The following is a 115343-nucleotide window of genomic DNA, read 5'->3' as shown; positions in this document are numbered from 1 at the left end:
CGTCGAGGCGCTCCGCCCGGACCTTCAGCAGGAAGCACACGCGCTGCATCAAGGACCTCCCAGGATCTAGAAGTTGAACTGGTCGATGTTCTTGGCGTCGAACACGGTCGGCTTGCCGAGGCTGATCACGCCGTCCTTGCCGATGGTGTACTCGCCCATGGAGCCGGCCTTGAAGGTCTCGCCCTCCTTGCCGGTGATCTGCCCGGAGGACAGCGCGACGGCGGTACGGGCGGCCAGCTCGCCGAGCTTGGCCGGGTCCCACAGCTCGAACGCCTCGACGGTGCCGTTCTTGACGTACTTGCGCATGTCGTTGGGGGTGCCGAGGCCGGTCAGCTTGACCTTGCCCTTGTACTTGGAGCCCGACAGGTACTGGGCGGCGGCCTTGATGCCGACGGTGGTCGGGGAGATGATCCCCTTCAGGTTCGGGTACTCCTGGAGCAGGCCCTGGGTCTGCTGGAAGGACTGCTGGGCGTCGTCGTTGCCGTACGCGACCTTCACCAGCTTCATGTTCTTGTACTCGGGCTTCTTCAGCTCGTCCTTCATGAAGTCGATCCAGGTGTTCTGGTTCGTCGCGGTCTGCGCGGCGGACAGGATCGCGATCTCGCCCTTGTGGTCGACCTGCTTGGCGAGCAGCTGCACCTCGGTACGGCCCAGGTCCTCGGCGGAGGCCTGGGAGACGAAGGCGTTGCGGCAGTCGGGGGTGGTGTCGGAGTCGTAGGTGACGACCTTGATGTCGTTCTTCATGGCCTGCTTCAGGGCGGTGCACAGCGCACCGGGGTCCTGCGCGGAGACGGCCATCGCGTCGACCTGCTGCTGGGTGAGCGTGTTGACGTAGGAGACCTGCCCGGCGGTGTCGGTCGCGCTGGACGGCCCGACCTCCTTGTAGCTGGACCCCAGCTCCTTCAGCGCCTTCTCGCCGCCCTTGTCGGCGCTGGTGAAGTACGGGTTGTTGACCTGCTTGGGCAGGAACCCGACGGTGAGGCCCTTCTTGGTGGCGGCGTTGGGGTCGGCCTTGCCGGCGGTGGCGGCGGAGGCGCCCTCGTCGGCGACGTCCTTCTTGGTGGTGCCGCCGCAGGCGGTGAGCGCGAGCGCGAGGGAGGTGGCGGTGGCGAGGGCCGCGCAGCTGCGGCGGAGGGTTGACTTGCGCATGGCGATGGTCCTTTACGAGGAAGAGCTGGATGACGAGAGGGGAGTCGAGGCGGCTCTGCGGCCCGCCCTCGCTGTGGAGATCTGCCGCAGGACCCGGGGGCCGAGCACGGACAGAACGAGCAGGACGCCGGTGACGACGATCTGGGACTGGGCGGACACGTCCTGGAGGCTCATCACGTTCTGCAGCGCCCCGAGGAGGAACACCCCGGCGATGGCGCCGCCCAGCGTGCCCTTGCCGCCGTCGAAGTCGATGCCGCCGAGCAGCACGGCGGCCACGACGGACAGTTCGAGGCCGGTGGCGTTGTCGTAGCGGGCGCTGGCGTAGTGCAGCGCCCAGAAGATGCCGGTCAGGGAGGCCATCAGACCGGTCAGGGTGAACAGGATCAGCTTCTGCCGCTTGACCCGGATGCCGGCGAAGCGGGCGGCCTCCTCGCTCGCGCCGATCGCGAACAGCGACCGGCCGAACGGCGTGGCGTGCAGCGCGACCACGGCGATGGCGAGCAGGACGACGAACGGCAGCAGGGCGTACGGGATGAACGTGTCGCCGATGCGTCCGGCCGCGAAGTCCAGGTACTGCGTCGGGAAGTCGGTCACCGCGTCGGAGCCGAGCACGATCTGCGCGATGCCCCGGTAGGCGGCCAGCGTGCCGATGGTGACGGCGAGGGACGGCAGCCCCAGCCTGGTCACGAGGAGCCCGTTGATCAGCCCGCACACGACACCGAGCAGCAGGCAGATCGGGATGATCGTCTCGATGGTCATGCCCTGGTTCCACAGGGCGCCCATCACGGCACCCGACAGACCGGCCGTGGAGGCGACCGACAGGTCGATCTCACCGGAGACGACCAGCAGGGTCATCGGCAGCGCGATCAGCGCGATCGGCAGCGTGCTGCCGATCAGGAACGACAGGTTGAACGCGTTGCCGAACCCGTCGACGAAACCGAAGGAGAACAGCAGCACCACGACGAGCAGGGCGCCGACGGCGGAATCCCACCTCTTCAGGCCGGACCAGTGGACCGTTCGGCTCGGGGAGATGTCAGCCATGGCGGGCGTTCCTCTTCTTCAGGGCGGAGGCCACGCGCAGCGCGACGACCCGGTCGACCGCGATCGCGAGGATGAGCAGGATGCCGTTGATGGCGAGCACCCAGACGGAGCTGACGCCGAGGGCGGGCAGCACGCTGTTGATGGAGGTCAGCAGCAGCGCGCCGAGGGCCGCGCCGTAGACGCTGCCGGAGCCGCCGGTGAAGACGACGCCGCCGACCACGACCGCGCTGACGACGGTCAGTTCGTAGCCGCTGCCGGTGCCGGAGTCGACGTTGCCGAACCGGGCGAGGTACATCGCGCCGGCGAGTCCGGCGAGGGCGCCGCAGAAGGTGTAGGCGGCGAGGGTCCGCTTGCGGACGGGGATGCCGGCGAGGCGGGCGGCCTCGGGGTTGGAGCCGAGCGCGTACAGCTCGCGGCCGCTGGCGAAGTGCTTGAGGTAGTAGGCGGTGGCGATGAGCACGGCCAGCGCGATCAGCGCCAGGTACGGCACCGCCGAGATGCCGCCGGAGCCGAAGTCGACGAATCCGCCGGGCAGATCGGCCGCGGTGATCTGGCGGGAGCCGACCCAGATGGAGTCGATGCCGCGGATGATGTACAGCGTGCCGAGGGTGACGACGAGCGCGGGCACCTGGCCGAGACTGACGAGCAGTCCGTTCAGCAGTCCGAAGCCGATGCCGAGCAGCACGGCCAGCGCGATCGCCACGACGGGGTTGCCGCCGCCCTGGAGATAGATGCCGGCGGCGAAGGCGCTGATGCCGAGCGTGGATCCGACGGACAGGTCGACGTTGCGGGTGATGACGACGAGGGACTGGCCGGTGGCCACCAGGACCAGGATCGTCGCGTTCAGCAGCAGGTCCTTGATGCCCTGTTCGGACAGGAACTCGCTGTTGCCCGCCTGGGTGACGCCGATCATCACCAGGAAGACGAGCAGGATGGCCAGTTCGCGCATCTTGAAGACGCGGTCGACCAGCCGGGTGCCGCTCGACTTGGGCACATCGGCCACGGGGGCTTCTTGCGGAGTGACGACCGTCATGCGGCGGCCCTCCCGGTGGCTGCGGCCATCACGGTTTCCTCGGTGGCGTCGGAGCGTGGGATCTCGGCGGTGAGCCGGCCCTCGTGCATCACCAGCACGCGGTCGGCCATGCCGAGGATCTCGGGCAGGTCGGAGGAGATCATCAGTACGGCCACGCCGTCGGCGGCCAGCTGCGACAGCAGCCGGTGCACCTCGGCCTTGGTGCCGACGTCGATGCCCCGGGTCGGCTCGTCGACGATCAGCACCTTCGGGCCGGTGGCCAGCCACTTGGCGAGCACGACCTTCTGCTGGTTGCCGCCGGACAGGGTGTTGACGGTGTCGGCGATCCGGGCGTACTTGACCTGGAGCCTGACGGCCCAGTCGAGGGAGCGGCTGCGCTCGGCGCCGCGGTCCATGAGCCCGGCCTTCACCGTCGTACGGAGCCCGGTGAGCCCGATGTTCCGTTCGATGGACATGTCCATCACCAAGCCCTGGGCGCGCCGGTCCTCGGGGACCAGGGCGAGCCCGGCGGCCATGGCGGTGGAGGGCGCTCCGTTGACCAGGGCCTTGCCCTGGACGCTCACCTCGCCGGCGTCCCAGCGGTCGATGCCGAACACGGCCCGGGCGACCTCCGTGCGCCCGGCGCCGACCAGTCCGGCCAGGCCGACGATCTCGCCGTGCCGGACGTCGAAGGAGACGTCGGTGAAGACACCCTCGCGGGTCAGCCGGCGCACGCTCAGGGCGACCTCGCCCGGCTCGACCTCCTGCTTGGGGTACAGCTCGTCGAGGTCGCGGCCGACCATGCGGCGCACGAGGTCGTCCTCGGTCATGTCCTCCAGCGGCTCGCTGGCGATCCAGGCTCCGTCGCGCAGGGTGGTGACCCGCCGGCAGATCTCGAAGATCTCCTCCAGCCGGTGGGAGATGAACAGCACGGCGGCGCCCTGGTCGCGCAGAGTGCGCACGACGCCGAAGAGGCGGGCGACCTCGCTGCCGGTGAGGGCGGCGGTCGGTTCGTCCATGATCAGGACGCGGGCGTCGAAGGAGAGGGCCTTGGCGATCTCGACGATCTGCTGGTCGGCGATGGACAGACCGCGGGCGGGCCGGTCGGGGTCGAGTTCCACCCCGAGGCGCTCCATCAGGGCGGCGGTCGCGTTGTGCGTGGCCTTGTGGTCGATCCGGCCGAGGGCGCGGCGCGGCTGGCGGCCCATGTAGATGTTCTCGGCGATCGACAGGTCGGGGAAGAGCGTGGGCTCCTGGTAGATCACGGCGATACCGGCGTCGCGGGCGTCGCCGGGTCCGTGGAAGGCGACGGGCGCACCGTCGAGCAGCACCTGGCCGGCGTCCGGGCGGTGCACCCCGGCAAGGGTCTTGATGAGGGTGGACTTGCCGGCACCGTTCTCGCCGGCGAGTGCGTGCACCTCCCCGGGGAACAGCTCCAGGGAGACGTCCCGCAGTGCGCGGACCGCGCCGAAGGACTTGGAGACGTCCTTCAGTGCGAGAACCGGGGCCGGACCCGTGGTGGACGGGTGGGTCATGAGGGCTCCTCGACGACGCCGGCGGGTCAGCCCTCTCGGCGTCGTGAAAGGTTTCAACTGGGTTGCCGGGACGTTAGGCGGGCCGCGCATGTCACGTCAATGGGTTCCGGTCGAAAAAGTTTCGGGGATGCAAGGTCACACATGGGTCACGCGAGACCGTCTTGGCCGGAGGGGTTGACACCCCTTCGGGGGGCCCATAGCTTCGCGTCCTGAATCGTTTCATTCAGTGGTCGTCACGACCCGATGTCACAGGAGCCTGACGTGACCGAGCTCGCCGCGGCGAAGGCCGCTCTCAAGACACAGGCCGTCGAGACGCCGTCGTGGGCGTACGGGAACTCGGGCACACGCTTCAAGGTGTTCGCTCAGGAGGGCGTGCCGCGCACCCCGTTCGAGAAGCTGGACGACGCGGCGAAGGTGCACGAGTTCACCGGGGTCGCGCCCACGGTGGCCCTGCACATCCCGTGGGACAAGGTCGACGACTACGCGGCCCTGGCCAAGCATGCCGAGCAGCGGGGCGTGAAGCTCGGGGCGATCAACTCCAACACCTTCCAGGACGACGCCTACAAGCTCGGGAGCATCTGCCATCCCGAGGCTTCCGTGCGGCGGAAGGCGGTGGATCATCTGCTGGAGTGCGTCGACATCATGGACGCGACGGGTTCGGCGGATCTGAAGCTGTGGTTCGCCGACGGGACGAACTATCCCGGGCAGGACGACATCCGGGGGCGGCAGGACCGGCTGGCCGAGGGGCTGGCGGAGGTCTACGAGCGGCTCGGGGACGGGCAGCGGATGCTGCTGGAGTACAAGTTCTTCGAGCCGGCGTTCTACACGACAGATGTGCCGGACTGGGGTACCGCCTATGCCCACTGTCTGAAGCTCGGGCCGAAGGCGCAGGTCGTCGTCGACACGGGGCATCACGCGCCGGGTACCAACATCGAGTTCATCGTGGCGACGCTGCTGCGTGAGGGGAAGCTCGGCGGGTTCGACTTCAACTCGCGGTTCTACGCGGATGACGACCTCATGGTCGGGGCGGCCGATCCGTTCCAGTTGTTCCGGATCATGTACGAGGTCGTGCGGGGCGGCGGGTTCTCGTCCGAGGTCGCGTTCATGCTCGACCAGTGCCACAACATCGAGGCGAAGATCCCGGCGATCATCCGGTCGGTGATGAATGTGCAGGAGGCCACGGCGAAGGCGCTGCTGGTCGACGGTGACGCGTTGGACGCGGCGCAGCGGGCGGGTGACGTGCTGGAGGCCAATGCCGTGGTGATGGATGCGTACAACACGGATGTGCGGCCTCTGCTTCGTGAGGTGCGTGAGGAGATGGGGCTGGACCCCGAGCCCCTTGCCGCGTATCGGCGGTCCGGGTGGGGTGAGCGGATTGTTGCTGAGCGGGTTGGTGGACAGCAGGCGGGGTGGGGTGCGTAAGCGTCTGCCGAGTTCTGTTGTCCGCGGGGTGCGGGCCGTACGTGGCTGGTCGCGCAGTTCCCCGCGCCCCTGAAACATCCACCCTCCCTTGAAAGGAACTGGTATTCATGGCACCCCATCCCGAGGCCGCCGACCTGCTCGCTCGTTCGCACCGGCTCGGTGCCGATCCGCGCAACACCAACTACGCCGGCGGCAACGCTTCCGCCAAGGGCACCGAGACCGATCCCGTCACCGGCGGCGACGTCGAACTGATGTGGGTCAAGGGGTCCGGAGGGGACCTCGGCACTCTCACGGAAACAGGGCTGGCCGTGCTGCGGCTGGACCGGATGCGGGCGCTCGTCGACGTGTATCCGGGTGTCGAGCGTGAGGACGAGATGGTCGCCGCGTTCGACTACTGCCTGCACGGCAAGGGCGGGGCCGCCCCGTCCATCGACACCGCCATGCACGGGCTCGTGGAGGCCGCGCACGTCGATCATCTGCACCCGGACTCGGGGATCGCGCTCGCCTGCGCCGCCGACGGGGAGAAGCTGACCGCCGAGTGCTTCGGGGACAGCGTGGTGTGGGTGCCGTGGCGGCGGCCCGGTTTCCAGCTCGGGCTGGACATCGCGGCCGTGAAAGAGACCAATCCGCAGGCCATCGGGTGCGTTCTCGGCGGGCACGGGATCACCGCCTGGGGTGACACGTCCGAGGAGTGCGAGCGGAACTCGCTGCACATCATCCGGACCGCCGAGCGGTTCCTCGCCGAGCGGGGGAAGGCCGAGCCGTTCGGGTCGGTGATCGAGGGGTACGCCGCGCTGGGCGCCGGCGAGCGGCGGGAGCGGGCCGCCGCACTCGCCCCGTACGTGCGGGCCATCGCCTCCCAGGACCGGCCTCAGGTCGGGCACTTCAACGACTCCGAGGTCGTTCTCGACTTCCTCGCGAGCGCGGAGCACCCGAGGCTGGCCGCCCTCGGCACCTCCTGCCCGGACCACTTCCTGCGCACCAAGGTCCGCCCGCTGGTGCTCGACCTGCCGCCGAGCGCTCCGCTCGAGGAGGCGATCGCCCGGCTGAAGGAGCTGCACGCCGAGTACCGCCAGGAGTACGCCGCCTACTACCAGCGGCACGCCGAGCCCGACTCCCCCGCCATGCGCGGCGCCGACCCGGCGATCGTGCTGGTGCCGGGGGTGGGCATGTTCTCCTTCGGCAAGGACAAGCAGACCGCCCGCGTGGCGGGCGAGTTCTACGTCAACGCCATCAACGTGATGCGCGGGGCCGAGGCCGTTTCCACCTACGCGCCGATCGAGGAGTCCGAGAAGTTCCGGATCGAGTACTGGGCGCTGGAGGAGGCCAAGCTTCAGCGGATGCCGAAGCCGAAGGCGCTGGCGACCCGGGTGGCGCTGGTGACGGGCGCCGGGAGCGGGATCGGCAAGGCCATCGCGCACCGGCTCGTGGCCGACGGGGCGTGTGTGGTCGTCGCCGATCTCAACGCGGAGAACGCCGAGGCCGTCGCCGAAGAGCTGGGCGGGCCCGACAAGGCCGTCGCGGTCACGGTGGACGTCACCTCCGAGGAGCAGATCGCCGAGGCGTTCCGGGCGGCCGTACTGGCCTTCGGCGGTGTCGACCTCGTCGTCAACAACGCGGGCATCTCGATCTCCAAGCCGCTGCTGGAGACCTCCGCCAGGGACTGGGACCTTCAGCACGACATCATGGCGCGCGGGTCGTTCCTCGTGTCGCGGGAAGCGGCCCGGGTGATGATCGCCCAGGAGCTGGGCGGCGACATCGTCTACATCGCGTCGAAGAACGCCGTGTTCGCCGGTCCCAACAACATCGCCTACTCGGCCACCAAGGCCGACCAGGCGCACCAGGTGCGGCTGCTCGCCGCCGAGCTGGGCGAGCACGGGATCCGGGTCAACGGGGTCAACCCGGACGGTGTCGTGCGCGGCTCGGGGATCTTCGCCGGCGGGTGGGGCGCCAAGCGGGCCGCCGTGTACGGGGTGGAGGAGGAGAAGCTGGGTGAGTTCTACGCCCAGCGGACCATCCTCAAGCGCGAGGTGCTCCCGGAGCATGTCGCCAATGCCGTCTTCGCGCTGACCGGCGGGGATCTCACCCACACGACCGGTCTGCACATCCCGGTCGACGCCGGCGTCGCGGCCGCCTTCCTGCGATGAGCGCGGCCGTGAAGTCGTACGCCGCGGTCGACCTCGGGGCGTCCAGCGGGCGCGTCATGGTCGGCCGCGTGGGCCCCGACTCGCTGGAGCTGAGCGAGGCCCACCGCTTCGCGAACCGGCCGGTACGCGTGCCCGAGGGACTGCGCTGGGACGTGCTCGGGCTGTACGCCGGGGTGCTGGAGGGGCTGCGGGCAGCGGGGCAGGCCGACTCCGTCGGCATCGACAGCTGGGCCGTGGACTACGGGCTGCTGGACGCGGACGGGGCGCTGCTCGGCAATCCCGTGCACTACCGGGACGCCCGGACGGAGGGCGTCGCGGAGAAGGTGTGGGCGACCGTGCCCGCCGGGGAGCTGTACGCCGCGACCGGGTTGCAGTACGCGCCCTTCAACACCCTGTACCAGCTCACCGCCGCCCGCTCCACCACCCAGCTCGCTCAGGCCCGGCGGCTGTTGCTGATGCCGGACCTGCTGACGTACTGGCTGACCGGCGAGCAGGGCACGGAGCTGACCAACGCGTCCACGACCCAGCTGATCGACCCCCGGACGCGTGACTGGTCGCACGACATCGCCTCTCGGCTCGGCATCGACCTGCACCTGTTCGCACCGCTGAGGCGACCCGGCGATCCGGCGGGGCTGCTGCGCGAGGAGGTGCTGGAGGAGACCGGGCTCAGCGGTCCGGTGCCGGTGACGGCCGTCGGGTCGCACGACACCGCCTCGGCGGTCGCCGCCGTACCCGCCTCGGACGAACGGTTCGCCTACATCTGCACCGGCACCTGGTCCCTGGCCGGGCTGGAGCTGGACGCGCCGGTGCTGACCGAGGAGAGCCGGGCCGCCAACTTCACCAACGAGCTGGGACTGGACGGTACGGTCCGCTATCTGCGCAACATCATGGGGCTCTGGCTGCTCCAGGAGTGCGTACGGGCCTGGGGCGACCCGGACCTGGGCGGGCTGCTGCTGGAGGCGTCCAAGGCTCCGGCGCTGCGGTCGGTCGTGGACGCGGGCGACGCGGCGTTCCTCGCGCCGGGGCGGATGCCGCAGCGGATCGCCGAGGCGTGCCGGGTCTCGGGCCAGCCCGTGCCCGAGTCGCCGGCCGAGGTGACGCGCTGCATCCTCGACTCCCTCGCCCTCGCGCACCGCAAGGCCGTCCAGGACGCCCAGCGGCTCGCCGGGCACGCGGTCGACGTCGTGTACGTGGTCGGGGGCGGTACGCGCAACGCCCTGCTGTGCCAGCTGACCGCCGACGCGTGCGGGCTGCCGGTGGTGGCCGGGCCGACCGAGGCCGCCGCCCTGGGGAACGTGCTCGTACAGGCGCGGGCGCACGGGCTGGTCGGTGACCTCGCGGGGATGCGGCGGCTGCTCGTCCGTACGCAGCCGCTCACGCGGTACGAGCCGCGCGGCGGGACCGAGCGGTGGCGTGTCGCGCAGGACCGGCTCGCCGGGGACTGACGGGGTCTCCCCCGGGCCCCGTCCCCGCACTACGCTGCAACTCATCCGATGACCGACCACAAGGAGCCGCGATGCGTGTCGCCCTGTTCCTGACCTGCGTCAACGACACGCTCTATCCGGACACCGGACGCGCCGTGGTGAAACTGCTGACCAGGCTGGGCGTCGATGTCGACTTCCCGATGGCGCAGACCTGCTGCGGGCAGGCGCACTACAACACCGGATATCGTCACGAGGCCGAGCCGCTCGCCCGGCATTTCTCCGATGTCTTCGGCGCGTACGAGGCGATCGTGACGCCGTCCGGGTCGTGCGGGGCGATGGTGCGGGAGCTGTATCCGAGGATGGGTGAGCGGGCCCGGGCAGAGGGGCGCGGGGACACCCTCGCGGCCACGCTGGCGCCGGTGGTGCCCAAGACGTACGAGCTCACGGAGTTCCTGGTCGACGTGCTGGGCGTGACGGACGTCGGGGCGTACTACCCGCACAAGGTGACCTACCACCCGACCTGCCACGGGTTGCGCGGACTCGGCCTCGGCGAGCGGCCCCGGCGGCTGCTGCAGGCCGTGAAGGGGCTGGAGCTGGCCGAGCTGCCGGGGGCGGACGAGTGCTGCGGGTTCGGCGGCACCTTCGCACTGAAGAACTCCGACGTCTCGGCGGCGATGGGTGCCGACAAGGTGCGCAACGCCGAGTCGACGGGCGCCGAGGTGCTGTGCGCGGCCGACAACTCCTGCCTGATGCACATCGGCGGGACCATGGCCCGGCTGCGGACCGGCATGCGGCCGGTGCACATCGCGGAGATCCTGGCGAGCACGGAGGAGGAACCGGTCGTATGAGCGGGACGTATCTCGGCATGCCGGCGTTCCCGGAGGCCGCGCGGGAGGCCGTGGGGAACACGACCCTGCGCGGCAATCTGCGGCACGCCACACACACCATCCGCGCCAAGCGGGCCACGGCCGTCGCGGAGGTGTCCGACTGGGCCGAGCTGCGCGAGGCGGGCAAGCGGATCAAGGACCACACGCTGCGCCATCTCGACCGCTACCTCGTGCGGTTGGAGGAGTCGGTCACGGCCGCGGGCGGCGTCGTGCACTGGGCCGCCGACGCGGACGAGGCCAACGAGATCGTCACCCAGCTGGTGAAGATGACCGGCGAGTCCGAGGTCGTCAAGGTCAAGTCGATGGCCACGCAGGAGATCGGGCTCAACGAGGCGCTGGAGGCCGAGGGCATCCGCGCCTACGAGACCGATCTGGCCGAGCTGATCGTGCAGTTGGGCAAGGACCGGCCCTCGCACATCCTCGTCCCGGCCATCCACCGCAACCGGGGCGAGATCCGGGACATCTTCGCCCGCGAGATGAGCGAGTGGGGCCGCCCCGCTCCCGAGGGCCTGACCGACACTCCGGCCGAACTCGCCGAGGCCGCCCGCGTGCACCTGCGGGAAAAGTTCCTGCGGGCCAAGGTCGGCATCTCCGGCGCCAACTTCATGGTCGCCGAGACGGGCACCCTGGTGGTCGTGGAGTCCGAGGGCAACGGGCGGATGTGCCTGACCCTGCCCGAGACGCTGATCTCGGTCGTCGGCATCGAGAAGATCGTGCCGACGTGGCGGGACCTGGAGGTGTTCCTGCAGACCCTCCCCCGCTCCTCCACGGCCGAGCGCATGAACCCGTACACGTCGACGTGGACCGGCACGACCGGCGGGGACGGGCCCAGCACCTTCCATCTGGTGCTGCTGGACAACGGCCGCACCGACACCCTCGCCGACGAGGTCGGCCGGCAGGCCCTGCGCTGCATCCGCTGCTCGGCCTGCCTCAACGTGTGCCCGGTGTACGAGCGGGCCGGCGGCCACGCCTACGGCTCGGTCTACCCGGGGCCGATCGGCGCGATCCTCAGTCCGCAACTGCGCGGCACCGGAAGCGAGATCGACGCCTCGCTGCCGTACGCGTCCTCGCTGTGCGGGGCGTGTTACGAGGTGTGCCCGGTCGCCATCGACATCCCGGAGGTGCTGGTGCATCTGCGGGAGCGGGTCGTGCAGGGCGGCGAGGTCACCCGGGAGGGCAACAAGGTGGTGCTGCGGCCCGCGAAGGGGCATGCCGCCGAGCGGGCGGCGATGCGCGCGGCACGCTGGGCGTTCACGCACCCGGGCGCGCTGCGCACCGGCCAGCGGACCGCCTCCCGGACGCGTCGCTTCCACCCCCGTACGCTGCCCGGGCCCGGCCGGGCCTGGAGCGGGACCCGGGAGCTGCCGCCGGTGCCCGCCGAGCCGTTCCGGGACTGGTGGCAGCGCACTCGTGGTGGGAAGGACGGGGACAGGTGAACAGCAGGGAACGGATCCTGGGGCGGGTGCGGCGCGCGCTGGCGGACGTACCACGGGACGACGCGCCGTACGAGCAGGCGGTGTCGCGTGACTATGCGCGCGAGCACGGGCAGCGGTCCGTCGCACAGACGGTGGAGCTGCTCGCCGAGAACCTGGCGGACTACCGGGCGATCGTGCACCGCACGGACGCCGACGGGCTGGCCGGGCTGATCGCGGGGCTGCTGGACAAGCGCGGGGCGGCTTCGGTGCTGGTGCCGCCCGGGCTGGACGAGGGGTGGCTGGCCGCGACCGGTGTGACGCGGGTGGCGGACCGGGCCGAGAGCACCCCGGCCGAACTGGACCGGGTGGACAGTGTGGTGACGGCCTGCGCGGTCGCGATCGCCGAGACCGGCACCATCGTGCTGGACGGCTCGCCCGACCAGGGCCGCCGCCGGATCACCCTCGTCCCGGACCACCACATCTGTGTCGTGCGCGTCCCCGGCCAGGTCGTGTCGTCCGTACCGCAGGGGATCGAACGCCTCGACCCGGCACGCCCGTTGACGTGGATCTCCGGGCCGTCGGCGACCAGTGACATCGAACTGGACCGGGTGGAGGGGGTGCACGGCCCGCGCACCCTGGAGGTGGTGCTGGTCGGTCAGGGCAGGATCGAGTCGACGTAACCTCCGTCGGCCCGCAGGGCGCCACCCGTGGTCGCCGAGGCGTGGTCGGAGGCGAGGTAGACGACCATGCCGGCGATCTCCTCCGGCTCGATCAGCCGCTGGAGCAGGGACTGCGGCCGGTGCCGCCGCATGAAGGCGCGCTGGGCCTCGTCCCAGGGCAGGTCGCGGTCCACCAGCTGGTAGACGAAGTCCTCGACACCGCCTGTGTGGGTCGGCCCGGTGATGACGGAGTTCACCGTGACACCGGTGCCGGCCGCCTGCTTGGCGAAGCCCCGGCTCACCGCGAGCAGGGCGGTCTTCGACATGCCGTAGTGGATCATCTCGGCGGGGATGACGACCGCCGAGTCGCTGGCGATGTACTGGACGCGCCCCCAGCCGCGTTCGGTCATGCCGGGCAGGACGAGCCGGGTGAGGCGCACGGCCGACAGGACGTTGACGTCGAAGTAGCGGCGCCACTCCTCGTCGCTGATCGCCAGCGGATCGGCGGACTCGAAGACGCCGAGGTTGTTGAGGCCGTGTCAGCCCTTTCCGTACGGGGGTGATCGGGGACCCCCGGGGTGTCGCTGAGTACACCCCGGGATACGGGTTCTGCGGCCAGTGTGGCCACGTCCCCTGCTCCGTAGCGTCGAGGGCGAGACACAGGGCGTGTCGACGAAGGGGGACGACGACGATGTTCCGCACCGGACCACGACAGGAGCAGGACCCGGGACCCGCGGCCGAGGCGCTGCGGCTGGTCAAGGTCACCAAGACGTACGGGAGCGCCGACAGCGCCGTGACCGCCCTGGACGGGGTGACGCTCGGCCTGGAACGTGGCACCTTCACGGCGGTGATGGGGCCGTCCGGCTCCGGGAAGTCGACGCTGCTGAGCTGCGCTGCGGGGCTCGACCGGCCCGACAGCGGCATCGTGCGGGTCGACGGCACCGAGCTGACGGGCGGTGGCGAGACCGAGCTGACGAAGTTCCGGCGCGGGCGGATCGGGTTCGTGTTCCAGCAGTACAACCTGCTGGAGACGCTGACCGTCGCACAGAACACGGTGCTGCCGCTGAAACTGGCCGGGCGGCGCGTGGACCGGCGGCGGGTCCGGGAGGTGCTGACGGCCGTGGGGCTCGGCGACCGGCTCGGGCACCGGCCCGACCAGCTGTCCGGTGGTCAGCGCCAGCGGGTGGCGATCGCCCGGGCGCTGGTCACCGAACCTCGGGTGATCTTCGCGGACGAGCCGACGGGCGCGCTGGACACCCGCAGTGCGCGGGGGGTGCTGCGGCTTCTCCAGGACGCGGTGCGGGCGCACGGCCGGACGGTGGTGATGGTGACGCACGATCCGGTCGCCGCCTCCTACGCCGACTCCGTGCTGTTCCTCGCCGACGGCCGGCTGGCGGGCCGGATGGACGCCCCGACTCCGGACGCGGTCGCCGAGCGGCTGGCGCACCTGGGCGACGACGTGCCGACGGGGGTGTGAGGTCATGTTCATGCTGGCGATGCGGTCGATCCGGCAGCGGCCCGGGCGGTTCCTCGCGACCCTGCTGTCCGCGTTCCTGGGCGCGGCGATCATCATGACGTTCAACGCGATGCACGACACGGCCGGGCAGCCGGGCGTGGACGCGGTCAGCTCGGACACGCTCTCCACCGCGGCGGGCGTGGTCGGCGGCTACGGCACCCTGCTGGTCTTCTTCGCGATCGCCTCGACGCTGACGGTGAACGTGCGTCAGCGGGCCGCCGAGATGGAATTGCTGCGCTGCTCGGGGGCGACTCCCGGACAGATCAGGCGGATGGTCGTGGGTGAGGCGGTGGCCGTGGCCCTGGCCGGCGCGGCTCTCGCGATCGGCCCGGCGATGCTCGGCGGCCGGGCGCTGCTGGAGGTGTTCCAGGACAGCGGTCAGGTCGCGCGGTCCGTCGAGTTCTCCTTCGGGCCCGTGGCCTTCATGACCGGCTTCGACATCACGCTGCTCGCCGCCGCGGGCGCCGCGTTCCTCGCCGTGCGGCGGGCCGGCGGCCGAAGCAGGCGGCGGGGCCGGGCGCGCAGGGTCCTCGCCTACGCGGCGCTGGTCGCCGGCGCCGCGGCGGTGACCTCGACGTTCGTGTTCTCGGCGACGGATGCCGCGTTGATGGCGCCGCCGGCGTACGGGGCGATCCTGCTGTCCGTCGGGTGCGCGCTGAAGGCGCCGCGGCTGCTGGCCGCCGTGCTGGACCGGCTGCCGCTCGAGGGCGCGAGCGGCTGGCTGGCGGTGCGCAATCTGCGGGAGCGAACCGGGCAGCTCGCCGGGATCCTGATGTCGCTGATCCTGTTCACCGCGGTCGCCACGGCGACGCTGACCATGCAGGCGGTGGAGAGCGACGCCGTCGCGGCCTCGGGGGCGGTGAAGTCGGTCGACGCGAAGAACCTGGAGACGCTGAACTTCACGGTGGTCGGCATCATCGTGGTCTTCGTCTGCGTCATGCTGGTCAACTCCCTGTATGCGGCGACCAGTTATCGCGGGCGGGAGTTCGGTCAGCAGCGGCTGGCGGGGGCGACGCCCGGGCAGGTGCTGGGTGTGGTGGGCGTCGAGGGGCTGGTGCTGACGGTCGTCGGTGTCCTCTTCGGCACTGCGGCGGCGCTGGCGGGGATCGTGCCGTTCACCGTGGTCCGCGGCGACGCGGTGCTGCCTGAGCAGGCGTTCGGCGTGTGGCTCGCCGTTGTGGCGGTCGCCGCGGCGGTGACGATGGGGACGGGCCTGGCCACCGCGCGGCGGGTACTGCGCACCCCGGCGGTGCGGGCGGTGGCATCGGCCGCGTGAGCGGAGGACCCGGTGCAGGGGCGGTCGCCGCGGCGGTCGCCCTTCACCGCGTGCCGGAGGCGTCCAGCAGCGCGGTCACGGTCGTCGCGGTCAGGCCGTCCAGCGTCTCGATGCCGGCCCCGGCCCGGGCGCCGGCCCCGTCGAAGACCAGCATCAGCTGACGGGCGAGCAGCTCCGCATCCCGCGCCCCGCCCTCCTCCGCCCGGGTGCGGCCGTACCGGAACCCCCGTGACAGCGTGGGTGAACAAGCGCTTAGATAGTGCCCTGCCCGCCATCCCTTCGCCCGCCCCGGAGGCCCCGTTGTTCACATCCGTCGACGACGTCTCCGCACGCCTCGCCGAGACCGGCTACCTCGCCTCGCCCGCCGTCGCCACGACCGTCTTCCTCGCCGGCCGCCTCGGCAAGCCGCTCCTGGTGGAGGGCCCGGCCGGCGTGGGCAAGACGGAGCTCGCCAAGGCCGTCGCCCAGGTCGCCGGAGCCCGGCTCGTGCGCCTCCAGTGCTATGAGGGGGTCGACGAGTCCCGCGCCCTGTACGAGTGGAACCACGCCAAGCAGCTGCTGCGCATCAGCGCGGGTCGCGACGAGACGTGGGACGAGGCCCGTACGGACATCTTCAGCGAGGAGTTCCTGCTCACGCGGCCCCTGCTGACCGCCATCCGGGGCGACGACCCGAAGGTGCTGCTGATCGACGAGACCGACAAGGCGGACGTCGAGGTGGAGGGCCTGCTGCTGGAGGTGCTCAGCGACTTCCAGGTGACCGTCCCCGAGGTGGGCACCATCGCCGCGACCCGCCGCCCCTTCGTGGTCCTCACCTCCAACGCGAGCCGGGAGCTGTCCGAGGCGTTGCGCCGCCGCTGCCTCTTCCTGCACATCGGCTTCCCGGACGAGGAGCTGGAGCGCCGGATCGTACGGCTGAGGGTGCCGGGCCTCGAAGAGGCCCTGGCCCACTCGGTGGTCCGGGTCGTGGGCGCGCTGCGGGCGATGGACCTGCGCAAGGTGCCGTCGGTCGCCGAGACCGTCGACTGGGCGCGCACCCTGCTCGCGCTGGGGGCCGACTCGCTGGACGAGACGGTCGTGCGGGCCACGCTCGGTGTGCTCCTCAAGCACCAGGACGACGTCCTCAAGGCGTCCGCCAAGCTCGACCTGGACGCCCTGTGACGACGCCGGCGGGTGTCGCCGAGCGGCTGACGTCCTTCGTCGGGGCGCTGCGCGCGCACGGCGTGCGGATCGGCACCGGCGAGAGCGTCGACGCGGCGCGGGCGGTCGAGGAACTCGGCCTCGCGGACCGGGAACTGCTGCGCGAGGGGCTCGCGGCGACGCTGTTGCACGGTCCCGGGCAACGGCAGGTGTTCGACCCGGTCTTCGACCTCTACTTCCCGCGCGGCGTCGGCGGCCCGGAGCAGCGGGCGGCGGGGCGGGAGGACCTGCGGGACCGGCTGGCCGACGCCCTGGCAGCCGACGACCAGGAGACGCTGGGCCGGCTGGCGATCGAGGCGGTCGACGGTTTCGGCGGCTACGGTTCCTCGCCGGAGTCGGACGGCTGGTCGTCGTACCAGACGCTCGAACGGTTGCGGCCGCAGACGTTGCTGGCCCGGGTCCGCGACAACGTCCGTGGACAGGGCGGGAGTTCGGGGTTCGCGGACCGTCTGCTGGAGGACGAGATCCGGCGGCGCGTCGATACCTTCAGGGCCATGGTCGCGGCGGAGGCGCGGCGCCGGGTCGCCGAGCGGCGCGGCCGGGACGAGATCGCCCGGCGGGCGGTGGCCCCGACCGCCGACCGGGTCGACTTCCTGTTCGCCGGGAAGGACCGGCTGGCCGAGTTGCGCCGGACGGTGCAGCCGCTGGCCCGCAAGCTCGCGACCCGGTTGGCGGCCCGGCGCCGCCGTGCCTCCCGGGGCTCGATCGATCTGCGGCGGACCCTGCGCGGTTCGCTGTCGACGGGCGGTGTGCCGATGAAGCCGGTGCTGCGCAGACGGCGTCCCGTCCGTCCCGAACTGGTGCTGCTGTGCGATGTGTCGGGGTCGGTCTCCAGCTTCTCGGACTTCACGATGCTGCTGGTCCAGGCGTTGCACGACCAGTTCAGCAAGGTGCGCGTGTTCGCCTTCGTCAACCGGATCGACGAGGTGACCGGGCTGCTGGAGCACGGCAGGGCCGACCCGGAAGGGCTGGGCTCCCGCATCCGGGCGGAGGCGGCGGTCACGGAGTTCCACGGCAGCAGCGACTACGGCATGGCGCTGGGCGAGTTCGCCGAGCGCTACGCGGACGCGGTCGGTTCGCGCACGACCCTGTTCGTTCTCGGTGACGCCCGCACGAACCGGAGCGACCCGAACCTGCCCGCCCTGCGGCGGATCACCGAACGCGCCCGCCGCGTCCACTGGCTCAACCCCGAGCAGCGCTCCCGCTGGGGCACGGGCGACTCCGTCGCGCCCGCCTACGCCGAGCTGGCCGACATGCACGAGTGCCGCGACGTCCGGCAGTTGAGCGCACTGGTGGCGCGGCTGCTGCCGGTGTGATCAGGCGGCGGTGAGCTGCGCGTAGAGGTCGGCCGGGTCGGCCGCCAGCCCGGCCTTGACCTGCCGCGAGATGTCGTCGGCCAGCACCTCGTACGCGCCGGACGCGATGCCGTCGAGGGCCTGGGCCGCGACGGAGCCGGCCGTGGACTTGGGGGCGTCCACTCCGACGGTCATGTCCGTGTCGACGTAACCGACATGGAGGCCGGTGACGTCGATCCCACGCGGCTTCAGATCGAGGCGCAGCGAGTTGGTCTGCGACCAGAAGGCGGCCTTGGAGGCGCTGTAGGAGCCGGCGAGGCCGATCCAGGACAGCACGGAGTGGACGTTGAGGATGTGGCCGCCGCCGTTGCGCTCGATGACGGGGACGAAGGCCCGGGTCACCAGGAGCGGCCCGTAGAAGTTCGTCTCGAACTCGCGGCGCACGTCCTCGACGGGCGAGTCGAGGAAGTTCGCGTTCACCGACGCACCGGCGTTGTTGATCAGCAGGGTGACGTCCTGCGCCTGCTCGGCCGCCGCGGCGACGGACGCGGGGTCGGTCACCTCCAGGGCCAGCGGCACGGCGTCCGGGTGCGTGACGGTGCGCGGGTCGCGGGCGGTGGCGTACACCTTCCGCGCGCCCCGCTCGTGAAGGGCCGCGACCAGCGCCCGGCCGATGCCGCGGCTGCCGCCGGTGACCAGAGCGACGGAACCATCGATGGCGGTCATGGGGGTCTCCCTCATTGTCCTCAGCGGGGAAACCGAACAGTTTCCCGCGTGGGGAACTGTAAACCGATCGGTTTCCCAGGGCAAGGGCAGAGGTGGGGAGAGGGCCGATGTCGGGGGAATCGATCGCCGGCCTCCGGAGAAGATCAGGGTCCGTCCCCGATGGCCGCACCCCGGGAATCTCCTACGCTCGCCGCAAGCGGAGGGGGTCTCATGAAAGCAGTGGTCCAGGACCGGTACGGCTCGGCGGACACGCTGGAGTTCCGGGAGGTCGCCCGGCCGGTGCCGGGCGCCGGTGAGGTGCTGGTGCGGGTGCACGCGGCCTCGGTCAACGCCTACGACTGGCACTTCATGCGCGGAGACCCGCTGCTCGGCCGCGGTGTGATGGGGCTGCGCAGACCCAGGGTGCCGGTGCGGGGCCGGGACTTCGCGGGCCGTGTCGAGGCGCTGGGCCCCGGGGTCACGGGGTTCGAGCCCGGTGACGAGGTGTACGGGGAGGCGAACGGCGCGTTCGCGGAGTACGTGTGCGCACGGGAGGGCGAGGTGGGCCCGAAGCCCGCCAACCTCACGTTCGAGCAGGCCGCCGCGGTACCGCTGGCGGGGAACACCGCTCTCATGGCCCTGCGCGACGTCGCCGCCGTGCGGCCGGGCCAGGCGGTCCTGGTGAACGGGGCGTCGGGCGGGGTCGGCACGTTCGCCGTGCAGCTCGGCAAGGCCTGCGGCGCGGACGTGACGGGCGTGTGCAGCACACGGAACATGGATTTGGTCCGCTCACTGGGCGCGGACCGGGTCATCGACTACACCCGGGAGGACTTCGCCCGGGGCGGGAGACGGTACGACGTCGTGCTGGACCTGGTGGGCAACCGCTCGCTCGGTGACTTCCGGCGCGTGCTGACCCCCACCGGGACGCTCGTCCTGTCCGGTGGTGGGGTGTACGAGGGCGGCAGCGTCGCGGGGCCGATGGGGCTGTTCCTCAAGCGGCGGGTGCAGGCTCCGTTCGCGCGAGGCCAGCGGCTGCTGGAGGTCTCGGCGCGGCAGAGCAGGGCGAATCTCACGGCGCTGCGGAAGCTGGCCGAGTCGGGGAAGATCACCCCGGCCGTCGAGCGGACGTATCCGCTCAGCGAGGCGGCCGAGGCGATCCGGTACCTGGAGGGGGAACACGCACGGGCGAAGGTGGTCGTCACCGTGTGACACGCGATCGGCGGGGGGCCTCGCTAGTCCTTCTTGGCGTAGTCCTTGGCCATGCTGCCCGCGAAGTCGTACACCACGCACTGCTCGTCACCGACGACCCAGGCGTCGTGGCCGGGCGCGCAGACGAACACGTCGCCGGGGCCCACCTCGCTCTCCGCGCCGTCGTCCATGCGGATGTGCATACGGCCCGAGACGACATAGCCGTTGTGGTGGATCCGGCAGCTCTCCGTCCCGGCGATCGGGGCCACGGACTCGGACCAGCGCCAGCCCGGTTCGAAGGTGGCCACGGCGAAGTCCAGTCCCGTCATGTGGACGGCTTCCAGGTGGCCTCGGGGGTAGTCGCGCCGCTCGTCAGGCTTGTCGAGCGTCTTCACTTCCAGCATGACGCTCCTCCTCGGTGAGGGTTTGCCTCCATCGTCCGTCCGTCCGGCAGCCGGCGCCAATCAGGGGGCGTCGCCGCCACAGAGCTCGGCGAAGCGCCCGGCGTCCACGTTTCCACCGGAGATGATCACGCCGACCCGGCCCGGCAGTGCGCCCGCCCGGCCGGTGAGCAGGGCGGCCAGCGGGGTGGCGCCGCTCGGCTCGACGACGATCTTCAGGCGTTCGAAGGCGAACCGCATCGCGTCCCGGATCTCGTCGTCGGTGACCAGGACGACGTCGTCGAGGAGCCGCCGGTTGACCGAGAAGGTCAGCTCTCCGGGAGTGTGCAGGGCCTGGCCGTCGGCGATGGTGTGCGGGACCGGGATGCTGATGCGCCGGCCGGCCTCCAGCGAGCGCCTGGTGTCGTCCCCGGCCTCCGGCTCGACGCCGATGGTCCGGATGCCCGGGTGCAGGCCCTTGGCGACCGTGGCACTGCCGGCCATCAGCCCGCCGCCGCCGACCGGCGTCAGCAGGGCACCCAGCTCCCCCACCTCTTCGAGGAGTTCGAGAGCGGCCGTGCCCTGTCCGGCCATGACGTGCGGGTGCTCGTACGGCGGGATGAGGGCGAGACCGCGCTCGGCGGCCAGGGCTTCGGCGATGGCGACGCGGTCGCCGGTGTAGCGGTCGTACGTGACGATCTCGGCGCCGTATCCGACGGTGGCCGCCCGCTTCGACGGCGGGGCGTCCGCCGGCATGACGATCACGGCGGTGGTGCCCAGCTCGCGGGCCGCCAGGGCGACGGCCTGGGCGTGGTTGCCGGAGGAGTAGGCGGCGATGCCCCGGGACAGCTGCTCGGGGGTGAGGCGGGAGGCGGCGTTGTAGGCGCCGCGGAACTTGAAGGCGCCCACGCGCTGGAAGTTCTCGCACTTGAGGTGGATCTCGGCGCCCGCGAGCGCGTCCAGGGTGCGGGAGCGCAGCACGGGGGTGCGGTGGGCGACGCCCTTGAGCCTGGCTGCGGCGTCCCGGACGTCGTCGAGGGTGACCGGTGGGGTGGTGGTCGTCACGCGGATCCTCCGGTGGAAGTGTCGTGGGCCGCCCGGGCCTGGGACAGGTAGTTGTAGGCGGAGGCGCGGGAGATGCCGAGCCGGGCGGCGACCTGCTCGACGGCGCCGCGCACGGCGAAGACACCACGGGTGTCCAGCCCGCCGAACAGTTCCAGGCGCTCCGCGCGGTCGAGCTCCGCCCAGCTACCCCGCTGCTTCGACTGGTGGGCGTCGACGAGGGCGTCGACCACGGAGTCGATGTCGTTGCCGAAGGTGGTGGTCGGCAGCTCCGCCGGGGTGGCGCCGAGTCCGGCGAGTGCGCCGAGCAGGCCGTGGACCTGGGTGACGGCGCCGACGTCCACATTGACGCAGAGGGCGCCGAAGACGGCTCCCGTGGAGTCCCGCAGCACCATCGTGGAAGACTTCACCAGCGCCCCGGCGCGGGTACGGGTGACGTAGTTCAGTTCGTCGGCCGCCGCGGCCCCGCGGGCGAGGACGCGCATGCCGATCTCACTCATCGCGCCGCCGACCGTCCGCCCGGTCACCGAACCGGCGACGGCGACCACCGACTTCTCCGGGTTCCGGTAGTCGTGCAGCACGACGTCGCACAGGGGCCCGAATGTCGCGGCGATCCCGTCCACGACCGGCGTCAGCGCGGCGAGGATCGCGTCCCGCTCGGTGTTCAGCTCGCTGTCCATCCCGCCTCCTCCCACCTTCACCACTTTAGACCACAAGTCCAGCAATTGGATAGACAGTCCAATCGATCTCCAATAATTGGCAATGGTTTTCACATGACTTCGACTGGAACACGCTCTTGACATTCATTCCCATCTAGCGTGGCGCGTGCCGAGCAAACCCCCTGTGCGCCCTTCCTGGAGGAGCCATGCCCCTGTCCACGTCCCGCCGCCTCGCGCTGCTGACCAGCGCGTCACTGGCCCTGCTCGCTGGCTGCGGCAGCTCGTCGGACTCCGCCGGCGCCGACGCCGAGAGCGCGCCGGACCGCGTGAGCGTGGTCGCCTCCACGAACGTCTACGGCGACATCGTCCAGCGCATCGGCGGCGACAGAGTCGACGTCACCTCGCTCATCAGCGACCCCGACCAGGACCCGCACTCCTACGAGGCCGACCCCCAGAACCAGCTGGCCCTGTCCAAGGCGAAGGTCGTCGTCGAGAACGGCGGCGGCTACGACGACTTCGTCGACCGCATGCTGAAGGGCGGCCACAACGACTCCGCCGAGGTGATCAACTCGGTCGAGGTGTCCGGCAGGACCGCGCCCAAGGGCGGGGAGCTCAACGAGCACGTCTGGTACGACTTCCCCACCGTCGCCAAGGTCGCCGACCGGATCTCCACCGCCCTCGCCAAGGCCGACCCGGACGACGCGGCCGCCTTCCAGAAGAACGCCGCCGCCTTCAAGTCGAAGCTCGGGCCGCTGGAGGCCAAGGAGGCGCGGATCAAGAAGGAACACGGCGGCGAGGGCGTCGCGATCACCGAGCCCGTGCCGCTCTACATGACCCAGGCGAGCGGCCTGGTCGACAGGACGCCCCCGGCGTTCAGCGAGGCCATCGAGGAGGGCGACGACGTCTCGCCGCGGATCCTTCAGGAGAACCTGGCGCTGTTCAGCGGCAAGAAGGTGAAGGCACTCGTCTACAACGAGCAGACCTCCGGCCCGCAGACCGAGAAGACCGAGGCGGCGGCCAAGGCGGCCGGCATCCCCGTCGTGCCCGTGACGGAGACCCTGCCGAAGGGCAAGGACTACCTCGGCTGGATGACCGCCAACGTCGACGCGCTCGCGGGCGCGCTGGCCAAGTGACCCCGATACCCCGACAGGACGGCACGCCTGTCGTCGCCCTGCGCGCAGCCGCCCTGTCCTACGGCGACCGCGAGGTGTGGAGCGACCTCGAACTCGACGTACGGTCCGGGGAGTTCCTGGCCGTGCTGGGCCCCAACGGCGCGGGCAAGACCAGCTTCGTCCGGGCACTGCTGGGCCGCCAGCCGCTGTCCGCGGGCACGCTGACGGTCCTCGGCCGGCCCGCGCGTCAGGCCGCCCGGCACATCGGGTACGTCCCGCAGCAGGCGGCGCTGTCCGCGCAGGCCATGCTGCGCGCCCGCGACCTCGTCCGGTTCGGCATCGACGGCCACCGCTTCGGACCGCGGCTGCGCACCGGCGGGATCCGCCGCCGGGTGGACGAGATCCTCGAGTCGGTCGGAGCCTCGGCCTACGCCGACGTCCCGCTCGGGATGCTCTCCGGCGGCGAACGGCAGCGCGTGCGCATCGGGCAGGCCCTGGCGACCGACCCCCGCCTCCTGCTGTGCGACGAGCCGCTGCTGTCGCTCGACCTGAACCACCAGCGGGCCGTCACCGAGCTGATCGACGCACGGCGCCGTTCCCACGGCACGGCGGTGGTGTTCGTGACGCACGAGATCAACCCGGTCCTCGGCATGGTCGACCGGGTGCTGTACCTGGCCCGCGGCGGCCACCGGGTCGGCACCCCGGACGAGGTGCTGACCTCCGAGTCGCTGTCCCGTCTCTACGGCACGCGGGTCGACGTGGTGCGTGTCGGGGGCCGGGTGGTGGTGGCGGGAGCACCCGACGAGACGGCCACCCCGCCCCACCACCCCGGGCGGCTTGACGAGACGGACGGAGTGCGCGCATGACACTCGCCGGTGGGATCTGGCACCAGATCTTCGACTTCACCGACTACGGCGAACTCCTCGCCCTGGTCCGCAACTCCCTCGTCGCCGGTGTGGCGCTGGGCCTGGTGGGCGGTTTGGCCGGGGTGTTCGTCCTGATGCGGGACCTGCCGTTCGCGGTGCACGGCATCAGCGAGCTGTCCTTCGCGGGCGCGTCGGCGGCACTGCTGCTGGACGCGAACATCGTGGCGGGCTCGATCGCCGGTTCGCTGCTCGCGGCCGGCGCCATCGGCGTCCTCGGGGCACGGGCCCGGGACCGCAACTCGGTGATCGGCATCATCATGCCGTTCGGTCTGGGTCTCGGCGTGCTCTTCCTCGCCCTCTACAAGGGCCGGGCGGCCAACAAGTTCGGTCTGCTCACCGGGCAGATCGTCGCGGTGGACACCCCGCAGATGTCGTGGCTGCTCGGCACATCCGTCCTGGTGCTGGTGGCCCTGGCGGTCATGTGGCGTCCGCTCGCCTTCGCCAGCACGGATCCGGATGTGGCGGAGGCCCGCGGGGTGCCGGTGCGTGGGCTGTCCTTCGCGTTCATGCTGGTGCTCGGGCTGGCGGTCGCCCTGTCGGTACAGGTCGTGGGCGCGCTGCTGGTGCTCTCCCTGGTGGTCACCCCGGCCGCGGCGGCCGCCCGCGTCACCGCGTCGCCGGTGCTGCTGCCCGTGCTGAGCGTGCTGTTCGCCGTGGTCTCGATCGAGGGCGGCATCCTGCTCGCCCTGGGCAGCAGCGTCCCCATCAGCCCCTACGTCACCACGATCTCGTTCACCGTCTACGCGGTGTGCCGCGTGGCCGGCCGGTACCGGAACCGGCGGTGGGGGGCTCGGCGGACGGCGGTACGGGCGGCCTGAGCGGGCCTCACCGTTCGAAGACGGCCTGTCCGTCGAAGACCGTGAGATCCACCCGCACCTGAGTGATCTCGTGCGGGTCGGGTTGAAACTTTCGCTCCGGAGACAATGCGGAATACGGTTTCTAACGAGTTGCCGACTCCGGGCAGGAGCAGACCCTCCGGACATGCATCGCTCCGCGGTCGGCGGGAGGCTGGTGATGTCAGCACCGTCACGCGGCCCGGGAGATCGCCATGGGACAGATGATCAACGCCGACGGCGTGGAACTCTGGGTCGAGCGGCGGGGCGAGGGACCCGACGTCCTGCTCCTCGCGGGGCTCGGGGACCCGGCCGAGGCATGGCAGCCGCAGCTCGACGGGCTCGCGGACCGCTACCGGATCACCGCGTTCGACAACCGCGGGGCCGGCCGCACCCCCCTGCCCGAAGGCCCGCTCTCCGTGCCGCGGATGGCCGACGACGCCGCGGCGCTGCTGCGCACACTCCAGATCCCGGCCGCTCACGTCGCGGGCTTCTCGGGAGGCAGTTTCATCGCCCAGGAACTGGCCCTGCGCCACCCCGGCCCTGTCCGCAGCCTCGTCCTCATGAGCACGATGGCCCGCCCTGAAGCCTACTTCCGCGCCATGACGCGCTTTTGGCACTGGATGGTCGAACGCGCCCCGGACGAACGGGCCATGCTCGAGGCGTTCTTCCTGTGGATCTACACCCCCCGCGCCCACGCCGACGGCATGGTCGACCGCCTCATCGACGAGGCCCTGGCCTTCGAACACCCGCAGTCCGTCGAGGCCTTCCAGCGCCAGCTCGTGGCCTTCGCCGGCCATGACACCCTCGACCGCCTGGGCGACATCACCGCCCCGGCCCTCGTGCTCGCCGGCGAACTCGACCTCGCCACACCACCGCGCCTCGGCCGTGAGGTCGCGGAGGGGATCCCCGGCGCGGTGTTCGAGGTGCTGCCCGGAGAGGCTCATCAGCCGTTCCAGGAGGTACCGGAGGTGTTCAACACCCGGGTCACCGCTTTCTGGAGGGAGGTGGAGGCGCGCGAGTGACGAGTGACCGAACGGCCCGGAAAACGCCACCTGGCATGCAGTAACGTCGAAACGTGACGGACGAGGCGTAGACCAGGCGGAAGCGTTCGGGCGGTGCCCGGGCGAGGCGGAAGAGCTCGGAGAAGGACCGGCCCGCCACCATCCGCGATGTCGCCGCGAAGGCCGGCGTCTCCGTAGCAACCGTTTCCCGCGCGCTGGCGGGGAACTACCCCGTGTCGGAGGAGACCCGAGCACGCATCACGGCCGCCGTCGACTCGCTGCACTACGTGGTGAACGTGCACGCCAAGGCGCTGTCCGGGCGGGTCCCGGGGCCGATCGCGCTGGTCATCAGGGACATCACCGGCCCGTCGCTGGCGCATGTCGCCGCCGGGGTGGAGCAGGAGGCCGGAAGCAGGGGGCGGCTCAGCCTGGTGTGCTCCACGCAGGGCGACACGGGCCGGGAGGACGACCTCGTGCAGCTGATGAGGGAGCAGCACGCCGCGGCGGTCGTCCTGGTGGGCGGGGCGGTGCCGGACGACGCGTACCACCGGCGGATGACCGGCTACGCCCGGGCCCTGGACGCCGCCGGGTCCCGTCTGGTGCTGGTGGGCCGGCCGCCGCTGCCGCCGGGGGTGCCCGTGACGGTCGTGGAGTACGACGACCGGGGCGGTGCGTTCCAGGCGGTCACCCACCTGCTCACCGCGGGCCACCGGCGCATCCTGTTCCTCGGCGGCGAACCCGGGCTCAGCAGCGCCGAACAGCGCCGGGCCGGCTACCTCGACGCCCTGCGGGCCCACGGCGTCCCGCGGACCGAGGAACTGGAGATCCCGGGTCCCTACACCCGCACCTCGGGCTATCTGCGCGCCGGTGAGGCGCTGCGGTCCGGCCTGGACTTCACGGCGGTCCTCGGCGGGTCGGACGCGGTGGCCGTGGGCGCCCTGGCCGCCCTGCGGGAGGCCGGGCTGCGGGTGCCGCGTGACGTGTCGCTGGTCGGCTTCGACGACGTGCCGTTCGCCGCCGACCTGACGCCGCCGCTCACCACGGTCCGGGTGCCGTACGAGGAACTGGGCCGCTCCGCCGTGCGGCTGGCGCTCGAACGCCAGGAGCGGGTCGCGGTCGACGACCACGTGGTGCTGAGCACCCAGTTGGTGATCCGGCAGTCGGTGCGGCGCGTGAAGCGAGGGGGCGACGCGCGCGACCGTCACCGGCGGTGCCCGCCGGGCAGAGCCGGTGGGCACCGCCGGCCCGGACGGGTCAGGCCGCGGCGAGAGCGGGGTCCGGTTCCTCCGCCGCCGCGAGCAGGGCGAGGAGCGTCGCGCGGGCACGGGCCACCCGGGAACGGACCGTGCCGACCGGGCAGTTGCTCAGCGCGGCGGCCTCCGCGTAGCGCAGTCCGAGCAGCTGCGTGAGGACGAACGCCTCGCGGCGTTCGGCCGGCAACCCGGCCACCAGCTCCAGCAGCGCCACGCCGTCGTCGAAACCGGGCAGGCCACGCGGCTGGGCGAGTTCGGCCGCCGGCTCCCAGTCCGGCAGGTCGGCCGGGCGGGGGCGTACGGCGGTGTACCGGATGCTGTCGGCCACCGCGCGCCGGGCGATCGCCAGCAGCCAGGTCCGCGCCGAGGAACGGCCCTCGAACCGGTGCAGGCTGCCGAGCGCCCGCAGGAACGTGTCCTGCGCCAGATCGTCCACCGCCTGCGGGTCGGCGCACAGATGGGCGACGTACCGGATGACGTCACGGTGCAGGGCGCGCACGAAGCGGTCGACGGCCGCGGGGTCGCCGCCGCGGGCGGCCAGCGCCCAGGCGGTTATCGACTCGTCGGCCGACGCCGACCTCTCGTGCGGGAGGGGCAGGGCAGGAGTGGTCACCTGATGTCCTTCTCGGGATTCCGGGACCGCGAGGACGCGAGCAGACCGGCCGTGAGGTCGGACGTGCGCGCGTGGGTGCGCGGTCCGGTGAGCGGGGGCGCGGGCGTACCCGTACCGCGCGTCAGGAGGCGCGGCCTCCCGCGGGTGGGCGCGAGCACGGGTGTACGACCGCTACCGGGGCGCGCAGGGGCTGCCCCGGTCACCACTGGCTGCCGTCAGGCGGCAGCGGCCCCCGCCGGTGGTCCCCGGGTGGTGATCGCGTGGACGAGAAGGAGACGGCGCGGCGTGCGGTTCGGCGACCGCCGCCGGTGGCGCACGGGCGGGGGCGGCGGTGCGGGCAGGGCGGACAGGAGCCGCAGTGGTGTGGCGAGCCGGCTGCCCACGGCGTGCAGCAGCCGGAAGGCGGCCCGCTCTCCGTGGCCCAGCCACAGGCCGCACAGCAGCGCGGCCAGGAGGTGGGCGGCGAGCATGCCGAGGGACGAGTCACCGCCGGGGACGTGCGCCATGTGCGGGGACATGGAGTCCATGGCGCCCGAGCCCATGCCGTGGCTCATCGAGCCCATGCCGTGGCTCATGGAGCCCGTGTCATGGCTCATGGAGCCCGTGTCATGGCTCATGGAGCCCGTGTCATGGCTCATGGACGGCATGTCCATGGAGTGCGCTCCGGGCGCGGAAGGTGTGGGCGGCCCGAGCGAGAACGCCGAGTGCAGAGCGGTCTGGACGGCCACGGCCACGGCGACGACCAGGCCCGGTCCGCGCTCGCGGTCCGCCAGGCACCAGCCCGCCACACCCGTCACGGCCCAGCCGGCCAGCAGCGTCGGCACGGGCACGTGGTCGCCGGACATCATGACGTGCCCCAGGGCGGCGAGCACGACACAGACGGCCGCGAACACCGCGGCCCGTATCGCGCGAGCACACCACCCGACTGTCATGGCGCCTCATCCTCGCATCCGGCCCCCGCCCCGCCCCCAGGAGTACGGACACCTGCCCCGCCGGACACTCAATCCAAGCCATGTGATCCGGGCCACTGTCGTGGAGTCGGTGGCTCCGGTGGGGCCACGGCAGAATCCCCGGCGTGGACATCACCGCGCAGGAGCTCAATCGGGCCACCCTCGGGCGCCAGTTGGTGCTGGGGCGGGAGGTGATGGAAGCGGGGGAAGCGGTGCGGCGTGTGGTGGCACTGCAGGCGCAGCATGCCGCGATGCAGCAGACGCTGTACGCCTCACGGCTCGCGTACCGCTTCGCCGCGGCGGGGCTCACGCCGGCCGACGGCGAGGCGCTCGTCCCCGAGTTGCTCGACTTCGCGGACCGGCCTCGGACGGCCGCCGAGGTGCAGGACTGGCCGGAGCCCGACGGTCGGGTGCTCCTGCTCAAGGGCTGAACCCGTGCGGCACGGCAACGGAGTCGGGGTGTCCGGCGAGAGGCAGGGCGCGTTCCCGCCATGGCACCGACCGCGAGTGACTCTCACGGACGCGCGCCAGGCGCCGCGCAGGGATGACATCGCGTCAGTGGTGGGCGTGGACCACGGCGTGGCCCCTGCCGCGGCCGATCAGCCATTTGTTGAGCGGGGTCGTGACCAGGAAGGCGACCGCGAAGCCGCCCAGGAGCGCGGACCAGAAGAGGCCGTCCGACAGATGGGCGTCCATCGCGCCCGGGGTGAGCGCGATGATCGCGTTGTCCACGAGTTCCATCACGGCGATGGAGACCGTGTCCGCGGCGAGGGCGATCCGGATCGCGGCCTTGAGGCCGAGACCGGACCGCAGGACCGCGAACAGGGTGAACGAGTAGCCGAAGAGGAACGCGAGCCCGATCGCCAGAACCATGGTGGGCACGTTGCCCCACCCCAGCGCCGTGCCGATCACCATGCCGAGGATCTCGCCGATCGCACATCCGGTCAGACAGTGCAGCGTCGCCTTCACGGCGGTCCCCAGGACGCGGCCCCGTGCGGATGCTTCCCAGGTTCGTGAGCGGTGTGGTCCATGACCTCACTTTATACCCCCTAGGGGTATGGGGGCGAGAGGTTGGCCGGGGGTCTCGCCGACCTAGAGTGGGTCGCCATGACGACACAGCCGACTCCACCGACGGATCCGACTCGGCCGGCCGGGGCGCCTGCGCCGCCCCACGCGGCACAGGCCTACCTCTCCGAGCTGTTCTCCCTGGAGGGCCGGGTCGCGGTGGTCACCGGCGGCAGTTCCGGTATCGGGCGCGCCATCAGCGGCGCACTCGCGGGCGCCGGGGCGAGCGTGGTGATCGTGGCCCGCGGCGAGGCCGGGCTGGCCGCGACGGTGAAGGAGCTGACGGCCCGGGGCTGCCGCGCCGCGTGGGTCGGCGCGGATCTGAGCACCCGCGAGGGGGTGCGGACGGCCGCCGAGCGGGCGGCCGGGGTGTTCGGGGAGCCCGACATCCTCGTCAACAGCGCCGGGATCAACCTGCGTCCGCCGATGGACGAGCTCGGCGAGGACGTCTGGGACGCCACGATGGCCGTCAACCTGGAGGCGCCGTTCCTGCTGGGGCAGCGCTTCGGCCCCGGCATGGCGGAGCGCGGGTACGGGCGCATCATCCACATCAGTTCGCAGCAGGCGCATCGCGCGTTCGTCCAGAGCGGTGCCTACGGCGCCTCCAAGGGCGGGCTGGAAGCGCTGGCGCGCTCCCAGGCCGAGGCGTGGTCGCCGCGCGGCGTCACCTGCAACCTCCTGGTGCCGGGCGTCGTCATGACACCCCTCAACGCACGGCTGTCGACGGACCCGGAGAAGGTGGCCGCCCTCGCCGCCCGCACGATGATCGGGCGGAACGGCCTCGCCGAGGACTTCGCGGGCGTGGCGGTCTTCCTGGCGAGCGCGGCGTCCGCCTACGTCACCGGGCAGTCGGTGTTCGTCGACGGCGGCCTGTCCGTCCACTGACACCCCCGGCATCCGCCGGGCGTCCCCCATACGGGGAGCTGCCGACGGGCGGTGGTCGGTGCGCGGTGTCACGCTGGGCACACAGGCCCCGCGGAAGGGAAACATCGCATGATCACGACGGAGTACGTCCCCGGCTCCCCCTGCTGGCTCGACCTGGGCGCTCGGGACGTCCGGGCCGCCGCCGCCTTCTACGGTGCCGTCCTCGGGTGGGACTACGAGCCCATGGGCGAGAGCGAGGACTTCGAGGGCGGGTTGTTCAAGAAGGACGGCAAGATCGTCGCCGGGCTCGGCAAGCTCACCGAGGAGGGGGCGCGCCCGGCCTGGATGCTCTACTACAGCGTCGTCGACGCGGACGCCACGACACAGGCCGTGCAGCAGGCGGGCGGCGCCGTGCGGGTCGCGCCGATGGACCTCGACGACTGGGGCCGGATGGCGCAGTACAGCGACCCGCTGGGCGGTCAGTTCGCCGTCTGGCAGCCGGGGACGAACAAGGGCCTGGAGCTGGTGGACCAGCCGGGCTCGCTGTCGTGGACGGAGCTGCTCACGACCGACGCCGCGGGGGCGCGGGAGTTCTACGGCGCCCTCTTCGACTGGCAGTTCAGCGACATGCCACTGCCGGGCGACGCGGGCGCGTACACCCTGATCACCCCCTCGGGGCTCTCCGAGGACCGGATGCACGGCGGGCTCATGCAACTCCGCAAGGAGGACCTGGCCCTGACGGGCGGGCGGCCGTACTGGCACCCGGTCTTCGCCGTCGGGGACTGCGACGCGGCGGTGGCCGAGGTCGTCGAGAGCGGCGGCAGCGTGCGGATGGGCCCCGAGGACATGGAGGGCGTCGGCCGGCTCGCCGTCTGCCTCGACCCGGCGAACGCGGACTTCGTGCTGCTCACCCCGTCCGAGACCTGAACCGGGCCGCGACAGGTCACCTCGGACCGCTGAACATCCCGCATCACCGCCTGGACACGACGACGGCCGCGACATGAGCGAAGAGCCCGATCCCACCGACGTCCATCAGCTCGTCCGCCTGGCGAAGGGCTGGGCCGAGGCGATCGTCTCCGACGACCCGGCGCGGATCGCGAGCTTCATGGCGGAGGAGTGGGTCATCGTCTCCGCTTCGGGGATCGACCCGAAGGCGAGGTTCCTCTCCCTCGTGGAGTCCGGCACGCTCACCCACTCGGCGATGGGTCTCAGGACCGAGCCCAGGGTCCGCGTCTACGGCGACACCGCCGTGGTGACCGCCCGGGTGACGAACACGGCCCACTACCAGGGCGAACGCCACGACGCCGACGAGTGGACGACGGACGTGTTCGTACGGCGGCAGGGCCGCTGGCTGTGCGTGCTGAGCCACATCACACCGGTGGCCCCCGACTGAGCCCGAACACCTATTGCATATGATGTGCAAATGCGTGAGTACAGCATCAGGCAAGCCGCGGCGGCCGACATCGAAGGGGCCAGGGCGGTGATGCTCGACGCCGTGTACCGCGACTTCGGCACGGGTTACGTGCCGCACTGGCACGCCGACATCATCGATCCGGTGTCGTTCTACGTCACACCACCCCGGCACACACTCCTGGTCGCCGTGGACGAGCAGGACGGGACGGTGGCGGCCACGGCGGCACTGGACGCGCGCGGCCCCGCGCACCCGCCGAACCCCAGTTGGCTGGCCGAGCGGTTCCCCTCGGGCGAGACGGCACAGCTCCGGCGGGTGTACGTGCGCCCCGCACACCGGCGGCGCGGACTGGCCCGGCACCTGGTGGAGGGCCTGCTGGAGTTCGCCCGGGCCGACGGCGGATACCGGTCCGTGTATCTGCACACGTACCCGCACTCCCCCGGCGCGATGAGCCTGTGGCAGGCACTGGGCAAGGTGGTGTGCGACGAGCGGGAGGAGGTGCCCGGCGGTGGCAGCGGGGCGGTGCACTTCGAGATACCGTACCCTTAATGAAAATGATATTCATATACACCATGAGAACCTCCCGCCGGCTCACAGCCGGGCTGTTCGTGCTGCCCTTGCTCTCCGGTTGCTTCGCGTCCTCCGGTGACGACGCAGCGGCCTCCTCCGGCGCCGCCGAAGGCGCACGCCTGCGTGTCGCCCTCCCCTTCGCCCCGACCGAGAACTACTCGCCGTACGGCCAGGACGCGATGCTCCTGTCCCGGCTCGGTGTCAGCGAGGGGCTGACCAAGCTGGACGCCAACGGCACGGCGGTACCCGCGCTGGCCGAGTCGTGGAGCAGTGAGAGCGGCGGCAAGAGCTGGGTGTTCACCCTGCGGGACGCGAGGTTCCAGGACGGCGAGGCCGTCACCGCCAAGGCCGTCGCCGCCGCCCTCACCGCGGCCGGGAAGGCCGACCCGGCGCCCTCCGCGATCTCCGGTGTGCAGCTGACCGCCACGGCCGAGGACGACAAGCGGGTCCGGGTCGGCACCGAAGAGGCCGACCCCGTACTGCCGCTGCGGCTTTCGAACCCCTCCCTCGCGGTGTTCGCGCCGAAGGCGTACGCCGCGAAGGGCAAGGTGGACGTCGTCGGCACCGCCACCGGTCCCTTCGCCCTCACCGCGGTCGACGGTGACACGGCGGCCACACTCGACCGTTTCGACGACTACTGGGGCGGCCGGGCCCAGGCGTCCGGCATCACCGCCCGGTTCGTCTCCGACGGCACCGCCCGCGCCAACGCCCTGCGCACCGGCGACGTCGACATCGCCGAGTCCCTTCCCGTCGCCCAGGTGTCGTCCCTCGACAAGGACACCGTCCACGAGGTCAACACCGCCCGCAACACCAGCCTTTACCTCAACACCAAGTCCGGCGCCTTCACCGACGCGGGGCTACGGGCAGCCGCACGCGAGGCGATCGACACCTCGGTCATCGCCAAGGGCGCCTACGAGGGATACGCCGTGCCCGCACAGGGCCTGTTCGGTCCGGCCCTGACCTGGGCGGCCGGCAAGCGCGTCGAACCCGCCGGGCGGGCCCGGGCCGCCGATCCCGACGGCACGAGCATCACCCTCGCCACCTACAGCGACCGGCCCGAGCTGCCGGAGGCCGCCCAGGTACTCCAGCAGCAGCTGCGGAAGGCGGGGTTCGAGGTGAAGCTGGAGGTGCGCACGTACACGCGTCTCGAAGGCGACCTGCTGGGCGGCAAGTTCGACGCCGCGGTCTTCTCCCGCAACATGATGCTGGACACCGGCGACCCGGTCACCGTCCTCGCGAGCGACTACACCTGCGACGGCTCCAACAACTTGTCGTTCCTGTGCGACGAGAACGTGGACAGGCTGGTCGCCGCCGCCCGGGCCGAGCCCGACACCGCCGGGCGGCAGAACGCCGCCATGCGGGCGGAGGCGGCCGTCCTCGGCACCGACTCGGTGATCCCGCTGGTGCATCTGAAGCTCGTCGCGGGCATCGCGACGTCCGTGCGGGGCGCGCTGCCCGATCCCTACGAGCGCACCCTCATAGGTACGGGGACCCGGCGCTGAACAGCTCGCACACGTCCTCGACGAAAGGTGCCGCCGCCGCTCTGCGCGCACTCGCGCGCAGCAGCGCCCCGACGCTGCTGTGGCGGACGGTGCTCGTGGCCTGTCTGGTCTGCGGGATCGGCCTGCTGCCGTGGCTCTCGCGCACCGACCCCGCGCTGACCGTGCTCCGGGCGCGGTCGGCGGACCGCGACCCCACTGCGGAGACCCTGCGCGCCATCCGGGACCAGCTGGGCCTCGACGACGGCCCGCTGCCGCTGCTCGGCCGCTGGCTGGGCGGGCTGTCGCACGGGGACGCGGGCACGTCCTGGGTGTCCGGCACCCAGGTGCTGCCGGGCGTCGTACAGGCGCTCGGCGTGTCGCTGCTGCTGATGGCCGGGGCCCTGGTGGTCGCCGCGGGCACGGCGGCCGCCGTCTGCGCCCGTACGCTCCGGCTGGGCGCGCGGGGCCGGCTCGCCGACCGTCGCCCCGGCGGGACGGCGACGGCCGTGCTGGCCGCGCTGCCCGAGTTCCTCGTCGCCTCGGTGCTGGCCTCGGTGATCGGTGTGCAGCTGGGATGGCTGCCCGCCCTGGGCTGGTACGGGCCGCAGTGGATGGTGCTGCCCTCGCTCGCCCTCGGCCTGCCCGCCGGGGCGGTCCTGGGGCGGATGCTCGACGACCTGCTGCCCGGCGCGTTCGCGGAGCCCTGGGCCATGGCGGCAGCGGCACGCGGTGTCCCGCAGAAGTCCGTGGCCCGGCAGGCGGTGCGCCGCTGCGTGCCGGGACTGCTGCCGAACCTGGCGCTGTTCGTGGTCGGACTGACCGGCGGATCGGTCGCCGTCGAGCAGATCTTCGACATCCCGGGCGTCGGCCGGCTCACCCTGAACGCCGCACTCGCCCAGGACCTGCCCGCCCTGCAGACCGGCACGCTCGCCCTCGTCCTGCTCGCGGCCACCGCCGGCGTTCTCGCCCGGCTCGCCGCCCGGCTGCTGATCGGTCCGGCGCTGCGCGACGGCGCCCTGCAGTCGCTGCACCGGCCCCGGCCGCCCGCGCCCCGCGCACTCCCGCTGCTCTACGGGGGACTGCTGGCCGCCGTCATCGGGTTCGGGCTGCCCCGCGACCCGCTCGTCCTGCACACGCTCGCCCGGCTGCAAGCCCCTTCCGCGGAGCACCCCTTCGGCACGGACGCGCTCGGCCGCGACATCCTCGCCCGGATCTCCCACGGCGCGCTGACCACCCTCGGCACCGCCCTCGCGGTGAGCGCCGCCGCCCTCGTCACCGGGCTGCTGCTGGGACTGCTGCCGAGGCTGTCCGGGCCGCTGACCGACACCCTCAGTGCCGTACCGCCCGTGCTGGCCGGCCTCCTCGTCACCGGCGTCATCGGCGGCGGCCCCTGGACACCCGCGCTCGCCGTGGCCGTCGTGGCCTGGTCCCCGCTGGCCGCGCACACCTCCTCCCTGCTGCGGCAGGAGCGCGCGACCACCCATCTGACGGCCACCCGGGCGCTGGGCGCCGGCCCCTGGTACCTGCTCCGGCACGAACTGCTGCCGGCCGTCCTGCCCCCGGTCGCCCGGCACGCCCTGCTCCGGCTCCCAGGGGTCGCGCTGAGCCTCGCCGCGCTCGGCTTCCTCGGCCTGGGCGCCCAACCGCCGTCCCCCGAGTGGGGCCTGCTGCTCGCCGAGAACCAGCCGTACGCCGAGCGTGCCCCGTGGGCCGTCCTCTTCCCCGCCGCCGTGCTCGCCCTGCTCGGGGCGCTCGCGGTGACGGCCGCGGGCGGCGTACGGCTGCCCCGGCGGCGCAAACGGCCCGCCGGCCCGGCCGAACCACCCGTGGATCGGCTCATACCGGCCCCGCGGCGGCAACGGGACCGCCCCCGCGCGCCCCTCCTGACTCCCGTGCCCGCCTCACAGACGGAAGAACGATGACCGACCTCCTCTCCCGGGTGCTGGCCCGCAAGGCCACCCGGACCTCCGACGCAGGAACACCACCCAAGTCCCCGCGCGAGAGCACCTGGCGCCTCTGCAAGGACCTGTCGCCGCTGCTGCGGCTGCTGATCCTCACCCAGCTCGCCTTCAACATCGGCTTCTACGCCGTCCTGCCGTTCCTCGCCGAGCATCTCGGCACGGCGATCGGCATGGCGGGCTGGCTGGTCGGCTTCGTGCTGGGGCTGCGCACCTTCAGCCAGCAGGGGCTGTTCGTCGTCGGCGGCTGGCTCGTCGACCGGTTCGGGGTGCGGCCGGTCGTGCTGGCCGGCTGCGTGCTGCGGATCGCCGGGTTCGTGTGGCTCGGGTACGCGGAGGCGAGCTGGACCGTCATCGGGGCGGTGCTGGTGATCGGATTCGCCGCCGCGCTGTTCTCCCCCGCCGTGGAGTCCGAGGTGGCCCGCCAGTCGGTGGTCTGGGAGGAGGACGGGCGAGGCCCGCGCACCCGTGTCCTCGCGCTGTTCAGCGTGGCGGGCCAGGCCGGGGCGTTCGTCGGGCCGCTGCTCGGCGCGCTGCTGCTCGCCGTCGACTTCCGCACCGCGTGCCTCGCCGGTGCCGCGGTCTTCGTGCTCGTCCTCGCCGGGCACCTGTGGCTGATGCCGCAGCACATCCCCGGCCGGATCCGCGTCCGGAAGCGGGGCGGGGCCCGCGTCCTGCTGCGCGACCGCCGCTTCCTCGCCCTGTGCTGTGCCTACGGCACCTATCTGCTCGCCTACAACCAGCTGTATCTGGCCCTGCCGGACGAGGTGCAGCGCGCGGCGGGCTCCCAGGCGCCGTTGTCCTGGCTCTTCGCGCTGTCCTCGGTGCTGGTGGTGTTCGCCCAGCTGCCGGTGACCCGCTGGGCGGGCGACCGGCTCGACCTGCGCCGCTCCATGACCGCGGGGTTGCTGCTGATCGCGTCCGGTTTCGCGGTGGTGGCCGCGGCCCGCCCGGCCGGCTGGACGGGCACCGCCGGGCTGCTGCCGGCCGCCGGCTTCGTGATCTTGCTCACCGTGGGGCAGATGCTGGTCGTGCCCGCCGCCCGCGCCTGGGTGCCCGACCTTGCCGAGGAGGGCCGGCTCGGGCTCTACATGGGTGCGCTGTCGTCCGTCTCCGGGCTGATCGTCCTGGCCGGCAGCGCCGCCACCGGCTTCCTGCTCGACCTGGGCCTGCCGGCGGCCGTACCGTGGCTGGTCCTCGCGGCCGTACCGGCTCTGGCGGTTGCTGTGGTGCCGCGCCGTGAGAAGGGGGCGGGTGCGGCGGCCTGAAACGGCGCCGGCGCCCTGCGGCAACCGGGCGCGCGGGACCTTCACTCCGGCGGGCGACTCCTTCGCTCCGGGATTTCCGAGTCCGCACCCTCTGAGGACACCGCTGCGGAGACCGGTGGTCACGTCGCGCCAGTATCCTGGGTCGGCTGCGGCACCCCCCACCAATCCCCGTGCAGAAGCGGGGAGTTCGGCCTGCGGCGACGACCTTCCCACGCAGGAGACGAGGACGAGTGCTGCTAGCGGGCCGCTACCGGCTGGATGTTGAGATCGGGCGCGGTGGAATGGGAGAGGTCTGGCGTGCGTACGACGAGACGCTCGCCAGAGCGGTGGCCCTCAAGCTGCTGCTCCCCAGGACACCGATGCCACGGCGGCCTCCCGGTTCCGTCTGGAGGCGCAGACCGCAGGGCGTCTCAACCACCCCAACGTGGTCGGTGTCCTGGACTTCGGCGAGTACGACAACCGGCTGTATCTGGTGATGGAGCTGGTCGAGGGCGACTCTCTCGCCGGGGTGCTGAACGGCTCCGGCGCGCTGCCCGCCGAGCACGTGGCCCGTCTGGCCGCGCAGGCCGCTGCGGGGCTGGCCGCCGCGCACGCGCAGGGCATCGTGCACCGGGACGTCAAACCCGCCAACCTGCTGCTGGACGCCCACGGCACGCTGAAGATCGGCGACTTCGGTATCGCGCGGTTCCTCGACGACCCCGGCGCCGCGCTCACCGCCACCGGCCAGATCGTGGGCACCGGCCTCTACCTCGCGCCCGAGCGGGCCCTTGGCCGGCAGGCGGGGCCCGCCTCCGACATGTACTCCCTGGGCTGCGTGCTCTACCAGCTCCTCAGCGGCCGCCCGCCGTTCCAGGCCGACACCGCCGTCGCCCTCCTCCACCAGCATCTCGACTCGACCCCCGTGCCGCCCCGCGAGCTCGGTGTCACCGGACTCCCGCCGGCGTTCGAGAACTACCTCCTCGGTCTGCTCGCCAAGCAGCCCGAGGACCGGCCCACCGCCCAGCAGGCCGCCGAGTGGTTCGCCGGGGGCGCCTGGCGGGGCCTGCCCGAGCCGCTGCCGGAGGCCTCACCGCCGCTGCGGCCGACGACCGCGTCCGCGGCGGCGCACGCCGCGCCCGGTCCGAGCGCGTCCGCCGAGACCAGTCACCCGACCACGTACGCGCTGCCAGCGACCACGGGGCACCGCACCGCCGCCCGGGCCGCCCAGGCGGGGCGTTCGGGTCGCCCCCGCGGGCGCGGCGGCCTCGGCAACCGGACGAGACTGGCCGCGACGGCCGCCGCCGCGGCGCTCTTCCTCGCCGCGATGCTCATCGGCATGCGCTGGTTCTCGCCCGACACGACCGCGGAGGGCACCGAACCCGACGCGTCCCCGACTGCGAGCAGCCCCGCCGCCACCCCGTCGGGCGACTCCGCCTCGTCTGTCTCCTCCGATCCGGAAGCCGCCCCGGCGGCCGGCCCGGCGACCGGCCCGGCGACCGGGCCGGGGGCAGCCGGGACGCCGACGACCGGCACCGTGGCCGATGTCACTCCGTCCGCGCCGGCCGCTTCCCCGACCCCTCCCGCGCCGGCGCCCGGCGCCGTGACTCCGACGGAGGAGGCGGGCAACGGCGGGCCGCGGCAGCCGAAGCCGGAGAAGCCGCGCCAGGCCGGGGAAGACCAGGAGAGCGACGACGGTGGAGACGACGGAGGCGACGACTGACGCGGGCTCCGAAGCCGCGCGGCGGGGCCCTGCCCGCAGCGTGTGGATCAGTGGGGGGATGCGCCGGTGTGCGAGCGGGCGCCCCCTCGCGCGCCCCTTGGGTGGCTTGTCACCGCCCTTACCCCGGCCTTATTGTCACCAGGCCTTGGTGAACGGGAAATCCGGTGTGATGCCGGTGCGGCCCTCGCCACTGTGAATCGGGAAGTCCGGCTCCAGCCCTCGCGGGCGGCCACTGGGTCCTTGTGACCCGGGAAGGCGGAGTCCGGGCGGTGGTACCCGTCAGCCAGGAGACCGGCCAAGGCGCGTCAACCATCCACGAGGTGCTGGAGAGGGTCTGCTGAGCCATGCACATAGCCGAGGGTTTCCTTCCTCCGGCGCACGCGGTCGCCTGGGGCGTCGCGTCGGCGCCGTTCGTCGTCCACGGGGTCCGGTCGCTCACCCGTGAAGTGCGCGAGCACCCCGAGAGCACGCTGCTCCTCGGTGCGTCCGGCGCCTTCACCTTCGTCCTGTCCGCCCTGAAACTGCCGTCTGTCACCGGCAGTTGCTCGCACCCCACCGGCACGGGCCTGGGAGCCATCCTGTTCCGGCCGCCCATCATGGCGGTGCTGGGCACGATCACCCTGCTCTTCCAGGCGCTGTTGCTCGCGCACGGCGGCCTGACCACGCTCGGCGCCAACGTCTTCTCGATGGCGATCGTCGGTCCCTGGGCCGGGTACGCCGTCTACGCACTGCTGCGGCGCTCCGGTGCGCCGCTGATGGTGGCCGTGTTCTGCGGCGCGTTCGTCGCCGACCTGTCCACCTACTGCGTCACCAGCGTGCAGCTGGCGCTCGCGTTCCCCGACCCGGGCAGCGGATTCCTGGGCGCGCTCGGCAAGTTCGGGTCCATCTTCGCCGTCACCCAGATTCCGCTCGCGGTGAGCGAGGGCCTGCTGACCGTGCTCGTGATGCGGCTGCTGGTGCAGTCCAGCAAGGGCGAACTGACCCGGCTGGGCGTGCTCCTCGCCAGGAAGCGGGCACGGACCGAGACCGAGACGGTGGCCCGATGAACAGGAACACGAAGATCAACCTGGTGCTGCTGCTGGCCGTGGCCGCGCTCGCCGTGCTGCCCCTGGCGCTCGGCCTCGGCGACCACAAGAAGGAGCCGTTCACGGGCGCCGACGCCGAGGCCGAGACGGCGATCACCGAGCTGAAGCCGGACTACGAGCCGTGGTTCTCGCCGCTGTACGAGCCGCCGTCCGGTGAGATCGAGTCGGCGCTGTTCGCCCTCCAAGCGGCCCTCGGCGCCGGAGTCCTGGCCTACTACTTCGGTCTGCGCCGGGGGCGGCGGCAGGGCGAGCAGCGGGCGCTGGAGCGGCAGGCCGGCAGCGCGCTCGCCGGTGCCGCCGGGAAGTCCACCGCGGAGCAGGACTGAGCCCGGGTGCTGCCGATCGACGCGGCGGCGCACAGCAGTCGCTGGCGCCGCCGCCATCCCGTGGACAAGGCCGTGCTCGGGCTCGGCCTCACCGTGCTCGCGATCTCCCTGCCGCCCTGGCCGGGGGCCGCCCTGGTGCTCCTGACGGCGCTGCTGGTGCTGCTGGGGCCGGCCGGTGTGCCCGGGCGGCGGCTGTGGCGGGCCTACCGGGTGCCGCTGGGCTTCTGTGTGACCGGCGCGGTCACGCTGCTCGTCCAGGTGGGCGGACCGGGGGGTTTCGTCTCCCTCGCGGGTGATGGGCCGGTCCGGGCCGGGGAGTTGCTGCTGCGCACCTCGGCGGCTTCCCTGGGCGTGCTGCTGTTCGCCTTCACCACACCGATGTCCGACCTGCTGCCCCGTCTGGTGCGGGTCGGGATCCCCGCTCCGGTCGTCGATGTCGCGCTGGTGACGTACCGGATGAGCTTCCTGCTGCTGGACTCCGTGCGCCGCATCCGGGAGGCCCAGGCGGCCCGGCTCGGTCACACCAGCCGGGCCGCGGAGTGGCGTTCCCTGGCCGGGCTCGGCGCCACCGCGTTCGTCCGGGCCTTCGACCGGGCCACCCGCCTCCAGGCCGGACTCGCCGGGCGCGGCTACGACGGCACGCTGCGGGTCCTGGTGCCCGAGGCCCGGGTCTCCGTCCGCTTCACGGCTGCCAGTTGCGCGCTGCTCGCGGCACTGGCCGCCCTCACCTTCGTCCTGGAAAGGCCGCTGACATGAGCGAGCCCGCCCTCGTCGCCCTGCGGGGCGCGTCCTTCGCCTACGAGGACGGCCCCACCGTGCTCAGCGGGCTCGACTTCGAGATCCGCGAGGGGCGCGCACTGGCGCTGCTCGGCCGCAACGGCAGCGGAAAGACCACGCTGATGCGGCTGCTCTCCGGCGGACTGCGGCCGCACGAGGGGCGGCTGACGGTCGAGGGGCAGCCGGTGTCGTACGACCGCAAGGGGCTGACCCGGCTGCGGACGACCGTGCAGCTGGTGGTGCAGGACCCGGACGACCAGTTGTTCGCGGCGTCCGTGGAGCAGGACGTGTCGTTCGGGCCGCTGAACCTCGGTCTGGACGTCACGGAGGTGCGGGCGCGGGTGGCGGAGGCGCTCGCCGCCCTGGACATCACGGCCCTGGCCGGCCGGCCCACCCATCTGCTCTCCTACGGCCAGCGCAAGCGCACCGCCATCGCGGGCGCGGTCGCCATGCGGCCCCGCGTCCTCGTCCTCGACGAGCCGACGGCCGGACTCGATCCCGACGGCCAGGAGCGGCTCCTCACCACCCTCGACGGACTCCGCACCGCCGGCACCACGGTGGTGATGGCCACGCACGACGTCGACCTGGCCCTGCGCTGGGCCGACGACGCGGCGCTCCTCACCCCGTCCGGCGTCCGCACCGGGCCCGCGGCCACGGCTCTGGCCCGCGTGGATCTCCTCCGCGAGGCGGGGCTGCGCCTGCCCTGGGGTGCCGCGGCGGCGGAACTCCTGCGTGCCCAGGGGTGGCTGGCCCGAGCGGAGCAGGGCCCGCGGACGGCGGACGAACTCGCCGCCCTCGTGGGCGGACGGCTGGGGACGCCCGGAGGGTGAGCTTGTCCGGCGTCGCGGCGCGGCACTACGGTGCCGAGGTGGATCTCTTCTCACACACCTGGACGGCGTTGCGCGCGGTGGTGGCGGATCTATCCGACGAGGATTTCGGGCGGCCCTCCGGCTGTACGGGGTGGCTGGTGCGGGACCTGGTGTGCCATCTGATCGTCGACGCCCAGGACGTCCTGATCACTTTGGCCACCCCGTCCGACCGGGAACCGACCCGTGACGCACTGACGTACTGGGATATCTCGGACACCCCGCCGACCGGTGACGACCCGCTCGACGCGCTGACCGTCCGCCTGGCCGCCGCGTACGAGGATCCGCACCTGCTCACGTTCCATCTGGACGACGTCGGCTCCGCCGCCGGCCGCGCGGCCCTGCTCGCCGATCCGGCCGGCCGCGTCGGCACCCGCGACGAGATCCTCACCGTGGACGACTTCCTCTCCACGTACGTCATGGAGTGGACGCTGCACCACCTCGATCTGATCGCCTGCCTCCCGGACGCGGAGCAGCCGCCCGCGGCGGGGCTCATCCGGTCCCGGGAGATGCTGGAGCAGATCGCGGGGAGCGCCTTCCCCTCGTCCTTCTCCGACGTGGACGCACTGCTCATCGGCACCGGGCGGCGGGCGCCGACCGAGGCGGAGCAGGCCGAGCTGAGCGAGTCGGCCGCGCAGGTGCCGCTGTACCTGGGCTGACGTCGAAGTGACGAAACCGCTGCTCACAGGTCCGCCGTCGAACCGGCCCGGCCGAGGTGGGAGCATGGTCGGCATGGACATCCGCCGCAGGAACAACGTCAACGTGACCGGCCCCGACGACGCGCCGGTGCTGCTCCTGGCACACGGTTTCGGCTGCGACCAGAACATGTGGCGACTGGTCGTGCCGGTGCTCGCCGAGCGTTACCGGGTGGTGCTGTTCGACTACGTCGGTTCCGGCGGCTCGGACCTCGCGGCATGGCGTGAGGAGCGGTACTCCTCGCTGCACGGCTATGCCGGTGACGTCGTCGACGTCTGCGAGGAGCTGGACCTGCGGCAGGCGGTGTTCGTGGGGCACTCGGTGAGTGCCATGGTCGGGGTGCTGGCGGCGCAGGCCGCGCCGGAGCGGATCGGGGCGCTCGTGATGGTGACGCCCTCGCCCTGCTACATCGACGACGAGGGGTACCGCGGCGGCTTCAGCACGGAGGACATCGACGAGCTGCTCGCCTCCCTGGAGGCGAACTACCTGGGCTGGTCCTCCGCCATGGCCCCGGTGATCATGGGCAACCCGGAGCGGCCGGAGCTGGGCCAGGAGCTGACCAACAGCTTCTGCGCCACCGACCCCGACATCGCCCGCGTCTTCGCCCGTACGACGTTCCTCACCGACAGCCGCGAGGACCTCAAGGGCGTGTCCGTCCCGACGCTCGTGCTGGAGTGCGAGCAGGACGCCATCGCACCCCGCGAGGTCGGCGCCTACGTGCACGCGGCGATCCCCGCCTCCCGCCTGGTCACGCTCGACGCCACCGGGCACTGCCCGCAGCTCAGCGCGCCGCCGGCCACCACCGAGGCGATCCTCGACTTTGTGGAGTCCCTGAAGTGATGTGCCGTACGGGTGGCGTACCGGAGCCCGCCGGAACGGGGGACGGGGCGAGCGCGGACGCCGCTTTCACCGCGCTGCTGGAGGACAGCGCGGAGGACCTGTACGAGTCCGCGCCCTGCGGTTACCTGTCCACGTTGATGGACGGCACCATCGCCAAGATCAACACCACGCTGCTGGGCTGGCTCGGCCTGGACCGTGACGCCGTGGCGGGCCGCAAGCGCTTCGCGGACCTGCTCACCGTCGGGGGGAAGCTGTACCACGAGACGCACTTCGCTCCGCTGCTGCGCATGCAGGGTGAACTGCGGGGCATCGCCCTGGAGATGCGGCGCCAGGACGGCAGCCGGCTGCCGGTGCTGGTCTCCGCCGTGATCAAGCACGGGACCGAGGGCGAGCCCCTGCTGATCCGTATCACCGTCTTCGACGCCTCGGACCGCCGCGCCTACGAGGAGGAACTGCTCCACCGCCGGCAGGAGGCCGAGCGGGCCCGCGCCGAGGCGGACGAGGCCCGGCGGCAGGCCGAAGCCGACCGGGCCAGGCTGGCCGACGCGCTCGCCGTCCTGCAGCGCTCCCTCGTGCCGGACTCGCTGCCCGCCGTGCCGGGCCTGGAGACGGCCGTCCATTACCACACGGCCGCGCCGGACCAGCTCGGCGGCGACTTCTACGACCTGTTCCCGGTCACCGGCGACCGGTGGGCGTTCTTCCTGGGCGACGTGTGCGGCAAGGGCCCCGAGGCCGCCTCCCTCACCTCGCTGACCCGCTACACCCTGCGCGCCGCGGCCCACCACGACCCGGATCCGGCTTCGGCGCTGAGCACGTTGAATGCCGTCCTGCACGAGCGGTACACCGGCGACGGCAACCCCCGGTACTGCACCTGCATCGTCGGGATCATCGAGCCGGGCGCCGCGCAGGGCCGGACGGTCGTGCGCCTCGCCTCCGGCGGCCACCCGCCCGCGCTCGTCCTGCGGTCCGACGGCCGCGCCGAGTTCCTGCCCACCCCGGGTGGCCTGCTCATCGGCGTCGTCCCCGGCGCACCGATCGGCACCGCCGAGACCGTCCTGGCGCCCGGGGACACGGTCGTGCTGTACACCGACGGCCTCACCGAGGCCCGCATCGGCCCCGCCCGGGACGACCTGTACGGCGAGGACGCCCTGCACGCCTTCGCCACCGACCACGCGCCCGCCGCACCGCACGAGGTGATCACCGCCCTCACCGGGCTGCTCGAGAGCTTCGGCGACGGTCTCGACGACGACACCGCCCTGCTCGCCCTCGGCGTTCCCGCCGCCCCTTCCCGCACTGGCCCCGCGACGCATCACACCTCATGAACCCGATCACCATCACACAGCGCGACACCGCGACCGGCCCCGTTCTGCACGTGGCCGGCGACCTGGACTTCGACCGGGCCCCCGTACTCCGCGGCAGGCTCGACCGGCTCTCCCTGTCACCGGGGCAGTGCCTGGTGCTCGACCTGTCCGGCCTGGAGTTCTGCGACTCCTCGGGCATCACCGCCCTCCTCGCCGCCCGCCAGCACGCCCTGGCCGCAGACGCCGACGCCGTCCTGGCCGCCGTACCGGCGAATCTGCTGCGCGTCCTCACCCTTGTCGGCCTCGACCAGGTCTTCACCCTGCGCCCGGACTCCGGCGCCGTGTCCTGACCGCCCTGGGTGCCTCAGCCGCTGAGGCCCAGTTCGCCCGCGCGCACGCCGGCCTGGAACCGCGACCCCGCGTCGAGGGTGTCGAGCAGTTCGGCGACCCGGCGGCGATAGGTCCGCAAGGACATGCCGAGTTCCTTCGCCGCCGCCGTGTCGGTGGCGCCCGACCCCAGCGCGCGCAGGACCCTGCGGCTGACGGCGTCGAGCCGGGGCCGCTCCGCGTCGAGGAAGTCCTCGAGGTCGAGGGCGCTCTCCCAGACGGCCTCGACCAGCGCGTACACGGCGCCCACCAGGGTGGCACCGGAGGTGAGCGTGTACTCGCGGCCACCCGGGGTGTCCGGGCCGGCGAGGATCGCGTACCTGCGGTCGATGATGATCGCCTCGTGGGGCAGGGCCGTCGCGGCGACGCGTACCCGTGCGCCTCGGGCGGCGATGTCGCGCAGGTGCTCACGGTCCCGCTCGTCGGCCAGCGCGGCCGGGCCGCACAGCTTGCGGACCTGCCGGCCGCCGGGCTCGCGCAGCCACGCTTCGGAGGCCTGCCGGACGCGACGTGGCTGGGTGAAGGTGTCGAGATTCCGGACGGCACAGATGAACTCCTCGCGGACCGAGGAGAACAGATGCTCGGTGCGCGCGACGAAATCGAGGTCACCGCGGACCGTCACGATGTCTGTCACCCGGCCATTCTGCCCGCTGGCAGCTAACTGCCACGCGGTGGCGTCCGGGATGCCCCGTCGCCGAGGCTTCCCGCATGAGCGACGACTTCCTCCTCGGCGGCGATCTTCCGGTCGACCGCATCGGCTTCGGCGCCATGCGCCTGTCCGCGAACGGCTTCACCGGCCCGGCCCGGGACCCCGAGACCGGCCGCGCCGTCCTGCGCCGTGCCGTCGAACTCGGCGCCGACCACATCGACACCGCCGCCTTCTACGTCAGCGACGACCGGGCCGTGCGCGCCAACGACCTGATCCGTGAGGCCCTGCACCCCTACCCGGCCGGCCTGGTCATCGCCACCAAGGTCGGCCCGGCGCGCACACCCGAGGGCGGCGTGGTGCAGACCGTCGACCCGGCCGCGCTGCGCCCGTTGATCGAGGAGAACCTCGAAACCCTCGGCGTGGACCGCCTCGACCTGGTCTATCTGCGCATCGGCCTGATGGAGCCGCCGCACGGCGAGTCCGTGGCCGCACGCTTCGAGGCGCTGGCCGCGATGCGCGAGGAGGGCCTGATCCGCCACCTCGGCCTGAGCAATGTCGACTCCGGCCACCTCGCCGAGGCCCGCACGATCGCACCCGTCGCGGCCGTCCAGAACCACTTCCACGCCGGCAAGCGCGACGACGCCCGGCTCCTGGCCGACTGTGAGGAAGCCGGCATCGCCTTCGTGCCGTTCTTCCCGCTGGGCGGCGGCGTGAGCGACCTCACCGGTGACCGCACGGCCAAGGTCGCCGAACGCCACGGGGCGACCGTCCCGCAGATCGCCCTGGCCTGGCTGCTGGCGTCCTCCCCCGTCACGCTGGCCATCCCCGGCACCGGCTCCCTCACCCACCTGGAGGAGAACATGGCCGCGCGGTCGATCACCCTCACCCCGGAGGACCTCTCCGACCTCACCTGACATACGGCCAGGGACAACGCCACCACCCCCAGTCCGCCCGCCGCGCCCCTTGGCGCTCCCCGCACACCACCGCCCGGCCGGAAAACGCTTGGACGCCGCGGCCGGCGTCGCGGGACACTTCCGGACTCGACCCGAAACCTCACAATTCCGTTGCCGCGACGGCCCCTGCCCGCACGCGCGGCATGGCGGGCGGCCACAGGACGACACAGGGGTGGGATGGAAACGCCGGAAACACACAGGGTTTTACCGGGCAGGCGCTCGGTGCTTCTCGCACTTCGCTACTACGGACGGGAGCTGTCCCGGCTCCGCCGGTGGACGGCACCTGCGATGCTGCTCTCGGCGCTGGGCAACATCGGCATCTACTACATCGCGCCGCTGATCGTCGCCAGGCTCGTCGGCGACATCGCGGGGAACAAGGACGTCGGCGTCGGCTCGACGCTGCCGTACGTGCTCGCCTTCGCCGGCGTCCTGCTGGCCGCGGAGGCGCTGTGGCGCATCGCCCTGCACTGCCTCAACCGTCTCGACGCCCTGGGCATCGAGCACCTGTACGTGATCGGCATGGACGAACTGTTCGCCAAGGACGCCGCGTTCTTCCACGACAACTTCGCCGGTTCGCTGACCAAGCGGGTCCTCAGCTTCGCGTCCCGGTTCGAGCAGTTCGTCGACACGCTGACGTTCCAGATCGTGGGGAGCTTCGTGCCGCTGGCGTTCGGCGCGGTGGTGCTGTGGCGCTACGAACCGCTGCTCGTCGTCGGACTCCTGGTGATGATCGCGCTGACGGCGGTGCTGGTCGTGCCGCTCATCCGGCGCCGTCAGGCACTCGTCGACCAGCGTGAGGAGGCGATCGCCCGGGTGTCGGGCCATGTCGCCGACAGCCTGATGAACATGGACACGGTCCGGGCGTTCGCCGCGGAGGAGCGCGAGGCCGCCGAACACCGGTCCCGGGTCGCGATGTCACGCCGGCTCACCGTGCGGTCGTGGGACTACGGCAACCTGCGCATCGACACGCTGGTCGCGCCGATGTCCGTCCTCACCAACGCGATGGGCCTGCTGCTCGCGGTGAGCCTGGGCGGCGGCGCGCACGGCGTGGAGGCCATCGTGGTCGCCTTCACCTACTACAACAACGCCACCCGGATCATGTTCGAGTTCAACCAGATCTACCGCCGGCTGGAGAGCTCGATGACGGAGGCAGCGCAGTTCACCGAACTGCTTTTGACGCCGCCGACCGTGCTCGACCCGCCGGCACCGGCGCCGCTGCGGCCCCGGGCCGCCGACGTCCGCTTCGAGAAGGTGACCTTCGCCCACCGGGGCGGCCGGCCGCTCTTCGAGGGACTCGACCTGGCCGTGCCGAGCGGGGCGAAGATCGGTCTCGTGGGCCGGTCCGGCGGCGGCAAGACCTCGCTCACCCGGCTGCTGCTGCGGATGACCGACATCGACGGCGGCCGCATCCTGGTCGGCGGCCAGGACATCAGCCGGGTGCGCCAGGCCGACCTGCGCGGCCGGATCGCGTACGTGCCGCAGGACCCGGCGATGTTCCACCGCACCCTGCGGGACAACATCGCCTTCGCCCGGCCGGACGCCACCGACGCCCAGATCCGCCAGGCGGCCGAGGCGGCCCATGTCACCGAGTTCGCCGACGCGTTGCCGGACGGCTTCGACACCATGGTGGGCGAGCGGGGCATCAAGCTGTCCGGCGGCCAGCGCCAGCGCGTCGCTCTCGCCCGGGCGATCCTGCGGGACGCGCCGATCCTGCTGCTCGACGAGGCGACCAGCGCCCTGGACTCCGAGAGCGAACTGCTGGTCCAACAGGCGCTGTGGCGGCTCATGGACGGGCGGACCGCGCTGGTGGTGGCGCACCGGCTGAGCACGGTCGCCGGCATGGACCAGCTCGTCGTCCTCGACCGCGGCCGGATCGTCGAGCAGGGCACCCACCAGGAGCTGCTCGCGATCGAGGGTGCCTACGCGAAGCTGTGGCAGCACCAGTCGGGCGGCTTCCTGGACGACACCCCCGGGCGGGCCGAGGCGCTGTAGCTCCGGTTCGGGGCGGGCCGTCTCCCCCACGACCGGGGAGACGGCCCGCGCGTGGGCGGGAGCCGTCCCTATGCCGGGTCCAGCCTGCTGTGCACCAGGTGCGCGAAGTGCGTCAGCGTACGGTCGCTGCTCATCAGCTCGGCGGCCGCCAGGCGGATGTCGAAGTGCTCACCGGCGCGCACCAGGAACTCGGTGCTCAGCAACGAGTCGAGACCGAAGTCGGTCACGGGCCGTGCGGGGTCCAGCTCCTCGGGGTCGCTGTGCAGCACGGCGGCGAGCAGCCGGGTCAGGGTCCGGGTGATCGCGGCCCGCGCCTCGTCGGGTGCCAGGGCGGCCAGTTCCCGCCGCAGCTCCGCCCGGCCTCCCGGGCCGACGGCGGCGTCGGGGGGCACGAGCGCGGTGAAGCGGGCGGTGGCCAGGGTGGGCAGCAGGCGGCGGGCGCGCCCCCAGCGGTAGCGGCCGATACCCGCGACGTCCGTGCCCTGCTGGAGGAGGCCGCCGGCGGTGACGAGGGCCTCGGCGACGGTGAGGGGCTGGAAGCCGCGTTCGGCCATGGCATCGCCGATGGCGTGGCGCGCGACGTACCCCGTCTCGCCGATCGGTCCGAGGGCGAGGGCGGTGGCCGGACGCCCCCGGGCCCGGCGGGCGCGGGCCTGTGCCTCCAGATAGGCGTTGCCGGCCGCGTACGGGGCCTGCCCGACGTTGCCGACGGCGGCGGCGATCGAGGAGTAGGTGAGGAACAGGTCCAGGTCCCGGTCGGCGGTGAGGCGGTCCAGCAGGTCGGCGCCGTCGGCCTTGGGGGCGAGGACGGCGGTGAACCGGTCGTCGGTGAGGTCGGCCAGCGGCGCGTCGTCGAGGTGCATCGCGGCGTGGACGACACCACACAGCCGGTGCCCGGTGGCGTCGGTCGCGTCGATGACCCGGCGCAGCGCCGCCTCGTCGGTGATGTCGGCGGCGTGGGCGGTGGCCCGTGCACCTCGCCGTGCCAGGTCCTCCAGGAGGGCCGGAGCCTCGGGAGCGGCCCCGCCGCGGCGGGAGACCAGGGCCAGGTGCCGGGCACCGTGGTCGGCCAGCCACCGTGCGGTGGCGGCGCCGAAGCCGCTGAGCGCGCCGGTCACGAGGTAGGTGCCGTCGGGGTTCAGCACCGGGGCGAGTGGCGCGGGCTGGACGGGGACGGGTTCGTCCAGGGGGCGCTGGTGGTCGCGAGAGCCGAACGAGCCGATGGAGCCGGAGGAGCCGGAGGAGCCGGAGGGCTCGAAGGGCTCGAAGGGCTCGAAGGGGTCGAAGGAGACGACCACCTTGCCGATGTGCCGCGAGTGCTGCAGGACATGGAAGGCCTCCTCTACGCGGGCGGCCGGGTAGACGGTGTGCGGCAGCGGCCGGTACACGCCCTGGTGGATGAGGGACACGACGTCGGCCATGAGGCGGGAGCCGAGGTCGCGGTCCAGCACCACGTGGTCGAGGTTGAAGCCGATGAACGTCAGGCTGCGGTCGAAGGGGCGCATCGGCAGCGTGTTGTTGAGGAAGATGTCCCGCTTACCGAGTTCCACGAAGCGGCCGTTGGGACGCAGCAGGTCGAGTCCGTGGGCGATCGCCTCCCCGCTGAGGGAGTTGACCACGATGTCGACGCCCCGCCCTTCGGTGAGTTCCCGCACGCGGGGCACGAAGTCCAGGCTGCGCGAGTCGAGCACGTGCCAGGCGCCGAGGCTGCGCAGCAGGTTCCGTTTGGTCTCGGTCCCGGCGGTGGCGATGACGCGGGCACCCCGGGCGTGGGCGCACTGCAGTGCAGCCAGGCCCACCGCGCCTGCGCCGCCGTGCACGAGCACCGTCTCGCCGGGAGCCATGCGCGCCAGGTCGACGAGGGCGTGGTGGATGGTCAGGAAGGCGACGGGGAAGGTCGCCGCCTCGGCGTAGTTCATACCCTGGGGGATCTTGGTCAGGCTGTGGTCGGGGGTGACGGCGTGGGAGGCGAGGGCGGCGGGGACGATGCCGCAGACCCGGTCGCCGAGCATGAGGTCACGGACGCCGGGCCCGACCGCGCGGACGATGCCCGCGCCGTCGATGCCCAGGCCGCGGCTGAGCGGGGTGCCCTCCACGGCTTCGGGCGGCAGCAGGCCGTTCGCGCGCATGGGGTCGCGGTAGTTCAGCGCCACGGCGCGCATCTCGACGGCGACTTCACCGGGGCCGGGCTGCGGGACGGCGGTCTCCTTCCAGACCAGTCGCCGGGCGGGTCCGGGATCGCGGGCCTCGAGCAGGAAGGGCGTGCGGGTGGGCCGGGCGGGTGACTCGTCGGCCGGGTGCTCCAGGTGCAGGGGGGTGAAGCGGCCGGCCGGTGTGAGGACGACCTCGTCCTCTTCGGTCCCGGCCGGTGTGCCGGCGGTGTTGAGCAGTTCCGTGGCCAGCCGCAGGGCGTCGGCGGTCGCGTCCCCCGTGCGGTCGTGGGAGACGCGCCGCAGCCTCAGGCCGGGCTCTTCGTTGGCCAGGGTGCGGGCGATGCCCCAGACGGCCGCGTCCTCGGGGTGCGCGGGGCGTTCCGGCGCGGGGAACAGGCCGGTCGGGCGCGTCACCAGCCACACCTGTGCGGCACGTCCCTCGGGCAGGGTCCGGCAGGCGGCGGCCAGGGTGCGCAGAACGGCCGCGCGGCGCGTGGTCCGGGCGACGAGCTGTCGCGGGTCGGGCTCGGCCAGGAGCAGGACGATACGGGGCTCGGCCTCGGCGGTGAGGGCCGCCTGCCACGCGTCGGCGTCGGACGGGGCGGGCAGGACTGCGGCCGGGCCCAGCAGTGCGGCCAGCTCCCTTGCGGCCGGGATCTCGGCATCGGTCTCGGTGGCAACGAGCCAGGCCGTACCTGGCTGCGGCTCGTGCAGCTCGGGCGGGGCGGCCGGGGCGATCAGGGCGGTGGGGGCAGCCGGGGCGATCAGGGCGGCCGGGGCGGTCAGGGCGGCCGGGGCGATCTGGGCAGTCGGGGCGGTCGGCGTCACCGCACCCGAGGGCACGGTGGCGAGCAGAACCGTGTGGTCTTCGGGCCCCGTCTGCCACACGCCGGTGAAGCCGCACCACTCCAGCAGGGGCGTCCACGCCGCGCGGGGCAGCAGCCGGGTGGTGGGGCGCAGATCGCGGTCACCCCGTTTCCACAGGGACTCCAGGCCGCCCAGCAGCAGGGCGTCGAGCCGGTCGTGGTGCCGTTCGGTGGCCAGCAGGCGGCCGCCCGGGGCGAGGAGCGACCGCACATACCCCAGCCCGGCGGCCAGGTCGGCCGCGGTGTGCAGGGCGTCACCGGCCAGCACCAGGTCGAAGCCGCCCGCCGGGAAGCCCTGGACGGCCGGGTCGGCGTCCGGGTCGAGGGTGCGGTAGTCGATGAAGTGGCAGGCGGCGAAGCGGTGCCGGGCGCGGGCGAAGGACGCGTGGGACGGGGCCGTGCAGGTGTAGTGGGTGCGGTCGGGCGGAAGCAGCGGCAGCACGGCGGCGGTCAGCGCGGTGCCGGTCGCGCCCACCTCCAGGACGCGCAGCGGGCGGTCGGCCGGCCAGTCGCGGACGATCCGGTCGAGCAGCGCCTGCACCACCCGGTGGGTGAAGCGGTGTGCGGGCGCGGTCTCCTGCCACTGTTCGAGGAAGCTCTCCCCGACGGGCAGCAGATCGCGCGGGTCGACGGTGCCGCGCAGCACGTCGGGCAGCTGCCGCAGCTGACTGTTGATCAGCAGCGTCGCCGGGCCGAAGCGGGGATGGTCCGCGACCAGGCCGCGCAGGGCCTCCTCGGGGCCCGCCCCGGCCTCCGTCAGCCGCCAGGTCGCTCCGTCGGGCTCGGCCAGGTGCTGTTCGACGAGCAGGGGCAGCATCAGCCGCACCAGCCTGCGGTGCCGGGGCGCGAGGCCCCGGCCGACCAGGTCGGGCACGGTGAAGGGTTCGTCCGGGTCGGGCAGCAGGCCGCGCAGGGCTGCGGCCCAGCACTGGGCGCCGGCGTGTTCGGCGGCGGCCGTGAACGACGCGTGGCCGCTGCCCTCCAGTTCGGCGCGGGCGGCGGCGATGCGCTCCCGGGCGGTGGCCGCCGGCTCGGCCGGAGCGGGCAGCGGGGACGGCGGGGCGGGCATCGAGGGGTACGGGGCCGCGCGCAGGACGGTGCGCTGGACGGTCAGCGGGGCGTGGTCGGTGAGGCGGGCGCGCCGGGTGCGGCACTTGTCGATCTCGGCGGTGACGGTGCCGTCGAGATCGGCGTACGTGATGTCCCAGCAGATCTCGTTGGCGCTGCGGCTGCGGCGCCGCAGGTGCACGACGCCCTCGGAGGCGGGGGTGCGCCAGACCCGTACCGCTCCGAAGGCCGAGGGCAGGAAGCCGGCGGATTCCGGGGTCGGCTGCTCGGCCAGGGCGGCGGTGGCCTGCAACGGCCCGTCCAGCAGCACGGGGTGGACGGTGTGGGCGCCGGCCGGGAGTTCGAGCCGGTACCACGCGAGCAGTTCGCCGTCGCCGAGGGCCAGGCCGCGCAGGATGTGGAACGCCGGGCCGAACCGCATCCCCAGCCGGTGGCAGTGCTCGTAGTAGTCCGGGCTGGTGAGGGTGCGGGGGCAGCGGGCCTCGACCGCTGCGATGTCCAGTGGTCCGGGGGCGGTGCTCAGCCGGGTGCGCACCTGGGCACGGACGATCGGCTGGATCTCGGCGCCGCGTGTGTCCCGTGCGCTGATGGTCAGTGTGCCGTCGGTCGGGACGACGGCGGTCTGCAGCGCGGCACCGGCCGGGTCCGGCCAGTCGACCGGGAAGGGGCGGTAGAGGTCCAGGTGCCGCACCTCCACCGGGCGGCCCAGCGCCCGCTGTCCGGCCGTCAGAGCCATCTCCACGTACGCGGCGGCGGGCATCAGGACGCTGCCGCCGATCCGGTGGTCGCCCAGCCAGGGCACGAGCTGGGGTTCGACGGTGCCGTGCCACAGGGGGTGCGGTGCGGGCAGGCGTTCGCCGAGCAGGGGGTGGTCCAGGGCTCCGGTGCCGCTGGTGTGCACGACGAGGTCCTGCGGGGTGCCGTGCCAGTGCCGGTCGCGCTGCCAGGGGTAGGCGGGCAGGTCCGCGACCCGGCCGGGGTGCGGGAAGTGCGCCTGCCAGTCGACCTCGGCACCGGCGGCGAGCAGGGCGGCGACCGCGGCCGCGGCCTCGCGCGGCCCGTCCCCGTCCCGATGCAGCGTCGGCACGTACGTGAGGCCGGTGCGGCGCAGGTAGGGGCGCAGCACCGGGTGCGGGCCGATCTCCACGACGATGCCGATGCCGTCGTCCGCGAGGCGGTCCATGGCATCGGCGAAGCGGACCGGCTCGCGCACGTTGCGCCACCAGTACCGGGCGCCGAGCTCCGCTCCGCTCAACGGAGTAGACGTGACGGTCGAGACGAACGGCATCCGTGCCTCGCCGGGGCTCAGCCCGTCCAGGGCGGCGCACAGCGGTTCCTCAATGGGGTCCATGGCGCGGCTGTGGAAGGCGTAGTCCAGGTCCAGCTCGCGGAAGAAGACGTCGCGGGCGGTCAGTTCGGCTCCGAGCGCGGCCAGGGCGCCGGGGTCGCCGGCGACCGTCACGTCCCGGTCGCTGTTGATGCCGGCGATCTCCAACGCCTCGCCGAAACGGGCCAGTTCCTCGCGTGCGGCGTACTCGGGCAGGCCGACGGCGGCCATGCGCCCGCGGCCCGCCGTCGCGGCCTGGGTACGGCTGCGCGCGGCGAGCACCAGCGCCGCCTGCTCCAAAGTCAGCGCCCGGGCGGCGTACGCGGCGGCCACCTCTCCGACGCTGTGTCCGGCGACCGCCCCGGGGCGCAGGCCCTGGGACTCCAGCAGCGCGGTCAGGCCCACCTGGACGGCGAACAGCACCGGCTGGGCGATCTCCGTACGCGCCCACCGGGCCGCCGTGGGACGCTCCAGCTCCTTGGCCACGGACCAGCCCAGATGCGGGGCGAGCGCGGCGTCCGCCTCCTCGACGGCGGTGCGGAAGACGGCCTCGCCCGCCATCAGGCCGGCGGCCATGCCCGGCCATTGGGAGGCGTTGCCGGAGTAGACGAAGGCGACGGCTCCCCGCTCGGCCTTGCGGGTCACGGCCCCGCGGGAGGGCGCGTCGGTGAACAGGCCTTCCAGCGCGTCGGCCGCCTGACGCGGATCGGTGGCCAGCACGGCCGCCCGGTGCGGATGCGCACTGCGCCGCAGCGTGCTGGTGCGTGCCAGGTCGTAGAACTCCCCCGGCGCCGCCGAACGCAGCCGTTCGGCCATCCGGGCGCTCAACTGCCGCAGTGCCTTGGGCGACCGGGCGGACACCACCACCGGCAGCGGCCTGCCCCCGGGCTCCGGAACGGCCGGCGCGGCAGGGGGTGGGACGAGGAGGGCGTGGGCGTTGGCGCCGCCGAAGCCGAAGGAGTTGACCCCGACCGCGGCCCGTTCCGAGCGGGGCAGTTCGACGGGCGCCACGGTGGGTGCCAGGCCGAGCGCGTCGAAGTCGATGGCAGGGTTGAGTGGCAGGGCGTGCAGGGACGCGGGTGCCGTCCGGTGCCGGAGCACCAGGATCGCCTTGAGGAGACCGGCCATGCCCGCCGCGGGTTCCAGATGGCCCAGGTTGGACTTCACCGAGCCGACGGGCAGCGGGCCCGCGCCGCGCCGCGTTCCGAGGGCCTGGCCGATGGCCCGGGCCTCGGCGGGGTCGCCGACCGGGGTGCCGGTGCCGTGGGCCTCGAAGTAGACCAGGTCGTCCGGGCCGATCCCGGCCTCCTGGCACACCGCGCGCAGCAGCGCCTCCTGCGCCTGCGAACTGGGCAGCGTCATGCCCGTGGTACGGCCGTCGGAGTTGCTGCCGGTGCCGGCGAGGACGGCATGGATCCGGTCGCCGTCGGCCAGCGCGTCCGCCAGTCGCTTCAGCACCAGCACCGCGCCGCCCTCGGCCCGTACGAAGCCGTCGGCCTCGGCGGAGAAGGCCGCGCACCGGCCGCGCCGCGACAGCATCCCGGCGTAGGAGAACCCGGCGTACGAGTACGGGTTAGCGAGCACGTTGACCCCGCCCGTGAGCGCCACGCGGCTGGTGCCCTCGCGCAGGGTGCGGCAGGCGCGGTCCAGGGCGACCAGGGACGAGGAGCAGGCCGTGTCGATGGCCATGCTGGGGCCGCGCAGGTCGAAGGCGTACGACAGGCGGTTCGCCGCGATGGACAGGGTGGCGCCGGGCATGGTGTGTGGGCTGGTGTGGTCCTCCAGCATCGTCAGGACGGTGCCGTAGGCGGGGTCGGAGACGCCCACGTACACACAGGTGTCGGACCCGGCGAGCGCCTCGGCCGGGAGTGCGGCGTCGTCCAGTGCCTCGGCGGCCATCTCCAGCAGCAGCCGCTGCTGCGGATCGACGTGGGCCGCCTCCTTGGGCGAGATGCCGAAGTAGGCGGCGTCGAAGGACGCGATGTCGTCGAGGAAGCCCCCGGCGGCGGTGTAGCTGCGGCCCGGCCGCACCGCCCCAGGGTCGACGAACCGGTCCCTGGGGAACCGGTCCGGGGGCATCTCCCCGACGAGGTCACGTCCCTCCCGCAAGGCTTCCCACAGCCCGTCCAGGTCGGTGATGCCGCCCGGCAGCCGGCAGCCGACTCCCACCACCGCGACCGACCGGTCGTTCCGTCCCACAGCCATGAACTGCCCCCCTGCCGCCCCGCGTTGCCCTGCTTGTCGGTCCGAGCGGGGGGACACTGCCCTGGTGGGCGGGCGGCCAAGGTTCGTTTCACCCGTGGGCGTGATCCCCGTCCACCACACGAGTGAACTCTCTGTGACGGTGCGTGACCGGCCGTTACGGTGGCGCGGTGCTCGAAGCCCCGCGTGCCCGCTTGACAGCCGTCGCCGTCCATCTGCCGTCCCGCTACCGGACCATGGAGGAGATCCGGGCCGGGATCGCCGCCGCCCAAAGCCCCTACGTACCGCCGCCCGGCCTGATCGAGGACATCACCGGAGTGCGTGGTGTCCATGTCTCCGAGGAGGGCGAGTGCGCCTCGGACCTCGCGGTCGCCGCGGCCCGCAAGGCGCTCGCGGAGGCCGGCACGGCCATCGACGAGGTGGACCTGCTGCTGTTCGCCGCCACCAGCCAGGACATGATCGAACCGTCGACCTCGCATCTGGTGGCCGCCAAACTGGGCGCCGCCTGCCCGGTGTTCGACGTGACGAACGCCTGCAACAGCGTCCTCAACGCGATGGAGGTGGCCGACGCGTTCATCGCCACCCGCCGTTACCGCACGGTGCTCATCGCCTGCGGCGAGGTGGGCTCCATGGTCACGCGCTGGCACGTCCCCGATCACGAGGCCCTGTTGCGGGCCATGCCCGGCTACACCGTCTCCGACGCCGGCGCCGCCCTGCTGCTGACCGCGGGGCCCGCCGAGGACGGCGACCCCGGAGTGCTCACCCTGCGGTTCGCCGCGGACTCGACCGCCTGGAACGCCTGCACCGTGAGCGGCGGCGGCTCGATGCACCCGCGGGCGTTCGACGACGAGCACCTGACGATCCGGCTCAACGGCGACCTGCTGCGCACGACCGCGGTCGAGGGCCTGACGTTCCTCCAGAGGTCAGCGGAGCGGGAGTTGGAGGCGGTCCGTGCCAGCGCCTTCATCGCCGTGCACCAGATCGGCATGCCGCAGTACCAGGAGATCGTCGAGAGGCTGCCGCTGCCCGCCGACCGGTGCATGCCCACCGTCGCCGAGCACGGCAACTGCGCCGCGGCCTCCCTGCCCCTGCAACTGGTCAAGGCGCGGGAGAGCGACCGTATCGAGCCCGGGGACACCGTGGCGATGCTCGGCCTGGCCAGTGGCATGAGCTTCGGTCTGGCGCTGGTCCGCTGGTGACCGCCGAGAGCCGGCGCCCGGCCGCCACGCGCACGTCCGTCCTCCAGGAGCTGCTGCCCGGTTACCCCGCCCGCGAGCACTGGCGGCTCGTGCCGTCGACCGGCCAGCACTACCTCGACGTCGGCACGGGCGGCCCGCTGCTGTTCCTGCACGGCAATCCGACCTGGAGCTACGCCTGGCGCAAGCTGCTCCCCGCGCTGGTCCCGCACGCCCGGTGCCTGGCCCCGGACCTTCCCGGCCTCGGCCTGTCCCAGCACATCCCGGCACCGCCCGGCCCGACGGCCCGGTACCTGCATCAACTGGACCACCTGGACGCCCTCTACCACCACCTGGTCCGCGACGAGGGCGCCCCGCCCGGCGGCTGGACGTTCGCCGTGCACGACTGGGGCGGCCCGCTCGGCGTCGCCTGGATGCTGCGCAATCCCGGCGTCGTCTCCCGCCTAGTGGTCCTCAACACCATCGCCTTCCCCTGGCCCGACGGCTACCGGCTGCCGTTCTACCTGCGCTGGATCCGGGACCACCGTCCGGTGGCCGCCGCGGTGCACGCCACCAACGCCTTCGCCCGGGCCACGGTGCGCGTCGGCGTCACCCGACGGCTCAGTGCTGCCGAGCGGCGCGCCTACCTGCTGCCCCACGCGCGCCGGGGCAACCGCCGGGCCATCACGGAGTTCGTCCGCGCCATCCCCCGGGACCCCTCCGACGAGGCCTGGCGGCTGCTCACCCCGCCCGAGGGGGCCGACGGCCTCGGGAACCTGCCCATGCTCATCGGCTGGGGCATGCGCGATCCGGTCTTCACGCCGCTGGTCCTCGCCGAGTGGATCCGCCGCCACCCGCACGCCGTGGTCCACCGCTTCCCACGCGCCGGCCACCTGGTGATGGACGACGCCGGCGACGAACTCGGCGTCCGCGTCCGCGACTTCCTGCGAGGAGGGCGATGACCCCCGCATCCGCTGGCATCTTCACCCGCCTGTCCCGGCTGACCGAGCAGCCGCAGGCGACCGTGCTCGTCCGCTGCACCGGCCCCGTCTCCGCCGAGGACGTCACGGCGGCGCAGCTGCTGGACGGCTGCCTGCGTACCGCCGACGCCCTCCGGTCCACGGGAGTGCGGCGCGGTGACAAAGCCGTGGTGATGACGAGAGACGCCTACCGGCTCGTGGCGGCCGTCTACGCGTTGACCTCGCTCGGTGCCGTCCCGGTGCTGATCGAGCCGCGGGCCGAGGTGCGGCGCTGTCTGGACGAGATCGCCCCCGGCGTCTTCATCGGGGAGCCCCTGGCACATGTGGCGCGCCGGGCGCTTGGCTGGGGCCGCGGCCACGTCCGTACGGCCCTGGTCACCGGCCGGGACTTCCCGGGCCGGGGCCGACTCCTGGGGCGGAGCCTGCCCTTGGCGGTGCCGGACGGCAGCGGCCCGGGGCCGCACGTCCCCGAGCCCCGGGCGGAGGACCTGGCGATGATCGCCTTCACCTCCGGCTCCACCGGGCAGCCCAAGGGCGTGGAATACCGCTACACCACCCTCGCCGGGCAGCTCGGCGCCCTGGACGCCGTACTGCGCCCGGAGGCCGGCGACGTCCTGCTCTCCTGCTTCCTGCCGTTCGCCGCGCTCGGTCCGCTGCTCGGCCTGACGACCGTCGCCCCGCAGGTCGACCATCTGGCCCCGGCGCGCACACCCCCGGGCCACCTGGTCGGCCCCCTCCTGCGCCACCGGGCGGACATCGTCCTCGGCTCACCGGCGATCCTGGGTCTGATCGCCGGTCACTGCGCACGCCACGGCCTGACACTGCCCTCGGTCCGCCGCGTGCTCTCCTTCGGCGCACCCCTGCGCCCCCGTCTCGTCGAACTCCTCGCCAGCGCCCTCCCGCCCGGGGCGGAGATCCTCAGCGTCTACGGCGCCACCGAGTGCCTGCCCGCCACCGCCATCGACGCCGACGAGCTGCGCGCCCTGCGGGTCCAGCCGCCCCCGGACCACTCCGGCACGTGCCTGGGCCGACCCCTGCCCGGCGTCGGGGCGTGCGTCCTGGACGCGGACGCCACCGGTCTGGGCGAGATCGCCGTAGCGGGCCCCGTGGTCAGCCCCGCCTACCACGCCCGCCCCGACGCCACCGGAGCCGCCAAGTCCCTCACGGACGGCACACTGTGGCACCGCACCGGCGACCTGGGACGCCTCGACGACGAAGGCCGCCTCTGGTACCTCGGCCGCACGGCCCACCTCGTCACCGGCGACGGCTTCACCCTCACCACCGAGGACGTCGAGGCCGCCGCCGACATCGCCTCCGGGGTCCGCCGCACCGCCCTGGTCGGCGTCGGCCCCGCCGGACGTCAGCGGGCGGTGCTGTGTGTCGAGCCCGAGCGCGGCGCACGGCGGGACGCCGTCCTGGACGCGTTGCGCGCCTCCCTCGGCGGCCACCATCACGGCCGCCGCATCGGCACCGTGCTGTTCCACCCCCGCTTCCCCACCGACATCCGGCACAACTCCAAGATCGACCGCGCCCGGCTCGCCGAGTACGCCTCGGGAGGCCGCCGTTGAGGGTCCTGGTCACCGGCGGGAGCGGCTTCCTGGGGCAGGAGATCTGCCGCCGGCTCGTCGCCCGGGGCACGGCGGTCTCCTCCCTGGGCCGCCGCCCGAGCCCCGCCCTGGAGAGCCTCGGCGTCCGGCACCACCAGGGAGACCTGGCCGATCCGGCCGCCGTGTCACGCGCGCTCGCCGGCTGCGACGCCGTCATCCACAACGCCGCCCTCGCCGGAGTCAGCGGCCCGCTCGCCCCGTACTGGAGAACCAACGTCGTCGGCACCCGCAACGTCATCGACCAGTGCCGCGCGCGGGGAGTCGGCACCCTCGTCCACACCTCGACCGCCAGCGTCGTCTTCCGGCCGGGCGGTCTGGAGAACGCCGACGAACGCTGCCCCTACCCCCGCCGGCACCTGGCCGCCTACCCGCGCACCAAGGCGCACGCGGAAGCCCTCGTCCTGGCCGCCCACGGGCCCGGCCTGGCCACCGTCTCCCTGCGCCCCCACATCATCTGGGGCCCCGGCGACCCGCACTTCGCGCCCGCCCTGGCACGCGCCGTCCGCGCTGGCCGGCTGGTGCTGCCCGGCGACGGCACGAACCTCGTCGACACGACCCACCTGCACACCGCCGCCGACGCCCATCTGCTCGCCCTGGACCGGCTCCGGGAGGGGCGCACCGTCGGAGGCCGCGCCTACTTCATCACCCAGGACGACCCGCGCCCGCTGCGTGACATCGCCGCCGCCTTCCTGCGCGCGGCGGGCCTGCGGGCCACGTGGTGCACGGTGCCTCGCCCGCTGGCCCACGCCGCCGCGGCCGGCTCCGAGGCCGCCCTGCGTCTCGCGGGCCTCACCCGCACCCACGCACTCAGCCGCTTCCTCGTCGCCGAGTTGGTGCACCCCCACTGGTTCAGCGTCGAAGCGGCCCGGCGCGACCTGGAGTTCGAGCCGACGATCACCTTCGACGCGGGCATCACCGCCCTTTCGGCCGCCGCGTGAGGGCGCGTACCCGGCCCGCCAGGGCCTCCAGCAAAAGGTCCACCGCCTGCTCGAAGGAGCTGTCCGCCATCGCGGGCAGCTCCGGGCGCACCGCGGTGAGGGCGGGGTACGTCGCCGGATCGAGATCCTGGTAGACGTCCCGCCACGACCGGCGGTCGGCCTCGCGCTGCTGCGGGGGAAGCGCGTGGAACGCCGCCTCCGTGGCGGCGTGGCTGAGCACGGTGTCGATGAAGGCCAGGTAGAGCCGTGCGGCGTCGGCCGGCGGGAAGCCCGCGGTGAGCAGCAGGCCGATCCCCGTCTCCACGGCGCGGATCTCGTTCCGGCGCCGGGTCACGCGGTGGGCGGCCATGGCGGCCGCGCGGGGATGGGCGAGGTAACCCGCGCGGACCCTGAGGGCCATCTCGCGCAGCGAGTCCACCCAGTCGTCCCCAGGGGCGAAGCCGGTCATGGCGTCGCCGATGATCCGGTCGGCGATGGCGAGCACCAGGTCGTCGGTGCCGTGGAAGTAGCGGTACAGCGCGGTCGGATCGCACCCCAGGGCCGCGCCGAGCCGGCGCACGCTCAGCGCCTCGGGTCCGTGCTCGCCGATGAGCCGCAAGGCGGTCTCCACGATCAGGTCCTCCGACAGCAGCACCCCCGAGCGGGTCGGCCTCCTACGCCGGCGCTCCCGCGGGACACGGGTGGTCATGACCGGGACTCCTCTCCTCGCGCACCGAAGGCTTCTCACACACCGGCGACTTCTCGCGCACCGAGCGCTTCTTGCGCACCGGCGCTTCTCGCGTAACGCAGTGAACGACCCGCTTCGCCTTACGTCAACAGGGTTGACCCAATGTGGACACCGGCTGTTCCATCACAGTCCCGCGCGGCTCTTCCCACCCCGTCCCCGAGGAGCCCTCCATGTCGTCCGCACCGCCCCCGCCACGCCCCGCGCTGCGCCGTTCCCTCGGCGTCGTCGACGGTGTCGCCATCGCCGCGTCCAGCACCGCGGCCACCACCAGCATCGCCATCGGCATGGGCACGATCGCGACCGTCGTGGGCCTGCAGGCCCCGGCGCTCCTGCTGCTGGCGTTCCTGCCGGTGCTGGGCATCGCCCTCGCCTACGCCCGTCTGAACCGCTCCGAACCCAACTGCGGCAACGGCTACACCTGGGTCGGCAGATCCCTCGGCCCCTGGCCCGGCTTCCTCACCGGCTGGGTGACCCTGGTCGGCTCGGTCATCTTCTGCGCCTACACCAGCGCGATCATGGGCTCGGTCGTGCTGGCCTTCGCCAACAAGGCCGGCGTGCGCAGCCTGGCGGGCATCGCCCTGGATCCGACGTCCACGGGTGTCTGCACGGCGGTCGGGCTGGTGATCCTGCTCGCCCTCACCGCCCTGGCCGTCACCGGCGTCCGGGGCGCGACCCGGTTCCAGTTCGCCCTGCTGGTCTTCGAGTACGCGGTGCTGCTCGGCTTCTGCGGCTGGGCCCTGGTCACCGGCGACCACGCCGTCTCGCTGTCCTGGTTCGACCCGTTCGAGATCTCCAGCGGCACCGCGTTCGCCCAGGGCATGGTCCTCGCGGTGTTCTTCTTCTGGGGCTGGGACGCGGCGTTCAGCGTCACCGAGGAGACGAAGGACCCGGGGGACTCGGCCCGTGGCGGGCTCATCGCCCTGTTCGCGATGCTCGGCCTGTTCCTCTTCGCCTCGGTCGCCTTCCAGCGGGAGATGAGCCTGGCCGAACTCGTCCGCAACGGCCCGCAGGCCCTCGGCTACCTCGGGGAGAAACTGGCCGCCGAGCCCTGGGCCACGCTGCCCCTGATCGCCCTGATGTGCTCCGCCGTCGCCTCCGTGCAGGCCACCCTGATCCCCACGGCGCGCGGCCTGCTCGCCATGGGCCGCGACCGCACCATGGGCCCGCTGTGGACCCGGGTCCACCCGCGCTACGGCACACCCGCCGCCGGGACGGTCGTCGTGATGTCCGTCGCCGCCGTGATCGCCCTGCTCGCCTTCGCGATCCCCAGGCTGAGCGACATGCTGCTGGCCGCCGTCAACGCCATCGGCCTGATCGTGGCCCTCTACTACGGCCTCACCGCGCTCGCCTGCGCCGTTCGCTTTCGCGCCGCACGGCACGAAGGGCCGCGCGAGGCGCTGCTCGCCGTCGGCGTGCCCGCCGTGTCCGGGCTGGTGCTGCTGGGCCTGGGCGGCTACCTCGGATACTCGTACCTCACCATGAGCGATCACTTCGAACTCAGCCCGGACAACGGCTGGTTCATGTTCTCGCTGCCCGCCGTGATCGTGCTCGCCGGCCTCGGCATGGCCGCCGTCGCCAAGTACGTCCGGCGCTCGCCCTACTTCACCACCGGGCGCGGCACCGACGCCGAGGCCCTCACCCTGCCGATGGACCGCACGGCGGTCTGACCCTCCTTGGAGTTCACCCCGATGTCACACCCCCCTGCCCAGGGACCCGCGGACCTCGTCCTGACCGGCGGTCCGGTGCACACCGTCGGCCCGGCCCGCAGCCGCGCCACCTCGGTGGCCGTGCGCGGCGGGCGGATCGTCGCCGTCGGCCACGACGAGGTGCGCGAGCTGATCGGGCCGCGCACGGAGGTCGTCGACCTGGCCGGGAAGCTGCTGCTGCCGGGCTTCCAGGACGCCCACGTCCATCCGATGGGCGCGGGCCTCGAACTCGGCCTGTGCCATCTCGGCGACACCGCCGACGCGGACGCGTACCTGCGCAGGATCGGGGCGTACGCGCAGGAGCACCCGGAGGTCGAGTGGATCACCGGGGGCGGCTGGTCCCTGGAGGCGTTCCCCGGCGGCACCCCCACGGCCGCGGCCCTCGACGCGGTCGTCCCGGACCGCCCCGTCTTCCTGCCCAACCGTGACCACCACGGCGCCTGGGTCAACAGCCGGGCCCTGGAACGCGCGGGCATCGACGCCCGGACCCCCGACCCCGCCGACGGCCGGATCGAGCGCGATGCCGAGGGCAATCCCACCGGGATGCTCCAGGAGGGCGCGGTCCACCTGGTGGGCAGGCTGGTGCCGGACCCCACGCCGCAGGAGCAGCTCGCCGGCCTGCTGCGTGCCCAGGCCGTGCTGCACTCCCACGGTGTCACCGCCTGGCAGGACGCCATCGTCGGCACGTACGCCAACCTGACCGACCCGGCTCCGGCCTACCTCACGGCCCTGGACCGGGGCCTGCTCACCGCGCGGGTCGTCGGCGCCCTGTGGTGGGACCGCGAACGGGGTGCCGAGCAGATCCCCGAACTCGTCGCCCGGCGGGAGGAGTTGAGCCGGGACCGGTTCCGCGCCGGCACCGTGAAGATCATGCAGGACGGCATCGCCGAGAACCACACCGCCGCCATGCTGGACCCCTACCTGGCCGGCTGCGGCTGCGCCTCGGACAACAGCGGCATCAGCTTCGTCGAGCCGGGCGAGCTGCGGAAGTACGTCACGGAGCTGGACGCGCACGGCTTCCAGGTCCACTTCCACGCGCTCGGCGACCGCGCGGTGCGTGAGGCGCTCGACGCCGTGGAGTCCGCCCGGGCCGCCAACGGCAACCGCGACACGCGCCACCACCTGGCGCACCTCCAGGTCGTCCACCCCGCCGACCTGCCGCGCTTTTCCGCACTGGGCGCGAGCGCCAACCTGCAGATGCTGTGGGCCGCCCACGAACCGCAGATGGACGAACTGACCCTGCCCTTCCTGGGCGCGGAACGCGGCACGTGGCAGTACCCCTTCGGAGACCTGCTGCGCGCCGGTGCGACACTCGCCGCGGGCAGCGACTGGCCCGTCAGCAGCCCCGATCCGCTCCAGGCCATCCATGTCGCCGTCAACCGCGTCTCCCCCGAGGCTCCCGAGGGCACTCCGGCCTTCCTCCCGGAGCAGCGCATCGACCTGGGCACCGCCATCGCCGCCTACACGGCGGGCAGCGCCCATGTGAATCACCTCGGCGACATCACCGGCAGCATCACCGTCGGCAAGGCGGCCGACCTCGTCGTCCTCGACCGCGACCCGTTCGCGGGTCCGCCCGAGGAGATCGCCGCCACCCGGGTCCTGGAGACCTTCGTCGAAGGCCGGCGGGTCCACACCGGCGCCTGAGGCGTGTTCCAATGCTCTGCGGGTTTCCGCGTGCGGAGGGGGATGAGGCGCGGTGGGGTCGTCGGGGCACGGAGTCATGCGGTCCGTGATGTGGGTGCTGCTCGCCGTCGTGATGCTGGGCGTCGGGGCGGTATCCGCCTTCCAGGTCCGCGGGGCGCTGGAGCGGGAGCGGGAGTATCGCGGCGCGCCGGCCTGCGCCGCTGTGCCCGTCAAGGCGTCGGGGTGCGTGTGGGAGCAGGGGTTCACCGTTCGCGGCGCCGACATGAACCGTGGTGAGCGGGGCGAGTCCCCTGAGGCGGAGCTGGTGCCGTCGTCCGGCGAGCCGTGGGAGGTGACGTTCGTGCGCGCCGAGCCGGTGATGTCCGAGATGCAGCCGGGCGAGAAGGTCGTCGGTGTGATCTGGCACGGTCAGGTCGTCGAGGTCCGGGACGCCGAGGGCCGGCGGCAGCAGACGTCCGACGGGCCGGTGGGATGGCCCGAGGACCGTCTGGGCGGTGCGCTGGCCTGCCTCTCGTTCGGCCTGGCGGCCCTCGTGGGCGGGCTGTGGCCCCTGTTCGCACGGGGCGAGCGGCGGCACGTGACGGCGGCGAAGACGGTGCGGTGGCACGGCGTCGGTCTGGGCGGCACGGCGATCCTGACGCTGTGGGCGCAGGCGGCCAACGACTGGCCGCTGTGGGCCATTCCGGCGATCTGGGGGCCGCTCGCGCTGCTGCTCCTGACGTCCATGACGGCCTTCGCCCTCGGCGCGCTGCGCGGCGACCTGGACGACGACGCGCCCGCCCCGCAGGAGCCCCAGCCGCAGGCCTCGTGACCGTGTGACGTGTGCCGCTCACGTCTGCCGGGCGTGTACGGGACTGTGGGCGACGTCGTCCGGGCACGGGCGGTGCGGCTCCCGCGTCCGCCGGTCGCGCCGCCAGTCGTACGCCGCGAGGGCCAGGGACGCGGCCATGCCGACGAGCCCGGCGACCATCGCGAGGAAGAGGGCACCGCGGTAGTCGTCGCTCCTGCCGCCGAGCACCAGGTAGTAGAGGCCGGGCAGGGCGGCGGTGCCGACCGCGGCGCCGAGCCGCTGCCCCGTCTGGAGGGCGCCGCCCGCCGCTCCCGCCATGTGCACGGGCACGTCGCGCAGCGTCATGGTGATGTTGGGGGAGATCACGCACCCGCCGCCGACGCCGCCGACGAACAGGACCGGGGCGGCGAGCCAGGGGGCGATGTCGAGGGGCGCGAAGCGCAGCAGCAGCGCGGTGCCGCCCAGTCCGAGGATCACGCCCGTGAGGCCGCCCACCGTGAGCAGGCGGCCGAGCCGGTCCACCAGCCGCCCGGAGACCGCGGCCGCGACGGCCGAGCCGAGGGCGAAGGGGGTCACGGCGAGGCCCGACTCGAGCGGGGAGAAGCCCAGGCCGTGCTGGTAGAAGAGGGCGAAGACCAGCCAGACGCCGCTGAAGCCGATGAAGTAGAGCGTGCCGACGCCGGCGCCTACGGCGTAGCCGCGCACGGTGGTGAACAGACGCGGGTCGAGCAGCGGCTGGGTACCGCGGTCCAGCAGGCGGCGCTGCCAGCGGGTGAAGGCGAAGAGGAGCCCGGCACCGGCCGGGAACATCCACCACAGCCGGGTGAGCCCGCCGGTCTCCGCCTGCACCAGCGGGTACATGAGCGCGAGGACGCCGAGACCGAGGAGCACGACGCCGGGCAGGTCGAGGTGTTCCCGGCTCGAGCGCCGGGTGCGGGGCAGCAGGCGGCGGCCGAGGAGGACCGCGAGGATGCCGATGGGGACATTGACGTAGAAGATCCACCGCCAGCCCTGGGCGCCGTCGGCCAGGGCGAGGATCAGGCCGCCGGTGAGGGGGCCGACGGCGGAGGAGATGCCGACGGTGGCGCCGAAGAAGCCGAAGGCGCGGCCGCGTTCGCCGCCTCGGAACATCTGCTGGATGAGCGCGGAGTTCTGCGGGGCCATGAAGCCGGCCGCCAGGCCCTGGGCGATCCGGGCCGCCACCAGCAGCATGATGTTCGGGGCCGCTCCGCAGGCCGCGCTGAAGAGCACGAAGCCGCTGAGGGCGAGCAGGAAGATGCGGCGCCTGTCCAGGGCGTCGCCGAGGCGGCCGGCGGTGACGAGGGCGAGACCGAAGGAGAGGGCGTAACCGGACACCACCCACTGCACCTCGGCCGCGGAGGCGTGCAACTGCCGCTGGATGGTGGGCAGGGCCACCGCCACGATCGACACGTCCAGCAGGCTCATGAAGCCGGCCACCAGCGTGACCCACAGGGCCCGCCACCGGTTCGGGTCCGGCTCGTATCCGTCCTCCCGCGCGCCCTGGTCGTGGCCGCCCGCCGCTGACGCCGTCACTTGGGCTCCTCTCACCAGCCGCGCACCCGGCGAACCAGGTTCCCCCACCGGGGCACGGGCACACACCCGTCCCGGAGATCCTCCCGGACGGCGCGGCGACCGCCTCTCACCCAGAGCGCCCGTCCATCACGTTCCGTGACCGACCGGACGCCGCGCGAAGGGGTTCGTTTGAGCGCGCAAGATCTGTGCAGGCGTGGTGCTTGGGAAGACGAACGGCGAAAGGAACCACGTGATGGCGGCGACCGGCAACGACGAGTCGGTGGATCCCGCGGCGGTGAGACGGCACCGGACGCTGTTCCGGGCGATCGAGAAGCGACGTCGCCCGAAGCTGCGCCGCAGCGACATCACGGTGACCGACGACGCGGCGGTCAAGCGCGCCACCAAGGCCGCCGCCCTCGGCAACGCGATGGAGTGGTACGACTTCGGCATCTACAGCTACCTGGCGTCGACCATCGGGAGGGTCTTCTTCCCCTCCGGCAACGACACCGCCCAGCTGCTCGGCTCCTTCGCGACGTTCGCGGTGGCCTTCCTGGTGCGTCCTCTGGGCGGCATGGTCTTCGGGCCGCTCGGTGACAAGGTCGGGCGCAAGCGCATCCTCTCCCTCACCATGATCATGATGGCGGTGGGGACCTTCGCCATCGGCCTGGTCCCCTCGCACGCCGCGATCGGTCTGTGGGCCCCGGCCCTGCTGATCTTCTTCCGGCTGGTGCAGGGCTTCTCGACCGGCGGGGAGTACGGGGGCGCCTCGACGTTCATCGCGGAGTACGCGCCCGACAAGCGGCGCGGCTTCTTCGGCAGCTTCCTGGAGCTCGGCACGCTCGCCGGCTACGTCGGAGCCTCCGGCCTCGTCGTCGTCCTGCAGACCCTCCTCAGCGACGACCAGATGCTGTCGTGGGGCTGGCGCGTGCCGTTCCTGCTCGCGGCCCCGCTCGGCCTCATCGGCCTCTACCTGCGGCTCAAGCTGGACGAGACGCCCGCCTTCCAGAAGCTGGAGGGCGGCCAGGTGAAGGCGAGCGAGGCCGCCGACGCCGTGGAGACCTCGGCGGCCGCCGACCTCGGAAAGATATTCACGCGGTACTGGCGGCCGCTGCTGCTGTGCCTCGCGCTGGTCGCGGCGTACAACATCACCGACTACATGCTGCTGTCGTACATGCCGACGTACCTGTCCGACGAGCTGGGCTACGGGACCAACCACGGGCTGCTGATCCTGCTCGTCGTGATGGTGCTGCAGATGTGCCTCATCAACCAGGTCGGGCGGCTCTCGGACCGCTTCGGGCGCAAGCCGCTGCTGATGACGGGGATGCTCGGCTTCCTGTTCCTCTCGCTGCCGTCGTTCCTGCTCATCCGGCAGGGCAGCGTCGTCCTCATCGCCCTGGGCCTGCTGCTGATGGGGCTCTCGCTGGTGCCGATGCTCGGCACGATGTCGGCGGCGCTCCCGGCGATCTTCCCCACGCAGGTGCGCTACGGGTCGCTCTCGGTGGCCTACAACCTGGCCACCTCGATCTTCGGCGGTACGACACCGCTGGTGATCACCGCTCTGATCAGTGCCTTCGACTCGACCCTCATGCCGGCGTACTACGCCACGGGCGCCGCGGTCATCGGCGTCATCGCCGTGCTGTGCATGCGCGAGACCGCCAACAAGCCGCTGGCCGGCTCCCCGCCGTCCGTGGAGACGGAGGCGGAGGCGGAGGAACTGGTCCAGGCGCAGACCCCGCAGCCCAGGTTCTGACCGGCGGGAAAGACCCCTTCCGCACCGTGCGGGCGGGGTCTTTCGCGGTTGGGCGCGGGCAGGCCGGGAACGCGGTGGGTGCTACGACCCCCGAGGTGAGGCCGGTGAGGCGATGACCGAGTACGAACGTTCCCGCACGATGCCCGCACAGCCCGAGCACGTCTTCGACCAGGCCGCGAACGTCGGCCGGCTGGACAGCTGGCTGCCGGAGGCCCTGCACGTGGAGGCCGAGGAGCTGCCGGCCGTCACCGTGCACGAGGACCGCACCGACGAGGACACCTCCGCCCTGTTGCGGGCCCGGCGGGACCAGATGCGGCTCGAATGGGGCACCCGTGACCAGGGCGGCTACGCGGGCTGGCTCCAGGTCGCCGGGCTCGACGGCGGAGCCAGCGAGGTGACCGTGCACCTGTCGTTCTTCGACGACGGCCACGACCCGGGCGAGCGGGCCGTCACCGACGCCCTCGACACCAGTCTGCGGCGGCTGGAGGAGCAGGTGCGGCTGCACGTCGACCACGCGGCCGGCTGACCCGCCGTGGCGCGCTCCAAGCAGTACGCCGTCGCGGCGTCCGGGCAGTGGACCGACGAGGAGGAGGGGCGGCGCCGGCTGCCCTCCGGTGAGGTGCACGCCTGGGAGGCGGGCCGCAACGAGACGGTCTGCGGCCTGTCCCTCAGCCGTTCCCGGCTGGTCCGCTTCCCGCACGTCGGCTGGCCGGACACCTTCCCGGAGTCCGGCGGCGCCGCGGACCGGGTGCGGCGCCAGTGCCCGCGCTGCGCCTCGGTGGCGGGCCGCCGCGGACTCGACGCCCGCCCGCGATGGCAGCGTACGAATCCCCGGCCGTGAGGTTTCGGCCGTCCTTTCGGAGTGCCGGAGCGGACGGGGCACCGGGGCCACCACCGGTGCCGGCAACTCAGGCTCCTCCGCCCGCTCCTCCGCCGTCGTCCCGCTGGACTCGCCGCCCAGCCGCGGCCACATCACGCATGGCCAGCAGAAACCGCCGCACCACCGCCAGTTCCGCCTCGTCGAAGGACCGCATCGAGTCGACCATCCCGTGGATCAACGGACCGAAGAAGGACCAGCCCAGCTCGACGGCTTCGTCCCGCACCACCAGCAGCACGCGGCGGCGGTCCTGGGTGTCCCGCTCCCGGCGCACCAGCCCGAGCCGCTCCAGTCGGTCGACCAGGGCCGTGGTCGACGCGGAGTTCACTCCCAGCTGCGCACCAAGCCACCCCGGGGTGGCCCGCACGCCCTCCCGGCCGGCGTCCAGCAGGTGGATCAACGCGCGCACGTCCGTGGGATGAAGCCCGTTGCGGCCGGCGAACTCGGCTGCGAACAGGTCCAGTTCCATCGTCACGGCCCGCAGCAGATGGACCAGTCGCAGACCGGGATCCTGGTCGTCCATGCTTCACTCCTCTAATATCTCGTTGGTCGAGAGTATCGGTGAGCGAGGCATTGGGCGGGGACATGGATGACACGGCAGCATTCTTCGAGGCGTACGCCGCCGTCCTGCGACGGTGGCCCGTGCAGGTGCGCAGCGTCGACGTCCCCACCCCCTACGGCAGCACCCGGGTCCACATCGGCGGGCGCGAGGACGGTGTTCCGCTCGTTCTGCTGCCCGGCGGCGGAACGACCTCGGCCGCCTGGTTCGCCAACGTCGGCGCCCTGGCCCCGGCTCATCGGATCCACGCCGTCGACCTGATGGGAGACATAGGCCGCAGCGTGCACGACGGAGCACCGCTACGCGGCGCCGCCGACCTGACGGCCTGGCTCGACGCCCTCTTCGACGAGCTGAACCTGGACGGCGCGCACCTGTGCGGCCACTCCTACGGCGCCTGGATCGCCCTCAACTACGCCCTGCACGCGCCCCACCGGCTCGGCAGGCTCGCACTGCTCGACCCGGTCAACTGCTTCACCGGCATGAGCCCGCGCTACCTCGCGCACGCCCTGCCGATGCTGCTGAAGCCCACCGCCGGGCGCGTGCGCGCCTTCCACCGGTGGGAGACCGGCCGTGATCCCGAGGATCCGGTGTGGCAGGCGTTCCTGGAGAGCACCGCCACCGCCCGCCGGTCGAAGGTCGTGGCCATGCGGCGCCCCAAGGCACGGGCCCTTGCGACATGCACCGTCCCGACGTCGGTGCTGCTGGCCGAACACAGCCGCGCTCATGACCCACGGCGTGCGGCGGCCTCCGCGCGCCGGCTCCTGCCCGGGGCGAGCGTCGTCACCCTGCCGGATGCCTCCCACCACTCCCTCCCCACCGAACGGCCCGCCGAACTCAACCGGCTGCTGACGGAGTTCCTGGCCGTCTAAGGGATGTCCGCCCCGGGAAGCGGTCCGCGGTCAAGGCCGTCGCACACCGAGGCGGCGCCGCACACGGCGGCCCGGGGGCGGATGGGGACACCGTTGGTGCGCAGCACCTCGCGGACGTCCAGGATCAGGGAGAACACCTCGCGGTTGCGGTCCGCGCCCTGCTCGTCCCAGGCCCGCTGCTCGGCCTCGACGGCCATCCGGTCCTCGGCGAACACCCGCTCTGTGAAGCGCCGGATGAGCGGCCAGGCCATCTGCAGTGCGCCCGGGATCCGCGGCTTCTCGATCATGAGCAGGCCGAACGTATGGCATCTGCGCTGCTCGGCATCCTCGGGTACATAGGCGACCCAGAGGCGGAAGGCCGGCCGCTCGGCGTTCTCCGGGACCAGGTCCAGGCTCTGGTACGGGTACTGGGTACGGATCGTCATGACGTCGCGGGAGTCGCTGCCGCCGATGCCCTCGGCGGCCAGCAGGCTGGCCCCGCGGTTCCGCTTGCCCCCGGCGTGGCTGAAGAGGTACCTGGCCTCCACCGACCGCTCGTCGGTCCGGAAGTCCAGCAGTTCGGGACGGAGTTTGCCCACCACGCCCCGGTGGAGGAACTGGTGGTTCATGTCGAGCAGGTTCTCGTGCATGAACGAGTAGTGGCAGCGCACCGTCCGGGAGTAGGTCATCGTCCTGTACCGCGGCGAGCCGAACGCCGGCAGGTCGGGCAGCGGGGTGGCGGCCGCCTTGTCCGGGTCACCGGGGAACGCGAACACCAGGCCGTACGCCTCGCGGACGGGGTAGCCGCGCACGCCGCGCGGAGGACGGCCGTCGCCTTTGGAGAGGTACGGGATCTGCGAGATGCGGCCGTCGCCGCGATAGGCCCACGCGTGGTAGCAGCAGCGCAGCGCCTCGCCCTCCACGACGCCCATGCTCAGCGGCACCTGACGGTGGGCGCACCGGTCCTCCAGCGCGTACACGGTGCCGCTCTGCCCGCGGTAGAGCGCGATGCGCTCGCCTGCGAACGTCGTGGCGAACGTCCGCTTGCTCCGCACGTTCTTCGACAGTGCGACCGGATACCAGAAATCCGGGTTGGCTCCGACGCGCCGGAGGTCGACCGTGCCGGTACCCGGGTCACGGTGTGCCGAGGGCCACTCTGCCCCTGCAGAGAAGGTCCCGGCCTCGTCGGTCTCGGTCATACCTCTCCCTCACGCGTACGGGCAGCGACAGCCGCGCGTCACGTCAGGCAGCACCGAGCTGCCGACGCGGGCGCCCGGCACCGCCCATCCTGACCTCGACGGACCACTCGCGCCCTGCCCGGCGCGTACGGACGGGTGAGTCCCGGGGGCGCCGCTCGGTGGTCGAGCGCCGGACTAGAGGTCGATGGCGGGCAGCCCCGCCAGGCCCGTGTCGAGCATGATGCGGTCCACGGTCTCCCCCAGGGTGCTGTCGGCACCGATGACGGTCTCGATGCCGCCGGGCAGCAGGTCCAGTTCCCGGTACCAGTCCCGTAGCTGAGGCTCGCCGACCTCGTTCGCGATCGGCCTGGTGGCATGGCGGACGAGGGTCTCCTCGAACGGCACGTGCAGGTAGTACGCGTGGGTCGGCCCACAGTGGTCGGCCCGCAGTCGGGTGAGCATCTCGCCGTAGCGGTCGGCGTACAGGATCCCCTCGACCACGACGTGGTACCCGGCATCGAGCGCGTAGCGGGCCGTCAGATCGATCAGACCGATGTTCGCCGCGCCGGGCCGGTCCCGCTCCCGCAGCACGACACGGCGCAGGTCTCTTCACTGGTGCCACGTCAGGGCCTCACCCATCCGCCGACCCACCAGTCGTGGGGCTTGCCGTCGTTGGCGATGCCGCGGTTGCGCAGTGTTCCCTCGACGGTGAAGCCCAGCTTCTCGGCGACGGCGCGCGAGCCGGTGTTCCCGGCCATGGCCCACCACTCGATGCGGTGGACGTCGAGCGTGGCCCACCCCCAGTCGCACAGCGCCCGCGCGGCCTCGACCGAGTAGCCCTGGCCGCGCTGCGCCTTGACCGCCCAGTAGCCCAGTTCGTAGACGCCCTGGCTCACCTTGGTGAGGCAGTACGAGCCGACGAGCGCCGCGCTGTCCTTGCGGAACGCTCCGAGGATGTAGTCCTTGTCGGTGGCCCAGCCCTCGGGCCACTCCTCGCGGACCCGCTTCTCGGCGTCCTGCCGTCTGAAGGGCACGGGAACCGGTGTGTAGAACTGGATGTCCTCGTCCTGGCATGCGTCGTACACCGCGTCCACGTCACCCGGCCCGAAGGGCCTCAGCACCAGACGCCCGGTCTCGAGTGTCACTGGATCCACCGCGTCAGTATGAGCGCCGCCCAGGGCCTACGACCAGCGAATATCGCCGCGGGCTGCGTCACAGGGCGTCGCCCTGAGAGTGCCGGGGTCGTGCGGCCCGCCCGGTGTCGGGGAGACGTTACGCGCCCGGCGGCCTCGACGCGGGCGCCGGTTCCGGCGCAGTGCCCGGCTGCTGTGAGCCGCGACGCCGTAGGGAACGGGCAGCCGAGGCGGACCCCGGCGGGGCCGGCATCGCACCGGCGCCGGGGCTGGGTGCCGCCCCGGCGCCGTGCCCTGTGGGTCACTCCTCGTCGCGCAGCCGGGCCGCCAAGGACGTCAGCGGCTCCGTCTCCTCGGTGTGGCCCAGAGCGGTCAGGTGGGCGATCGCGGTGTCCAGGCGGGTGAGGGCGGGGGTGGGGCGTTCCAGGTAGAGGCCCTCCACGGCACCCGCGAGGCGGACGCACTCGGCCCACTCGCCGGCGTGGTCGTCGTCCTCCCCTCCCGGCTCACCGAGCAGGGCGAGGGCCTTGTCCAGAGCCGTCAGGGCGTCCTCGTACGCGCCGGCGTAGGCGTTGACCCGCCCGTGTTCGTAGGCCAGGGCCGTGTCCAGGGAGCGGCCGTGCGCCTCGTACCCGGCGGCGCGGGCCTCGTCGGCGACCCGGCCGGCGTCGGCGAGGAGGACGAGGGCGTCGGGCAGGCCGTCGGGGCCCTGCTGCTGCGCCTGGAGACGGGCGAGTTCGCGCAGGGAGTTGCTGAGATGCTCGTAGCGCGGCGCCCGGGCATGGGCGGCGAGTGCCTGGTCGGCGGCCTCGCGGGCCCGGCCGAAGTCGCCGGACTCGGCGAGGAGTACGGCCGTCTCCGCGGCGATCATGGCGTGGCTGCCCGGGTCGTCGTCCCAGCCGGCGGACTCGGCGGCGAGGGCGACGAACTCCGCCGTGGCGGCCTTGAGGTCCTCCCCCGCATGCAGCGCGCGGGCGCGGGTAAGGCGCAGTTGGGCGATCAGCCGGTCGTCCAGCTCTCCGGCGGCCGGTTCGGCCAGCAGGGAGTCGAGCAGCGCGATGCAGTCCTCGACGCGGCCCAGGTCGAGGCTGAGCTGGGCGGCGTTGCTGTAGGTGCAGTACGCGTCGGTGCGGCTGCCGTGGCGCAGGTCCAGCTCCGCCGCGCGCGTCAGGTGCCGCAGTGCCTCGTCGGGCCGGCCCAGGCGCAGGCAGGCCTCGGCCAGGTCGGCGTGCAGGCGGGTGGCGCCGATCGCCTCGGCGGGCCAGTCGGCCGCCAGGCGCAGGCCCTCGGCCAGGGCGGTGTACGCGGCTTCGGGGTCCTGAAGGACGAGCTGGAGCCGGCCGCGCAGTCCGCACGTGCGGGGCAGGTGCCAGGCGGGGCCGTGCGTCTGGAGCCGTTCCAGGAGGGCGTCGGCCTCGGTGACCGCGGTGGGCAGGTCGCCGGAGATGGCGTACGTGGTGGCCCGCAGCAGGTGGGCGACGGAGACCTGACCGGCGAGGTCGTGCCGGGCGGCGAACTCGCGCAGCATGTCCGCCTCGGCGAAGACCGGCGCGACGTGCTCCTGGCTTCCCGTCGTCTGCAGGCGCTGGGCGAGCGCGGACGCCCGCAGCCGCAGCAGGCGGGCCTCCTGGTACGGGGTGAGGCCGGGCGTCTCCTCGTGCATGCGGACCATGGACGCGTGGGTGGCGGTCAGGGCGGCGGCCTTCGCCTCGGGTCCTTCGGCGTCCTCAGCGGGGATCTCGGCGGTGGCGAGCAGGACGCAGGCGCGGGCCAGGGCGGCGTCCCCGGGTGCGCCGGCGTCGTCGTACAGGAACGCGGCCTCCTCGTGCAGGGCGGCGGCGTCGGCGAACTCGTCCCTCTCGTGCGCCCGGTTCGCCTCGTCGGTCAGCAGGTCCGCGCGCAGTCGGGCGAGCGGGCCCACGGCCGGGTCGTCGGGGTGCGTGTAGTCGCGGGCAGCGACGAGCGTGCGCAGCCGCGCCCAGCAGGCCCGGGCGTCCGGGTGCCCCTGCTCGTCCGCCGCCCGTGCGCGGAGGATGAGCTCGGGGAGCGCGTCGGGGACGGCGGTCGACGGGCGGGCGGGGGCCGTAGCGACGGGGGCTGCCGCTGCCGGGGCCACGTCGTCCAGGCTGCGGGTGCGCAGGGTCAGCTCCAGCGTGTCCAGGAGTGGGGCGCGGTCCAGACGGGTCCTGCGGCGGTCGGCGTGGGTCGTGGTGCCGTTGCGGGCGTCGAAGCGGACGGCGAGGGCGTCGGCGCGGCCCCGCACTTCGGCGCGCAGGCCGGTGACGGTCCAGGTGCGGCCCGCGTATCCGGCGGTCGGCAGCTCGCCGTGGTCCAGAACCTCGACACGCTGGAGGAGGGCCTCCACGCCGGTGAGGAAGTCGAGCTGGTCCAGCGGCGAGTCGACCTCGTCGAACAGGTTCCGGTTCTCGGCGAGCAGTTCCAGGCCGCGGGCCTCGTTGCCGGTCAGCGCGCAGAACTCCAGGTGCCGGCCGACCTCCCCGGACATCGAGGGGTTGCGGCGGCAGGCGCGGTAGCCGGCCAGGTGCAGTTCGCGGGCCCGGTCGGTGCGGCCGGTGCGCAGCAGGGGCAGCAGCGCGTACGACAGGGAGCGGGCGGGCTCCTCCTGGCAGGACTCCTTGCCGGCCAGGACGGGCTCCCAGGCGCGCAGGGCCCGTTCGTCGTCGCCCGCCGTGAGGTGGTACAAGGCGCGCTCGCAGATCTCGCAGGCCTCGCAGTCGCTGAGCCGGGTGCGGCTGCGGCCCGCCCACAGCTCGTAGGCGAGGGCGGTGTCCTCACCGACGTGGGCGGCGAGCTGGTACGCCTGTCCGTAGTAGGGGTGGAGGCCGAGGCCGGCCTTGTCGTAGCGGTCGCGCATCTCCGTCAGCCACTGGCGCAGGCTGGCCAGCGGCACCTCGGGCAGGGCGCGCAGGGCGTTGGACACCCACTTGAACCGCCAGAACAGCATGTGGCGCAGGCGGTCGTCGAAGACGTCGGGCTGCTCGTCGAAGAGGGTGAGCAGGCGCGCGAAGACGACGGGCGACTTCCGGGGCTCGGAGCCGTAGGTGTACGCCTCCTGGAGTTCGAGGAGCGCGTGGACGAGCGGCACGGGCTCCGCGAACTGCTCGGCGACGTCGACGAGTTCCTCGGCGGTGACGGTGCGGGTGCGGCCGTAGGGGCGCCGGTCGTTCTCCTGGAGCGCCTGGTACAGCTCGTCGGTGGTCTGGGGTGCGGTCGTCGGCATCGTCAGCTGTCCTTGCGCAGGGCGTGGGCGAGAAGGTCGAGGAAGGAGCGGTTGATCAGGCTCGACTCGGCGGGCCTGAGCGGGCGCCGGGACAGCATCGCGGCCTGCCCGTAGAGGGCTTCGGCACTGGTGCGGGCCAGCTCGGGCTCGTCGATGGCGACGGCGGTGCGCACCAGCGGGTTGAGCTGGTTGAGGATCAGCTGGGCCCGCGGGGCCTCCTGGCGCAGGGCGCCGAGGATGTCGCCCCACAGGCCGCCTTCCTGCTCACGGGCGAGCTGGGAGCGGGTGCGCTCGTGCCGGGCCTCGCGGCTGTCGACGAGCAGGGCGGGGGCGGAGGCCGGCTGGAAGGTGCGCAGCGCGACGTCGCAGTCGAAGACGGCGAGGGCGTCGCGGGCCTGGGCGAGGTAGGCCGCGGCGGCGAGTTCCGTCTCCCGGTCGACGGGGTCGAGGTGAGCGGTGAGGGTGTCCGGATCGAGGTCGGCGACGGTAGCCTCGGGCCTGATCTCGGGCAGCCGGTGGACGAGTTCACGGTCGTAGGTGTAGCCGCCGTTGACGACGCCGAGCCCGGCGGCCGAGGCGATCGCCGCGACCTGCCGGAACTCCTCGACGCTGGATGTCACGAGCACGGTGCGGTGGGTGCGCGCGAACTCGTCGAGGGTGGTGTGCCCGTCGGTGGTCTCGAACGGCAGCCAGGGCAGCAGCATCCGCAGGATCTCGTCGTCGTGCACCGCGAGCGACTTCACGGCCAGGTGGTGGGCCTGGAGGAACCGGCCGAGCAGGTCCGGGTCGCTGGCCGCGGCCCGGGCGATCCAGGCGCGCAGCCGCTCGGCGAGGGCGTCGCGGACGGCGGCGAGGGTGTCGTCCTCGTACAGGGACTCGCGGGACGCCGTCGGGCGCAGGCTCTCGGCGTCGACGACGCAGCGGACGAAGAACGCCCACTCGGGCAGGATCTCCTCGGCCTGCTCGGACAGCAGCATGCCCTTGACGTGCACGCGGTGGCCGTGGCGGCGCCCGGCCGGCACGGTCTCGGGCAGCACGCAGGCGATGCCCTTCAGGCCCACGGCCGGCAGGTCCAGCTCGATGGTGTCCAGCGGCTTGAAACCGAAGACCTCCTCGCCGTAGGCGGCCAGGGCACGGGAACGGGCTCCCGGGGTGGGGTACGTCCGCGCCCAGGGGGCGGGCTCGGGGTTGACGGACGTGCCCGGGCCGCCTGTGCCGTCGTCGAAGGTCACCGGGTGGCGGAGCAGGGAGCCGAAGTGGCGGGCCAGCGCGTGCACTTGCGCCGGGCGGGTCCACTCCCCCGCGTCGGCGCGCGGCGTCAGTGTGACGGTGGTGCCGGGCCGGGGGCGGGCGGAGGCGGGCAGGGTGCGGACGGTGTAGCTGCCGTCGCCGCGGCCCCGCCACTCCACGGCGGGCGCGTCGGGGGTACGGGCGGAGCGGCTCAGGACGTGGATCTCGTCCGCGACCAGGAAGCAGGAGAGCAGGCCGATGCCGAACTGACCGATGAAGTCGCCGCGTTGTTCGGCCAGCCGGTCGGCGCGCTTGCTGCTGCGGCCGATGGTGGCGAGGAAGCTGTGCACGTCGGCCTCGGTGAGACCGACGCCGTCGTCCTCGACGCGTACCACCGAGCCGTCGGCGTACAGACGGACACCGAACGCGTCGGCGGGGGCGGCCGGTTCGAGGGTGCGCCGGGCGGTCAGCGCGTCCACCGCGTTCTGCATCAGTTCGCGCAGGTAGACGCGGGGGCTGGAGTAGAGGTGGTGGGAGAGGAGATCGACGAGGCCGCGCAGGTCCACCTGGAAGGTGCGGTCTGCGCCGGGCGGGTTCGGGGCGGTGCCGGGGAGAGTCATGGGGCAGTCCGGGGTGGGAGGAGTGACGGGATGGCGAGTGCGAGCGGGCGGCACCGGGCCGGGCGAGTTCGGGTGTGGGCGCGGGCGCTCGAACTCAGGCGCGGGCTCAGGCCTCAAGCCCGGGTGCTCAGGCGCTCGGGCCGGAGGGCTCAGGCGCCCGGGCCCGGGTGCTCAGGCGCGGCGGTGCCGGCGGGCGAACTGCTTCTCGGGCTCGGAGAAGTAGACCCAGGGCCACTTGGTGTAGGCGCCGTCCAGCGTCTGGAAGACGCGCCGGACCGTGTGGCGCTCACCGGCCAGGGACAGGGCCATGGCGAACATGTTGAAGTCCTGCTGCCAGCCCGGGCGCCACACGTAGGCGGGGTGGAGGATGCTGTGGTCGGCCGCCTCCCGCAACTGCGCCTGGATCTCCTCGGTCACGAGGTAATCCCCGCGGTCCGACTCGACCCACTCCTCGATGTACGCCATGGCGATCAGGCAGCCGAGACGGTGGCCGTGCGGGGCCCGGGCGACCGCGTCCTGGGCGAACGCCAGGGCCTGCCCCGGCTCGCCGCCCCAGCGCGGCTGCAGCTGCGACAGCCACTCGAGGTGGGTCTCCGGATCCAGCGGGTCGCGGCGCAGGGCGGCGTCGCGGCGGGCCTCGTTGACGGCGGCGCCCAGTGACATGCCGCGGCCGGAGGTGAGGAGGTGGCGCCAGGGCGTGGCCCAGTCCGCCCGCAGCTCGGCGGCCTCCAGCAGATGCTCCTCGGCGATCTCGAGCCGCTCGTGGAAGACCCGCCACTGCTCCTGCGTGACGTTCACGGCACGCTCGGCGGTCCGCGCCTCCCAGCCCCAGGCGATGTGGCGGGCCCCGGATATGAGCAGGGCCGTCGCCCGGTGCTCCTTGTCCTCCTCGACGGCCCGGACGATCCAGTCCTGCACGCCGTCCAACTCGGCGAGTTCCCCCAGGACTTGATGGTCGCGGCCGAGATCGAAGGGGGCCAGCGCCGCCTTGACCGCCGCCCAGTCACCCGCGTCGGCCGCCTCGATCAGGGCGAGCACCCGCGTGTCCCCGAGCGCACGCAGCGCGTACATCCCGTTCTTCTGCCTGCGCGGGACCGGGAGGACGTGCGGATCCGCCGCCGGTCTCTCCGCACCCCTGCCGAACAGCTTGCCGAACATGCCGCGCCCTCCCCTGGTCCCGCGTGATCTTCCGGTGCAGCATAAGCGGACCCACCGACACGCTCTCCACCGGGTTTTCACCATCACTTCACGGATCAGCCGCCGGGGATGCGCAGGGCCAGGACGGCGACGTCGTCGTCGTTTCCGGCGGGGCGGACGCGGCGCAGGAGCTGGTCGGTGAACGAGGCGAGAGGGCGGTGGGCGAGGGCGGCGGCGTGCTGGCGCAGTCGGTTCAGTCCCTCGTCGAGGGTGCGGCGGGGTGCTTCTATGAGGCCGTCCGTGTACAGCACCAGAGTGGAGCCGGGCGGCAGCTGCGCGGTGGCGTCCGGGCGTCGGGTGCCGGTCTGGGTGCCCAGCAGGATGCCGTGGCCGTCGGTGAGGTACTGGGCCAGGCCGTCCCGGCTGATCAGCAGCGGCGGGGGGTGCCCGGCGTTGGTCCAGGACAGCTGCCAGTGGCCGTCGTCGGCCGGTTCGATCCGGGCGAAGATCGTCGTGGCCATGTCCACGTCGGTGATGTGCTGAATCGCCTCGTCGAGCCGTTCGACGATCCGGCTGGGGGGCTCGTGCTGGGACCAGGCGTAGGCGCGGAGCATGTTGCGGACCTGCGCCATGCCGGCCGCCGCCTCCAGGTCGTGGCCGACGACGTCTCCGATGGCCAGGGCGGTGGACGCGTCGGACAGGGGGAAGGCGTCGTACCAGTCGCCGCCGACCTGTGACGCGTCCGGTGCGGGCAGGTAGCGGACGGTCATCTGCAGGCCCGAGACGCCCGGCATCTGCGGCAGCAGATGGTTCTGCATGGTCTCGGCGACCTTGCGCTGGCGCTGGTAGAGGCGGGCGTTGTCCACGGCGAGGCCGGCGCGGCGGGCGATGTCCTCGACGAGGGGGAGGTCCACGGACGTGAAGGGCGCCTGATTCCCGTCACGGCCCAGGGTCAGCGCTCCTAGGACGGCGCGGGTGCTGCGGATGGGCACGATGGCCGCGGACTGCATCCCCGTGACGTCGAACAGGCGGCGCTGCTCGACCGCGATACCGGAGTCCGGTGGCCCATGGTAGGTCTGCGGGCCGGCCAGGTTGGAGGCGACACCGCGCAGGGCCCTGGACAGGGGCATCGGTGACTCCTCCGGGATCGGCGGCATCGGCCCCTGCAGATCCTCGTGGTGCGTGAGGGTGTCGCCGTCGGCGTGGACCACGACGGTACGCCACACCTCGTCGCGCTCGGTGATCAGGTCGATGACCGCCCAGTCCGCGAGGCGGGGCAGGACCAGGACCACCAGCCTGCGCAGCGCCTCGTCGACGTCGAGTGTGGAGGTCAGCTGCGCGGTGGTCTCGGCCAGCAGCGCCAGCCGGTGCAGTTCGGACAGCGGCCGGGTCGCCGGTTCCGGTTGCGGGTCGCTGACCTGCGGGTGGTCGGGGGTGTGGAAGACGACGAGCGTCCCGGCGTCCCTCCCCCCGACGTCGTACGGCGTGATCAGCCAGGAGATGCGCAGCAGGGTGCCGTCGCCGCAGGCGAAGTAGTCCTCGTCGGACTGGGCCGTGCGTCCGGCGTGGAAGGCCTGCCGCATGGCGCACTGGGTTCTCGGCAGGGGCTCCCCCTGCGGGCCGCGGTGCAGCAGGTCGTGCGCGTCCTGCCCGATCAGGTCTTCGGCTGACCGGCCCAGCAGGCGCTCGGCGCGGGCGTTCGCGGCGACGATGCAGCCCTGCTCGTCCACGACGTAGGCGCCGGCGCCGATGGCTTCCAGAGTCCCGGCCAGCACGAGGGACACTGTCGGCACGGACGGCCCGAGAACGGTCTCCGTGTGCTCCGGCCCCGTCATCGCGGCCTCCCCGCTGATCGGGCCGGCGTCCCTGTCGCCGGCATGTCCTGCTTGCTTGCCTTCCCCGTATGCCCCTACGAGGGAGAATTCCACGTCGCCGGGCGACGTCGTGTCCTTCGCCCAGACCGTGATCACCGGGTGTGGGCCGCTGACCTGCGATCCCGGGGGACCGGACGGGGCGGTCGAGACGCCGGGGCAGGCCGCGCGGGGTGTCCGGGTGGCGTCGTTTCAGTGCGGAGCAGGCGACCGCACGACCGGTGCCCGTGACGTCGCCGTCGTGAGGGCGCGGCCGACGGACTCCGGCCAGGGCTGACGGTCCGCGTCGTCGAGCGGGATACCGCCGACGTCACTGTCCCTCACGGAACACGACGACCGGACAGGCGGCGTGGTGAGCGCAGTGCTGGGCGACGGATCCCGGCATCAGCCCCGCGAATCCCCCGAGCCCCCGGCTGCCGACCACGAGCAGGGAGGCGTCAGGGGCCGCGCGGAGGAGCACGCTGGCGGGGGTGCCGTACTGCACCTCGGCGCGGACCTCCACGGGTGGCTGCGCTCCCACGGTTTCCTCGACCACCCGTGCGAGGTCTTCTCGTGTCCGGCCTTCCAAGGCCGCTTCATCGCTTCTCGACGGGGGCAGCCGGCCGAGCGCGCCGTGGAACTGCGGGTAGTCCCAAGCGGTCACAGCGAGCACCGCACCCCCGGTGAGCTCCGCCTGGCGCACCGCCCAGCGAAGGGCCTGCTTCGACGAGTCCGAGCCGTCCACCCCGGCCACGATGCGGTCCGTCTCCGCGCGCTGGTCAGCCATGGCCTCTCCTGCCCTCGACCCTCGGGACCACCACCCAGGTCCGCGGCCCGCGGACGTGGCGTGTCCTCCAGCCTCGTGCCGACCGGACCGTAATGCCCAGTGGGCAGGTCCGGACGAGGCCGGGCGGGGATCAGGCCGGGTCCACGTCGGTGTGCAGCAGGTGGTGGTCCGAGTACGGAGTGGGATGCACGCGGTGCCGGAGCGGGACGAAGCCGCGCAGGAACACGTAGTCGAACTTGCTCTGCCAGTCGGTGGTCGGCTGACAGGTCCCGGTGGGCGGCGGCTGGCACTGGGGGTCCGCGTCCGTGGCCAGTGCCCATATCCCGGCGAGCTCGGGGGTGTCCGGCACCGCGTTGAAGTCGCCGAGGACGATCGCGCGATCGTGCCGGGCGACCTCTGCGGCGAGTACGCGCGTCTGGTCCGCCCGGACCGCCTCTTGACGCCGTTGGGCGAGATGCGTGTTGAAGACCCGGACGGACCGGCCACCCACGGTGGTGGTGACGGCCAGGTACCCGCGGTCTTCGGAGCCGCCGTCGGGATACTCCACGTTGACGGGGTCCGTCATCGGTGCGGCGGAGAGGATCGCCTGGCCGAAGGCCCCCGGATTCCAAGGCGTTCCCCCGCAGCGGCCCCATTTCCGCAGCACCGACCCGTACTCGACGTGGTAGACCAGCCCGTGGAGGTTCTCCAGATACTCCCGGATCCTCTCCACGTCACGCACGCACGCCTCCTGCATGCCGATGACCTGGGGCGCGTACGCGGCGATCTCCGCCGCCCGGTCGACGTCGCTCACCTCGCAGGGGTTGCAGATGTTCCACGTCATGACCCGGTTCGCCACGACGTCCCCGGCGGCTTCGGCAGGCTGTGACCCGGCGAAGAGGGCACCGGTCGGCGCACTGGGGCCGACGAGCACCATGCAGAGCGCCACCATGGCGCCCGCGAGCAACCGCGCCCCCGAACCGCGACCGAGCACCCTGGCCTCCTCACGGTGGATACACCTGGCCTCTGACGTCTCATGCACGAGATTAGGGGACGGGGTCGTCGGAGACACACGTGCACTCCCCTCTCGCCTCCCGATCACTCCGCCCCGGGGCGGAGACCCGCCGGGGGGCGGCCCCTCAAGTCAGATTCAGCCCGCCGTCGAGCACGACGACCTCACCGGTGAGATAGGTGCTGGCGATCACCGATGCCACGAGGTCGGCCACGTCGTCGGGCTGGGCCGGGCGGCGCATGGGGGCACGGTCCCGCCACAGTTCGTGCGCCTGTGCCCAGTCCTTCGTCATCGGCGTGTCCACCAGCCCCGGCGCCACCGCGTTCACCCGTACCTCGGGCCCGAGCGCTGCCGCGAGCAGCCGGGTCACATGATTGAGCGCGGCCTTGCTCGCGGCGTAGGGCACCGAGGAGCCCTTGGGCCGGACACCGGCGTGGCTGGTGATGTTCACGATGCTGCCGCCCGCCGGTGAGCGGCGCAGGGCCGCAAGGGCCGCTGTGCACAGCACCCATGGCGCGATCAGGTTGACCTCCAGCAGGTGCCGCCAGTCCGCCGGTGTCGCCGCGGCCAGGTCGTCATGCGGGATCGGCCGGCTGATGCCCGCGTTGTTCACCAGCACGTCCAGCCGCCCGTACCGGTCGAGAGCCGCCTCGACGAGTCCCCGGGCCTCCTCCTCCACTGCCAGATCCGCCTGTACGTAGGCCCCGCCGAGCTCCACTGCCAGGGCCTGCCCGGCCTCAGCACTGCGCCGCGAGTGCACGACGACGCGCATGCCGTCCGCCGCCAGCCTCCGCGCGACGGCTTCCCCGATCCCGGAAGTGGACCCGCTGACCAGGGCGACGGGCTGATCCCCACGTTCGAACTCCATGTCTGCGGATCTTGCCACGCCTGCGGGAGACGGGTCGGGTCGGTGGACGGTACACAGTGGTCGCGCCTCAGTCGGCGGGCAGTGACTGCTCCGCCCAAATGATCTTGCCGTTGGTGATCTGACGGGTACCCCAGCCCTGGGTGAGCTGGGCGACGAGAAGCAGCCCGCGTCCGCCTTCGTCGAAGGTACGGGCCCGGCGCAGGTGGGGTGCGGTCGTGCTGCCGTCGGAGACTTCGCAGATGAGCGTGCGGTCGTGGATCAGTCTGAGCTCGATGGGAGGCCGGCCGTACCGGATGGCGTTGGTGACCAGTTCGCTGACGACCAGCTCGGTGACGAACACGGCATCCTCCAGGCCCCACTCGGACAGTTGCCGGCAGGCGGCCTTGCGCGTCTCGGCGACCGCTGCGGGGTCCGGCGACACCGGCCAGGTCGCCACGTGGGAGGCGTCGAGGGCTCGGGTGCGGGCCACGAGGAGCGCCACATCATCGGAGGGGCGATCCACGAGCAAGGTGCGCAACAAGGCGTCACAGGTGGCCTCCAGATCACCGGACGGTCGCCGCAGCACCTCGCGCATGGAGGCGACCCCTTCGTCGATGTCATGGCCACGGACCTGGACGAGCCCGTCCGTGTAGAGCACGAGCAGGCTGCCCTCGGCCAGCTCCAGCTCGGTCGACTCGAAGGGCAGGCCGCCCAGGCCGAGGGGAGGCCCCGCCGGAACGTCGATGAACTCGACGATGCCGTCAGGTGCCACGAGCGCGGGCACGGGGTGGCCCGCGCGGGCGATCGTGCAGTGGCGGGAGACCGGGTCGTAGACGGCGTACAGACAGGTGGCGCCGATGTCTCCGTCGAGCAGGGCCATGGCGTCCGCCCCACCGGCCAGGCGGTTGACCAGGTCGTCGAGGTGGGTCAGCAACTCGTCGGGGGGCAGGTCGACATCCGCCAGCGTGCGCACGGCGGTGCGCAGCCGCCCCATGGTCGCCGAGGCCTGGACGCCGTGGCCCACGACGTCACCGACGACCAGGGCGACCCGGGCACCGGAGAGCGGAATGACGTCGAACCAGTCGCCGCCCACACCGGCCCGGGCGCTGGCGGGCAGATAGCGGGAGGCGACATCCAGGGCGGCCTGCTCGGGGAGACGTTGGGGCAGCAGGCTGTTCTGCAAGGTGAGGGAGGTGTCGCGCTCGCGGGTGTAGCGCCGGGCGTTGTCGATGCACACGGCGGCGCGGGCCGTGATCTCCTGGCCCAGCAGCAGATCGTCCTGCGCGAAGCGCTTGGGCCGCCGGTGGCGGGAGAACGTGGCCACTCCCAAGGTGAGACCACGCGCGCGCATGGGCACCGCCAGCACCGAGTGGAACCCGAACCGCCGCATCCGTTCGGCACGTTGCGGGGCCGTCCGGTCGAGTTCCTCCAGGGCGGCGGGCGTGATGTGCTCGATGATCGGCCGCCCCGCGGCCAGGCACCGCGCCGCGGTGGAACCCTCCGGGTAGGCCGCCACCGTCCCGTGCTGCACCACGGTTTCGGGGCAACCCTCCAGAACCGACTGAGAGGCGACCCGGCGCAACATCACCGGGCCGTGCGGAGCGCCCTCCGGTGGGTCCTCACCCCCTTCGATCGCCGGCAGGAGATCGACCGTGACGAAGTCCGCGAACCGGGGCACGGCCACGTCGGCGAGCTCCTGAGCGGTACGGGGCAGGTCCAGGGTGCTGCCGATCCGCAAGCTGGCGTCGTCGACCAGGACCAGTCGCTGCCGGGCGAGGTACTGCTCCGTCACGTCGTGCGCCGACAGCAGGACACCTTCGAGTCGCCCGTCGGAGTCCCGCACGGGGACGAGGGACACCGACCAGACGCTCTCCCGCTCATGGCCGGCGAGGTGCAGCGAGGCCCCGAGCTCCTGGAGACGACCGGTCTCCAGCGCGGTGCGCATGCCCTCCTCGGTCCGCTCGCTCTCCGAGTCGAGGACGATCTCCGTCACCCGCAGACCGCGCATCTCCTCCTCGGGTAGGCCCATCACCCGTTCCATGTCCGCGTTCGCCCAGCGCAACCGCAGTCCGGTGTCGTACAGGGCCATCGTGTAGGGAGCCTGCGTGAAACTACGCCGTACGAAGGCGTCGTCCTCAGGCGTCGGTGCCGGCCGGGCCACCGGTGACACCAGCAGCCAGTCGTCCTCCGCGTCGTTCGCCCGGTGATGGGCCAGCAGCCCGACGGTGAGCCGGTGACCGTCCCGGTGCAGCAGCGTTGCCGTCCCACTCCACCTTCGCAGGCCGGTCAGCGAGTCCGGTACGTGCGTGTGAGCGGCGTCCGCGAGAAGCCGGGCCCCGTTCCGGCCGACCACTTCGCAGGCCCGGTATCCGAGCAGGCGCCGGGCCCCCTCGTTCCACGCGGTCACGACACCGCGACCATCGACGACGACCCTGGCCGTGGCCGCCTCGTCGGCATGTTCCTGCGACCCCTCGCTCGGCGGTCCCTCGTCCCGGGCGGACGCGGATCCGATCATGGCCTCATCTCGCCTCACTCCCGCCTGGGGCCGTCTGCCGGGGGGCGCCCTGAACCCGAGGTGCGCCGCACCTGCGTTCCTTACGACACTAGACATCAAGCGTGACAGATGTGCGCGAACGGGTCCTCATGGCAGGGCGGCGGCATCGATCCCGGACGGAGGGTGGGACCCATGGCTGTCATCGACGAGAGGTGGCCGGACCAGGCCGAGTGGGCCGGAAAGATCTACAGCTCGGGCTGGCGCGAGTCCGAGGGCGGCACCCGTCAGGTGATCGAACCGGCCACCGGGGACGTGCTGGCCGACATCGGCGTCGCCTCCCCCGCGGACGTCGCCCGGGCCGGCGCACGGGCCGCCCGGGCCGCCGGGGACTGGGCCGCGGCAGCTCCTTCCGATCGGGTCGAGGTCCTGCTGCGCGCGTCCGGCGGCCTGCGTGAACGCGGCGACACCATCCGCGACTGGATCGTCCGCGAGTCGGCCGGCGTCCCCGTCAAGGGCGACTACGAGATCATCGCCACCCTCGCCCAACTGAGGCACGCCGTCGGACTGGCGTCCCTGCCCCGGGGTGAGGTCCTGGCCCCTCAGGCCCCCGGCGGAACGAGTGTGGCGTGGCGGGTGCCGCTCGGCGTCGTCGGTGTCATCAACCCCTGGAACGCGCCGCTGCTGTTCGCGATGCGCGCGCTGGCGCCCGCCCTCGCACTGGGCAACACCGTGCTGCTCAAACCCGACCCGCTCACCCCGGTGTCCGGGGGCGTCCTGATCGCGCGGCTCTTCGAGGACGCCGGGCTGCCCGACGGGGTGCTGCACGTTCTGCCGGGCGGCGCGGAGACCGGACAGGCGGTCGCGGCGGACCCCCATGTCGCCATGGTCGCTTTCACCGGCTCCACCGAGGCAGGGCGCGCCGTGGCCCGTGTGGCGGGTGAGGGGCTGAAACGGGTCTCCCTCGAGCTCGGCGGCAAGAACTCGCTCGTCGTGCTCGACGACGCGGACGTGGAGGCGGCCGCCCTGGCCGGAGCGGTGAGCACCTTCGGGTACCAGGGGCAGGCGTGCGTCGCCGCCGGCCGCCACCTGGTCCACACCGACCTGGTCGAGGCGTACACCGACGCGCTGGTCGGGCATGCGCGGGCCCTGCGCATCGGCGATCCCCGCGAGGACGGTGTCAGCGTCGGCCCGGTCATCAGCGAACGGCAGGCCGCCAGGATCGAGCGCATCGTCGACGAGAGTGTGGCCGCCGGGGCGCGGGTGCTCACGGGTGGCCGACGCGACGGGCTCTTCTACCCGCCCACCGTCCTCGACCACGTCGACCGGGCCATGCCCGTGTTCACCGAGGAGATCTTCGGTCCCGTCGCCCCCGTCATTCCCTTTCGCAGCGAGGCGGAGGCCGTCGAGATCGCCAACGACACCGCGTACGGTCTGACGGCCGCCGTGCACTCCGGCTCCGTGCCCAGGGCGACGGCTGTCGCCGAGCGGCTGCGCACCGGCATGGTCCACATCAACGACGTTTCCGCAAAGGACGCCGCGAACGCCCCCTTCGGAGGCATGGGCAGCTCCGGCAACGCCTCCCGCATCGGCGGCACAGCCAGCCTGGAGCAGTTCACCCAGTGGCGCTGGATGACCGCACCGGGGCCGGCGTGACACAGGACTCCTCGTTCCTCATCCCACCTCAGACGCCCTGGGGGCAGGGATTCCCCGGGGAGCGCGCAGGCTCGGCGACAGCGGGCGGCCGGACGGGAACACGGCCCGGGCGAGCACGTCCTCGGACATCGGCCCGGGGACACCCCTCCACTGAGTGGAGCTGATGTCGGTCCTGGCGGCCGACGGCACCGGTGTCCGCGGCTGGCATGAAGCCGGGGTCCCGTGGCCGGTGCCGCCGCGTAGCGGCTCTCCTCGCTCGGGATGGCCGTGCCGCTACCGCGCCGCCTCGTCCTCGATCTCGTGGACCAGATCGATGGCCCGGCCCAGCGTGGTGAGGCGGGCGTCAAGGGTCTCACCGGCCGGATAGAAGCGGACGGTGTCGACGCCGGCGTCGCGCCACACGCGCAACCGCTCGCGCACCATGTCCTCGGTTCCGATCAGCGTGGTCGCGAGCACCATCTCGTCGGTGACCAGGTCGGCCGCGCCGTCCCGGTCCCCTGCCTGCCAGCGCGTCCGTACGTCGGCCGCGACCTCCGCCCATCCCTGGCGGCTGTAGGCGTTGTTGTAGAAGTTCGCGGTCGCGGAGCCCATGCCGCCGAGGCTGAAGGCGAGTTCCTTCTTGCGTCCGGCCACCATCGCGCGCAGCGCGTCCTCGTCATCGGCGAAGGCGACCTCGGCACCCTGGCAGACGTCGAGGTCGGAGCGAGTGCGACCGGCAGCGGCCAGGCCCTCGTCCAAGTGGTCGAAGTACGCCTCCTTGGCGCCCTCGGGCACAAAGCTGGTGCCCAGCCAGCCGTCGGCGATCTCACCGGTCAAACGCAGCATCTTCGGCGAGAGGGTCGCCAGGTAGACGGGGATCTCGTACTCGGCACGCATCGACAGACGCATGGGCTTCGCGTCCCCACCCGGCAGCGGGATCTGGAACTCCCGCCCGGAATAGGAGACCTTCTCCCCCGAGGCGGCCTGTCGCACGATCTCGACGGTCTCCCGCATCCGTGCCAGCGGCCGGGCGAAGGGCACGCCGTGCAGCCCCTCGATCACCTGTGGTCCAGAGGGGCCGAGCCCCAGGAGGAAGCGCCCTTGGGAGATCTGCGACAGGGTGATCGCGGCGCGGGCCATGGCCATCGGCGTGCGGGTGCCGAGCTGGATGATCCCGGAGCCGAGCAGCATGCGCTCGGTCTTCGCGGCGAGGTAGCCCAAGGGCGAGGGCGCCTCGGAGCCCCAGGCCTCCGCGACCCAGCAGATGTCCAGGCCGAGTTTCTCCGCCTCGGTGACGTAGTCGACGATCTCCGGCCAGTCGCCGCCGGATGCTTCGATCGTGGTGGACGTACGCATCAGCGACTCGCCTCATCCGAGGTCTGGGCGTTCTCGGCCAGCTTCTTGATCGCTTCGAGAGTGGCGGCCATGTTGGCCTCGAACTCCCGCAAGCGGACGAAGACGATCTTCTGCTCCTTCTCCGGCATGCGATCGATGGCGAAGGAGAGACCCGAGCGGGCCGGCCCCATCTGCATCCACTCCCGCAGCAGCGTGCCGCCGTCCTGCGGCTCCAGAGTGAACCGCCAGACGGCAGTGGGGTGTTGCGGGTCCTCGACGGCCCAGGCCAGCACCCTCGGCGGTTCGTACTCGACGATGTGGGACGTGGTGGCCCACTCCCCCAGCGCCGGGTGCTTGCTCCGGCCGATGAACCGGGCTCCCGGTGCGGGGCCTCTCCGGCCGTCCAGCCACTCCACCGACTGCAGTTCGGAGCTCAGGCTCGGCATCAGCTGAATGTCGGACACCAGCTTCCACACCTGCGCCGGCGGGGCGGCGATCCAGGTGTGGACCTCGGCCGTCGGTTTGTCCGCGTAGCGCACGCCCGTCCACTCCATGATCGCGCAGCCTCCCTGCCCACTGAGAACCTCATACCAGTACGTGACCAGTAAAGTTGCGTAGATAGACTTACTTGTCAAGGGCGAGCCCAGGCCCCCGGGTCTCCGGGTCAGCCCGCGAAACGCTCGCGCACGTCCGGCCGCTCGGCCAGATGAGGCGGGTAGCCGGGACCCATCCCGGGACGGGTGTTCCCGGCGGTCATCGGCTCGCCGCAGGCGGCACACACCACCTCGGCGTGGCTCTCCTGCCCGCACACGTCGTGGCGCATGACCACCGGCGGGCCCGCCTCACCGGACAGCCAGCGATCCCCCCACCGGTTCATCACCAGCAGCACGCCGTAGAAGTCGCGCCCTTTCTCGGTGAGCACGTAGTCGTACCGGACCGGCTCGGTCTGGTACGGCCGTTTCTCCAGCAGACCCTCTTCCACCAACCGCCGCAGGCGGTCCGTCAGCGTGTTGCGGGCGATTCCGAGCGACTCCTGGAAGGCGTCGAACCGCCGGATCCCGTAGAACGCCTCACGCAGGACCAACGGCGTCCACCAGTCCCCGAGCAGATCCATGGTCCGCGCGATCGAGCAGGGCCACTGCGCAAAGGATGTCCGCCTCATGAGGTCAGCATAGGTCCGTCCAGTCGTGAGACCCAGCAGGTCCACCGGCCACAGCCGGAGGGCACGCCCTTTTGTTCTCCGTCAATGACGGAGTTCTCTTGTGCGCGAGGCGGGAATCGCCGCCTGCGAAGAGCGCCCGGCACGGGGGGGAAGCCACTCCTCCGTGTGCCTCGGACTGCCGGAGGCCCCTGGCGAGGAGTCACGCTTGAGTGGCAGGCACCGGGAAGAGCATGCAACTGCTGGTCGCATGGGCGAGGAGGCGGTCCGCCGCGTCGACGAGCTGCGCCTGGGCGAGGGCGGTCCGGCGGCCACTGCTGACAACCGTGCCGATGGCGCGCACCACGCCCGTGTCCATGGTGATCCGCCGCAGGAACTTCACGGTCAGGTCGAGCGAGGTGTACGCGACACCCTGCGGGAGCGTGGACTGGACGGCGCAGCCCGCCGCGGAATCGAGCAACGTGGCGAAGATGCCGCCGTGCACACTGCCGATCGGGTTGTAGTGCTCCTCCCCCGGCGTCAGGGAGAAGACCGCCCTGCCGGGCTCCACCTCGTCCAGGCTGAAGTCGACGGTGTGGTTGATCGGCGGCCCCGGCAGTCGGCCCGCCTGCAGTGCGCGCAGGAAGTCGATGCCGGCCATGCGGCCTGCGGCCTCCGCCAGGATCGCGGGATCGTCCCAGTGATACGTACGCGTTCGCCCCACGATCCGGCATCCTTCCCTCTTGACTGTCCCCATCTGACTTCGTCAGGCGAAGCTAGACTTCCGCTCACCTGACTGTCAATAGCGAAGGCAGGTCCCTTACGATGGCGGCATGGAGTGGCTTGAGGCGAGCACCGACAACTGCCCCGTCCAGCGCACGCTCGATGTGATCGGGGAGAAGTGGACGTTGCTGATCCTGCGTGACGCCGTCAACGGCGTCCGCCGCTTCGACGACTTCCACCGCCACATCGGCCTGTCCGAGGCCGTTCTCAGCGACCGTCTTCGGAAACTGACCTCGGCCGGCATCCTGAAGACCGTCCCGTATCAGGAGCCGGGCAGCCGCTCCCGCAACGAATACCGCCTGACCCGCAAGGGCTGGGACCTGTGGCCCGTACTGATGGCGCTGGCCCAGTGGGGCGAGACATACACCCTCGGCCCCGAGGGTCCTCTCCTGGACGTCCGCCACACCGAGTGCGACGCTCCGGTCCGCGTCGTCGTCGAGTGCTCTGCGGAGCGCTCCGCCCTCGCTCCCCGTGAGGTCACCGCCCGGCTGGGAACGGGCGCCCGGCCGCGATCGTGAGCCATCGCCCCCCGCGGTCGCGGTCACGGGCCAGACAGCCCTGAGATCCCAACCACCCCGGCTATGGCCATGGAAGGCCGCACCCACGGCATGCCGGCCTCATCCCTGACGGTGACAGACCGATCAGCGATTACCTGCCGCACGTAATATTACGTGCGGCAGACCACAGACTAGGCTGGGACGCCGGGCAACGGCCCCGCGGAGCGAACGGAGGAACCCTGGTGGCGCGCTACGCCAAGGAGCACAAGCAGGTGACGCGGCAACGGATCATCGAGCGGGCCGGCCGGCGGTTCAAGCAGGACGGGCTGGACGGCTCCGGCATCTCCACGCTGATGTCGGACGCCGGGCTCACCAACGGCGCCTTCTACGCCCACTTCACCTCCAAGGACGACCTCGTCTCGCACGTCGTCGCACAGGAACTGCGCACCCAGGTCGAGCGGTACGGCACGCTGCGACCAGGCCGCGAGGGACTCGAGGACTTCGTCCGCGAGTACCTGTCGCCCGCACACCGGGACAACCCCGGCCTCGGATGCCCCTCCGCCGCCCTGCTCGACGAGGTCGGCCGCTGCGAGGACGCGACGAAGCAGGCCTACACCGACGGCGCGCGGGCCATTCTGAACGAGATCGCCGTCCGCCTGACCCCTGAGGATCCGCAGTCCGCACGCGGTGAGGCCCTCGGGCTCTACACCCTGTTGGTGGGGACGATGCAGCTGTCTCGCGCCCTCTCGGATCCGAAGTTCTCCGATGAGGTCCTCGAGCGGGGCATCGAGAACGCCCTCACGTTCCTGCACTGAGGGGCGGCTAACGCGCGTCCGGGTGACTGCCCGGCCGGGTTGCGGCACACCGGCACAGGTGCATAGCATTACGAACGTAATTTAATGCGCGCCGGTGAGGGCATCCAGGCCCCCCACCCACTGTCCGGGCCAAGCGCCCCACCTCTGACGAACACCTGTTGCGCAAAAAATTGCGCATACCGCCGCTAATCGGTGCCCACTTCTCCGAGAAGTCCGGGATGAACGGCACCCCCGTCCGCTTGCGGACGAGATAGGGAGACGACGATGAGGGCCTTCCTGGTCGAGCGCTACGGCCGCGAGGCCCGCCTCCGGGCCGGTGAGGTGCCGGACCCGGAAGTAGGCGCGAACGACGTGCTGATCCGGGTCCGGGCCGCGAGCATCAACCCGCTCGACCGCATGATCCGGGACGGGGAGATGAAGACGATCCTGCCCTACAAGGTCCCGTTCATCCTGGGCAACGACCTGGCCGGGGTGGTGATCGCGGTGGGCAGGGCCGTTACGCGGTTCGCGGTGGGCGATGAGGTCTACGCCCGGCCGGACAAGGACCGTATCGGCACGTTCGCCGAACTCATCGCGGTGCACCAGGACGACGTGGCGATCAAGCCGTCCACGCTGACCATGGAGGAAGCCGCGTCGCTCCCCCTGGTCGCCCTGACTTCTTGGCAGGTACTGGTCGAGCGGGCCCACCTTCAGCCCGGCCAGAAGGTCCTCATCCACGCGGGCTCCGGCGGCCTGGGCACCATCGCCATCCAGCTGGCGAAGCACCTGGGGGCGCACGTGGCGACGACCACGAGCACGGCCAACGTCGACCTGGTGAAGAGCCTGGGCGCGGACGTCGTCGTCGACTACAGGAAGCAGGCGTTCGAGACAGTCCTGCACGACTACGACCTCGTCCTGGACTCGCTCGGCGGCGAGACGCTCAGCAAGTCCCTGGACGTGCTCAAGCCCGGCGGAGAAGTCATCAGTGTCGCGGGTCCCCCGGACGCCGCTTTCGGCAGGGAACTGGGAGCGAATCCGGTCGTCCGGCTGGTGATGAGCGCGCTGAGCTTCCGGATCCGACGACGCGCCCGACGCCGCCGGGTGACGTACTCATTCCTGTTCATGAAGGCCGGCGGGGACCAGCTGCGCGAACTCACACCGCTCGTCGACGCCGGCACGATCCGCCCCGTCGTCGACACCGTCTTCCCTTTCGATGCGACCCGAGAAGCGCTGGAGTACGTCGAGGCAGGGCGCGCGAAGGCCGGCAAGGTCGTCGTCCGGATGACGTGAGGGACCCACTGCCGGAAGGACTTGGACATGAGCGCTCCACGCAATTCCCCGTCCTCCTCGCGATCGCCGTACAAGAACGCGCCGACCCGGTCCGTGTCCGTCGATGGCGCGGACTTCGTCTATCGGGAGCTCGGCCCCGAGGAGGGGGTGCCGCTGATCCTCCTGATTCACCTGGCCGAGAACCTGGACAACTGGGATCCGCGCGTCGTAGACGGACTCGCCGCACGACGCCGGGTGATCACCTTCGACAACCGCGGGGTGGGCCGGTCGGACGGCACCACGCCGGACACGATCGAGGCCACGGCTCACGACGCCGTGCGGTTCATCCGCGCCCTTGGCTGCCACCGGGTCGACTTGCTCGGCCTGTCCATGGGCGGCTTCATCGCACAGGTCGTCGCAGCAGAGGAGCCGCGCCTTGTCCGCAAGGTCATCCTCGCGGGGACGGGCCCCGCCGGCGGCCACGGCATCGACAGGGTCCCGGCTCTCACCGTCCGGGCCACGGTCAAAGGCACCCTGACCCGCAAGGACCCGAAACTCTCCCTCTTCTTCACCGAGACCGCGGGCGGACGGCCGGCAGGGCGCGCCTTTCTGCGACGGCTGAAGGAGCGCACGGACCACCGAGACAAAGACATCTCGCTGCCGTCGTTCCGCGCCCAGCTGAAAGCCATCAACGGGTGGGGCCGCCAGGCATCCTCAAACCTGTCCGGAATTCGCCAACCCGTCCTCGCGGCAAACGGTGAGAGCGACCGGATGGTGCCCAGCCAGAACACACTCGACCTGGCCGCACGCCTGCCCCAGAGCGAACTGGTCCCCCTCTACCCCGATGCGGGGCACGGAGGGATCCTCCAGTACCACGATGGGTTCGTGACCACGGCGCTTGAATTCCTCGAGTCCTGAGCGTGCGGCGCGGACTACCTGGCGTGCCTCGCCCGCTCCACCACCGACGACGCGACGCTCAAGATGCCGTTGGAGCGGACCTCACGGTCGCCGAGCCCGGTATCGGATGGTGGAGACCATCCTCTTCCCGGACCCTCTGAGTCCGGAAGCCGGGCTCAGCCGCCGCGCCGGACCCGGGCCGCCTTGCGGGCCTCGGCGAGCTTGCGGGCCTCGCTGCTCTTGCGGGACGGCCTGCCACCGGAGCCGCTCGTCGCTTCCTTGGCACTGCCCAGGCCGCGGAACGGGGCGTTGTGGTTCTTGGGGCGCGATACGGCCGACCCGCCGTCGAGAGGCTTGCCGGAGGGTGCCTTGGCGCCGGTGATCCGGCTCAGCTCCGCCTCGCCGGAGCGCACTTTGGTGACCTTGGGAGCGACGTCGGCGTCCGCCATGACCTGGCTCGTCTCGCGGCGCTGTCCCGACAGGACGAGGGTCACGACGGTGCCGGAGCGGCCGGCCCGAGCCGTGCGGCCCGCGCGGTGCAGATAGTCCTTCGGGTCGGTGGCCGGGTCGACGTTAACCACGAGGTCGAGGTCGTCGATGTGCAGGCCGCGTGCGGCGACGTTCGTCGCCACCAGCGAGGTGACCTGCCCGTTTCGGAACTGGGCCAGGGTCCGGGTGCGCTGCGGCTGGGACTTCCCACTGTGCAGGGCGGCGGCGGCCACACCGCTGGCCCGCAGATGCCGCGTGAGCTGGTCGACGCCGTGCTTGGTGTCCAGGAACAGCAGGACGCGGCCGTCCCGGGCGGCGATCTCCGTGGTCACGGCGTACCGGTCCGGACCGTGGACGACGAAGACGTGGTGCTCGATCGCGGGGACCGCGCTGGACGAGGGGTCCACGGAGTGGACGGCGGGGTCGCGGAGGTAGCGCTGCACCAGCTGGTCGACGTCGCGGTCGAGGGTGGCGGAGAACAGCATCCGCTGCCCGTCGGAACGCACCTGGTCCAAGATCTCGGTGACCTGCGGCAGGAACCCCATGTCACACATCTGGTCGGCCTCGTCCAGGACCACGATGCGCACCCGCCCCAGTCGGCAGCCCTTGCGCTCGACGAGGTCGTGGAGCCGGCCGGGCGTGGCGACGACGATCTCGGCGCCCTCCCGCAGTACGGAGGTCTGCCGTCCGATGGACACTCCGCCCACCACGGTCGCGAGCCGCAGCCGCAGCGCCTCGGCGTACGGCGTGAGCGCCGCACCGACCTGCTGCGCCAGCTCCCTGGTGGGCACCAGAACGAGCGCCAGCGGCTCTTTGGGCTGCGCGCGCTGCCCGGCCGTCCGGGCGAGCATCCCCAGGCCGAAGGCGAGCGTCTTGCCGGATCCCGTGCGGCCCCGGCCCAGGACGTCCCGTCCCACGAGCGCGTGCGGCAGCGCCGCCGCCTGGATGGGAAAGGGCACGGTCACACCGTGCTCGTCGAGTGTCCGCAAAACCTCGGCCGGCAACCCCAGCCGCGCGAAGGACGCCACCGTGGGCGGCTCCGAAGCGGCGCCCGACGCCTCGGGCACACAGTCCTGCCGCAGGGCATCGCCACGTACTGATTGGCTCACAGAAAGCCTTCCTCCGAAGGAACCGTACCGAGGAAGGCGCGGCGGGGACGCGGTCACCGGTCAGGGACTCCGAACGGAGCACCGACACAGCGACACAGCAAACAGCCAACGCTAGCACGGGGCATGCCGAATGCCCGATTTCACTCATTCCTGCAGGTCAGCGCACCCGTCCTCGCGGCTTCAGCGGCACCGGCGACAGCTCGGGAGCAGGCAGCGCAGCGCCGTCGTACCCCTTCACCTCCCCGAACCGTGTCCCCTCCATCCAGTCCCGCCGGGCCTGCTCGATCTCCCCCTGCGACCGTCCGATCCAGTTCCAGAACATAGCGAGTCCTGCGCGTCTTGGCGCAGGTCAGCGATGTTCCGGCCCTCTGGCGGTCAGCAAACCGTCAGCATCGCGGTCGTGGAGGTCAGCAACCGTGGGTTCCGCTTCGTTGGTTCGTGGGATGGGGTTGTTGGTGAAGGAGTGTGGAGCAGCGCCAGAAGGTCGTGGACTACCTCAGCCGGCAGCGCTGGATCGACGCCGAGAGCGGCATCTTCGCGCGCGGGTCCCAAGAGGTCCCCTTCGACGAGAACGGCAACGTCGCCCCCTCGAACCGCATCCTGCCCAAGACCCTCTCCGCGGACGCCGATCCGATCACGGCGATCTTCTTCGACTACCACCGCACCGAGCGCGGCTACCACCCGCGCGATCTTTCTCCGATGGGCGAGTGATCGTTCCTCAGCTGCACTCGGAGCACGCTGCCCCTACCAGACTTCCCGTTCTACCCGCTCAGGATCTCCGTCAGCGCCTCGACCACGGTGTCGACATGCGGGGCCTTGAGCACCGTGTAGTGGTCGCCCGGCACGGAGACCCTCTCGAAGCGGCCCTTGCACAGGGCGCGCCAGGCATCGACAGCGTCGGTACCCGCGCCGGACTTCGCCTGCAGGAAGTGGACGGGGCCAGGGAAAGCGGTCGGCCGGTAGCCGTACAGCGCCCGGGCGTTGCGGGCAAAGCGGTCGTAGATCTCCCGGAAGTCGAACAGGCCCAGGTCGCCGGGGAGTATCCCCTGCGTACCGAGGGAGGTGAAGAGGTCGGCCGGCGAGGCGATGGCGGCCTCAGGCTGCCAGGGGCGGGCCGTGAGGCCCGCCAGGTCCCGGCCCAGCCAGGTGAGCAGCTCACTCTCGGTGAGCGCTGCGCGCTGCAGCCCCGTCGGCGTCTCGATGATGTCGACGGCCGCCACCCAGTCGACCGTGCGGCCGAGTGCGGTCAGTTCGCGGGCCGTCTCGATGGCCAGGAGTCCGCCCATCGACCAGCCGCCGAGCCGGAACCGCTCCCCGGGCACGCCCCGCGTGATGGCCTTGGCGTAGGCGGCGGCCATCTCCTCCAGGCCGGCTCCGGACGCGGCGTCGTCCTGGGCGCTGTACGCCTGCACGGCGTAGAACGGCTGGCCGTCCCCGAGCTTGCGGGCAAGCTCCGAGTAGCACAGGACGTCGCCGCCGATGGGGTGGATGAAGACCAGCGGAACGGCCGTGCCCTCGGTGCGCACGGGCACCAGGGGCGAGCGCGGCGCGGATCCGTGCGCCCGGGTCAGCTCCCGCGCCAGGTCCCGGATGGTCGGCGCCGCGAAGAGGGCCGACACGGGCAGCTCGGCCCCCGTCTCCTGCCGAAGGACCGACATCAGGCGCACGGCCTGCAGCGAATCGCCTCCCAGCTCGAAGAAGTTGTCCAGAACGGACAGCGCGGGCGTGTCGAAGAACGTGCTCCAGACGGAGAGCAGCAGCTCTTCCTCGGAGGTGACCGGCAGCGTGATCGCCTCGGCCTCGGCCTCCTCGTCCTGCAGCCGGGCGAGAGCCCCCCGGTCCACCTTGCCGTTGCTTGTGAGCGGGAAGGAGTCCCGGACGGTGACCACTGCGGGGACCATGTACCGGGGCAGGACCTCGGCGGCCATCCGCTTGATGTCGGCCCCGGAGTGCCCGGCATCCGGGTCGAGCAGGACGTGTGCGCTCAGCCTCGTCCGGCCCCGCGTGCCCTGCGCGGCGACGACGGCCCCCGCGACGCCGGGGCAGGTCAGCAGCGCGGCCTCCACATCGCCCAGTTCGATGCGGTAGCCACCCACCTTGACCTGCATGTCCTCGCGGCCGAGAAACTCGATCTCGCCACTGGGCAGCAGCCGGCCCCAGTCACCCGTGCGGTACACGCGCTCGCCGGTCGACGGGGAGACGACGAAGCTCTTCGCGGTGAGCTCCGGGGCGCCCAGATACCCACGGGCGAGCCCCGCGCCGGCGATGCAGATCTCCCCCGGCACCCACTGCGGGCGCGGCCGCAGCAGCTGGTCGACGACATAGACCCGCTGGTTGCACATCGACGTGCCGTAGGGCACCGAGCTCAGGGACGCGTCGGAGGAGGTGATGCGATGCCAGATCGACCAGATGGACGCCTCGGTCGCGCCCCCGAGACTCCACTGGGCGGCGTCCGGGAAGTACCGCCAGATCTCACCGGGCAGCGCCACCGGAATCCAGTCGCCGCTCATCAGGACGGCGCGCAGCGGCGGCAGGCCAGCCCTGGAGCCTTCCCGCTCGGACGCCAGGTGCTCGCACAGCATCGCCATCAGGGCGGGCACGCTGTTCCACACCGTGACGCGCGCATCGGCCATCACGGCCAGCCAGTTGCCTGGCTCCCGTTGGTCGGCGGGCGCGGGCAGCACGACCGCGCCGCCGACCGACAGCGGGCCGAACATGTCGTACACGGACAGGTCGAAGTTGAGCGCCGACAAGGCCAAGACCCGGTCCTCGGGGATGAGCGACAGCTCATCGTTCACGTCGAGGACGGTGTTGACGGCCGGTCCGTGCTCGATCATCACGCCCTTGGGCACACCCGTGGAACCGGACGTGTAGATCACGTACGCGAGGTCTTCGGGCCCGACCGCGACGTCCGGGGCCTCGCAGTGCGGGGCGTCCGACGGTGGCACGTCGACGTCCAGGACCTCGACGCCCTCGGGCCATTCGATGGTGCCGCGCAGCCGCGGCTGCGTCAGGACGGTGCCGATGCCCGCCGCTTCGAGCACGCCCGCGACGCGCTTGGCGGGCCAGCCGGGGTCGACCGGCACATAGGCGGCCCCACTGCGCAGCACGCCCAGGCAGCCGGCGACCTGCTCCCAGCCCTTCTCCATCAGGACGCCGACGACCGCGCCCGGGCCCGTGCCGCCGTCCGCGAGACGGCGGGCGAGGCGGGCGGACTCGGCGGCCAGCTCGGCGTAGCTGAGCGACCGGTCATGGGCGACGACGGCGACGGCGTCCGGGGTGCGGGCCGCCTGGGCGACGAACCGATGATGCAGGAGGAAGTCAGCAGGGAAGGCGGGGCGTCGATCGTGCGGAGGCGCCGACGGGGTGGCGCCGAGCACGGGATCGTGCCGCCAAGCGGGCTCGGTCCAGGCCGAGTTGGCGACATCAACGACAGAGTTCACGAATAAGCCTTTCGTACGCCGCGAACATCGCGTCCACGACACCCGCGGGGAACACGTCTTCCACCACGTCCCAGTTGAGGATCAGGCCGCCGTTCTCCTCGAATGCCGTGTGATCCAGGATCACTTGAGGCGTGCGCACCCCGCTCCACACCGGGGTGCCGCGCACGCCCATACGGCACAGCTGACCCACCGGCCCGGCCTGCGCCCCGGCCTTGGTGGGAGCGCCGCCGATCGTGCTGTTGAACACCACCGGCATACGGGCCCGGCCCGCGCCCGCGTCCAGGCGGCCGAGGTCGCGCAGCACGTCGAGACCGGTGTACGCGGTGTGCTCCATGTCGCACAGCAGCTGCCGCTGGATCTGCCGGGCCACGTCACGGAACGGCGCGGCCTGGTCCACGTGGACTTCGAGCAGGCTGGTCGCGGAGAAATTCCCCACCACCTTCGCCATGTCCAGGTCCGGGACGGCGTTGCGGTGCGAGACCAGGCAGTTGACCGTGAAGTCCGCGGTCTTGGACCATGCGGCGAGCACCTGGCAGTACGCGGCGAGCACGGCGCCCGACGCGGTCAGGCCGGCGGCGGCCGAGTTGCGCTTGAACTGCTCCCACTCCGGTGTCTCGATCCGCATGAACCGGTTGGTGAACACCGGCTCGGACACGTCGGCGAGGCGTACTGCGAGCGGCAGTTCAGGCGCGGGCGGCAGGCTCTCCAGACGCTCGCGCCAGTAGGTCCTGCTGGGCTCGGTCTCCTCGGACGCGGCCTGCTCGCGCAGCCGCACGACGTACTCCTCGTACGAGGCGCCCGGCTCCGGCAGTTCCCTGTCCGGCGCCTCGTACAGCTCGGCCCACTCCTCGAACAGAAGGGCGCTGCTGCCGCCATCGGAGATCAGGACGTCGATCCCGACGTGCAGCCGGGTCACCGCATCATCGATGCGGGTGGCGCGCACGACGAACAGCGGCCAGCACGAGACGCCGAAGGTCTGCGCTTTGAGCTCGTCGTGGATCTCGGCGAGCCGCTGCCGCCGTTCGGCTTCCGCCAGCCGGGTCAGGTCCTCGACGGGGATCGACAGGCGCGGGACGGAGCCGAGGACGCGCTGCGTGCCGGCCTCCGGGTCGAAGACAGCGCGCAGCATCGCGTGCCGCCGCACGAGCCGGTTCAGGGCCCGCTCGGCTGCCCGCACGTCGAAGCGGACCAGGTCGACCTCCACGTACAGGTACGTGGATACGTTGCCCAGCTCGAAGTCACCCGCGCGGCCCGCCAGATACGCCTCCTGCAGCTTGGTCAGCGGGAAGGGGGCGGAGTCGGAGAGCGGCGGCTCGGATTCGGTCGCCGCGGCGGGGCCGGGTGCCGCGCCGCTGTCATCTCCATGGCCCGGTACGGCGCCCTGCGGGGCGATGCCGTCGGCGTGCCGAGGCGCTGCGCTGCCGCGGGGCTCGGCCCGGCCTGGGGCGGCCTCCGCGTCGTCGTCCGGGGAGTCCGTGCCGCCGCCGAGCCGCTCCACGACGTGGGCTGCCAGGGCCTCCGGCGTGGGGTGGTCGAACACCACGGTCGCGCCCAGGCGGGTGTCGAGCCTGCGCCCGAGGCGGACGCGGAGCTCCATCGAAGTGAGCGAGTCGAAGCCCATCTCGTAGAACGACTTCTGCGCGTCCACCCGCCGCGGCTCCAGGCCGAGCAGCCCGGCGACGCACTCCTTGACCAGGGTCAGGGCGCCCATCACACGCTGGTCGTGCGAGGCGTCGGGGGACTGCAGGAGCGCGAGCACGTCCGCCGCCTCATCCAGGCGGTTGTCGGCGACCTCCTGGGCCGACTGTGCCGTTGCCGTTGCCGTTGCCGGGGACGCGGAAGGCCGGTGCGCGGGTGCCGGAGCAGCGGCCCGCGGCGTGCTTCCGCCACTCTTGGTGAGCGTCTGCGCCAGCTCGGCCAGCAGGAACGGGCCTTCCACGGTGCCGTTCCTGCTGGCGTCCGCCACCGCGAGACGCGCGGCGACCAGCGCGACCGTACCGTCGGCGAGCGCCCCGTCGAAGAGGGCGAGTCCCTCCGCCACGTCGAAGGGCGCGACGCCGTTGCGCCGCAGGCGCAGCAGATCGCCCTCGCCGAGGTGGCCGGTCATGCCCGTCGCCTCGCCCCACAGACCCCAGGCGACGGAGTTCGCCGGCCGGCCCTGGGCGCGACGCCACTGCGCGAACTGGTCCAGGAACGTGTTGGCGCCGGCATAGTTGGCCTGGGCGGGTCCGCCGAGGACGCCGTACAGGGACGAGAAGAGCGTGAAGAAGCGCAGTTCGTCCTCGCGGGTCGCGGCGTCGAGGTGCAGGGCGGAGTCGACCTTGCTCCTGAGGACCTTGTGCAGCTGGTCGGGTGTCATGTTCGAGACGATCGCGTCGTCGAGGACGCCCGCCGCGTGCACGACGCCGGCCAAGGGGCGCTCGGCGCGCAGCCGTGCCAGTGCCGTGCGGACGCTCTCCGCGTCCGACACGTCGGCGCGGACCACCCGCACGGTGGCGCCGAGAGCTTCCAGCTCGGCGGTGAGCTCGCCCATTCCCGGGGCGTCCGGGCCGCTGCGGCTGAGCAGCGCGAGGGAGCGCACGTTCCACCGGGTCACCAGGTGCCGCGCCACCGCGCGGCCGATGGTGCCGGTGCCGCCGGTGATCACGACCGTGCCGCCGCCGATGTCGGGGGACGCTTCGGCGAGGGTGGCGACCGGCCACAGGTAGGGCCGCAGAACCCGGTCCCCGCGCACGGCCAGTTGCGGCTCGGTGCGCGCGAGCGCCGCCGCTGCGGCCTCCGGCTCGTCGAGCGCGGCCGCGTCGAGGTCCAGGACGCGGAACTGCCCGGGGTGCTCGGTCTGCGCGGAGCGGACCACACCCCACACGGCGCTGGAGCCGAGCGGATGCGCGTCGTCGCCGGGCACGGCGATCGAGCCCTCGGTGACGAAGGTCATCAGGACCCGCTCGGCGAGGTCCTCGGTGTGCAGCCAGCGCTGGATCGCCGCTAGGGCCCAGGCCGCGGAGCCGTGTACCTGCTCCTCGTGGCCGTCCTCGGGGCCGACGGCCGGAGCGGGCAGAACGACCTGCCATGGCCCGGGCAGGCCCCTGAGCACGATGGCGGCCTCGTCGAGGGTGGCCATGGTGATGCCGCCGCGCGCGGTGTCCCGCAGCACCGAGGCGAGCCGTCCGTCACCGCCCACCACGCACAGGCGGCGCTCGTCGCCGGGGTCACCGGCCACCTCGGTCCACTCTGTGGCGTAGAGCGCGGCTGCGTCCAGGTCGGGCCGGGCACCGGGCAGGGCGAGGCCGCGGACCACCATGCGGTCGACGCTCAGCAGGACCCGGCCCTCGTCGTCGGCGAGGGTCAGCGTGATCGCGTCGGGCGCCACCCGGCGCGCCAGGGCCCAGCACTCGCCGGCCCCGTGACTGTCGTAGGCGCGCACGCCGTTGAACAGGAAGGGCACGGCGATGTTCCCGGCCCGGGACTCGCCCAGGAGCCCGCAGGCCACAGCGGCGTGCAGGGCGGCGTCGACCAGTGCCGGGTGCGCGGCGAAGCCTCGGTGGTTGACGCGCGCGCTGTCCGGCAGGACCACCCGTGACCGGACCCAGTCGCCCTGGTGTGCGCCCTCGCGCACGCCTTGGAAGGCGTCTCCGTAGCCGTAGCCCATGCCGCGCAGCAGCGGGTACAGGCCCGCGGCGTCCAGAGGCGCGGCACCCGCAGGGGCCGTCAGGTCCACGCTGGCCGCGGGCTCCGGCGTGCCCGGCCGCGTCAGCAGGCCGTCCGCGTGGTGCCGCCACGCGGCCTCGCCCGCCGGGCGTGAGAAGACCGCCGCCGACCGCACGCCCTGTGTGTCGGGCTGCCGCACGGAGATCTGCACGTCGACGGGGGCGCCGTCCATCGGCAGCGGCAGCGGGTCCCTCAGCAGGAGTTCGTCGAGTGCCTCGCAGCCCAGTTCGCCGCCCGCGGAGATCATCAACTCCGCGAAGGCCGTGCCGGGCAGCAGGGCGGTGTCCTCGACGGCGTGGTCCATCAGCCACGGGTGGCTGCGGATGGAGAGCCGCCCGCTCAGCACGACCGAGCCGTCGGCAGTCTCGATCACGGAGTCGATGAAGGGATGCCCGCCGTCCATGAGGCGCGCGGTGGACCTGGCCGCAGCTGTCCGCGGCGACGCCACGGCGGTCACGTCAGGCCGTGCCGGCAGCCAGAACCTGCGACCTTCGAAGGGGTACGTGGGCAGCTCCGCGCCCGCCCGCCGCTGCGGCCAGTGCGCACCGTGCAGCATGCGCCAGTCGATGGCGTGCCCCTGAACGTACGCCTCCGCGGCGGCCGTCAGGAAGCGTTCGTACCCGCCCTGGTCGCGCCTGAGAGTTGCACACACCGGGGCATCGCTGCCGACGTGCTCAAGGATGCGCTGGAGTGGGCCGAGCAGCACAGGGTGCGGGCTGAGCTCGACGAAGGCGTCGTAGCCGTGTGACACCATCTCCTCGATGGTCTCGGCGAACCGGACCTGCTCGCGCAGGTTCCGGTACCAGTACGCGGCCGTCAGGTCCTGGCTGTGAATCTGCCGTCCCTCGACCGTCGAGAACATCGGCATGTCGGACACGGCCGTGTGGAGGCCGTCGAGGCCGCCCAGGACGACGTCCTCCAGCTCGGCCATGACGGGCGAGTGCGAGGCGCACTTGGCGGGTACGCGGCGGGCGTAGGTGCCGCGGTCCTCGCACAGGTCGAGCAGGGCCTGGATGCCGGGCTCGTCGTCACCGGACAAGATGACGAACCCGGGCCCGTTGGTGGCCGCCACGACCAGCTGTGCATCCACCTCGCCCGCGAGGGACAGGGCCTCCTGCGGGCCGACGGCCACGGCCACCATGCCGCCGCGCCCACGCTCCTCCAGGATGCGGCTGCGGCAGGTCACCACGCGGGCGGCCGCGTCGAGGCTGAGGGCGCCGGACAGGCAGGCGGCCGCGACCTCGCCCTGGGAGTGGCCGACGACCGCGGCCGGTTCGACTCCGACGGACCGCCACAGGGCCGCGAGGCCCAGCATCATGGTGAAGATCAGCGGCTGTACGACGTCGGTGCGGTCCCGGTCGGTCTCCTGGTCCGCACCGGACAGGACGTCCATCAGGTCGAAGTCGAGGTACGGCTTGAACGCGCCCGCGCACTCCTCGACCCGCAGCCGGAACACGTCGGACTCGCGCAGCAGCCGCACGGCCATCTCGTCCCACTGCGAGCCCTGGCCGGGGAAGACGAACACCGGGCGGCGGATCCGTCGCGCCTCACCGTGCACGACCGACGGCTCTTCCGTCCCGGCCGCGAACGCCCGTAGAGCGTCGGCGAGTTCGGCGCGCCCCGTGCCGATCGCGACCGCGCGGTGGTCGAAGTCCTCGCGCTGGGTCGCGCACGCCTGGGCGAAGGCCGCCACCGGTGCATCGCCGCAAGCGAGCTCGTCGGCCAGTGCCGCGGCGTAAGCGCGCACCGCGGACGGCGTCTTGGCCGCGAGCTTCAGCGTGTGCGGGGCCGCGGTGTCCTCTGCGGGCTGCGTCGTCTGCTCGGCCTGGGTCTCCTCGGCCTCTTCCCAGCTCTCCAGGATGACGTGCGAGTTGGTGCCGCTGACGCCGAAGGAGGAGACCGCGCAGCGGCGTACGCCGTCGTACGGGGCGGGCCATGGCCTGCTCTCCCGCAGCACGCCCACCGACGACGACCAGTCCACGTGCGCGTTGAGTTCCTCCACGTGCAGCGTCTTCGGCATGGTGCGGGCGCGCATCGCCATCAGGCACTTGATGACGCCGCCCACACCGGCGGCGGCCATGGAGTGGCCGATGTTCGACTTGAACGAGCCGATCCAGACCGGCTCCTCGCCCCGCCCCTGGCCGTAGGTCGCCTGGATGGCGTTGGCTTCGATGGGGTCGCCGAGCTTGGTGGCGGTGCCGTGCGCCTCCACGAGCTGGATGTCCTGCGGGGCGAGCCGCGCGTCCGCGAGGGCCCGCTGGATCACCTTGACCTGGGCCTTGCCGCTGGGCGCGGTCAGGCCGTTGCTCGCCCCGTCCTGGTTGACCGCGGTGCCCTTGATGACGCCGAGGACGCGGCGGCCCAGGCGCTTCGCTTTGGACAGGGGCTCCAGTACGAGGACGCCGGCGCCCTCTGCCCACACCGTGCCGTTGGCGGTGTCCGAGAACGTGCGGCAGCGGCCGTCCGGCGACAGGGCGCCCTTCTTCGCGTAGTCCACGAACATGCCCGGGCCCGCCAAGACCGTGCACCCGCCCGCGAGCGCCAGGTCCGTCTCGCCGCTGCGCAGCGAGCGGACCGCGGTGTGGATCGCGGTGCCCGACGACGAGCAGGCGGTGTCGATGGTCAGTGCCGGGCCCTCCAGGCCGAGGAGGTACGAGATACGGCCCGAGGCCACGCTCGGTGACGTGCCGGTGCCCATGAAACCGGCGGTCTCGTCCTGCCACTTCCACAGCGGCATCCCGTACTCGTTCGGCATGACGCCCACGAAGACCCCGGTCTGTGAGCCCTTGAGGCTGGACGGGAGGATCCCGGCGCGTTCGATCGCCTCCCACGCGGTTTGCAGCAGCACGCGCTGCTGCGGGTCCATCGCTATCGCCTCGGCGGGTCTGATGCCGAAGAATGCCGCGTCGAAGGTGTCCGCGTCGTGCAGGAAGCCTCCCTGCCGCACGAAGCTCGGGTCGTACAGGTCCTCGGTGTGCCAGTCGCGGTTGCCGGGGAAGTCGCCCACGGCGTCCTTGCCGCCGCCGACCAGGTCCCACAGGAGGTCGGGGGTGTTCACCCCGCCGGGATAGCGACAGGCCATCCCGATGACCGCGATGTCCTCCTGCTGCGTTGCTTGCTCAGCCACGCGTGGCCTCCAACTCGGCGTCCATATGCGCCGTCAGTTCGTTGATCGTGGGGTGATCGAACAGGGCCGTCTCGGGGATCGCGAGGCTGGTCGCGGTGACGATCCGGTCCTGGAACTCGATGAGCGACATGGAGTCGATGCCCATGTCCCTGAAGGTGTCGTCGGGGTCGATCCGCAGCTGCGGCTCCCCGGGCTCGCCCATGACGGTGAGGAGCTCACGTTCGAGGAGCGAGCGGATCAGCCACCGGCGGTCCGCTCCGGTGGCCGCGCGCGCCCACTGCTCGGCGAACGGCGGCTTGCAGTCGGCCTCTTGAGCAGTGGCCCGTCGGGCTGCGGCGGGCGGTTCCGGCGGCGGGGCGGCGGCCGCGCGGTGCACGGGGCCGGTGAAGGTCTCCCGCTCGAAGCGGTACGTGGGCAGGCCCGGCACCTTGCGCAGCCCCTGCCCCAACCGCTCCCTGACGTCGGCGATGCCGCCCGCGTAGGCAAACGTTCCTGCAAGCCCGACCAGTGCGGTGCGGGCGGGTGCCGCGTCCTGGAGCCAGCTTGCGGGTGCGGCCAGGTCATGACCGGCCACGACCTTCGTCAGGCCCTCGCGTATCTCCGCCCAGTCGCCGCCGACGACCGCCGCCCGGTGCTCCTGCTGTTCCCGGTGGCTCAGCGTCCACGCGACGTCGGCGACGGAGTACCGGTCCTCGGGGAACCGGTGGTGGAACAGGGCGCCGGCCAGTGCGCGGACCGCTTCGCGGGAGCGGCCGGACAGACACCACACGGTGTCGGCGGCCGCGGAGTGCGCCCGGTGGTCCTCGGCGGGCGAAGCCCCCAGCACCACATGGACGTTGGTGCCGCCCATCCCGAACGAGCTGACCCCGATGACTTCGCCGCGAGCACACGGCTGCTCCACGGGCCGCACCACAACCTGGATGTTCAGCTTGTCCAAGGGAAGATCCGCGGGGCTGCGCCGGTAGTTGAGGCTCGGCGGCAACTGCTCGTGGCGCAGGGCGAGACACGCCTTGATGAACCCGGCGATGCCCGCCGCGGACTCCAGGTGCCCGATGTTCGTCTTGACGGACCCGACCCGCACCGGATCGCCCTGCGGGCGCTTGGCGCCGATGGCCTCGCCGATGGCGCGGGCCTCCACCGGGTCGCCCACCGGAGTGCCGGTGCCGTGCAGTTCGACGTAGGTCACGTCCGCGGCCGTCACGCCGGCGGCTCGGTGGGCAGCCTCGATCACCGCCTGCTGCGCGTCCTGCGACGGCACACCGAGACCGGCACGGCCGCCGTCGTTGTTGACGGCACTGCCGCGGATCACGCAGTAGACGTGGTCACCGTCCCGCATCGCCGCGTCCAGCGGCTTGAGGACGACGCAGCCGCCGCCCTCCGCACGAACGTAGCCGCCCGCGCCCTCGTCGAAGGTGCGGCAGCGGCCGTCGGCGGACAGGCCGCCCCACAGCTGGATCTGGTCGGTGACGTCCGGCAGCAGGTTGAGGTTGACGCCCGCGACGAGTGCGGCCTCGCACTCACCGAGCCGCAGGGACGAAACCGCCCGGTGCAGCGCGGCCAGAGACGATGACTGACCGGTGTCGAGCACCTCGCTCGGACCGCACAGGCCGAACTGGTGCGAGACGCGGCCCGCCAGCAGCGCCCGGCTGGTGCCCATGTGCCCGAACCGGTCCAGCTGCCCGGACGCGAAATACCGCATCCGGAAGTCGTCGGCGCACGCCCCCACGTAGACGCCCCACTGCCGGCCGCGCACCTGCGCGGTCTCGATCGCGGCGTCCTCCAGGCACTCCCAGGCAAGCTCCAGGAGCAGCCGCTGCTGGGGATCCATGTGCTCGGCCTCGCGCCACCTGATGCCGAACAGGCCGGCATCGAACTCGTCGGTCCCGGCGATGAATCCGCCGCGCCGCACGGGGGTTCCCACCGTGCCCGACGCTGCCGCGACCCGGGCTTCCCAGCGGCCCTCGGGCACCTCCCCGACGCTGTCCGTCCCGGACATGAGGTTCTGCCAGAACTCCGCCGGGTGCGCGGCGCCGGGGAACCGGCAGGACAGCCCGACGACGGCGATGGGGGCTGTCGTGCCGGGTCCCCGCACGTCTGCCGTCAACACGCCGCCTCCAAGTGCGCGGGAAGCGGACCCGGACCGACCAGCAGGTTCTTCAGACCGCGGAACGTCGGGCTCGCCTTCCACCGCATGTCCTCGGCCGGGGTGAGCACGGCGAGCTCGGGGCAGCGCCGAATGAGTGTGTCGAAGGCGACTTCGGCCTCAAGGCGGGCGAGGTGCTTGCCGATGCAATTGTGGATGCCACCACCGAACGCCAGGTGTTCACGGCGGGGTACGTCGATGGCAAAGTCATCCGGGTCGGAGAAGCGCGCCTCGTCCCGGTTGGCCGCGGCGAAGGCCAGGAAGACGATGGAGCCGGCCGGTATCTCCACGCCGCCCACCACCGCGGTCTCGGTGACGTAGCGGTACAGCGAGAGGTTGAACGGCGACTGATGCCGCAGCATCTCCTCGACCGCGCCCGGGACCAGCGAGCGGTCCGCCCACAGCCGCTTCTTCTGCTCCGGGTCTGCCTCCAGGGTCAGCAGACCGGTGACGATCAGGTTCGCCGTCGTCTCGTACCCGGCCGCGAGCAGCGCGTAGGCCTGTGCCACGGCCTGGGGCTCGTCGAGTGAGCGCGCGAGCAGCGACAGGACGTCCTCGGCGTCCCACGCCCGCTTCTGCCGGATCAGGCCGGACAGATAGGCGACCATCTGGCCGGCGTCGTGCCGCAGCACCTCCGGCTCCGCCTCACCCGTGATCGTCTGCACCCAGTCGTGGAACGTGCGGCGGTCGTCCTGCGGCACCCCGAGGGTGTCGCAGATCACGGATATGGAGTACGGGAACGCGAAGTCCTGGACCAGGTCGAAGGCGGCGTTGCCCGCCACGGCGTCCAGGGCGCTTGCGGCCAGTTCCTCCATGACCTGACGTTTCGGCGCGACCGCCCGGGAGGTGAACGCCCCGTTGAGCGGCTTGCGCAGCGCCGTGTGCGTGGGCGGGTCGTTGTTGGCCATGTTGTCGTAGAGCAGCGAACTGCGGGCCTGCGCCTGTCCCCCGCCGGGGGTGTTCGCCGCGAAGAGGGGCATGGCCTCGTCGATGCTCTTGCGAAACCGGGGGTCGCGCAGAACGAATTCGACGTCCTCGTACGAGGTGACGAGCCATGCTTTCAGGTTCGGCGGAATGTAGGCCATCCCTGTTTCGAGGGTGACTTCAGTGGGCTTGTCGCCATCCTTCTTGATGGCCCGGTAAACCGGCTGCGGGTCCCGGTAGAAGTCATATCCGAGAGTAAGCGGACACACCGGCTCGCCCTCACCTTTCTGACCTGTCATTTGAGTCTTTCACGTGGAGGCATGCGAAATTGGGCATGCGGATCGGGCATGCGAAATAGGTGTGTTGCTCCGTAGGCGCCCGGAGGCTCGGGGCCTGCCGGCCCTGTATCGGCGGATCGGGCCGGCAGGCTTCAGGGGTGTTCGGCGGATCGGGCCGGGCAGTCCCTAGACGCGGCCGAAGACCAGCGAGACGTTGTGGCCTCCGAAGCCGAAGGAGTTGGCGAGGGCGGACTGCCACTGGCCGGTCCGCGGTTCGCCCATGACGACGTCGAGTTCGACCTCGGGGTCGAGGTCGCGCAGATTACGCGTGGCGGGCACCTTGCCGTCGCGCAGTGCGAGGAGCGCGGCAGCCGCGCCAGCGGCCCCGGAGGCCCCCAGCATGTGGCCGGTCATGGATTTCGTGGCGGTCACCACCGGGTGTGTGCCGATGGTCTCGACGATGGCCCGGGCCTCGGCCACATCGCCCTGCGGCGTGGACGTGGCGTGCGCGTGCACATGGCCCACGTCCCTGGGGCCGACGCCCGCGTCCCGCAACGACCGAGTGATGGCGCGTACCTGGCCCGGTACGTCGGAGGCTGTGATGTGGGCGGCACTTGAGCTGATACCGGCGCCCAGAGCGGCGGCATACGCACGGCCGCCTCGGGCGCGGGCGTGCTCGGCCCGCTCCAGGACCACGACGGTTCCCCCTTCGGCGAGGACGAAGCCGTTGCGCTTTGCGTCGAAGGGGCGGCAGGCGCCCTCAGGGTCGTCGTTGGCGGTGGACAGGGCCATCATCTGCGCGAACGCGGTCAGCGGCAGCGGGTGGACGCTGGCCTCCACGCCGCCCGCCACGACGACGTCGGCCCGGCCGGCCCGGATCAAGTCGAGGCCGAGGGCGATGGCCTCAGCCCCGGAGGCGCACGCGCTGACCGGGGCGTGGGCGCCTGCGAGCGCTCCCAGGTCCATACTCACGCACGCGGCGGGGCCATTGGCCATCAGCATGGGCACCGTGTGCGGGGACACTCGGCGCGGACCCTTCGTCTCCAGGTTGTGGTTCTGCCCGAGCAGCGAGGTGATCCCCCCGATGCCCGTACCCACTACCACCGCGAAGCGCTCCGGGTCGACCTCGGGGGCGCCCGCGTCCGTCCAGGCTTCCCGCGCCGTCACGACGGCGATCTGCTCGGCCCGGTCGAGGCGGCGTGCCTCGGTCCGGTCCATGGACTCGGCGGGATTTCCCGAAAGACGCGCGGCGATGCGCACAGGCAGTTCCTGGGCCCAGTCCTCCTCAAGGCGCCCAATTCCGTTGGCGCCGTTCTGCATGGCTGCCCACGTGCTCGGCATATCCGCGCCGAGCGGTGTCATGGCACCAAGGCCGGTAACCCATACGTCCACTGTCTTCCTGTCCCTTCTCGTGCCGATTCGCCTCATCGCGCCGCCCACGGCAATCGGGCTGCACGCCCCTTCTCTTGTCAGGCGGATGCCGGAAAAGGATCGAAGGAGAAGGGACAGATCCGCATGCGTCCGCACGCTAGCCAACGGTCCAGCCGGCTTGCAAGCTGCCCCTTTTCGCGGGGAGTTGGCGGTTAGGGGGTTGCCCGCACCCCCCTATAAAGGGAGACCGGGTACAGGGGGTTTCATGATTTCCGGCCCTGCATACCGGCGGGCGCATGTGCAGGCCGGTCCGGAGGCTGAGGTCCGGAGGCCGGAGCGGCCCGGTCGCCCCCCCGGCAGGACATGATCACCGCGGTAGGGGGGAGTACCTGTGGTGTGTGGCCCATACATACGATTGGTACGCACGCAGGCATCCGGCGAGACAGTGGAGGCAGGCCAGCCGTGAAGACAGCGGAAAGGTGCACGGCGCGACGGCTCCTTGCGGAGCTGTTCGCCCAGGCGCAGGGGGGCAGCGGTTGCGCCGCCCTCGTCCTCGGCGCACCCGGGATGGGCCGGACCTCGCTGATCCACTACATCCAGGCGCACGCGGAGGCATCGGGGGCCACCGTCCTGAGCGCCGTCGCCTCGGCAGCGGAGCGGACCCTCCCCTTGGGCGTGGTCATGCAGCTGCTCGCCGCCGGGGGCCTGGCCCCGCACGTGGCCGCCGGCCGGAGCGAGACCCCTGCCGAGGCGGTCGACGCCGTGTACCGCCTGGTGTCCGGCGCCGAGCACACCCCCCTGGTCATCACCGTCGACGACGTCCACGAGATCGACGACGCGTCCCTGGAATGCCTGCTCCACCTCACCCGCCGGGTGGCCTCGCTGCGCATCCTGGTCGTCCTCTCGGGACGTGCCGAGCTCGCCCGGGGCAACCAGGCGGTGGCCGCCGAGTGTGTCCGCAACCCCAGGTGCACGCTGATCCGCCTGGCGCCCTTGTGCACCCGGTGCACCGAGAGCCTGCTGGCCGAGCACCTGGGAGCCGACCTCGCCCGGCAGGCCGCCCCCGGGTGGCAACAGGCCTCCGGAGGCAGCCCGTTGTTGCTGCAGGCGCTGGCATGGGACCGGGCCGCGACCGAGGAACCGGCCGCCGGAAGCGCAGCAGGAGCCTGCGGAGATGCCGCGCCACCCGCAGGGAACGAGGCCATCCGCCTCGCCGTCCAGTACGTCCTGGGCCAGCTGGGAGACGACGTACTGCGCACCGCTCAGGCCCTCGCCGTTCTCGACGCGGCAAGCCCCGCCGAGAACGTACAGCGTCTCCTTCGCCACCTCGGCGTGCCCGTCGGCAGAGCCGCGCAGGCCGTCGGCGCCCTGGAGGCCGTCGGTCTGACCGACGGCACCCGCTACCGCCTGGACGCCGCGCGGGTCAACGTCCTCGACGAGATGGCACCCGACGAACGGGCGGGGCTGCACCTCCGGGCCGCGAGGGTGCTGCACGAGACCGGGGCCGAGCCGCGAGAAGTGGCAGAGCACCTGATGTGCGCGGGCCCCTGTGCGGACGAGTGGGCGATGTCAGCCCTGCGGGACGCCGCGGCGCAGGCACTGCGCGAGCACGACGCCGAGTGGGCCGTCACCTGTCTGCAGAGCGCGTACGAGGCCTGCGGGGAGGGAGCGTACAAGGCGGCGGTCCGGGCCGAACTCGCCCAGGCTGCCTGGGAGATGGACCCCGCCGCAGTTCGTCACCACCTGGCCGGGCTCCTCGCCGACCACGGGCGCGGCCTCCTGAGCCGGGAGCACGGGCTCATGCTCATCACGTACCTGCTGTGGCTGGGCCGCCCGCAGGACGCCGATGCTCTCTTCGCCGACCTCGACGCCGCCCGGGACCAGTTGCCCGAGCTCCTCCAAGCGCGCTTGGACACGCTGCATATCTGGTTCGCGTACTTCTACCCCTCGCTCGGGGCCCGTTACCACCGCGCGCCGGGCGACGGCGAGCGGGTGCTCGGCCACGGCACCGGGGCCGTGGACCGGCACTCGGACGGGGCTATCGTGCTCGCCTCGCTGCTCACCGAAGGGCCGACCCGCGGGGCCGTCGAAGCCGCGGAGCAACTGCTGCAGGGCGTGGTCCTGCACGACCCGCCGGTGGCACCGGCCATGGCCGCGCTCATCTCCCTCATCCGTGCCACGCGCCTCGACCGCGCCGCCGAATGGTGCGACCTGCTGGTCCAAGGCTCCACCGGACGCACTGCCACGACACGGGCGATCCTGCTGGCCGCCAGCGCGATCCTGGAGAGCTGGCTCGGCCGCTTCGAGACCGCGCGCAGACGCGCGGACCAGGCTCTCGCGCTGATCTCCGCACCGGCCTGGGGCGTCGCCATCGGCCTGCCGCTGTCCGCGAAGGCCCTGGCCTACGCGGGGCTCGGGGACGTCGAGGCATCGGCCGCGTGCTTCCGTATCCCCGTACCCCAGGAGATGTTCCAGTCCCTGCCCGGTCTGCACTACTTGCAGGCGCGGGGCCGCCACCATCTGTCCGCGGGCCGCTACCAGGCGGCGCTCGGTGACTTCTACGCCTGCCGGGACCTGATGTCGGCCTGGGAGCTGGACGTATCGGTGTTCACGGCCTGGCGGGTGCACGCGGCCGAGGCGCTGATCGAGCTTGGCAGCCCGGTCCAGGCGCGCCGCTTCCTGGAGGAGGAGCTGGCCCGGCCGGGCCAGGGCAGCGCATGGCTGCGCCGCAGGGCACAACGGCTGTACGACCGGCTTGTCCCGGCCTCGTCCGGGGACGACTGCGGCGGGCGGAAGCCCGAGGGCGGCGAGCGGGCCGAAGGCGCCGGTACGTCGGCGGTCCTCAGCAAGGCCGAGCAGCGCGTCGCCCGCCTCGCCGCCGACGGACTCATCAACCGGGAGATCGCCGAGCAGCTCTTCATCACGCCAAGCACCGTCGAGCAGCATCTGACGCGCATCTACCAGAAGTTGGGGGTACGCGGCCGGGCCGCCCTCCCCCGGGCCCTCGCCCGGGAGACGGCCGGCCCGACCCGGGATCCAGTCGGCCGGTGACGGGTACGGCCCGGCGGGCCGCCTCTCACGCCCGCCGGAAGCCCTGCCCGCTCTTGCGGCCGAGGAAGCCGCAAGTGACCAACTCCTTGATGGCAGCGGGTGGTTCGTTCCCGCCGTCGGGGAACTCCTTGTGCAGGCACCGCAGAATGGCGAGCGAGACGTCCAAGCCGATGCTGTCGAGCAGCGCGAAGGGCCCCATGGGGTACCCGAATCCGTCCTTCACCGCGTCGTCGAGCTCCTTGATGTCGA

General features: G+C 72.4%; 90 protein-coding genes, 5 pseudogenes and 1 riboswitch (2 of these 96 running past the window's edge). Of the genes and pseudogenes, 53 read left to right on the top strand and 42 right to left on the bottom strand.

The window, feature by feature from the left end:
- The 5 genes in view from CEB94_RS37185 to CEB94_RS37165 are tightly spaced (at most 17 nt apart) and all read right to left on the bottom strand, a layout consistent with a single transcriptional unit that may run on beyond the window.
- A protein-coding gene (locus CEB94_RS37185; protein ID WP_102908957.1) for an L-rhamnose mutarotase crosses the window boundary here: on the bottom strand, positions 1-49 show its beginning. It extends 272 nt beyond the left edge of the window; 49 of the gene's 321 nt are visible here — the first part of the coding sequence; its start codon is at positions 47-49; its stop codon lies beyond the left edge, outside the window.
- Positions 50-66: 17 nt separating this feature from the next.
- Positions 67-1149, bottom strand: coding sequence for a rhamnose ABC transporter substrate-binding protein (gene rhaS / locus CEB94_RS37180; protein WP_175436333.1), 1083 nt, complete (start codon positions 1147-1149; stop codon positions 67-69).
- 12 nt (positions 1150-1161) lie between these two features.
- Positions 1162-2190 (bottom strand): ABC transporter permease, encoded by a 1029-nt coding sequence (locus tag CEB94_RS37175; protein WP_175436332.1) that lies wholly within the window; start codon positions 2188-2190, stop codon positions 1162-1164.
- Positions 2183-3223, bottom strand: coding sequence for an ABC transporter permease (locus tag CEB94_RS37170; protein ID WP_175436331.1), 1041 nt, complete (start codon positions 3221-3223; stop codon positions 2183-2185). The genes CEB94_RS37175 and CEB94_RS37170 overlap by 8 nt, the downstream gene beginning before the upstream one ends.
- Positions 3220-4737, bottom strand: a complete 1518-nt coding sequence (locus CEB94_RS37165; RefSeq protein ID WP_175436330.1) for a sugar ABC transporter ATP-binding protein — start codon at positions 4735-4737, stop codon at positions 3220-3222. The genes CEB94_RS37170 and CEB94_RS37165 overlap by 4 nt, the downstream gene beginning before the upstream one ends.
- Positions 4738-4998: 261 nt before the next feature.
- Between CEB94_RS37165 and rhaI the strand changes: the two genes are divergently transcribed.
- From rhaI to CEB94_RS37135, 6 genes are all read left to right on the top strand, one after another.
- Positions 4999-6159, top strand: coding sequence for an L-rhamnose isomerase (gene rhaI / locus CEB94_RS37160; RefSeq protein WP_175436329.1), 1161 nt, complete (start codon positions 4999-5001; stop codon positions 6157-6159).
- 107 nt (positions 6160-6266) lie between these two features.
- Positions 6267-8306: a bifunctional aldolase/short-chain dehydrogenase gene (locus CEB94_RS37155; protein ID WP_175436328.1), complete on the top strand. Its 2040-nt coding sequence runs from the start codon at positions 6267-6269 to the stop codon at positions 8304-8306.
- A complete protein-coding gene (locus CEB94_RS37150; RefSeq protein ID WP_175436327.1) occupies positions 8303-9751 on the top strand; it encodes a rhamnulokinase in 1449 nt (482 codons plus the stop codon). Before CEB94_RS37155 ends, CEB94_RS37150 begins: the two co-directional genes overlap by 4 nt.
- A 71-nt stretch (positions 9752-9822) precedes the next feature.
- A complete protein-coding gene (locus CEB94_RS37145; protein ID WP_175436326.1) occupies positions 9823-10578 on the top strand; it encodes a (Fe-S)-binding protein in 756 nt (251 codons plus the stop codon).
- Entirely contained in the window at positions 10575-12053 is a 1479-nt protein-coding gene (locus tag CEB94_RS37140) for a LutB/LldF family L-lactate oxidation iron-sulfur protein (RefSeq protein WP_175436325.1), read from the top strand. The genes CEB94_RS37145 and CEB94_RS37140 overlap by 4 nt, the downstream gene beginning before the upstream one ends.
- Entirely contained in the window at positions 12050-12712 is a 663-nt protein-coding gene (locus CEB94_RS37135) for a LutC/YkgG family protein (protein ID WP_175436324.1), read from the top strand. Before CEB94_RS37140 ends, CEB94_RS37135 begins: the two co-directional genes overlap by 4 nt.
- Here CEB94_RS37135 and CEB94_RS37130 read toward each other — a convergent pair.
- Positions 12688-13224, bottom strand: a pseudogene (locus tag CEB94_RS37130) (SDR family NAD(P)-dependent oxidoreductase); the annotation flags it as partial. The gene CEB94_RS37135 and the pseudogene CEB94_RS37130 sit on opposite strands and share 25 nt — an antisense overlap.
- Before the next feature lie 158 nt (positions 13225-13382).
- On the opposite strand from CEB94_RS37130, the gene CEB94_RS37125 reads away from it, so the two are divergent.
- Entirely contained in the window at positions 13383-14168 is a 786-nt protein-coding gene (locus tag CEB94_RS37125) for an ABC transporter ATP-binding protein (RefSeq protein WP_175436323.1), read from the top strand.
- Between the two features lie 4 nt (positions 14169-14172).
- The gene (locus CEB94_RS37120) at positions 14173-15483 is read left to right on the top strand and encodes an FtsX-like permease family protein (protein ID WP_175436322.1); all 1311 of its coding nucleotides are present in this window, start codon (positions 14173-14175) and stop codon (positions 15481-15483) included.
- A gap of 43 nt (positions 15484-15526) precedes the next feature.
- Here the strand turns inward: CEB94_RS37120 and CEB94_RS37115 are convergent.
- Positions 15527-15694: pseudogene (locus CEB94_RS37115) on the bottom strand (TetR/AcrR family transcriptional regulator); the annotation flags it as partial.
- Between the two features lie 89 nt (positions 15695-15783).
- On the opposite strand from CEB94_RS37115, the gene CEB94_RS37110 reads away from it, so the two are divergent.
- Entirely contained in the window at positions 15784-16641 is an 858-nt protein-coding gene (locus CEB94_RS37110) for an AAA family ATPase (RefSeq protein ID WP_175436321.1), read from the top strand.
- A complete protein-coding gene (locus tag CEB94_RS37105) occupies positions 16638-17996 on the top strand; it encodes a vWA domain-containing protein (protein ID WP_175436320.1) in 1359 nt (452 codons plus the stop codon). Before CEB94_RS37110 ends, CEB94_RS37105 begins: the two co-directional genes overlap by 4 nt.
- Here CEB94_RS37105 and CEB94_RS37100 read toward each other — a convergent pair whose 3' ends face one another.
- Positions 17997-18701 carry an SDR family oxidoreductase gene (locus CEB94_RS37100; protein WP_175436319.1) on the bottom strand — a complete coding sequence of 235 codons (705 nt, stop codon included), beginning with the start codon at positions 18699-18701 and terminating at the stop codon, positions 17997-17999.
- 210 nt (positions 18702-18911) lie between these two features.
- On the opposite strand from CEB94_RS37100, the gene CEB94_RS37095 reads away from it, so the two are divergent.
- Positions 18912-19889, top strand: coding sequence for an NAD(P)-dependent alcohol dehydrogenase (locus CEB94_RS37095; RefSeq protein WP_175436318.1), 978 nt, complete (start codon positions 18912-18914; stop codon positions 19887-19889).
- Between the two features lie 23 nt (positions 19890-19912).
- Here the strand turns inward: CEB94_RS37095 and CEB94_RS37090 are convergent, their stop codons facing one another.
- From CEB94_RS37090 to CEB94_RS37080, 3 genes are read right to left on the bottom strand one after another with little or no spacing between them, the layout of a single operon-like run.
- The gene (locus tag CEB94_RS37090; protein WP_175436317.1) at positions 19913-20272 is read right to left on the bottom strand and encodes a cupin domain-containing protein; all 360 of its coding nucleotides are present in this window, start codon (positions 20270-20272) and stop codon (positions 19913-19915) included.
- A gap of 60 nt (positions 20273-20332) precedes the next feature.
- The gene (locus CEB94_RS37085; RefSeq protein WP_175436316.1) at positions 20333-21313 is read right to left on the bottom strand and encodes a pyridoxal-phosphate dependent enzyme; all 981 of its coding nucleotides are present in this window, start codon (positions 21311-21313) and stop codon (positions 20333-20335) included.
- Positions 21310-21990 (bottom strand): helix-turn-helix transcriptional regulator, encoded by a 681-nt coding sequence (locus CEB94_RS37080; RefSeq protein WP_175436315.1) that lies wholly within the window; start codon positions 21988-21990, stop codon positions 21310-21312. The genes CEB94_RS37085 and CEB94_RS37080 overlap by 4 nt, the downstream gene beginning before the upstream one ends.
- A gap of 185 nt (positions 21991-22175) precedes the next feature.
- Between CEB94_RS37080 and CEB94_RS37075 the strand changes: the two genes are divergently transcribed.
- From CEB94_RS37075 to CEB94_RS37055, 5 genes and pseudogenes are all read left to right on the top strand, one after another.
- The gene (locus tag CEB94_RS37075) at positions 22176-23102 is read left to right on the top strand and encodes a metal ABC transporter solute-binding protein, Zn/Mn family (RefSeq protein WP_175436314.1); all 927 of its coding nucleotides are present in this window, start codon (positions 22176-22178) and stop codon (positions 23100-23102) included.
- Entirely contained in the window at positions 23099-23947 is an 849-nt protein-coding gene (locus tag CEB94_RS37070; protein ID WP_175436313.1) for a metal ABC transporter ATP-binding protein, read from the top strand. The genes CEB94_RS37075 and CEB94_RS37070 overlap by 4 nt, the downstream gene beginning before the upstream one ends.
- Positions 23944-24825: a metal ABC transporter permease gene (locus CEB94_RS37065; RefSeq protein ID WP_175436312.1), complete on the top strand. Its 882-nt coding sequence runs from the start codon at positions 23944-23946 to the stop codon at positions 24823-24825. Before CEB94_RS37070 ends, CEB94_RS37065 begins: the two co-directional genes overlap by 4 nt.
- A 230-nt stretch (positions 24826-25055) precedes the next feature.
- Positions 25056-25865 carry an alpha/beta fold hydrolase gene (locus CEB94_RS37060; protein WP_175436311.1) on the top strand — a complete coding sequence of 270 codons (810 nt, stop codon included), beginning with the start codon at positions 25056-25058 and terminating at the stop codon, positions 25863-25865.
- A 140-nt stretch (positions 25866-26005) separates the two neighbouring features.
- Positions 26006-27016: pseudogene (locus tag CEB94_RS37055) on the top strand (LacI family DNA-binding transcriptional regulator); the annotation flags it as partial.
- Positions 27017-27098: 82 nt separating this feature from the next.
- Here CEB94_RS37055 and CEB94_RS37050 read toward each other — a convergent pair.
- On the bottom strand, positions 27099-27710 hold the full coding sequence (locus tag CEB94_RS37050) for a sigma-70 family RNA polymerase sigma factor (protein ID WP_175436310.1): 612 nt from the start codon (positions 27708-27710) through the stop codon (positions 27099-27101).
- A 215-nt stretch (positions 27711-27925) separates the two neighbouring features.
- Positions 27926-28642 (bottom strand): hypothetical protein, encoded by a 717-nt coding sequence (locus tag CEB94_RS37045; protein WP_175436309.1) that lies wholly within the window; start codon positions 28640-28642, stop codon positions 27926-27928.
- A gap of 143 nt (positions 28643-28785) precedes the next feature.
- Between CEB94_RS37045 and CEB94_RS37040 the strand changes: the two genes are divergently transcribed.
- Positions 28786-29091 (top strand): hypothetical protein, encoded by a 306-nt coding sequence (locus CEB94_RS37040; RefSeq protein ID WP_425472520.1) that lies wholly within the window; start codon positions 28786-28788, stop codon positions 29089-29091.
- Between the two features lie 124 nt (positions 29092-29215).
- Here the strand turns inward: CEB94_RS37040 and CEB94_RS37035 are convergent.
- A pseudogene (locus tag CEB94_RS37035) lies at positions 29216-29691 on the bottom strand (DUF4396 domain-containing protein).
- A 76-nt stretch (positions 29692-29767) separates the two neighbouring features.
- On the opposite strand from CEB94_RS37035, the gene CEB94_RS37030 reads away from it, so the two are divergent.
- The 16 genes from CEB94_RS37030 to CEB94_RS36955 all read left to right on the top strand — a co-directional run bounded on the left by CEB94_RS37030 (position 29768) and on the right by CEB94_RS36955 (position 45217).
- Complete coding sequence (locus CEB94_RS37030) at positions 29768-30610, top strand: SDR family NAD(P)-dependent oxidoreductase (protein ID WP_246112036.1); 843 nt, start codon at positions 29768-29770, stop codon at positions 30608-30610.
- Positions 30611-30718: 108 nt separating this feature from the next.
- Positions 30719-31516: a VOC family protein gene (locus tag CEB94_RS37025; RefSeq protein WP_175436307.1), complete on the top strand. Its 798-nt coding sequence runs from the start codon at positions 30719-30721 to the stop codon at positions 31514-31516.
- Positions 31517-31589: 73 nt separating this feature from the next.
- Positions 31590-31982, top strand: coding sequence for a nuclear transport factor 2 family protein (locus CEB94_RS37020; RefSeq protein ID WP_175436306.1), 393 nt, complete (start codon positions 31590-31592; stop codon positions 31980-31982).
- Between the two features lie 30 nt (positions 31983-32012).
- Positions 32013-32549 carry a GNAT family N-acetyltransferase gene (locus CEB94_RS37015; protein ID WP_175436305.1) on the top strand — a complete coding sequence of 179 codons (537 nt, stop codon included), beginning with the start codon at positions 32013-32015 and terminating at the stop codon, positions 32547-32549.
- A 23-nt stretch (positions 32550-32572) separates the two neighbouring features.
- Positions 32573-34072 carry an ABC transporter substrate-binding protein gene (locus CEB94_RS37010; protein WP_175436304.1) on the top strand — a complete coding sequence of 500 codons (1500 nt, stop codon included), beginning with the start codon at positions 32573-32575 and terminating at the stop codon, positions 34070-34072.
- Positions 34073-34161: 89 nt separating this feature from the next.
- Positions 34162-35973 carry an ABC transporter permease subunit gene (locus CEB94_RS37005; protein WP_175436303.1) on the top strand — a complete coding sequence of 604 codons (1812 nt, stop codon included), beginning with the start codon at positions 34162-34164 and terminating at the stop codon, positions 35971-35973.
- Positions 35970-37277, top strand: a complete 1308-nt coding sequence (locus tag CEB94_RS37000) for an MDR family MFS transporter (protein ID WP_175436302.1) — start codon at positions 35970-35972, stop codon at positions 37275-37277. Before CEB94_RS37005 ends, CEB94_RS37000 begins: the two co-directional genes overlap by 4 nt.
- A 292-nt stretch (positions 37278-37569) precedes the next feature.
- A complete protein-coding gene (locus CEB94_RS36995; RefSeq protein ID WP_342790441.1) occupies positions 37570-38976 on the top strand; it encodes a serine/threonine-protein kinase in 1407 nt (468 codons plus the stop codon).
- Positions 38977-39105: 129 nt separating this feature from the next.
- Positions 39106-39290, top strand: a riboswitch (cobalamin riboswitch).
- Between the two features lie 30 nt (positions 39291-39320).
- Entirely contained in the window at positions 39321-40022 is a 702-nt protein-coding gene (locus CEB94_RS36990) for an energy-coupling factor ABC transporter permease (RefSeq protein WP_175436301.1), read from the top strand.
- A complete protein-coding gene (locus tag CEB94_RS36985) occupies positions 40019-40387 on the top strand; it encodes an energy-coupling factor ABC transporter substrate-binding protein (RefSeq protein WP_175436300.1) in 369 nt (122 codons plus the stop codon). Before CEB94_RS36990 ends, CEB94_RS36985 begins: the two co-directional genes overlap by 4 nt.
- Positions 40388-40393: 6 nt before the next feature.
- Positions 40394-41143, top strand: coding sequence for a cobalt ECF transporter T component CbiQ (gene cbiQ, locus CEB94_RS36980; protein ID WP_175436299.1), 750 nt, complete (start codon positions 40394-40396; stop codon positions 41141-41143).
- Positions 41140-41994 (top strand): energy-coupling factor ABC transporter ATP-binding protein, encoded by an 855-nt coding sequence (locus CEB94_RS36975; RefSeq protein ID WP_175436298.1) that lies wholly within the window; start codon positions 41140-41142, stop codon positions 41992-41994. Before cbiQ ends, CEB94_RS36975 begins: the two co-directional genes overlap by 4 nt.
- Before the next feature lie 38 nt (positions 41995-42032).
- Positions 42033-42689: a maleylpyruvate isomerase N-terminal domain-containing protein gene (locus tag CEB94_RS36970; RefSeq protein WP_175436297.1), complete on the top strand. Its 657-nt coding sequence runs from the start codon at positions 42033-42035 to the stop codon at positions 42687-42689.
- 73 nt (positions 42690-42762) lie between these two features.
- Positions 42763-43566 carry an alpha/beta fold hydrolase gene (locus tag CEB94_RS36965; RefSeq protein ID WP_175437327.1) on the top strand — a complete coding sequence of 268 codons (804 nt, stop codon included), beginning with the start codon at positions 42763-42765 and terminating at the stop codon, positions 43564-43566.
- On the top strand, positions 43566-44888 hold the full coding sequence (locus CEB94_RS36960) for a PP2C family protein-serine/threonine phosphatase (protein WP_175436296.1): 1323 nt from the start codon (positions 43566-43568) through the stop codon (positions 44886-44888). The genes CEB94_RS36965 and CEB94_RS36960 overlap by 1 nt, the downstream gene beginning before the upstream one ends.
- The gene (locus tag CEB94_RS36955) at positions 44885-45217 is read left to right on the top strand and encodes an STAS domain-containing protein (RefSeq protein ID WP_175436295.1); all 333 of its coding nucleotides are present in this window, start codon (positions 44885-44887) and stop codon (positions 45215-45217) included. The genes CEB94_RS36960 and CEB94_RS36955 overlap by 4 nt, the downstream gene beginning before the upstream one ends.
- Positions 45218-45231: 14 nt before the next feature.
- Here the strand turns inward: CEB94_RS36955 and CEB94_RS36950 are convergent, their stop codons facing one another.
- Complete coding sequence (locus CEB94_RS36950) at positions 45232-45888, bottom strand: DNA-binding response regulator (protein WP_246112035.1); 657 nt, start codon at positions 45886-45888, stop codon at positions 45232-45234.
- A 74-nt stretch (positions 45889-45962) separates the two neighbouring features.
- On the opposite strand from CEB94_RS36950, the gene CEB94_RS36945 reads away from it, so the two are divergent.
- Positions 45963-46817 carry an aldo/keto reductase gene (locus CEB94_RS36945; protein WP_175436294.1) on the top strand — a complete coding sequence of 285 codons (855 nt, stop codon included), beginning with the start codon at positions 45963-45965 and terminating at the stop codon, positions 46815-46817.
- A gap of 216 nt (positions 46818-47033) precedes the next feature.
- Positions 47034-48848, top strand: a complete 1815-nt coding sequence (locus tag CEB94_RS36940) for an ABC transporter ATP-binding protein (protein ID WP_175436293.1) — start codon at positions 47034-47036, stop codon at positions 48846-48848.
- Positions 48849-48916: 68 nt separating this feature from the next.
- On the opposite strand, the gene CEB94_RS36935 is transcribed toward CEB94_RS36940, so the two are convergent.
- On the bottom strand, positions 48917-56467 hold the full coding sequence (locus CEB94_RS36935) for a type I polyketide synthase (RefSeq protein ID WP_281292550.1): 7551 nt from the start codon (positions 56465-56467) through the stop codon (positions 48917-48919).
- 167 nt (positions 56468-56634) lie between these two features.
- Between CEB94_RS36935 and CEB94_RS36930 the strand changes: the two genes are divergently transcribed.
- The 4 genes from CEB94_RS36930 to CEB94_RS36915 are packed head-to-tail and all read left to right on the top strand — an operon-like array spanning position 56635 to position 61164.
- Positions 56635-57663, top strand: coding sequence for a 3-oxoacyl-ACP synthase III family protein (locus CEB94_RS36930; protein ID WP_175436292.1), 1029 nt, complete (start codon positions 56635-56637; stop codon positions 57661-57663).
- Entirely contained in the window at positions 57660-58601 is a 942-nt protein-coding gene (locus CEB94_RS36925; protein WP_246112033.1) for an alpha/beta fold hydrolase, read from the top strand. The genes CEB94_RS36930 and CEB94_RS36925 overlap by 4 nt, the downstream gene beginning before the upstream one ends.
- On the top strand, positions 58598-60187 hold the full coding sequence (locus CEB94_RS36920) for an AMP-binding protein (protein ID WP_175436291.1): 1590 nt from the start codon (positions 58598-58600) through the stop codon (positions 60185-60187). The genes CEB94_RS36925 and CEB94_RS36920 overlap by 4 nt, the downstream gene beginning before the upstream one ends.
- A complete protein-coding gene (locus CEB94_RS36915) occupies positions 60184-61164 on the top strand; it encodes an NAD-dependent epimerase/dehydratase family protein (protein WP_175436290.1) in 981 nt (326 codons plus the stop codon). Before CEB94_RS36920 ends, CEB94_RS36915 begins: the two co-directional genes overlap by 4 nt.
- Here CEB94_RS36915 and CEB94_RS36910 read toward each other — a convergent pair.
- A complete protein-coding gene (locus CEB94_RS36910) occupies positions 61139-61852 on the bottom strand; it encodes a TetR/AcrR family transcriptional regulator (protein ID WP_175436289.1) in 714 nt (237 codons plus the stop codon). The two genes, CEB94_RS36915 and CEB94_RS36910, sit on opposite strands and share 26 nt — an antisense overlap.
- A gap of 209 nt (positions 61853-62061) precedes the next feature.
- On the opposite strand from CEB94_RS36910, the gene CEB94_RS36905 reads away from it, so the two are divergent.
- From CEB94_RS36905 to CEB94_RS36895, 3 genes are all read left to right on the top strand, one after another.
- Complete coding sequence (locus CEB94_RS36905; RefSeq protein WP_175436288.1) at positions 62062-63558, top strand: APC family permease; 1497 nt, start codon at positions 62062-62064, stop codon at positions 63556-63558.
- 21 nt (positions 63559-63579) lie between these two features.
- Positions 63580-65241 (top strand): amidohydrolase, encoded by a 1662-nt coding sequence (locus CEB94_RS36900; RefSeq protein ID WP_175436287.1) that lies wholly within the window; start codon positions 63580-63582, stop codon positions 65239-65241.
- Between the two features lie 76 nt (positions 65242-65317).
- Positions 65318-66052 (top strand): hypothetical protein, encoded by a 735-nt coding sequence (locus tag CEB94_RS36895; protein ID WP_246112032.1) that lies wholly within the window; start codon positions 65318-65320, stop codon positions 66050-66052.
- Between the two features lie 18 nt (positions 66053-66070).
- Here the strand turns inward: CEB94_RS36895 and CEB94_RS36890 are convergent, their stop codons facing one another.
- Positions 66071-67585 carry an MFS transporter gene (locus CEB94_RS36890; protein ID WP_175436286.1) on the bottom strand — a complete coding sequence of 505 codons (1515 nt, stop codon included), beginning with the start codon at positions 67583-67585 and terminating at the stop codon, positions 66071-66073.
- 232 nt (positions 67586-67817) lie between these two features.
- Here CEB94_RS36890 and proP point away from each other — a divergent pair, with 232 nt between their 5' ends.
- The 3 genes from proP to CEB94_RS36875 all read left to right on the top strand — a co-directional run bounded on the left by proP (position 67818) and on the right by CEB94_RS36875 (position 70155).
- The gene (gene proP / locus CEB94_RS36885; RefSeq protein ID WP_175436285.1) at positions 67818-69314 is read left to right on the top strand and encodes a glycine betaine/L-proline transporter ProP; all 1497 of its coding nucleotides are present in this window, start codon (positions 67818-67820) and stop codon (positions 69312-69314) included.
- Between the two features lie 112 nt (positions 69315-69426).
- Positions 69427-69840, top strand: a complete 414-nt coding sequence (locus CEB94_RS36880; RefSeq protein WP_175436284.1) for an SRPBCC family protein — start codon at positions 69427-69429, stop codon at positions 69838-69840.
- Positions 69841-69846: 6 nt separating this feature from the next.
- The gene (locus CEB94_RS36875; protein ID WP_175436283.1) at positions 69847-70155 is read left to right on the top strand and encodes a hypothetical protein; all 309 of its coding nucleotides are present in this window, start codon (positions 69847-69849) and stop codon (positions 70153-70155) included.
- A gap of 67 nt (positions 70156-70222) precedes the next feature.
- On the opposite strand, the gene CEB94_RS36870 is transcribed toward CEB94_RS36875, so the two are convergent.
- Positions 70223-70714, bottom strand: a complete 492-nt coding sequence (locus tag CEB94_RS36870) for a MarR family winged helix-turn-helix transcriptional regulator (protein WP_175436282.1) — start codon at positions 70712-70714, stop codon at positions 70223-70225.
- Positions 70715-70776: 62 nt separating this feature from the next.
- On the opposite strand from CEB94_RS36870, the gene CEB94_RS36865 reads away from it, so the two are divergent.
- Positions 70777-71619, top strand: coding sequence for an alpha/beta fold hydrolase (locus CEB94_RS36865; protein ID WP_175436281.1), 843 nt, complete (start codon positions 70777-70779; stop codon positions 71617-71619).
- On the opposite strand, the gene CEB94_RS36860 is transcribed toward CEB94_RS36865, so the two are convergent.
- From CEB94_RS36860 to CEB94_RS36810, 11 genes are all read right to left on the bottom strand, one after another.
- Positions 71616-72797, bottom strand: coding sequence for an aromatic ring-hydroxylating oxygenase subunit alpha (locus CEB94_RS36860; protein WP_175436280.1), 1182 nt, complete (start codon positions 72795-72797; stop codon positions 71616-71618). The genes CEB94_RS36865 and CEB94_RS36860 overlap by 4 nt on opposite strands.
- 174 nt (positions 72798-72971) lie before the next feature.
- Entirely contained in the window at positions 72972-73379 is a 408-nt protein-coding gene (locus CEB94_RS36855) for a P-loop NTPase family protein (protein ID WP_246112220.1), read from the bottom strand.
- Positions 73380-73399: 20 nt separating this feature from the next.
- Positions 73400-73930 carry a GNAT family N-acetyltransferase gene (locus tag CEB94_RS36850; protein WP_175436279.1) on the bottom strand — a complete coding sequence of 177 codons (531 nt, stop codon included), beginning with the start codon at positions 73928-73930 and terminating at the stop codon, positions 73400-73402.
- Between the two features lie 280 nt (positions 73931-74210).
- Positions 74211-77150 carry a hypothetical protein gene (locus CEB94_RS36845; RefSeq protein WP_175436278.1) on the bottom strand — a complete coding sequence of 980 codons (2940 nt, stop codon included), beginning with the start codon at positions 77148-77150 and terminating at the stop codon, positions 74211-74213.
- A 2-nt stretch (positions 77151-77152) separates the two neighbouring features.
- Entirely contained in the window at positions 77153-79000 is a 1848-nt protein-coding gene (locus tag CEB94_RS36840; protein ID WP_175436277.1) for an HSP90 family protein, read from the bottom strand.
- Positions 79001-79171: 171 nt separating this feature from the next.
- A complete protein-coding gene (locus CEB94_RS36835; RefSeq protein ID WP_175436276.1) occupies positions 79172-80158 on the bottom strand; it encodes a hypothetical protein in 987 nt (328 codons plus the stop codon).
- 95 nt (positions 80159-80253) lie between these two features.
- Entirely contained in the window at positions 80254-81972 is a 1719-nt protein-coding gene (locus CEB94_RS36830; RefSeq protein ID WP_175436275.1) for a SpoIIE family protein phosphatase, read from the bottom strand.
- 346 nt (positions 81973-82318) lie between these two features.
- A complete protein-coding gene (locus tag CEB94_RS36825) occupies positions 82319-82774 on the bottom strand; it encodes a universal stress protein (protein WP_175436274.1) in 456 nt (151 codons plus the stop codon).
- Between the two features lie 130 nt (positions 82775-82904).
- Positions 82905-83705, bottom strand: coding sequence for an endonuclease/exonuclease/phosphatase family protein (locus tag CEB94_RS36820; RefSeq protein ID WP_175437322.1), 801 nt, complete (start codon positions 83703-83705; stop codon positions 82905-82907).
- A gap of 187 nt (positions 83706-83892) precedes the next feature.
- Positions 83893-84633, bottom strand: a complete 741-nt coding sequence (locus CEB94_RS36815; RefSeq protein WP_175436273.1) for an SDR family NAD(P)-dependent oxidoreductase — start codon at positions 84631-84633, stop codon at positions 83893-83895.
- Positions 84634-84700: 67 nt separating this feature from the next.
- Positions 84701-87127: a SpoIIE family protein phosphatase gene (locus tag CEB94_RS36810; RefSeq protein ID WP_175436272.1), complete on the bottom strand. Its 2427-nt coding sequence runs from the start codon at positions 87125-87127 to the stop codon at positions 84701-84703.
- A gap of 171 nt (positions 87128-87298) precedes the next feature.
- Here CEB94_RS36810 and CEB94_RS36805 point away from each other — a divergent pair, with 171 nt between their 5' ends.
- Positions 87299-88759, top strand: a complete 1461-nt coding sequence (locus tag CEB94_RS36805; RefSeq protein WP_175436271.1) for an aldehyde dehydrogenase family protein — start codon at positions 87299-87301, stop codon at positions 88757-88759.
- 273 nt (positions 88760-89032) lie between these two features.
- On the opposite strand, the gene CEB94_RS36800 is transcribed toward CEB94_RS36805, so the two are convergent.
- The 4 genes from CEB94_RS36800 to CEB94_RS36785 all read right to left on the bottom strand — a co-directional run bounded on the left by CEB94_RS36800 (position 89033) and on the right by CEB94_RS36785 (position 91935).
- The gene (locus CEB94_RS36800; protein WP_175436270.1) at positions 89033-90094 is read right to left on the bottom strand and encodes an LLM class flavin-dependent oxidoreductase; all 1062 of its coding nucleotides are present in this window, start codon (positions 90092-90094) and stop codon (positions 89033-89035) included.
- Positions 90094-90627, bottom strand: a complete 534-nt coding sequence (locus CEB94_RS36795) for an SRPBCC family protein (RefSeq protein ID WP_175436269.1) — start codon at positions 90625-90627, stop codon at positions 90094-90096. The genes CEB94_RS36800 and CEB94_RS36795 overlap by 1 nt, the downstream gene beginning before the upstream one ends.
- 110 nt (positions 90628-90737) lie before the next feature.
- Positions 90738-91235 carry a winged helix-turn-helix transcriptional regulator gene (locus CEB94_RS36790; protein WP_175436268.1) on the bottom strand — a complete coding sequence of 166 codons (498 nt, stop codon included), beginning with the start codon at positions 91233-91235 and terminating at the stop codon, positions 90738-90740.
- 199 nt (positions 91236-91434) lie between these two features.
- The gene (locus CEB94_RS36785) at positions 91435-91935 is read right to left on the bottom strand and encodes a PaaI family thioesterase (RefSeq protein WP_175436267.1); all 501 of its coding nucleotides are present in this window, start codon (positions 91933-91935) and stop codon (positions 91435-91437) included.
- A 109-nt stretch (positions 91936-92044) separates the two neighbouring features.
- Here CEB94_RS36785 and CEB94_RS36780 point away from each other — a divergent pair, with 109 nt between their 5' ends.
- The 4 genes from CEB94_RS36780 to CEB94_RS36765 all read left to right on the top strand — a co-directional run bounded on the left by CEB94_RS36780 (position 92045) and on the right by CEB94_RS36765 (position 95472).
- Entirely contained in the window at positions 92045-92512 is a 468-nt protein-coding gene (locus CEB94_RS36780; RefSeq protein WP_175436266.1) for a winged helix-turn-helix transcriptional regulator, read from the top strand.
- 221 nt (positions 92513-92733) lie between these two features.
- Positions 92734-93306 (top strand): TetR/AcrR family transcriptional regulator, encoded by a 573-nt coding sequence (locus CEB94_RS36775; protein WP_175436265.1) that lies wholly within the window; start codon positions 92734-92736, stop codon positions 93304-93306.
- A 264-nt stretch (positions 93307-93570) separates the two neighbouring features.
- Positions 93571-94575, top strand: a complete 1005-nt coding sequence (locus CEB94_RS36770; RefSeq protein ID WP_175436264.1) for an NADP-dependent oxidoreductase — start codon at positions 93571-93573, stop codon at positions 94573-94575.
- Between the two features lie 27 nt (positions 94576-94602).
- Positions 94603-95472, top strand: coding sequence for an alpha/beta fold hydrolase (locus tag CEB94_RS36765; protein WP_175437321.1), 870 nt, complete (start codon positions 94603-94605; stop codon positions 95470-95472).
- Between the two features lie 155 nt (positions 95473-95627).
- Here the strand turns inward: CEB94_RS36765 and CEB94_RS36760 are convergent, their stop codons facing one another.
- Together CEB94_RS36760 and CEB94_RS36755 are read right to left on the bottom strand one after the other, a co-directional pair.
- On the bottom strand, positions 95628-97007 hold the full coding sequence (locus CEB94_RS36760; RefSeq protein WP_246112219.1) for a DEAD/DEAH box helicase: 1380 nt from the start codon (positions 97005-97007) through the stop codon (positions 95628-95630).
- 199 nt (positions 97008-97206) lie between these two features.
- Positions 97207-97377, bottom strand: a pseudogene (locus CEB94_RS36755) (pirin family protein); the annotation flags it as partial.
- A 137-nt stretch (positions 97378-97514) separates the two neighbouring features.
- Here CEB94_RS36755 and CEB94_RS36750 point away from each other — a divergent pair.
- A complete protein-coding gene (locus tag CEB94_RS36750; RefSeq protein WP_175436261.1) occupies positions 97515-97760 on the top strand; it encodes a hypothetical protein in 246 nt (81 codons plus the stop codon).
- Between the two features lie 50 nt (positions 97761-97810).
- Here CEB94_RS36750 and CEB94_RS36745 read toward each other — a convergent pair whose 3' ends face one another.
- The 5 genes from CEB94_RS36745 to CEB94_RS36725 all read right to left on the bottom strand — a co-directional run bounded on the left by CEB94_RS36745 (position 97811) and on the right by CEB94_RS36725 (position 112100).
- Positions 97811-100492 (bottom strand): amino acid adenylation domain-containing protein, encoded by a 2682-nt coding sequence (locus CEB94_RS36745; RefSeq protein WP_246112031.1) that lies wholly within the window; start codon positions 100490-100492, stop codon positions 97811-97813.
- A complete protein-coding gene (locus CEB94_RS36740; protein ID WP_218945956.1) occupies positions 100476-107327 on the bottom strand; it encodes a type I polyketide synthase in 6852 nt (2283 codons plus the stop codon). The genes CEB94_RS36745 and CEB94_RS36740 overlap by 17 nt, the downstream gene beginning before the upstream one ends.
- Entirely contained in the window at positions 107320-109434 is a 2115-nt protein-coding gene (locus tag CEB94_RS36735) for a beta-ketoacyl synthase N-terminal-like domain-containing protein (protein WP_246112030.1), read from the bottom strand. Before CEB94_RS36735 ends, CEB94_RS36740 begins: the two co-directional genes overlap by 8 nt.
- Positions 109428-110555 carry a cytochrome P450 gene (locus CEB94_RS36730; RefSeq protein ID WP_246112029.1) on the bottom strand — a complete coding sequence of 376 codons (1128 nt, stop codon included), beginning with the start codon at positions 110553-110555 and terminating at the stop codon, positions 109428-109430. Before CEB94_RS36730 ends, CEB94_RS36735 begins: the two co-directional genes overlap by 7 nt.
- Before the next feature lie 303 nt (positions 110556-110858).
- On the bottom strand, positions 110859-112100 hold the full coding sequence (locus CEB94_RS36725) for a beta-ketoacyl-[acyl-carrier-protein] synthase family protein (RefSeq protein WP_175436259.1): 1242 nt from the start codon (positions 112098-112100) through the stop codon (positions 110859-110861).
- 405 nt (positions 112101-112505) lie between these two features.
- Between CEB94_RS36725 and CEB94_RS36720 the strand changes: the two genes are divergently transcribed.
- Complete coding sequence (locus CEB94_RS36720) at positions 112506-115094, top strand: AAA family ATPase (protein ID WP_218945955.1); 2589 nt, start codon at positions 112506-112508, stop codon at positions 115092-115094.
- Between the two features lie 25 nt (positions 115095-115119).
- Here CEB94_RS36720 and CEB94_RS36715 read toward each other — a convergent pair whose 3' ends face one another.
- On the bottom strand, positions 115120-115343 hold the final stretch of the coding sequence (locus CEB94_RS36715) for a 3-hydroxyacyl-CoA dehydrogenase family protein (protein ID WP_175436257.1). Its footprint extends 1510 nt past the window's final position; 224 of the gene's 1734 nt are visible here — the last part of the coding sequence; the start codon falls outside the window, past its right edge; it ends in the stop codon at positions 115120-115122.

It is taken from the genome of Streptomyces hawaiiensis (assembly GCF_004803895.1).
Classification (GTDB): domain Bacteria; phylum Actinomycetota; class Actinomycetes; order Streptomycetales; family Streptomycetaceae; genus Streptomyces; species Streptomyces hawaiiensis.
This window is presented reverse-complemented; position numbering and strand designations above follow the sequence as displayed.

Coding starts and splice junctions, on each gene's coding strand:
- CEB94_RS37045 (WP_175436309.1), bottom strand. CDS start 28,642: ATGACAGTCGGGTGGTGTGCTCGCGCGATACGGGCCGCGGTGTTCGCG.
- CEB94_RS36990 (WP_175436301.1), top strand. CDS start 39,321: ATGCACATAGCCGAGGGTTTCCTTCCTCCGGCGCACGCGGTCGCCTGG.
- CEB94_RS36975 (WP_175436298.1), top strand. CDS start 41,140: ATGAGCGAGCCCGCCCTCGTCGCCCTGCGGGGCGCGTCCTTCGCCTAC.
- CEB94_RS36725 (WP_175436259.1), bottom strand. CDS start 112,100: ATGAGGCGAATCGGCACGAGAAGGGACAGGAAGACAGTGGACGTATGG.
- CEB94_RS36810 (WP_175436272.1), bottom strand. CDS start 87,127: ATGATCGGATCCGCGTCCGCCCGGGACGAGGGACCGCCGAGCGAGGGG.
- CEB94_RS36940 (WP_175436293.1), top strand. CDS start 47,034: ATGGAAACGCCGGAAACACACAGGGTTTTACCGGGCAGGCGCTCGGTG.
- CEB94_RS37165 (WP_175436330.1), bottom strand. CDS start 4,737: ATGACCCACCCGTCCACCACGGGTCCGGCCCCGGTTCTCGCACTGAAG.
- CEB94_RS36835 (WP_175436276.1), bottom strand. CDS start 80,158: ATGTTCGGCAAGCTGTTCGGCAGGGGTGCGGAGAGACCGGCGGCGGAT.
- CEB94_RS37080 (WP_175436315.1), bottom strand. CDS start 21,990: ATGGACAGCGAGCTGAACACCGAGCGGGACGCGATCCTCGCCGCGCTG.
- CEB94_RS36825 (WP_175436274.1), bottom strand. CDS start 82,774: ATGGCTGACCAGCGCGCGGAGACGGACCGCATCGTGGCCGGGGTGGAC.
- CEB94_RS37060 (WP_175436311.1), top strand. CDS start 25,056: ATGGGACAGATGATCAACGCCGACGGCGTGGAACTCTGGGTCGAGCGG.
- CEB94_RS36880 (WP_175436284.1), top strand. CDS start 69,427: ATGACCGAGTACGAACGTTCCCGCACGATGCCCGCACAGCCCGAGCAC.
- CEB94_RS36730 (WP_246112029.1), bottom strand. CDS start 110,555: ATGGCCTACATTCCGCCGAACCTGAAAGCATGGCTCGTCACCTCGTAC.
- CEB94_RS36935 (WP_281292550.1), bottom strand. CDS start 56,467: ATGGCTGTGGGACGGAACGACCGGTCGGTCGCGGTGGTGGGAGTCGGC.
- CEB94_RS36900 (WP_175436287.1), top strand. CDS start 63,580: ATGTCACACCCCCCTGCCCAGGGACCCGCGGACCTCGTCCTGACCGGC.
- CEB94_RS37120 (WP_175436322.1), top strand. CDS start 14,173: ATGTTCATGCTGGCGATGCGGTCGATCCGGCAGCGGCCCGGGCGGTTC.
- CEB94_RS36845 (WP_175436278.1), bottom strand. CDS start 77,150: ATGCCGACGACCGCACCCCAGACCACCGACGAGCTGTACCAGGCGCTC.
- CEB94_RS36820 (WP_175437322.1), bottom strand. CDS start 83,705: ATGGTGGCGCTCTGCATGGTGCTCGTCGGCCCCAGTGCGCCGACCGGT.
- CEB94_RS37170 (WP_175436331.1), bottom strand. CDS start 3,223: ATGACGGTCGTCACTCCGCAAGAAGCCCCCGTGGCCGATGTGCCCAAG.
- CEB94_RS37000 (WP_175436302.1), top strand. CDS start 35,970: ATGACCGACCTCCTCTCCCGGGTGCTGGCCCGCAAGGCCACCCGGACC.
- CEB94_RS36945 (WP_175436294.1), top strand. CDS start 45,963: ATGAGCGACGACTTCCTCCTCGGCGGCGATCTTCCGGTCGACCGCATC.
- CEB94_RS36830 (WP_175436275.1), bottom strand. CDS start 81,972: ATGACGGGGCCGGAGCACACGGAGACCGTTCTCGGGCCGTCCGTGCCG.
- rhaS (WP_175436333.1), bottom strand. CDS start 1,149: ATGCGCAAGTCAACCCTCCGCCGCAGCTGCGCGGCCCTCGCCACCGCC.
- CEB94_RS36895 (WP_246112032.1), top strand. CDS start 65,318: ATGCGGTCCGTGATGTGGGTGCTGCTCGCCGTCGTGATGCTGGGCGTC.
- CEB94_RS36955 (WP_175436295.1), top strand. CDS start 44,885: ATGAACCCGATCACCATCACACAGCGCGACACCGCGACCGGCCCCGTT.
- CEB94_RS37155 (WP_175436328.1), top strand. CDS start 6,267: ATGGCACCCCATCCCGAGGCCGCCGACCTGCTCGCTCGTTCGCACCGG.
- CEB94_RS37010 (WP_175436304.1), top strand. CDS start 32,573: ATGAGAACCTCCCGCCGGCTCACAGCCGGGCTGTTCGTGCTGCCCTTG.
- CEB94_RS36910 (WP_175436289.1), bottom strand. CDS start 61,852: ATGACCACCCGTGTCCCGCGGGAGCGCCGGCGTAGGAGGCCGACCCGC.
- proP (WP_175436285.1), top strand. CDS start 67,818: ATGGCGGCGACCGGCAACGACGAGTCGGTGGATCCCGCGGCGGTGAGA.
- CEB94_RS36870 (WP_175436282.1), bottom strand. CDS start 70,714: ATGGACGACCAGGATCCCGGTCTGCGACTGGTCCATCTGCTGCGGGCC.
- CEB94_RS37175 (WP_175436332.1), bottom strand. CDS start 2,190: ATGGCTGACATCTCCCCGAGCCGAACGGTCCACTGGTCCGGCCTGAAG.
- CEB94_RS36860 (WP_175436280.1), bottom strand. CDS start 72,797: ATGACCGAGACCGACGAGGCCGGGACCTTCTCTGCAGGGGCAGAGTGG.
- CEB94_RS36840 (WP_175436277.1), bottom strand. CDS start 79,000: ATGACTCTCCCCGGCACCGCCCCGAACCCGCCCGGCGCAGACCGCACC.
- CEB94_RS36780 (WP_175436266.1), top strand. CDS start 92,045: ATGGAGTGGCTTGAGGCGAGCACCGACAACTGCCCCGTCCAGCGCACG.
- CEB94_RS37140 (WP_175436325.1), top strand. CDS start 10,575: ATGAGCGGGACGTATCTCGGCATGCCGGCGTTCCCGGAGGCCGCGCGG.
- CEB94_RS37100 (WP_175436319.1), bottom strand. CDS start 18,701: ATGACCGCCATCGATGGTTCCGTCGCTCTGGTCACCGGCGGCAGCCGC.
- CEB94_RS36985 (WP_175436300.1), top strand. CDS start 40,019: ATGAACAGGAACACGAAGATCAACCTGGTGCTGCTGCTGGCCGTGGCC.
- CEB94_RS37075 (WP_175436314.1), top strand. CDS start 22,176: ATGCCCCTGTCCACGTCCCGCCGCCTCGCGCTGCTGACCAGCGCGTCA.
- CEB94_RS37090 (WP_175436317.1), bottom strand. CDS start 20,272: ATGCTGGAAGTGAAGACGCTCGACAAGCCTGACGAGCGGCGCGACTAC.
- CEB94_RS37095 (WP_175436318.1), top strand. CDS start 18,912: ATGAAAGCAGTGGTCCAGGACCGGTACGGCTCGGCGGACACGCTGGAG.
- CEB94_RS36965 (WP_175437327.1), top strand. CDS start 42,763: ATGGACATCCGCCGCAGGAACAACGTCAACGTGACCGGCCCCGACGAC.
- CEB94_RS36960 (WP_175436296.1), top strand. CDS start 43,566: ATGTGCCGTACGGGTGGCGTACCGGAGCCCGCCGGAACGGGGGACGGG.
- CEB94_RS36805 (WP_175436271.1), top strand. CDS start 87,299: ATGGCTGTCATCGACGAGAGGTGGCCGGACCAGGCCGAGTGGGCCGGA.
- CEB94_RS37030 (WP_246112036.1), top strand. CDS start 29,768: ATGACGACACAGCCGACTCCACCGACGGATCCGACTCGGCCGGCCGGG.
- CEB94_RS37145 (WP_175436326.1), top strand. CDS start 9,823: ATGCGTGTCGCCCTGTTCCTGACCTGCGTCAACGACACGCTCTATCCG.
- CEB94_RS36795 (WP_175436269.1), bottom strand. CDS start 90,627: ATGGAGTGGACGGGCGTGCGCTACGCGGACAAACCGACGGCCGAGGTC.
- CEB94_RS36905 (WP_175436288.1), top strand. CDS start 62,062: ATGTCGTCCGCACCGCCCCCGCCACGCCCCGCGCTGCGCCGTTCCCTC.
- CEB94_RS37150 (WP_175436327.1), top strand. CDS start 8,303: ATGAGCGCGGCCGTGAAGTCGTACGCCGCGGTCGACCTCGGGGCGTCC.
- CEB94_RS36800 (WP_175436270.1), bottom strand. CDS start 90,094: ATGCGTACGTCCACCACGATCGAAGCATCCGGCGGCGACTGGCCGGAG.
- CEB94_RS36815 (WP_175436273.1), bottom strand. CDS start 84,633: ATGGAGTTCGAACGTGGGGATCAGCCCGTCGCCCTGGTCAGCGGGTCC.
- CEB94_RS36790 (WP_175436268.1), bottom strand. CDS start 91,235: ATGAGGCGGACATCCTTTGCGCAGTGGCCCTGCTCGATCGCGCGGACC.
- CEB94_RS36865 (WP_175436281.1), top strand. CDS start 70,777: ATGGATGACACGGCAGCATTCTTCGAGGCGTACGCCGCCGTCCTGCGA.
- CEB94_RS37015 (WP_175436305.1), top strand. CDS start 32,013: ATGCGTGAGTACAGCATCAGGCAAGCCGCGGCGGCCGACATCGAAGGG.
- CEB94_RS36765 (WP_175437321.1), top strand. CDS start 94,603: ATGAGCGCTCCACGCAATTCCCCGTCCTCCTCGCGATCGCCGTACAAG.
- CEB94_RS37025 (WP_175436307.1), top strand. CDS start 30,719: ATGATCACGACGGAGTACGTCCCCGGCTCCCCCTGCTGGCTCGACCTG.
- CEB94_RS36770 (WP_175436264.1), top strand. CDS start 93,571: ATGAGGGCCTTCCTGGTCGAGCGCTACGGCCGCGAGGCCCGCCTCCGG.
- CEB94_RS37020 (WP_175436306.1), top strand. CDS start 31,590: ATGAGCGAAGAGCCCGATCCCACCGACGTCCATCAGCTCGTCCGCCTG.
- CEB94_RS37125 (WP_175436323.1), top strand. CDS start 13,383: ATGTTCCGCACCGGACCACGACAGGAGCAGGACCCGGGACCCGCGGCC.
- CEB94_RS37065 (WP_175436312.1), top strand. CDS start 23,944: ATGACACTCGCCGGTGGGATCTGGCACCAGATCTTCGACTTCACCGAC.
- CEB94_RS36920 (WP_175436291.1), top strand. CDS start 58,598: ATGACCCCCGCATCCGCTGGCATCTTCACCCGCCTGTCCCGGCTGACC.